The sequence below is a fragment of the Ensifer sp. 22521 genome (genome assembly GCF_052044795.1).
Classification (GTDB): Bacteria; Pseudomonadota; Alphaproteobacteria; order Rhizobiales; family Rhizobiaceae; genus Ensifer.
In genome coordinates, this window is the sequence record NZ_JBQENM010000017.1 from 1 (window position 1) to 115343 (window position 115343).

The following is a 115343-nucleotide window of genomic DNA, read 5'->3' on the forward strand; positions in this document are numbered from 1 at the left end:
AGAGCCTGACCGAAAAAGAGTTGAGTGAAATCAGTCATTTGTGATTCTGTTTGTTTGCTTAGGACGAACGGAGACCACAATGGGTTGGACTGATTTCACCCGTCGGCAATATGCCCGACGCGCGAGTCGTTATGCAAGTGATCTGACGGACCGGGAATGGGGATTGATCTCGCCTTATCTACCTGGGCCAAGGCGTTTGGGCAGGCCACGTCGTACCGATCTTCGCGAGGTCGTGAATGCGCTGCTTTATATTGCTTCGACGGGTTGTCAGTGGCGAATGCTGCCAAAGGACTTTCCGCCGTTTACGACAGTTCAGGCCTATTTCTACGAATGGCGGGCGACGGGTTTATGGAGCGGGATCAACCATCGTCTTGTGATGGAGACGCGCGAGTTGGAAGGTCGGCAAGCCTCGCCGTCTGCTGGCGTGATCGACAGCCAGAGCGTGAAAACCACGGAAAGCGGCGGGATTTCGGGCTATGACGCCGGCAAGAAGATCAAGGGGCGCAAGCGCCACATCATTGTCGACACGCTGGGGCTGATGGTCGGCCTGGTGGTGCATGGCGCGGACATTCAGGACCGTGATGGGGCATCCGGCCTCCTGAAATCAATCCGCCACCGCTGGCCCTGGCTCCGACATGTCTTCGCCGATGGCGGCTATGCGGGCGACAAGCTGAAGGGGAGATTGGCGAAGTTCGGCCAGTGGACGATGGAAATCGTCAAGCGTTCCGACAAGGGCAAGGGCTTCACCGTGCTGCCGCGTCGCTGGGTGGTGGAACGGACCTTCGCCTGGCTCGGTCGTTGCCGTAGACTGGCCAAAGATTGGGAGAAAACGATCGCCTCCGCCGAGGCATGGATCACAATCGCCCACATCCGCATCCTCACGCGGCGGCTCGCAAGATACAGATATTGCTGAGGTCTTTTTGAGTCAGCCTCTTAGGACGTCTTCTGGCAGGGTGATGTTTACGCGAACCGCTCATTTTGGCTTCCGTCTTGACGGCGACCAGAATTGCAACGCTATCTTGGTTCTCCGCGTCTGCCATCACCGCGACCAATCTGGATGGCTCGGGAATTGCTTCGCAGTCTGAGGCTAGACCTTCGATATGTAGGTCGGAGGCTTCTTCCGCCATTGCTCGCGCATCGTCGAGTTCAGTCCCTGCCGTGACCAGCCCGGGAATATCGGGTTGCGCGGTGGGAAGCTCGATGTTTCTTATGGAAGTTCGATCTCGCCGGTCACTACGTGGTCGAGGTCGGTGCCTTCCGCCGTCAGCGTCATGCGGACCTTCAGCTTTTGGCCGCCGGTCTGCCCTTCGCGCACCGTCTCCTCGATTTTGCGCTGCGAGGTAATGCCGACTTCCTTCAGGAATTTGCGGATCGACATGTTAAAGGCGTCTTGGCTCATGGCAGAACTCCACTGTGTTCAGAAGGAATTGTAAGGGAAGGCGAGTGGTCAAGGAAGCAGGACGGTGAGGCGCGGTGTGCTGCAAATAGACTGCAACCCAAGAAGAGGCGCCGGGCCCCCTTCAACTTAACCGATTCTGGGAGGAGGCGTGGAAGCGATCCACATTGCGCGCGGCGGAAGGAGGTGCCGCTTTTGACGATGGTGAGGATAAACTTACCCCAAGCGTGGGCTCGCAAGCGGTCACCGAGCGGCCGCGCGGTTCACGTCCTTTACACCGAGGATGCAACCCAGATTCAGCTCACCCGCTTTGCCGCGGCTGGCATCAGAACGAGCCTTGCTCCGCAAGGGTAGGGTGGATTAGCCGCGCAGGGCGCGAATCTCGGATCACAAAAACCACGGAATAATACCGGCGAGGTTCGTGTCTAAGTTACAAGCGGCGAAAAATGCATTTCGTTCGGAGGGCATCCGATGAATACCGGAATCCCGCAACTCTCGATCATCGTCTCAATCATAGGAACCCTCGTCACCGGCTGTGTCGCCATTTCGGATCAGAAGACGGGGGCAATTGCCTCCAACGGCGGCTATGGGCCGAACCCGACGCTGCCAAAGCCGCGACCGACGCTTATCCCCACGATCCGGATCGCCGAAGCGAAAGGTTGGCGGGACGGCACGGCGCCGACGCCCGCGAAAGGCTTAAGGGTCAATGCCTTCGCCACAGGTCTCGACCACCCCCGTTGGCTGCACGTCCTGCCCAATGGCGATGTGCTGGTTGCTGAAAGTAATGCGCCGGAAAAGAAGGGGGGTGGGTTCAGCCTCCGCAAACTGGTCATGGGCGCCGCAATGAAGCGTGCCGGCGCGGCAACCAAAAGCGCCAATCGGATTACGCTCCTGCGCGACACTGACGGAGATGGCGCCGCCGACATGCGCCGGACATTTCTGGAGGGACTGAATTCGCCCTTCGGCATAACCCTCTCGAACGGCAGGATCTACGTCGCCAACACCGATGCCCTCGTCGCCTTCCCCTATAAGAGCGGCCGCACCCGTATAACTGCCCCGGCGCAAAAGATTATCGATCTGCCGGCGGGCAATCTGAATCACCACTGGACTAAGGACGTCATTGCCAGCCCTGACGGGCGCAAACTGTACGTTACAGTCGGCTCGAATAGCAATGTCGGGGAAAACGGCATGGCAGTGGAGACGAACCGAGCCGCGGTTCTTGAGGTCGACCGCGCAAGCCGCCGCACGCGCGTCTTCGCCTCGGGCCTGCGCAATCCGAACGGCCTCTCCTGGAATCCGCAGAGCGGCGAACTCTGGGTCGCGGTCAATGAACGGGATGAGATCGGTAACGATCTCGTCCCTGACTACATGACCTCCGTCCGGGATGGAGGCTTCTACGGCTGGCCCTACAGCTATTTCGGCGGGAATGTCGACGCTCGCGTCAAGCCACAGCGTCCCGATCTCGTCGCCAAAGCCATCAAGCCGGACTATGCGCTGGGCTCGCACACCGCCTCGCTGGGTCTTACGTTCTCAAAGGGTACTTCACTCGGCCCACTCTATCGCAACGGAGCTTTCGTAGGTCAGCACGGCTCCTGGAACCGGAGCGTCTACAGCGGCTACAAGGTTGTCTTCGTGCCTTTCCGAAACGGCAAACCCAGTGGCCGGCCACAGGATATTCTCACGGGCTTTATCGGCCCCGACAACAAGGCAATGGGTCGTCCGGTCGGCGTAGCGATCGACAAAAGCGGCGCACTGCTTGTGGCAGACGACGTCGGCAACGTCATTTGGCGCGTAAGCCGCCGCAATTGAGAACCCAGCGCAGTTTCAGACCTCTGAAGTCGCATAGTGTGTATCGACGGGAACCTCAGCGTGGCCTTGATCGTGACCGAGCGATAGAAGGGTGGCTGAAAGCCAACCGTTCAAGAATTGTACCTGATGAAGTGCATCGGGCTTTGCGCGTCCGAGCGGCGCTTCACGGCCGCAGCACAGAGGCTGAAGTCCGCGAGATCTTGGAACGGGCGGTGCCCGAGCAGCGTCTTCGCATCGGTGATGCCTTGGCTGAGCTGAGCGGGCGGCTTGGCCTGACCAATGAAGATTTTGAAGTTTTCGACCAGGTGCGTGACAAAGCGCCGGCGGAGCCAATGAGGTTTGAATGATCGTCCTGGACACGAATGTCGTCTCGGAAGCAATGAAGCCGACCCCGGATTTGGCTGTGCGCACTTGGTTGAATGACCAGGTGGCCGAAATCTTGTATCTGTCCAGTGTGACGCTGGCGGAGTTACTGTTTGGCATCGCTGCGCTACCGGAGGGCCGGCGCGAAGAGGCGTTGGCCGACACGCTTGATGGCCTGCTCGAACTGTTCGACGATCGCGTGTTGTCATTCGACACTGCGGCCGCTCGGCACTATGCGGACCTTGCGCCAAGCGCGCGGGCAGGGGGGAAGGGATTCCCGACACCTGATGGATATATTGCGGCTATTGCAACCTCCAAGGGATTTACAATCGCGACACGCGATACACGCCCCTTTGAGGCGGCAGGAGTCCCCGTCGTCAATCCTTGGAACCACCTATAGGCTCCCATGGAGGCCACTTTAACCCAACCAGCGGGCCTTACCTTCCTTGGCTTGTCGCCTTGAACCCGTGGATACGCTGGCGTTTCCACCGCGACTTTCTTATACGGCGATTGCCGGAATCATCTCAGAACATCCTCGATCGAAACCATGAACTGGAAGTCGCGGGAAGTATGAAGTCGCTGCCATGCCGCGCGACTAAACCAATGGCGGACCTCTTTCGTTCCGCAAGCGTTCGCGCATATCTCAGAAGTTGTAGTTATTCTGAGCGCCGCTGGGATGTGTTCCGGCAAGATGCAACAGAAGAGCCCCACCTCCGCCCGAACGTCGATGGAGCTCTACCTTGATCCGGAGGGATTTTGGATCATTGCAAGCCTAACAACGCGCGCGTTCTCGGAATGGTTCCTTAAAAGAAATGGGGCCCGTCGGGGTGACGAGGCCAGAGGCTACCTTCGGACTTAATTCCGGGGATTTTGGTGAAGCCTGCCATGTGATCCCGAGCGGGGGTGTCGGGACCAAGGCACGCGAGAAACGCGCATACGGCGGAAAGGTTCCTGCCGGCAGGGAGCGAGCCACAGGGAATGGCCTCGAAAGGCGACGACGGGGCCAAGCAAGCGTACATCTGCCAGGCTTCGTGGACATAGGCTGCCCCCTCGGAGCTCGATCGATCATCCGGTCCCTATGCGTCCGTCTGATACTGCGCAACGTTGGAGTGCTGCTCCTGCCACATGGCGCTCTCGAACAGCGCAGCCTCATCGCTCACCCCGTTGCGGAATTGCTCGATGATGTTCCGGGCCAACATTTGAGCGCGCTTACCATAACGGGGAATGCTGCACCAGGTGCACACCCGATCGAATGTTCTTTGAAGCATATCAAGTTCGTCCGGACTGATCTGGAAGGCGGGCTCTCCTGCGATCTGCTGCAGCGAGACTTCCGGAATACCGTGAATGACCGCTGCAGCGTTCGATGGCGCCACCGATCTTTTGTCGAAACCGGTCATGTATTTCAGGGCGCCGCTCTCTCGGATGCCTCTCTGGTAACAACTGAAAATGCGTCTTGCGATCACTTCTGCCGACTCACAGTCTCGCGACAGCCCGCGTTCGCGCAGGATGTCTTGGAAGATCCGATCGATCTCGTTCACTTCGTGAGGGAGAAGCGTCATCGATCTAGGCAGGGAATGCATGCGCGACCTCCTTTCCCAGGGGCGGCGCGAGGTTCCCTCAGCCGGAGCCCCGTAGTTCGAAAATCGAGTGTGAAGAAAAAATAATATCGGCTAATCAATCCGACAAGATAGCCAAAAAGGGTGATTGAGGTCACCCATGATGGAACGGAGCGGTCGTTATCGTGACGCGCCAGTTCGTCGACGGCGAGGCTGCTCGATAAGTCTGCGCCAGTGTCGCGTTTTTGGCCAAGCGGTATCCACAAACGTGCCGATCGACCGCAAATGGATAACAAACTCCAGTTTCAGTGGATTGTGGGTGCCTTACTTCTCTCCTGCCGGTGAGCACTTGCCGGTCGCGGCGTCCTGTTCGTCACCCAGCCTCGATCACGTCCGACGAATGCAGAAATTTCGTCCTCGCTCATCAGGCGCGTCAGGGGGGCTTTGCTCGCTGGTTTCCTTCCGATGTGGGATTTGAAGTGAGGGTAGGCCGCGGCGCCGAGTGGTTATCCGGAATCCCAAGGGGTCAACTACCATGCCGCAAGCGGCGGAACGCCACCGATCCACCTACCGACTGCGATTTGGCTGGCCTTCGACGGTGTCGGCCACATCGGACGTAGCAGGAAGGAGACCGGCGGCAGGTCAGATCACGATGATGTGTTCTCGCCCCGAGGAACGTCACTCTCGCTCGATGGTTGGCCCAACATTCAACGCGTCAAAGAGGAAGTAACGATGCTGAAGACATTACTGACGGCGACTGTGTTACTCGCACTTGCTGGGCCTTCTGCCTTTGCCTTGTCCGATATCGTGTGTAATCAAGCGAACATGGCGAAGCTCGAAACTGACGTCAAGGCTATGACAGACGAGATGAAGAAGGACTACGCCAATAAGGAATTGGCGATGGCGAAGGAAGCACTTGCCTCAAACGAAAACGACAAATGCAAGACGCATATGTCGAACGCAATGAAGGGAAATGACCCTATGTGACGGGTGCAGCCCTAAGGAATGGCCCCGCAGGCAACCCTGGGACCTTTGCGCGGCCGTATGGGACGAAGTCCGATAGGTTATCTCTCGTTCCTCGACTCGATCGAGGCGCCTCTAGGCCCCACCTGCCATCAGTGTCCCCGTTAGTGGGGCCTATCGAGATTGGGCAACCGGTCCTGCGTTAGCGGGGACGTTTTTTTCCGGCCAAATCGCCGATCTCGATGAATCCTCGTAACGCGCGCTGCTCAAAAGGTAGCGATGAATTTCGCGCCGGGGGCATTTGGTCAGTCGCACACCAGGCTCGCTCCTGCCCGCGTAGTCGCCATCTGAGCTATGCCGGCGTTTCCCGGATCAAACGGATCTCAGGGCGGTTGATCGAGGCCCATTAGCAGAGCCACTGCGTCGACGCCATTCAAGGCTGAGAGGTTCAATTCGAGCGGAACTTTACTTATGTCTATTGGTTCTTCCAGTGAAAGCGCGAGCAACGAGCTTATGACTGAGAAAATTACTCCTACGCCCAAGAAGGGCGCTTCCAAACCACGGCCCGCCCGCCGTCCCGAACCTCAGGACTCGACGCCCAAGTCAGATGAGCAGATACATCCGCCGCGGGACACGAGAGAGGCGCCGGTGCCAAACCCAAATGGCGAGGAAGCCTCTCAATCGTGACGGCACGGCACGCTGTCGTGCGCCGAGACGAGCGGACCGCTGACCTTGGTCAGTTTATCGAGCGAGATCGGCGGATCCTTATCCCGGTGGCATTGTAAGGGGCAACCTGCAGGGGTGCCGCATAGGCAAGGCCTACTTTGTGGCATTTGCCACCTCACACGGAGACGTGGAAGTGACAACGTCGCGCCGATAACGGAGATACGCACGAAGCACGCATCTCAACATGATGGCAAGCGGTGGGTCGCCACCTAGGCTCCCGGTGGACGATACCGAATTGACTTTGCCTTTTCCAAGGCTTTGATCGTATCGTCGACGCTGAGGAGAACAGTGGTCTCAATAGAACTGAGCGCGCCTCCTGCGCCAATAGCAAGAGCGACTGCCGCCATCGATATATTATCAGGTGCCTCCCACAGATTCCAACCATCATGCTCGCCAAAGGCGTACCAGAACCCATGGAGCTTTCCGCCAACGGATTCAATGTAAGTGCGTGCCGCCTCTCGGCGATCCTCGGGGTTTTCAATCATTCGCGCCCACGTTTCGGGCGTGTAGCTGAAGCGCGTGAGATAAATGGCCATGAATTTGCCTCCTCCGCCAGAACAACACAGTTAACGCTCAAGGCGAGGAAAACGCGAGTCACCCAATGTGCGGACTTGTCGTAGTCAACGCAACGGTTTCAATTTCGCAGTTTCTGTGGTTGCGGCGGAAAGCCCCAAAGAAGGCAAGAAGGATCGACTGTGGGTCGACACTGGCCGCCTGTCGAAATTTATCCGATTTTCATGCACGAAGTTGTCTCGTAGACGAGCGATGATCCCGGTCTGTGCTTCTGGTATCATTTATCGAGTGGAACAAACTGCGCTCCTTTGACCATGGGCCGCGTCCTAGCGCGGAGTGTCCTTCCGCTTGAGGAGGCCAGCGCGGATCACGTCCGACTTTGACGCCGTGGAGGGGAGGGGAGGTGCCGACTTTGGATTGCGTGACCCATCGCGCGCCTTGAAACCCTCGTACTGCTGGTGTGCATCCAACCTGTCGGCGTCCGATACAGGACCTACCGGTGTACCATTGATGTCGTGGCGGACTGATCCGGGTCGCGCGACCGCCCTCTGATAGCTCCGCGAATGCACATAGGTTGCCATCGCCTTGCGAAGAGCCGTGACGCTGAATTCCGGTTTCAGGAGAGGGCGGATTTCATCCCAGAGCCCGAGTGCAAAGGGTCGAATCGGGTCGCCGATCTTGGCTGGAAGAAATGCGATCGGCCGAGTGAGAAGAGCATTGATTGCCTCGGTCCTTGCGACCTCTCGTTCACGGGCGAGAACCGGGTTGGAGTTCTCTCGCGGAGACTTCGTCTTCGGTGACTTCTGACGCATCGCAGTCCGTGCCAATCCAGGAGTGTCCATTCCAGGATATGCCATTCGGTACCACGAACCAATGACATTTGCACCCATAGCGTGAACGCCAGCACGCAAGCACTGCGAGTCCGTTTTGCCAAACGTGCGAGCGATAAGCTCTGCTGTCGACTGCAACTGTGCGGGCTGAGCCTTCCGCGGCAGTATCCTTCTGGGACCGCGTCTCAAGACCTGTTTCCGAACGATCGAGAGCAACTCATTGCGGGTCAGCTCGGCCGCTTCGCGCCGGTTTCCCATTTTTGTACGGTCGACTCGTTGGTATTGAGGTAGCGCGCGAAGACCGGCTGGCTAACGGGATTGTTTTCGCGCAGCGTCTTGATCTCGCTTGGAGTCGACTCTTGCCAGACGAAACATGCAGGCCTCATCGAAGGTCCGCATCGTCTCCTTGTCGATGGTGCCTGCAGCATACATACCTTCGACGACGGTGTGGATTGCTTCGAAGGCATCGCTCTTGAACTCGCGCTTAGTCACCATTGTAAATCTCTTATAAGGCGTTGGCCCGATTTCGGTATCGAGCTCTCCGCGACGAATTGGTCACTGGAAGAGGCTTTGCTATCGCAACGCTTGCTTGGCGTCCAACTCGTCGCAGCACCTTCGTCCGCCTGGGCGGTAAGCCCGAGCGTCTGGCGGCGCGTGTAATTCGGATCGGGTTCATGCATACATAGCCGGCTCCAGCGCCTGCGGAAGGGAACAAAGCTGCATTCCCATCGGTTGATGGTTCGACTGTACCGTGGAAACGAAGGCGTTAGATTGGACCGTTCACATGGAGGCGCCACCACTTGAAAGGAAGCTTGCAGCGATCCTTGCGGCCGATATCGAAGGTTATTCCCGCTTGATGAATGCGGACGAAGAGCAGACGCTTGCCACTTTGACGTCGCATCGCACTATTGTCGACGGCCTTATCGAAAGCGCCCATGGTCAGATTTTCGGGACCGCCGGCGACAGCGTTTTGGCGGAATTTCCATCGATCGTCCATGCCTTCAACTGCGCAGTCGGCATTCAGCAGGCGATGTGGCGTGCCAACCAGGCGCTTGCCGACGACCGGAAGATGAATTTCCGCATCGGGATCAATATCGGCGACGTTCTGGTGAAAGACGGCGATATCTTCGGCGATGGCGTCAACATCGCCGCCCGGCTCGAAGGCCTCGCTGATGCCGGCGGCATCTGCGTGACAAGAGGGGTACGGGATCATCTGCGCGATCGCGTTGATACCACCTTCGAGGATTTGGGCGAGCACCGGGTCAAGAACATTGCGCGCCCACTGCGGGCTTTCCGCGTCCTGTTCGACCCGCAGGCCGAACCAAGCCTGAATGCGGAGCTATCGTCCGTCGACAGCCCCGAGCGATCATCGTCTTTCGAAGAGCTCTTCTCAGTAGATGACAAAAGCGACGAGGTGCGTCGAGTCGAAGTGGCCTTTTGGGAGGCGGTACAGGAGAGCGACGACCCGGCCGAGTATCTCCTTTACTTGAAGCGGTTCCCGGCGGGTCAGTTCGCCGAACTGGCAGCCGCACGCATTGCCCAAGGGGGGGCTGGCGACGCCGACCCTGGTATCGAGGTTTCATTCTGGGAAACAGTTCGAGACACCGGTAACGTCGAGATGATTGAAGCGTATTTGTCAAAGTTTCCGCAGGGCCAGTTCGTCGATCTCGCGAATATATTGCTGGCAGACATTCGAGCGAAATCAAACGCCTAGCGATCGCCGCAACGACTTCGCGAACGCCAAACCGTGACAATTCAGGGGTGCTTGCGCAGTCGAGGTGCCAAAGCGACGGGAGGGCAATGTGATTGAGAACTTCTTCCCTGAGATGGTTTCTCAAGTGGCTCTGCTCCTACTCATTGGCATTGCTTTCGGCCTCCTTTTCGGCAGGTCTGCCGTAGGGCGATCAGGCGCTCAAGGAGTGCAATGCGTTGCAATAAGCAAGCAAGAATGGCGGCCGCGCGCGGTCACAGTGTATGTTCGGCTTGCTAATCCAATGTGCCGGAAAGAAAGGCCCTCTTGTAGGCGGGGCGAATAGTGCAGCCAGATGGTTCAATGGGCGCGGACAGGGATCGCAATCCAACATAAATTGCTCATTTACTCTAACCGCCAAGCTCGAGGGAGGGACGGTCTGCTTTCCCGATTCCGGTACGCTGCCGGAAAAAAAGTTGCCTGCGGAGCAGCGCGGACCGCCCCTGGCCGCATTCGCGGCCGGTACCTGGTACGTTTTCCCGCTGCTGGCGACGGCTTCATGCTAAAAGCAGGGATGACCTCGCTAGGGTAATTGTTGACTCTGCTCGCTGCTCATTGGAAAAGATCATCAGTTCGAGAGGGAAAACACTCATGGCAGACGAGAGCAATACCGAGATCACAGAGACGGCGGCACCGGCGGAAGCAGCGCCGCCCAGGAAGCGCCGAGGACCGCGGCCGAAAAATGTCGTTTCGGACGCAACTGCTGAAACACCGGAGGCAGTTGCTGCCCAGCCCGTGAGAGGACGCAGGAAGCGTGCCGACAAGTCGGCAGAGGCGCCGGCGGTTGCCAAAACCAGGGCAAAGAAGGTCGCCAAGGGGACCGGAAAAACCCGTGGGGCAAAGCAAACTATCGAAACACCGGCTCCCGTCCTCGACGACATTGCTGATCTTCTTCAGCTTGAAGAAGAGAACGCTCGGCTCCGCAAGGCGCTGGCCGAAAAACTCCGAGCTGAAAACGCCGATCTGCGCAAGCGACTGGGTCTTGCCTGATCATTCGGTGAAGGGCTGATTGGATTTAAGCGATTGGCCCTCGTCATCGCATTCTCGCTGCCGTTCGTCGAGAGCTGCGGCGGAGGATGCCGGTGCCAATGCTCGAGGTGGCGGCACATATGAAATCACCATGGAAATATCTGGTCCAACTGGCGTCTTTCGGGCGAACGGTCATGGAGCCGGAAAGCCCGCATGAAATCGCGACCGAGGAACCGATCGGCGACGTTGACGAACCGATAATGGAAGCCTCGAACGAGGTTGCAGGCAATCGCGACACCGCGACTGTCGGCGGTGAACGGGCGCCCACCACAACGGTCGACCGGTCAAGTACCGACGACCGCGTGGCGCTTCCGGAACCCGCCGGACCAACGCGACCACCGCCGGCGAAAAAGCAAAGGCGCAGCCGGAAAACGAGCGCCAGCGATGTTGCCGTGGTCGATGCCGTCGAGTATGGAGATGGCGACTCCAGTGCTCCGCAGCCGCCGATGACATTCGTCGATGAGATGACCGCATTGGACGAGGACATCAGGCAACTTAGACGCCGGCTGGCAGAGAAGTTGCTTTTGCAGAACATTCAGCTCAAGAAAATGCTTGAGCGCTTTGACGCGTCGTAAGCTGGTGGCGCGCCTTCAACGTTGGATCCCTATGAAACCGCAGCAGCGCAAGTTTATCGTCGAAGTCAAATCGGCCCGGCGGCGGACGACAACCATTCCGTCCTCCATCTGGGGCGATACGGACCTCAAAGCCCTCGTACGCCAGGCGGAGACCGAAGCGCCGCATCTGTTCGAACCGGCTCAGCACCCCGGCGAGCCTACTCCGGGGCAGAGTGCGGAGGTTTACCCGTACGAGAGCGCTGGGACCGACGCCGTTGAACTGACTTCAGATCCGGCGCCCCCGACAGAAGAGAACATTCGCACCGAGGATGTTTCCGGTCCTGCCCTCTCGCCGATGGAAGCAAACCGCACGAAGACGATTCCACCAGAAGATAAGCCGAAGCGCCAAGGGCCAACGCGCCGTGGTCGTCCCCTTGGTAGCAGGACGACTACCGCTGCTCCCGAAGCCATTTATGACGAGCTTGCCATGCTCGAGGTAGAGAACCGTCGGCTGAAATGGCTACTCGCGCAGCGGCTTCAACAAGAGAACGTCCAGTTGCGAAAGATGCTTGAACGGTTCGGAACAAACTGAGCCTGCAGATTGTCTTCGCTTCGAAGGTCATCATCTTTTCCCGCCAGAACCTTGGATTCTACCCTCGCTTACAAGTGCGATAATAAGGTCAATACGTCACGCCTCTGAAACGGCCGGTATCGAGTTCATCCCAGAAAACGGCACTGGTTGCTCGCTGTACATTCCAGACTCAGCTCTTTGATGTTCCTGACGCTTAAGCTGCGGGGTAGGTGGATGGGGACGCCAACCCGCCCAGGAGCTTTGCCGGACCGACTGCTATCGCGAAGTGGCCAGGGAGAGCTTCGGAAGGACAGTGGCGATCGGACGGCCGCCGTCGCTCAAAGCACCCCCAACCAGCAGATAAGCAGCGATTACCGCCATTGATAGAAGCATTACTCCGATTGGGAGGGCCGTCGTAAACTTCCTCTGTGGCGTTCCGTAAGTGTATCGTTTGTACATTCGCAAATCCTCAATCCTTCAATTGGGCAACGACATCAAAACCGCGCCCTGCTGACTGCAAGGGGGCGCTCCGGCGCCGTTGCCCGCCCAAGCCAGTTAAGGGCTGTGCTGCTTGGGCTAAGAAGAAAATAACGCGACGGTAGGGTGCGACAACGAAGCTAAGACCTTTGCGCTTGCCTTCTGGGACTGAGGTCCCATGGCGGAACCTTTTGCGCCGCTCTAAGTTTGGATATGTTTCGATCGTCGACCCGATCGAGGCGCCTCTAGGCCCCGCCTGCTTTTAGTGTCCCCGTTAGATGTGGGGCCCACCGAGGTCGCCAATGCGCGCAATTCTCGACCGGCTTGCGAGAGCCGGGCGCGGGTTCACCTCAGGTCCCGCTTCAGCGGGGCCCTTTTTTTACCCAGAATGGATGAGTTGTAGGCTGACCGCCGAGGTAGCACGGGATAAACGGCTGCGTTCACCTCTGGTAGCCGCACGCAGCCCCAAGATACTTCCGCCCTTCCGGAGGAGGGGCCCCATTTTAAGAGCTGTCCCCATTCGGGGATTGCGGAGAGGCAGGAGCTCGGTTCGGATGCAATCTCAACGTATCGGTCGATCGACCGCAAGCAGGTGGTGATCTCCTGTCCACAAGGGAACGCGGTCGCCGTCCAGCGCCGGTGTCTCGTTATGCCCACATTCAAGGGCTGAGGTAGGCGATGGACAAAGCCGGCATCGCCTTCCTCGTACTCATCTGCATTCTCGTCGCCCTGGTATTGAGCATTCTGGCGCTCCGACCGGAAGCGGAGCCGGCACCACCGCAGGCGCCGGCAATCGTTCCTGGCCACTAGAGCCTCTTACATTCCCGATCCCGCGATGGATCAACGAGACGTCTGTTGCTGTAGACCGCAACGATCACCGGAACAGACGCATGCGTATAGGCATGATTGTAATCGATCATGAGCAGAGCACCCTTCGGAAGATTAAACGCCCAGCAAAAAGGCCGAAGCGATCGCTTGCGGCGCGGACTTCGCCCTCGCCCGGTTGACCTGTTCATCTCCGGTTTTGGTTGCCGTGATACAATTCGCAAGTCGGATGCATCCAAGAGGAGCCAAGCATGAGCCGAAATACCGTCCTTGGAATAATTCTTGCCGTGGTGGTCATCATCCTCATCGTCCTTCTCATACCAAAGAAGGAAACGACCCCCGAGACCGCAACACCGCCGGCGACCACGACTGAGCCGACGACATCTCAACCGTCGACGACCACGCCATCGACAACTACCCCCTCGACGACAGCACCGTCGACTGCTGAGCCGTCAACCATCCAACCGTCGACGACCACACCGTCCACTACGGAGCCGTCAACCACGACACCGTCGACTACTCAGCCGTCTACGACGCAGCCTTCAACGACGACGCCTGCTCAATAGAGCTTTTCTAGGGTCGCGACCACCCTGCGCCCGGACAGCGGTCCTTGGGTGGTCGCAGCGCCAGAAGCTTCTTCGGCTCATCGGTTGCAATGTTGAGGTCGTGTCGCGCGAGTTGTTCTTGAGCTGGAGTTGCCTTCCAACGCGCAGAGACTTCGTCCATGTCGGTGACTACGGGTTATTCAAGCGGCCGCGTCGATCAAATCTTGGAACAAACACAGTCCGGTAGCGGTTGACCTCCAAAACAGGAGCCGAGAACATGCCTACCGAACCAATCCCGAGGCCCCCCGATCCCGAATTTCCGCCAGGAATGCCACCGGACGTGCCGCAGCCCCCCATCGAGGAACCAGAGCCCGACATCCTTCCGGACGAGTTTCCCAATCCCAACCCGGATGAGAATGACAAGCCACCAAAGCTGAAAGCGTTTACGCCAGCGCAGCCAGTACAACCCTGACGGAACGAGGGTTGCATGCCGCGGTCATGTCAGTAAGGAAACGGAGGCGGCGATGATCGAAACTTGGAATGAATGCGTGATCATCCAGCTCCCGGAACTCGACGGAGTTCAAATAGTGTGGACTCCCGCCCGAGCAGCTACGCTGCTTAGCGAGAGTTGGCCTGTCGACGATGGCGTCGCCTATTTGGACGCCCTTAACAAATGCACGGACGCCATGCTTGGGACCTACCCGTGGGAACAAGCGCGAGATGCGTTCATAGAGGCCATTGCCGAGGCTAGGGTGACAAAGCTGCACTGACTTCTGCAGCTTTCGCCGGAACTGAGGGATTGGACGCTGACAACGCGGTACAAGGCGAGGTCCGCAACGCCTCCCGTAGCCATGGCGGTGACGGACCGATGTAGCTGAAACGGGAAACCCAGCGACCGGACCTCTCAATAACCGAAGCAAGACTAAGACCTTTGCGGCGATTAATGGGACTGAAGTCCCATAGCGGAACCTTCCAGCGCCACATACCTCTCGTAAGAAGCTGCGCACGCCGAAGCGAATTTCTAGCCCTCGCATGCTTTCAAATGCAGACGACCGGGGCCAGAATAGGCCCTGGCTCCTCACGGAGCCTTTTTGGGCTGGTGCGAGTTGACTGTGGTCTCAGTCAGGGGCAAAGGCAGTTCGTTGCCCACCGCGCTACGTGCGTTTTGCGTACGAAAAGCCGTGGAGACACTATGATCACGCGCCGGATGATACTGACAGCATTCTGGCCGGCAGCCTGCACCCTCGCCATCTCTTTGCCCTACAGCCTCGAAATGTCTAGCGCCGGGTTTGCGGTCTTCAAGACCGTCGCCTTCGCTGGTAATGGTACTGGAGGCGGGGGCGGAAGTGGCGGGAACGGTGGCGGGAGTGGAGGCGGCAGCGGAGGTGGGAATGCTGGCGGCAACAGCGGTGGGAATTCGAGGTCCAACAGCTCCAGTCGTGGGAACGCAAAGGCAAATGGGCAGGATGTCCGCGTTCGCCACGAAGGCGGCATTAGCGAAGAGATTGTGAATGGCCGCTACATCATGAAGGATGCCCGCGGACGCATCATCATCAACCGCCGCGCGACGGCAAACGATAGAAAACGGATAGCTTCATTCTTGCGTTAGTTGAGAATAGGCAACGTTGGCGCGGCAAATGTTCTCCAGCGTCCGTGAAAACATAAGCCCTGCGATCGCGGCAGCGGCCTTTCTCTTCAACGGTCTTGATCGGCATCGTTGTCGTTGTGTTGAGGTCGACCATGGCGGAGCGGCGCTAATCAATGATCGCTCATGTGTGACGATGACCTCTCGCAAAACGGCTCTCAAGATAGCTCACGCCGAAGGAAACGAGGTCCTGCGCATCAAATAAATAGCAGCATGCGTCTCCTACTCGGCCAATGGGTGGCCGTCAGGCTCGATGCAATCTCCAAACGACTTATCCATGTCGGTGGCCGTTTGCACTGAACATATGGAGAGCTTCCGCACCGGCCCCAACTTTAACTTCGTCGCCGATCTCGTTGTGTGCTCGCCCGGAAACTCGGAAGATCAATTCGCTGCCGTTTTTGAGCCGACCATGCAGGAGGCTCTCGGCCCCGACTAGTTCGATACCATCGATCCGGACCGTGGCCGCGAATGGCAAACCGGTTGAATCGGCGGGTATCGGGGAAAGATCCTCGGGGCGGATGCCGAGCGTATAGCCGGTATTCGGGCGCACCACATCCGGGGATAGCGACCACCCCGCCGACATGTCCTTGCCTTGCAGGAGATTCATCGAGGGCGAGCCTATAAAAGTGGCGACGAACGTTGTCGCGGGTTTCTCGTAGAGCTCCAGCGGTGTACCGACTTGTTCAATCCGGCCGGCATTCACGACGACCAGCCGATCGGCGAGCGTCATCGCTTCCATCTGATCGTGCGTGACATACACGCTCGTCGTTCCGAGCGATCGTTGCAGCCGCTTGATCTCTATGCGCATCTGTCCGCGCAGCTTTGCGTCCAGATTGGAGAGCGGTTCGTCGAAGAGAAAGGCGGCCGGTTGCCTGACAATGGCCCGCCCCATCGCGACGCGCTGGCGCTGTCCGCCCGAAAGCTGGCGCGGCTTGCGGTCGAGATAGGGTTCGATCTCCAGCGTCCTGGCGGCGGTCGCGATCCGCCGGTCGATCTCGGCGGCCGGTGTATTGCGGTTCTTCAGCCCGTAGGCAAGGTTCTGGCGCACACTCATGTGGGGGTAGAGCGCATAGTTCTGGAAGACCATAGCAATGTCGCGTTTGGCCGGTTCCACATCGTTGACCCGGCGCGTGCCGATGAGGATATCGCCGCCGGTGATGCTTTCGAGCCCGGCGATCATGCGCAGGAGCGTGGACTTGCCGCACCCCGACGGACCAACCAGCACGACGAATTCGCCATCCATGATGTCGAGCGACACGCCCTTGATTGCTTCCACCGTGCCGTAGGTCTTGCGGACGTCTTTGAGGGAAATTTCAGCCATTACTTTTCTGTCTCCACAAGACCTTTGACGAACCAGCGCTGCATTAGCACCACGACGAGGATAGGGGGGATGATCGCCAGGATCGCGGTCACCATGACATAGTTCCAGGGGGTCGAGGCGTCGGTGAAGTCGATCATCCGCCTGAGCCCAATGATGATCGTATTCATCTTGGCGTCGTTGGTGACGAGCAGGGGCCAGAGGTACTGGGTCCAGCCGTAGATGAAGAGGATGACGAAGAGCGCGGCGATGTTGGTTGCAGAGAGTGGCAACAGGATGTCGCGCATAAAGCGAAACGGCCCGGCATTGTCGATGCGCGCGGCTTCCACCAGTTCTCCCGGTATCGTCAGGAAAAACTGGCGAAAGAGGAAGGTCGCCGTCGCCGAAGCCATCAGCGGCAGCGTCAGGCCCGCATAGGTGTCGATCAGGCCCAGGTCCACGATCACCTTGTAGGTCGGCAGGATGCGCACCTCGACCGGAAGCATCAGCGTGATGAAAATCATCCAGAAAAACAGCATCTTCAGCGGAAAGCGGAAGAAGACGATCGCGAAGGCGGAAAGAAAGGAAATCACGATCTTGCCGACCGCGATTGCGGTCGCCACGACCGTCGAGTTGAAAAGCAGCCGCTCGAGGCTGACGCCGACGACGCGCTCGACGCCGCCACCGACTGCTTCCTTGTAATTTTCCACCAGATGGTCGCCGATCGCGAGCGACATCGGCGGGCGCACGATCTCGATCGACGTGTGCGTCGACGCGACGAACGTGTAGTAGATCGGAAGCGCAACGATGAGGATCCCGATCACGAGCACCAGGTGGCTGATCAGGGTGGAAATGGGGCGATTTTCGATCATCGGCGTCTCACGAGTAATGGACCCGCTTCTCGACGAAGCGGAACTGGAAGGCCGTCAGCGCAACGACGATGATCATCAGGATCACCGATTGGGCCGCCGAACTGCCGAGGTCGAGATTGACGAAACCGTCGTTGTAAACTTTATAGACGAGCGTTTCGGTGGCCTTTGCCGGTCCCCCGCCGGTGACGGCATGAATGATGCCGAAGGTATCAAAGAAGGCGTAGACGGTGTTGACGACCAGCAGGAAGAACGTCGTGGGCGCAAGAAGCGGAAAGACGATAGTCCAGAACCGCTTGGTGCCGCGGGCGCCGTCGATCGCGGCGGCCTCGATTAGCGATTTCGGGATCGCTTGCAAGCCGGCGACGAAGAACAGGAAGTTGTAGCTGATCTGCTTCCAGGCCGCCGCAACGATGACCAGCCACATTGCCTGGTTGCCATTGAGGAGCGGATCCCAAACAAACCCGTTCCGGCGCAGAATGTAGGCGAACGTTCCCATCGCCGGATTGAACATGAAGAGCCAGAGCATGCCGGCAACGGCGGGGGCGACCGCATAGGGCCAGATCAAAAGCGTCCGATAGATGTTGCGTCCCCGCACCACGCGGTCTGCCGAGGTGGCCAGCAGGAGCGCGAGAGCCATAGACAACAGGGCCGTCGCGAGACTGAAGACCACCGTGACCTTCAGCGAATGCAGGTAGTCCGGATTGGACAGGATCGCCTGGAAGTTGGCGAGGCCGACGAAACCGGATTTCAGGCCGAACGGATCCTCGCGCAGGACCGACTGGTAGAGAGCCTGGCTTGCTGGCCAAAAGAAGAAGACGATCGTGAGGATGATCTGAGGCGCAAGCAGAAGATACGGCAGCACCTTGTTGGGAAACACGACGGACTGCATGAAACGTCCCCTCCATGGGATACCAGTCCGCACCGCTTAGCGGTGCGGACATTTCGTTTAGAGGTTCAGTTTCCGATCGCTGCTTTGATGGCAGCGTTTGCCTTCGTTACGCCTTCGCTGAGGGCCGTCTTTGCATCCTTCTGGCCAGCAAGCATCGCTTCGAACTCTTCGTTGAGGATGTCTCGAACCTGCGGGAGGTTGACGAGGCGAACACCCTTCGAATTTTCGGTGGGAGCCTTGCCCATCATCTGCTTGATCGGCGTTTCCCGGCCCGGATTCTTTTCGTAGAAGCCGGACTTCTTGGTTTCTTCATAGGCTGCCAGGGTCACGGGCAGGTAGCCCGAAACCTGGTGAAGCTGGGCCTGGGTTTCCGTTTTCGAGAGGAAGTTGAAGAACTCGGCCACGCCCTTGTACTCGCCGTCGCTCTTGCCGGCAAAGACCCAGAGACTTGCGCCACCGGGGATGGTGTTCTGCGGACCATGGCCTTCATAGTAGGGAAGCTGGCCGACGCCATAGTTGATCCCCGACTTCACGATATCGCCGAGACCGCCGGAGGATTCGGTCAGGATGGCGCATTCGCCCGACATGAACAGCTGCTTTGCTTCCGATGTGCGGCCGCCATAGCGAAACGTTCCATCCTTGGCGAGGTCGGCAATCGACTGGAAATGCTCGACGAAGAGCGCAGCGTCGATTTTCAGTTCGACTTCGAGGCCAGAAAGGCCGTTCTCGTTCGTGCCGTAGGGCACGTTGTTCCAGGCGGAGAAGTTCTCGGTCTGGATCCAGGTCAGCCAGGTCGATGTGAAGCCGCAATTTGCCGCCCCACTCGCCTTGATCTTCTTGGCCGCCTCGAAGACCTCGGGCCATGTGGCCGGTGGCTTTGCGGTATCGATGCCGGCCTTCGTGAAGGCGTCTTTGTTGTAATAGAGGATCGGCGAGGACGAGTTGAATGGGAAGGACAGCATGGTCCCGTCAGCCTTGGAATAGTACGCGACGATGCCTGGCAGGTACTGATCCTTGTTGAACTCGTAGCCGCCCTTCTGAAGAACGTCCGCCACCGGCACCACAGCGCCCTCGGCGCCCAGCATCACGCCGCTGCCCGCATCGAACACCTGCAGGATTGCAGGCGCCTGCTTGGAACGGAAAGCAGCGATGCCCGCGTTCAATGTTTCAGCATACGTACCCTTGAACACTGGAACGACCTTGTACTCCGACTGGCTCTCGTTGAATTCCTTCGCAAGCCTTTCAACCGTTTCGTTGTTGGCGCCCGTCATGGCATGCCACCATTGAAGTTCCGTCGCCGCGAGGACATTGGAAGCAGCAAGGATTGAAAGCGTGGATGTGGCTGCAAGAGTCCATTTGAAAGCTGACATGGTTGTTCCTCCGATTATTAAGATCGCGTCGACCCTCCTCGATCAAACGCGACTGACTTTCGTGGCGAAAGTAGGCGGATTAAAAACGAACGGGAACGAACCTGCAAGAGAAAATGGAATGGCGAATTCGCTGCTGGTTTTCGGTGGAATTTTCGTTCTGTTCATGCCCTCGAGCCGAATGGCGTCCTGCGGCATCTAGCGGTCCAGGGTCAGGTCCACGACAATCTTTATACGCCGCGCATTCTCGTTCTCGAGCTGCTTCAGCCATCTTCGGCAAGGAGCAACGCTGCGTCGATCCCGGATCGCGCGCCGGCTGGGCTAACAACTTTGTGAAATTCTAACCTGGGACCTGCGGCTCGATTACTTGGGTTGCGGCGCAGTGACACTGCCTTCGCTTCTAGATTGGTCTCCGGTGGCACGGCTTGTCAGTTCTACCGCTCCCCACGCAAGCAGGACGAGGGCTAGGCTCGCCGCAAGAACCAAAAAAACGCGCCTGCCCATTCCCGCCTGGCGCGTTTCCCTGGCAGAGAAGGTAGTCCGTTCGGCATCGTGCGTTGCTGACAGCGGCTCGCCGCGCTCGTCCAGTTTATCGGCCATTGGATCCACTCGGTATTCATTCGGACTAGTACCCCGCGCCATCAATGTGGCCCGAAGGACGAACGAAAAACGGGCAGATGCTCAAATGGTTCCGAAACTCCTCCTTTGGAGGCCGGCTATAGCGCGACGATCAGGACGCGAATTTCACCTTGTTTGTCGCCGCGCAGCCGGCTCAATTCCCAGACAGCAGTTCATTGGCAAGGCGCAGATCGGCAACAAAATGCTCCCGCGCGCGATTGGCATCCAATCGATCGCGAATTCGCAGCAGATATGATGGGTGGATTGTTACGACGATCAGAAACCGGGAACCAACTTCCAGCGGCCGCCCACGATCCTTGGTCACCCTGATCGATCTTCCGAGCAGTGCTCCTGCTGCCGTAGCGCCGAGCGCCACGACTACGGCTGGTCGCAGGCGGGCGAGTTCGGCGCCGAGCCACCGGGAGCAACGCTGAACTTCGCCGGCGTTGGGCTTCGAATGCAGTCTGCGCTTGCCACGCTGCTCATACTTGAAGTGCTTGACCGCGTTGGTCAGATAGCAGGTCTGGCGTTCGATGCCGGCTTCCTCCAAACATTCGGTCAATACGGTGCCTGCGGGGCCGACAAAGGGCTTTCCCGCTAGATCTTCCTTGTCTCCAGGCTGTTCACCGACAAGCATCAGTTTCGCGTTTTCCGGACCCGCACCAAAGACAAGCTGGGTCGCATGCTTGTAGAGGTCGCAGCGGCGGCAATCCTCGGCTTGCTGTCGGATATCACCAAGCGAAAGATCGTTCATAGGGAGGTTCTCAAGAGCCGGCCCCTGTGTGGCCGAATGCTCTCGACTGTTTCTAGTCGTTGCCATCGCTCGGCGATCAACGAATGTTGCACGGCTCGGTTCGGCGATATGAAGCTCGCCGTCGCGTTCCTTGATCCCAACAGGTCGTGCGAAATTTCGTTCCCATTACCGCTTCAACCTACCGCTGCCCGCTCCCATGGCGAGCGGAACAAATCGTGTTGGCAATGCTTGGTAATGATTGGTACGGGAGCCGGGTGAAGAGAACTGCGTCGCGTTCGGCGGCTCCGGTCTCCAAGCTCGGTCTTTCTTCGGCGACGCGCGCGTGCGCCGGCACCGGATGCGTTCGGTCTCAACCCGGCGATCCGCCAATGGCTGACGGATAACTCGGATTTCCACAGCGCCCTGCGTGCCGCTGACGATCGAGGAGACCGGAGCCGCCATGCCGACGCTGACGGCGCGCCAGTTCCGCCTCGGCCGACTAGGGGCGGGATTTCTCCTGACATCGTGATGGTGACGCTCGAGGCCTCCCGGCGCCGACCGCTACGACGGTGGAGTGGGTTGCCTGGTGCGACGGTTGCTCAATCCCGATCCGCCAGGGCCACTAAGTCGGCAAATCCGGGGCACTCAATGTCAATGTCGGGAAATAGGTTCTGTAGCGACCAACATCACGCGTGAGCAATGGCAACCCGCTGACGGCCGCATGTGCACCGATGAAGAAGTCTGGGAGAACGCCGGTTCTCGCTCCACCTGCTTTGCGATATCGTGTGAAAACCTTGCTTGCCAGAAAGAGAGCCTCTCGCGGCATTGGTGCCAGTTCTAATCCGGCTTGATCAAGGAACGCGTCGACTTCTTCGATCCGATCGTAGCGAACGGCCAGTTCGGCATAGACGATGTCGTTGATCCACAATGTCCCCCCAAGGCTTGCGTTTTCGAGTTGCGCTATGGACCAATCGGCCCATGTCGGATCATCGGTTACGACGTCGAGAAGAACATTTGTGTCTACGAATATCACGGTTCGCCACGGGTGAGGGCCATGATCGCGTCAGTATCCAGCCCTTTGCCAGCGTGCCCTCGCAGCTTTGCGAAGCGGCTGAGCTGCTGTTTTTTGGCGGCATGAACGAGCACGATGCTTCCATCCGGCGCGCGACGGAAATCAACCTGGCTCCCAGGCACTATACCCAAGAGGTCGCGCACTGGTTTGGGGATCGTAATCTGCCCCTTTGCTGTAACCGTCGTCGTCATTGTCGAACCGATGTAAGGAGTGGTTTTTTGAAGGTATTACTTCGCGGCGCGGTTTTCAAGAGCTGTCCAACCGCTGTGCGTTATCATCCCGGCGTCCGATGGCACGCGGCTTGCGCTCAATTTCAGCAGTGCCGTATCGACGCTCCCAAGGTCGAATGCGCGCGGATGCGCCCGGCGCAAGTGCGCCGCGTCGCCGGCCCGACCTTGAGGCCGAAGCCGCGCATGATGCCCCGGAAATGTCGTGAAGCTTGCCCTGAATGAGCTTGCGGGCTGCCAGCAGAGCACGCACCTCCTGGGCGGCAAGAGACTTGCAGTGGACCGCTCTGCTCAAAGCGAGAGCACAGGTGAAACCTTTCTCACGGGGCATTGCGCAAAGCGGCTAGGCTATCAGATATCGACTGACAAGATGGTCCGCCACCACGGTGCGCAGGGTGGGGCGCCTTTCCTCTGTGGCGAGAACCGGACCTATGTCGCGCGGTGTCTTCCATTTGGACAGGTTGGAGGCGCAAGAATCGGCCTCTCCAGTAATGTACACTTAACCAAGAGGCCTGTTTGGTTCGGCAATACACTTTACTCGGGCGTCCGGATGGAATGAGATGCCGCGATTTCAACTTCAACGGGCATCCATTCAAAAGGATTGGCTATGAAGATCGTCGGACTGGAGCATTTCGCCGGCTGTGTGGGGGAGGGGTTCGATATCGACCTTGGTACCATAGGACCGCGTTGCGCCCATATGGAAATGCGGATCGACAAAAGGCTGGCTGACGAGGTTGCCCGAGGCATCGACGACGCGACCGGCCGCGGCATCGATGCTGGGCTCGATCGCGGCGATCCTGTCGCCATTGATGCCGATATCGGCGACGTTTCCGTCGGGCAGCGTGCCGCCCTTTACAATCAAGTCGAAACTCATCTTTCGCCTTTCTGGTACGGGATCATCAAAGCTTTGGGATAGGTGGCGCGACGCGCGACCAGGATCAGCGCGAGGATCGACAGCGCATAGGGCATCATAAGGAAAACCTGATAGGGAACGATACCGCCTGAGATCTGCTGCAGGCGAACCTGATAGGCATCGAAGGCGGCAAACAGTATGGCGCCGATCAGCGCCTTCCCTGGCCGCCAGGAGCCGAAGACGACCAGCGCGATACAAATCCAGCCGCGCCCATTGATCATCTGAAAAAAGAAGGAATTGAAGGCCGAAGTAGTGAGAAAGGCGCCGCCCACCGCCATCAGCGCGCTGCCGATGGCGACGGCACCCATGCGGATGCCGGTGACGGAAATGCCCTGGGCCTCGACCGCCGAGGGGTTTTCCCCGACAGCGCGAACGGCAAGGCCAATGGGCGTGCGGTAAAGGATCCAGGTGACGGCTGCGACTGACACGAACGCGAGATAGGTCAGCGGCGTCTGGGAGAACAGCGCCTCGCCAATGACGGGAAGGCTGGAAAGACCCGGGATCGGCAACGGCTGGAACGGCTCAATCTTCGGCGGCGACGTCACCTCGGGCAGCGCAAGCCGATAGGTGAAGTAGGTCAAGCTCGTGGCAAGCAGCGTGATGCCGATGCCGACGACGTGTTGCGACAGGCCGAGCGGTACGGTGAGCGTGGCGTGCAGCAAGCCGAACATGGCGCCGACAATGGCCGCGACCAGCACGCCGGCCCAAAGATCGCCGCCAGAATAGACGGTGAACCAGCCGGCAAAAGCCCCGGCCGTCATGATCCCTTCGATGCCCAGGTTGAGAACGCCCGCGCGCTCGCATATCAACTCGCCCATGGTCGCGAAGATCAGCGGGGATGCGATGCGGATGGCGGCAACCCAGAAGGAGGCGGTGAAGAGGATTTCAAGCGCGTCCATGTCACCTCCACCTAATCCGGAATCGCGCCAGAAGGATCGCGACAACCATCGACAGAAGCGAAGTAGCGACCATGACGTCGGCTATGTAACTGGGCACTTTGGCGGCACGGCTCATGGCATCGGCGCCGACGAAGATGCCGGCGACAAAGATGGCCGATGCGATGACGCCAAGCGGATTGAGCATGGCGAGCATCGCGACGACGATGCCGCTGTAACCGTAGCCTGGCGACAGGTCGAGCGTCAGGTTTCCCTTGAGCCCCGAGACTTCGGAAAAGCCTGCAAGTGCGGCCAAACCGCCCGAAAGCAACGCCGTCTTCATCAGCGTGCGGTTGACCAGAATGCCGACAAAACGTGCCCCCTCGGGATTGTGGCCGACGGCGCGCATTTCGTAGCCGAGAACCGTCTTTTTCATGACGACCCAGACGAGAACGGCCGAAACAAGCGCGATGGCGAAGCCGTAGTGCAGGCGCTTGCCCTGGATGAGGCGCGGCAGTTGGGCTTCAGCGATGACCTTTTGCGATTGCGGCCAGCCGAGCCCCATCGGGTCCTTGAGTACACCTTCAAGCAGCATCGACACGAACAGCAGGACGATGAAGTTGAGCAGCAGCGTGGTGACCACCTCATCGACGCCGAAGCGGGTCTTCAGCACGGCCGGGCCGAGCAGAAGCAGCGCGCCTGCAGCCATGACGGCGACCATGATCACCGGGATCAGAACGACCGAAGGTAGCGGTAGTGCGCCGGTTCCCAGCACCACGGTGACTACGCCACCGATGTAGAGTTGGGCTTCCGCGCCGATGTTCCAGAGCTTGGCCCGAAAGGCGACGGCGATCGCCAGGCCCGTGAAGATCAGCGGCGTCGCTCGGGTCAGGGTTTCCATAAGCGCGAACTGTGAGCCGGCCGCTCCCTTGGCCACGAGATAGAAGACGGACAGCGGCGAAGCGCCAGCGACGAGAACGAGCATCGACGTCAACACCAGCGTTGTGGCGATGGCTGCCAGCGGAAACAGCAAGGTGACCGCCAAGGACGGCGCAAGCTTTGGCTCAAGCCGCATGGTCGCCGCGCTCCCCGTCGTGGCCCGCCATCAACTCTCCCAGTTGCCGAATGCTGCGCTCGCCGCGCGAAGACGGCGTCGAAAGGCGTCCCTTGAACATGACGATGATGCGGTCGGACAATGCCAGGACCTCCTCGAGGTCTTCGGATATCAGCAGTATAGCCGCGCCCCTGTCTCGTGCTTCGAGCAGCATGCGGTGTACATACGCGACTGCGCCGACATCGAGGCCACGGGTCGGCTGGCTTGCAAGGATGACCGTCGGGTCGGGATCAAGGGCCCGGCCGAGGATCAGCTTCTGCATGTTGCCGCCCGAAAGCAGGCGCATTCGGGCCTCGGGCGAGGGGCATTTGACCTCGTAGTCGGCGATGAGTTTCTCGGCGAAGCCGCGGGCAGCCCTCCAGTTCAGGAAGCCCATGCGGCTGAACCGCGGGCTGCGGTAGCGTTCGCCGATGACATTCTCCGTCACACTCATGTCGCCGATGCTGCCGATAGCGTGGCGATCTTCCGGAATCCTGGCCACGCCGTGGGCGAGGGCCACGCGCGGCGACCAGTCGGCGACTTCCCTCCCGGCGATGGAAATGCTCCCGTTGGTCGGGCGCCGGATGCCGGCGATAAGGGCCGCAAGGCCAGCCTGGCCATTGCCGGCGACGCCGGCAAGGCCGGTGATCTCGCCGGCCGTGAGCGTGAGCGACACTTGATCGAGGCCGGCTCCGTTATACGGCGTCGTGGAGACGCTTTCGAGCGTCAGCAGCGGTACACCCCGCTTTACCGGGGTGACCTCCGTCGGCTTGACCTCCTGGCCAACCATTAGGGCGGCTAGTTCTTTGCGGCCGGTTGAACCCGTTTCACGCTCGCCAACGAGTCGGCCGGAGCGCAAAACCAGCACACGATCACTGACCGACATTACTTCGTGCAATTTGTGGGAGATGAAGATGATCGACAGGCCCTTTGCGACGAGCAGCTTCAGTGTCCGGAACAGCGCATCGGTCTCTGCGGGTGTTAGAACGGCCGTCGGCTCGTCCAGGATCAGGAGACGGGCTTCGCGATAGAGTGCCTTCAAGATCTCGACGCGCTGACGTTCGCCGACCGAGAGTGTGGAGACGGTGGCGGCGGGTTCGACGGCGAGGCCGAAATCGGCCGACAGTTGCTCGATGCGCCGCCGTGCTGCGGCCCGGTCGAGCCGCATGCGCCAGAGGCTCTGCGTGCCAAGCGCGATATTTTCCTGCACCGTCATGTTGTCAGCAAGGGTGAAATGCTGGTGGACCATGCCAATGCCGGCATCGAGAGCCGCGCGCGGATCTCCCGGCGGAAGCCGCTTTCCGAATGCCTCGACGGTTCCCTCGTCAGCGACATAGTGGCCGAAGAGAATGTTCATCAGCGTCGTCTTGCCGGCACCGTTCTCCCCGAGAAGTGCTATGACTTCGCCCCGCTTCAGCTCGAAGGAAATGGCCTCGTTTGCCCTGAGTGGGCCGAAGCGCTTGCTGATGCCGGAAAGACGAAGGACAGGGTTGCTTGACACGGCGGTGACCGGAAGTGGCGATGTGGGAAGCTTCCTTTCCCGTCCAGGGAGAGAGTGGTCGCTTCCGGCGAAGAGTTATCCCCCTCCGGCAAGGTTGCCCACCTCTCCCATGAACGGGAGCACAGGCTAGCTCGACTTGGGCTCGGCGTCGTTGATCTCGACGGTGAATGCGCCGTCCTTGATCATCTTCTCTTTCTCAGCGACCTTGGCCTTGATGTCGTCCGGAACCTTGCTGTCGAAGGTGCCGAGAGGTGCTAGCGAACAGCCGCCGTTCTTCATGAAGGAATAGACGCCGTAGTCGTCGGCCTTGAAAGTGCCGGCCTTCACTTCGGCGATCGCCTTGTCGAGCGTCGGCTCGAAATGCCACAGCGCGGAGGCGACAACGGTGTCCGGATAGTCTGCCTGGGTATCGATGACATTGCCGATCGCCAGGATCTTCTTTTCCTTGGCGGCATCGGATACGCCGAAACGCTCGGCATACAGCAGATCCGCACCGCCATCGATCTGGGCGAACGCCGTCTCCTTGGCCTTGGGCGGATCGAACCACGAGCCGATGAAGGCGACCTGGAACTTGGTGTCTGGGGCAACTTCCTTCACCCCGGCCATGAAGGCGTTCATCAGCCGGTTAACCTCCGGGATCGGGTAGCCTCCCACCATGCCAATGTTCTTGGACTTGGTCATCGCGCCGGCGATGATGCCAGACAGATAGGATGCGTCCTGGATATAGTTGTCGAACACTGAGAAGTTCGGCACGGCGGCATCGGGCTTGAAGCTCGAGCCCATCAGGAAGGCGACGTCAGGGTAGTCCTTGGCGACGGCGCGGGCGGCATCCTCGACGCCGAAGACCTCGCCCAGGATCAGCTTGTGGCCAGCCTCGCAATATTCGCGCATGACGCGCTCGTAATCGTTGTTTGCGGTGTTTTCCGAATAGACATATTCGATGTCGCCGCGCTCCTTGGCGGTATTGGCCGCCTTGTGGATACGACTGACCCACTGCTGCTCGACCGGGACGGTATACACGGCTGCCACCTTTGTCGGGTCGGCAGCGAGCAGGCGGCTTGGAAGACCCGCTGCAGCCACCGCGGCGGAGGCGCCGGCAATTTTGATCAGATTTCTTCTGGAAATGGCGAAATTGAAGGAATTGCTATGCATGAACTTCCCCTCTGATTGATTGCGCGTTTTGGAACGCGTCTTTTTACCACTTGGTCAATGTAGGTGAAGTTGAGGGTGGCAGCAATTGGACGCAGCATAACATTCAATCCGAAACGACCCGACCTCCGCGACAATTCATAAGTATTTTGGCGCGAAAGGCTCTGGAAGTGTCGCGCGCGATACGCAGAGGCCCATTTACTGCAAAAGCTTCGCGAACACTGCCCTCAGCGTCCTGCGTGACATAAAGCGGGCGTTCTATGGCCAACAAATTGCCCTGCTGCCGCCGCACCGAGCCCATCGATCTGGAACAAGAATTCCGGCGCGCGCATCTCCACCTACGTCATATTCGGTCAGCGCGGAACCAGGTGCTGCGTCCTCAATGGTGCGGCCGCAAGGACCGGCCAGCCGGGCGACCAGATCATCATATGCTACTCGGCCTACTACGACCTTGAAGCCGAAAGTGCTGACCTTCGACGAGAACAACGTCCGATCCATCTCTTTGCGCGGTCGCTGCATTCCAAGCGGTTCGAAATAGGCCGGCGCTCACACCCCAGGCTCTGCGGGTCTGACGATCAGACGAGACGCGTATATGGAGGGCGCGCTCGCTGGCGTTCGTGCCATTTGAATTTGACGCGCTCGACAGGACGAATGTTCGCATCGGGGACAACGGCGACCAGCTTGTCTGCCAAGTTCAGCGCCTGGAGAGCTCAAATACGAATTAAAACCGATAAGTGGGCTTATATCTATCAATATTGCCGCTGCCGCCACTATACTCTGGCGATGTAACCGGGAGAGAGTTCATGCGTCCTCTAACCCAGTGCCAAGCGTTAATGGCGGCGGTTCTCGCAGGTGCGGCCGCCGTGGTTTCGACATCCGCTCAGGATCGACTCGGCGAGCGTGCGGCGATGATCGAGACGATCAGATTGCACGCCCGTTCGGCGCCGTCAGCGGTCGAGGGCCAGGGCGTCGATCCGGCTGTGCTGGAGACGATGGGAAGGGTGCCGCGCCACCTTTTTGTGCCCGAGGAGCAGCGTGGTGCGGCCTATCGAGATCGGCCACTGCCGATCGGATACGGACAGACCATCTCGCAACCCTTCATCGTCGCGCTGATGACGGACCTGATCAACGTTGGGCCTGGCGACGCTGTCCTCGAGATCGGCACTGGCTCGGGTTATCAGGCAGCCGTCTTGTCGCCGCTCGCAGCGAAGGTTTACTCGATTGAGATCCTACCGGAGCTGGGCGAAAGGGCGGCCGCCCGATTGGCGGAGCTCCGTTTCGACAATGTCGAGGTGAGGGTGGGAGACGGCTACTATGGTTGGCCTGCCCACGCGCCTTTCGACGGTATCGTGGTGACTGCCGCTGCCAGTCACATCCCGCCACCGCTGGTCGAGCAACTCGCCAAGGGCGGCCGGATGGTCGTCCCCGTTGGAGGCCCCTTTGCGACCCAGTTTCTCATGCTGGTCGAGAAGCGACGGGACGGAAGCATCACGACCCGTCAACTGCTGCCGGTGGCCTTTGTGCCGCTGAGGGGAGGTAGAGCCCAATGAGAGCGGGGCGCCTGCTGCCGGTTGGTCTCATATCGGCGGCAACCCTTGCTCACGAAGTGCTGCTGATGCGGCTCTTTTCGATCATTCAGTGGCATCAATTTGCCTATATGATCATAAGCATAGCACTCCTGGGCTTCGGCGCGAGCGGTACGTTCGTTGCATTGGCCCGCCGCCCTCTGGTGAAACAGTACCCGGCCGCCTTCGCAGCGTCGGCAGCGCTGTTCGGCATCACTGCGGTTGCCAGCTTCGCCGGTGCCGAACGCCTGCCGTTCAACGCGCTCGAGGTCGTCTGGAATCCGGGCCAGCTCGGTTGGCTCGCGGCTAGCTATGCTCTCCTGGTCCTGCCGTTCTTTTTTGGTGCCACCTGTATCGGCCTTGCCTTCAGCCGCCATCCCGGCCAGGTCGGACGCGTCTATGCCTTCGACCTGGTCGGCGCTGGGGTCGGTGCACTGGGCATCGTCGGGCTCATGTTCCTGGTCTTTCCGGCTGCGGCACTGCGCTTCGTCGCGACGTTGGGATTTGCGGCGGCTGCCCTTGCTGCGACGGGCATGGCTCGCCATCGGCGGCTAGCTGCGGGCAGCCTCGGGCTTGCCGCCGCGGTCATCGCGGTGTGGCTGCCACCGTCCTTTACGGCCACCGGCCCGCACATGTCGCAATACAAGGGCCTAAGCATGGCTCTCGACGTCCCCAACGCGCGGGTGGTCGAGGAGCGATCAAGCCCGCTCGGACTACTGACAGTCGTGGAGAGCCCGAGCGTCCCATTCCGGTACGCGCCGGGCCTCAGCCTCGCCAACACCCAAGAGCCGCCCACGCAACTCGCCGTCTTCAGCGATGGCGATAGTGTTACGGCGATGACCGCCTATAGCGGCGATCCGGCGACGGTCGCTTATCTCGACCGGACAACGGCGGCGCTCCCGTACCGCATTCTTGCACGGCCGCGAGTGCTGGTCCTCGGTGCTGGTGGCGGCGAGCAGGTGCTGCTGGCGCTTCGCTCCGGAGCCGAACTCGTGGACGCTGTAGAGGTCAACCCGCAGATGATCGACCTGGCTCGCAATCGCTTCGCGAACTTCGTCGGCGGCATCTTCAGCCGACCGAACGTGCATCTGCATCTAGCCGAGGCGCGCGCCTTCGCTGCGACCGCGGGCGAGCGTTACGACCTGATCCAGATGCCGCTCCTTGACTCCTTCAGCGCGGCCGCGGCCGGCGTGCAAAGCATGCACGAGAATTACACCTATACCGTGGAGGCACTGCGGGCTTACCTGGCGGTACTGAAACCAGATGGCATCGTCGCCATCACGCGATGGCTGCGGGTGCCGCCGCGCGACATCCTTAAGCTGTTCGCCACCGCTACCGCAGCGCTTGAAGCGGATGGCGTGGCCCAGCCCGGCCGGCACTTGGCGCTGATCCGGAGCTGGAATACCGCAACCCTGCTCATCGCCAAGTCGCCGCTCACGGGTGACGACATAGCAGCCATCCGCGGCTTCGCGGCCGAGAATTTCTTCGACATCTCCTGGGTGCCGAGCATCTCCGCGAGCGACGTGAACCGTTACAATCAACTCGACCGGGAATATCTCTACGAGGGAGCCCTCGCTCTCCTCGGCCCTGAACGAGCCGACTTCACGGAGCGCTACAAGTTCGATATTGCGCCGGCCACGGACAATCGGCCCTATTTCTTCGACTTTTTCCGCTGGCGTGCGCTGCCCGAACTCCTGACGCTGCGCACCCAAGGTGGGGCAGCAATGCTCGACTGGGGCTACCTGATCCTGGTGACGACGCTCGTTCAGGCCGCGCTCCTCAGTACCGTCTTGATCCTGCTACCGCTCTGGCTTCGCCGGCGCGCACTCGTGAAAGCCGTACCCCGGCTGCGCTTCGGGCTCTATTTCCTTGCCTTGGGCCTGGCCTTCCTCTTCATCGAGATCGCCTTCATCCAGCGCTTCGTGCTGTTCCTCGGCCATCCGCTCTACGCCGTCTCCGTCGTGCTTGCGGGTTTCCTCGCCTTCGCAGGTCTCGGTAGCGCCTTGGCTGTACGTTGGGTGGCGGCGGTCGGATGCGGATCCGCGGTGCGCGGCATCACCCTCGCTGTCGTGGTAATCGCATTCCTGGCTGGGTCATACCTGCTCGCGCTGCCTTCGATATTCGAACGGCTGCTGGCACTCCCGGATGCCGCGAAGATTGCAATCGCGCTCCTCCTCATAGCACCGCTCGCTGTCTTCATGGGTATGCCCTTCCCCCTCGGCCTCGGCCACGTCGGCGCACGCTCGGAGGAATTTCTTCCCTGGGCGTGGGGGATCAATGGCTGTGCGTCGGTGCTAAGCGCGATCCTCGCCGCACTGCTTGCAATGCATATCGGGTTCACTGGCGTCGTGACGATGGCCGTGATCCTCTATCTTGCCGCGCCGGCCTTACTCGCCGGGTCGCGGGATCACGTCGCAACACGTTAATCCAGATCGGAACTGTTCGCGAGATAGGCGAAACGGGCAATACTGCAATAGATGTCGGCACCCCGTTTGATGTCGATCGCGGCATGCGACAGAACCCGGTGCAAACACGGGGAGGGCGTCCCAAGCAGCCGTGCGGCGTCCAATACATGCGGCGAGGGCGCCGTGCCCCTTTCTTCTCGTCCACCCGCAGCTATTTATCCAAGAACCATCCTGCTCCGACTGGCAGGAGGCGCGGTCCGCCGCCTTTCGGCCGAGAAGAACAGCGAGCGCGTCATGCAAGTTCAGGTCGAAACCTTCGTGGACGACGGTGGTGTCGAAAAGATCCGACGATTTTACCTCAACGGCCGGCAGGTCGAAGTGGTCGAAAACCTCGATCAGTGGCATGGCGCCGACTACCGATACTTCAAGGTCAGGGGCGGCGAGGGTGACGTTTACATTTTGTATCTGGACGTACACCGAACGCAGTGGGCGCTGTATCAACGCTCGCAATCACCGGGCTCCCGCGCCGCCTTGTGACGTTCGACGTCAGTATTCGCATCTCCTCACTGCAGGCCTTTCCAAGCGACTGTGGAGAGTTAAATATGTACCATCGTCCTAATCTTGGCCGCTACGGTGATCGCTCTCCGCAATCTTAGGAAATCCTATGAGACTGCCGAAGGGCGGCTTGAAGTCTTGAGAGGGATCGATCTCGATCTCTGCGCGGGAGACAGAGTTGCCCTGACGGGGGAGTCAGGTAGCGGAAAGAGCACGCTCCTGCATCTCGTAGCCGGCCTCGACCGAGCGGACTCAGGCGAGATCACGATCGGGGGGCGAGACATTTCCAAGCTGAATGACCGGGAACGCGCTGCCTACAGGCGGACAGAAGTCGGCCTCGTATTTCAGCAGTTCAACCTTGTCCCGTCACTAGACGTGGCCGCGAACATTGCTTTCCACGCCAAGCTCGCGGGACGCCACGATCCTCCGTGGGAAAATGAACTCGTGGAGCGCCTCGGAATCGGGTCGTTGCTCACCAGATATCCCGAGCAGCTTTCCATCGGACAACAGCAGCGGGTGGCGATCGGACGAACCCTTGCCGCGCGTCCCGGCTTAGTTCTGGCGGATGAGCCCACAGGAAACCTGGACGAGGCCAACGGAGACGCTGTCCTGGAACTGATGCTCGCGCTATCGAAGGGAAGCGGATCGACACTTCTCCTGGTGACACACTCGCAAAGACTGGCGGATAGGCTCGACCGGCAGGTTTATTTGCGGTGCGGGAAGATCGAATGAAGATGTGGACCGCAGCCACGGCACTTCTGTCCCACTGGCGACGACGACCGCTGCAGCTCGGCGCCCTCTTGTCCGGCCTGGCGCTGGCGACCGCCCTGTGGTCGGGAGTGCAGGCGATCAACGCAGAAGCTCGCGCGAGCTACACCCGCGCCGCGGTTGTGCTCGACCAGAACGGATTGGCGAACCTGGTTTCTCCAAACGGCAGCGCGATTCCTCAGTCCGCGTTCGTGCGGCTCAGACGGGCGGGCTGGAACGTGTCACCAGTTTTGGAGGGAGACTATCGGTTCGGTGTGACCCGGTTAAGGGTGATCGGCATCGAGCCACTGACGATGCCCGCCGAGACTAACACCGTCGACCTGGGAAATGCCGGGGACTTGCTTTCCTTCATCACGCCTCCTGGCATGCTGTTCGTCTCTCCCAGAACAGCGGAAAAAATGCGAGGACAGACGGACCTCGCGCTGCGTGTTTCGGATCGGATGCTGGACGGCGCCGCCTTCATCGACATCGGCTTGGCCCAGAAGCTGTTAAGAAGAGAGGGCGAACTCAGTCGGATTGTGATTGCCGAAAACCAACGTTCCGGTCTGGAGCCGCTTGAAAAGCTTGTTCCAACGCTCTCAGTTCGCGAGCCGAATGCAGAAACCGACGTCGAGCATCTTACCGAGAGCTTCCATCTCAATTTGACAGCCTTCGGTTTTCTCGCCTTCGCGGTGGGGCTGTTCATCGTCTACTCGACGATCGGTCTCGCCTTCGAGCAACGGCGGCCGACCTTCAGAACGCTTCGCTGCCTTGGAGTTTCGTTGAGTGAGCTTGCGGTTCTGCTACTCGCCGAACTTGTCCTTTTCGCCCTCGCCGCCGGGGCGGTCGGCGTCGCGATCGGATATCTGGTCGCGTCGCTGCTGCTGCCCGGAGTGGCCGCAACCCTCGAAGGACTCTACGGAGCCAGCGTGCCCGGCACGCTTTCCCTGCGTCCGGAGTGGTGGGTTTTTGGTTTTGCCATCGCGGTGGCCGGAACATTGGTTTCGTCGGCACAGAGCCTGTTGCGCTTGACGAGGGTGCCTTTGCTCGCGGCGGGCCAACCCCAGACCTGGGGACGATCGTGGCAAGCGGGGCGGCGGTTTCAGGTGCTGGCCGCAGCGGCTTTGCTAGCCGTCTCGGGAGCTCTTCTTCTGTGGGCCGAAGGACTCGAGGCGGGCTTTGGCGTTCTTGGCTGTCTTCTGCTCGGGGCGTCGCTACTTCTCCCTACCGTGCTCTCCGGATTCCTCACCGTCATGCAGCGGACGTCTTCGCGCGCGCTCGTCACGTGGTTCTGGGCCGACGCGCGGCAGCAACTCCCCGGACTTTCCCTAGCGCTCATGGCATTGCTTCTTGCGCTGGCGGCAAATGTCGGCGTCGGAACCATGGTCTCTAGCTTCCGTCTCACGTTCGTCGGCTGGCTCGACCAACGCCTCCCCGCTGAGCTTTACGTCGCTGCCCGGAACGAGGGCGAGGCAGACAGGCTCAGGGCATGGCTCGCAACGAAGGTGGAATCGGTGTTGCCGATCTTGAGCGTGGATGCCGAGATCCGGGGGCAGTCGATGCAGATCTTCGGTGTCGTTGACGATCCCACCTATAGGAAGCACTGGCCCCTGATCGCTGGCATGCCGGACGTCTGGGATCAGGTGGCGTCCGGTCAAGGGGTGCTGGTCAACGAACAGTTTTGGAGGCGGGACCGGCTCCGCATCGGCGATCAGTTGGATCTGCCGGGTGACTGGAAGGCGGCGGTTGTCGGGGTCTATTCGGATTACGGGAACCCAAAGGGCCAGGTCATCGCCGGAATAAATGCTCTGACCTCTCGTTACCCGCAGGTCTCGCGCCTGCGCTACGGTCTCCGGATCCAGCCTGATCAGGTTGCGGATCTACGATCGAGGCTCACGGACGAATTCGGACTACCAGCCGACAACGTCGTCGATCAAGCGACACTGAAGGAACAGTCACGGCGGATCTTCGATCGCACGTTCTTGGTTACTGGCGCGTTGAACATATTCACGCTCGGGGTTGCTGCATTGGCTATGTTCTCAAGCCTCCTCACGTTGTCGGAAATGCGCCTCCCGCAGCTTGCGCCTGTGTGGGCCACGGGGGTCACGAGACGTGATCTCGCTCTTCTTGAGGTTCTAAGGGCGCTCGTGCTCTGGCTGGCGACATTTATCGCCGCTTTGCCCCTCGGCCTGGCGTTGGCGTGGGTGCTTCTCGCGGTGGTGAACGTCGAAGCCTTCGGCTGGCGTCTGCCCATGTATATCTTTCCCTACGAGTGGCTTCGCCTCGGTCTAGTCGCGCTCGGCGCTGCTGTCGTTTCCGTATTCATCCCGCTTCGCCGGCTGGCGGGAGTCACGCCATCGGAACTTCTGAAGGTATTCGCCAATGAGCGTTAGATCGATTGCGATCGCTTTTGCGGTGACGACCATGGCCAGCTTTTCCGGGAGCCAAGCGGCCTCCGAGGGTTTTGGTGGCCTTGGCTCGACGGTCGAAGGGTTTTCGGTGCCGCAGCCTGGCCTGCTGTTCCGTTTCCCCGCCGACCACGGCCCACATCCGGACTTCCGGATAGAGTGGTGGTATCTAACGGCCAATCTTGAAGCCCCCGACGGAACTCAATACGGAGCGCAGTGGACCCTTTTCCGGTCAGCGCTTGCTCCGGGTGAGGCCAACGCGTGGTCGAGCCCACAGCTCTGGATGGGGCACGCAGCCGTCACCACTTCAAAAGACCACTTCGTTGCAGAACGTATTTCACGCGGGGGAGTGGGGCAGGCTGGTGTTGTCGCAGAGCCGTTCTCAGCCTGGATCGATGACTGGCAGATAAAGGGACATGCCGCCCCGGGAACGGATCAGCTGTCTGATCTCAGCCTGACTGCGTCCACAGAGGAATTCGGCTACGAACTCCGCTTAATGGCCACAGGCCCGCTGGTGCCACAGGGCGATAACGGTTATTCGCTGAAATCAGCGAAGGGACAGGCCAGCTACTACTATTCGCAGCCGTTCTATGCGGTGACCGGCTCGCTTTCGCTACCGAGCGGGCATGTAGAGGTGACGGGGAAAGCTTGGCTCGACCGCGAGTGGTCGTCACAGCCGCTCGCGAAGGACCAGACCGGTTGGGATTGGTTCTCGCTGCATCTCGATACAGGGGAGAAGCTCATGGGCTTCCGCCTCAGAGATGAAGGGGAGGGATATACCTCCGCCACCTGGATCACTGCCGACGGGCGACCCGACCCTTTACACGCGACAGCTCTCAAGATCGTTCCCGTGCGAACCGCCAAAGTCGCAGGGCGTCAAATTCCTGTTTCCTGGAACGTCCAGATTCCCAGTCGCGGCTTTGACGTCACGACCCAACCTCTGAACGACCACGCGTGGATGCCAACATCCATCCCCTACTGGGAAGGCCCGATCGTCTTCGAGGGCAGTGTCAGTGGCAGGGGTTATCTGGAGATGACCGGGTACTAGCCCAAACCAAGGGTAGCGGGAAGGTGATGGGGGCAGCTTCTATCGCAACCTGCCTTGCGCCGTCCCGATCGGGTGGTTTCGGGTTGCATTGGGGTCGCAGCCTTCAAAATAGTCCCAAGCGGTTCTTTTTCTGGCTCAATGCCTTGACACTCCGCGAGAAGGGCATAGGTCGAAATCGCTGAATGAACTCGACCATCTGGCCGATACCATGCTCTCCCATGTCGAAGACGAGCTAGCCCGTGCGCGGCTCACCCCGGGCGCTGACCAGCGGGGCGGCGATGCCGACGTCCCAAGGATTGTCGGCGATACGATCCGGCCGCTTCAGCACACCGAGGCAGGCGAGCGCCTTTCATGGGAGGCCGACCTGCAGGAGGGCCTGACGGCGCCGATTGATCCGCATGACTTTCGCGAATTGGTCGGTAACCTTCTCGAAAACGCATCGAAATGTGCCAAGAGCTGTGTGGCTGTCACGGCCGTCCGGTGCGATGGTTTTATCCAGGTAGTGGTCGAGGACAATGGCCCGGGGGTGTCGCCCGAGAGACTGCCGGACCTACTGCGCCGGGGTGTGCGCCTCGATCGCCTGAAGCCTGGCTCGGGCCTGAGTCTGGCGATCGTATCCGAGATCGCCAATGTCTACAATCTGGCCCTAACCTTAGAGAATCGCGTCGAAGGCGGCTTGCGTGCGGCAGTCACCTGCTCCGACCCGCTTCCTTCTCCGGAGACCGGATACCATGGCACATCCGAGCGAAGCTAAACTGAAATATGGCCTTCTGCTTGTAGCGTTAGGCGGGTTGCTGCTTGGGCTCGGCTTACACTTCGCGGGCCGAACGGATGCCGCACGACTTACCTGGACAGTCGCCACCGCTCCGGTTCTGATGGCCCTCCTCGTCGAGATAGCCCGAAGCCTATGGCGTGGGGAAATGGGCCTGGACATAGTCGCTGCGCTGTCGATGTCGGCTGCGCTCATCTTTGGAGAAGCCTTGGCGGCAACGATTGTCGCGCTGATGTATACCGGCGGCACATTCCTCGAAAGCTTCGCGGAGGGGCGCGCGCGCCGCGAGATGCATGACCTGCTCTCCCGCGTGCCGCGGGCCGCGACGCGCTATCTTGACGGCGGCCTGAGCGAGGTTCCTATCGACGACATCCGGCCTGGCGATCGGCTGTTGGTCCGACAGGGCGATATCGTCCCTGTCGACGGGACTGTTGCGAGCGTCCGGGCCTTCCTCAACATGTCCGCATTAACAGGTGAATCGCTTCCCGTTCCATTTGCTGAACATGGAGACGTTTTGAGCGGCTCGACAAATGCAGGCGACGCGTTCGATCTCATTGCTACGCACGAGGCCAAGGACAGCACATATGCTGGCATCGTGCGCCTCGTCGAGGCTGCCCAACGCTCGAAAGCCCCAATGTCGAGGCTTGCAGACAAATGGTCGGTCGGGTTCCTCGCGATGACCGTGCTCATCGCCTTCGCCGCATGGGGGTTCACGGCAGATCCCATTCGCGCCGTCGCGGTACTGGTGGTAGCTACGCCATGTCCATTAATCCTCGCTGTGCCTGTGGCACTCGTTGCAGGCCTGTCGCGCGCGGCGCATTTCGGTGTACTGATCAAGGGCGCACGTCACCTTGAGAATATGGCCCGCATCCACACCCTGGTCCTGGACAAGACAGGGACGTTGACGGTCGGGCGCCCGCAGATCGTATCCATTCAAAGCCCGCTTGGCTACGCCGACGACGAAATTCTAACGCTTGCAGCATCAGTCGATCAGGTGTCGAAACACCCGATCGCGCAGGCTATCGTAGCGGCGGCCCAGCAACGGAATCTCGGCCTTGTCCTGCCCACCGACGTGACGGAAGCAGCGGGCGAGGGCGTCGCGGGATATGTAAATAGGAGGCGGGTTGTTGTCGGCGGCCATGGCTACGTCGAGGCCATCATTGACGGCCCTCCACACGCAATTCCTGAGACGGCCGCCGGGTCGGTCGTCGTTGCCGTCGCCATCGACAACAATCTGGTAGGGCATATCGTGATGGCTGATCCGGTGCGCGCGGAAGCGGCCGAGATGCTCGACGGACTTCGTCGAGAAGGGGTCCGGCGCATCCTTCTAGCGACCGGCGACCGCGCCGCCGTGGCCGAACGCATTGCCGACGGATTGGAGCTCGACGCAGTTCGCTCGGGCCTTTCGCCAGATCAAAAGGTGCTGGTCGTCCTTACGGAGCGGAAGAACGGCCCCGTCATGATGGTCGGCGACGGTGTCAATGACGCCCCGGCGCTCGCGGCGGCCGATGTCGGTGTCGCAATGGGAGCAAGAGGCGCGGCCGCGTCGGCCGAGGCTGCTGATGTCGTCTTGCTGGTCGACCGGATCGACCGCCTGCGCACGGGGATAGAGATCGCCCGAAGGTCACGGAGGATCGCCGTAGAGAGTGTCTTGGTCGGCATCGGTCTTTCGATCTTCGCCATGGTGGCGGCGGCCTTCGGCTACCTGGCCCCCGTCCAGGGCGCGATCCTGCAGGAGGCGATCGATGTGGCGGTCATCTCAAACGCTCTTCGAGCGATCAGGATTTCACCGAAAGTAGCTTGACTGGGGCTCCGCTGACAAGCGTGTTATGTGGGCTAGATGAGTAGGGCGTTTGCGGAATCCCGCCCCTACGCCTCAATACGCGCGGGTAAACCGCCATCGTGCAGGATGTTCAATCCCGTCATATGGTCCGAAAACTGCGAAAGCAATCCCTCGACGACTAAGCGCGATGGCGTTTGCGGAAGCCACCCGCGGATCCGGGCGGCTGGCATAGCGCCGGACGGCCGCAAAAACATCACGCAGAACCGGGGTCATCTCCTTTCGATCGGACGGAGCAAAGTGACTGACATCCCATTCCATGCCGTGTGCATGGCCGAACAGTCTCGCCGTTGCCAGGAACAACTATCGCCATCACCGCATCCAGAGCCCCGCGTAGCGGCCGTAAGTCGCCTCAAAGATTATGCGGACCGCATCGCGGTTAGCATCCATGTTCTGCGACCAATCGAGTGCGGTACGGGCATAATGCTTGCCGACCAAGGCACCGTGCGCTTTAGCCGCTGCGCGGTGCAAACTGCCGAGCTAGCGGGCTCCCGAACTTCTGCCAAGACCCTGGCGTCCGCTTGTGTGCATTAGCCTTGACGCAGATCCTTACGGACGAGGATGAGGGTCGGATCATCCGCATAGGGAACTGCAATGAAACCCTGTTCCCTCTCCAGTTCGATTGCCTCATGGTTTGCGCGGCTTTCGAGCGATTCGAGGGACTTGGCGCCCGAGGCTTCCGCAAAGCGGGCGACATGGCGCAGCATTTCCCAGGCCACACCCATATGTTTGTATTCGGCACGTACGGAGACCGCGACTTCCGCTCTCTTCGTCGACGCGTCGCACGCTACAATGGCGGTGGCGATGATCGTCTCGCTATCCTCGCCAAAAGCGAGGAAGTTCTCGGTGGAGCGGTGATCGACCTTCGTCATAGAGAGAAGACGCTCGCGGCTGACTTCCCGAATGCCGCCCAGAAAGCGGAAACGCATGTCTTGCGGAGTTACATGGGTGAAGAAATCTGCCAGGAGTATATCGTCTTCGGGACGCACGGGACGAACATGAAGGACAAGACCGCTGCGCGTCAGAAGATTGCAGCTCCAGACGTCGGTTGGGGATGAGGCCTTGGTGCCCGGCTCTGTAGCGCCTTGCGCCTGAAGAGGTTGAGCAGCGTCCGTCTCGATTATCACTTTCAGAGCTTTCGTGCTCGCAGCATTGGCAAAAGTTTCATAGGCATCGGCAATCTGCCTGAGGTTGAAACGATGCGTGATCAGGTTTCTTGGGTCTATTTTTCCAGATTGCACGGTCTTTAGCAGCAACGGTGTCGTTACCGCATCCACCAGCCGCGTGGTGATGGCAATGTTGCGCGACCATAGCTTTTCCAGATGCAGGTCGGCCTTGACGCCGTGGACGCCGATGTTGGCGATTACGCCGCCAGGCGCGACGATCTCCTGACACAGCTCGAAGGTGGCGGGGATCCCAACCGCCTCAATCGCGGTGTCGACGCCCTTGCCTCTAGTCTGTGCCAGCACCTGTCGAGAGGCGTCTCCGCCGCCCGCCTGGATCGTCTGCGTCGCACCGAAACGTTTCGCGACGTTGAGCCGGTTCTCGTCGAGATCAATCATGATGAGGTCGGCTGGAGAGTAGAGCTGCGCCGTCAGCAACGCGGCCAGTCCGATTGGGCCGGAACCGACGATGGCGACTGTTCCGCCAGGCTGCACCTTGCCGTTCAGCACGCCGCATTCAAAGCCCGTCGGAAGGATATCGCTCAGCATGACGAGCGCCTCTTCATCTGCGCCTTGTGGGATCGGGTAGAGACTAGTGTCGGCATGGGGGATGCGGACATACTCGGCCTGTGTGCCGTCGATCGTGTTGCCGAGAATCCAGCCACCCGTGGCGCAGTGAGAGTACATTCCGCGCCGGCAATTGCTGCACTTGCCGCAGGACGAGATGCAGGAAATCAGGACATGGTCGCCTTTTGCGAACTGGGTCACCCCAGTTCCCGTTTCCACCACGATGCCCACGCCCTCATGGCCGAGGATACGACCGGCTGTGCAGGTTGGAACGTCACCCTTGAGGATATGCAGATCGGTCCCGCAGATCGTGGTCCTCGTGATCTTAACGATGGCGTCGGTCGTCGCAGCGATCGCGGGTATCGGGCGCTCCGTCAGCGACTTGAGCCCCGGTCCTTCATAGACGAGCGCCTTCATCGATTCTCTCCTCCGCAAGGTTCGTTATCTGCCGCGAACATTGGCAATTGTGCACGCGCCTCCGCGAACCTGCTTTGACGCGGGTCAAAGATCCGGTGAAGCGCGCGCATTGCGCGGGGGGCAACTCTGGCGCTCATGGCCAATCGGGCCCATTGATCCTCGTCAATGTCTGAGCGAACGAAGCTCGGTAACAATAAAAAGCAAAATTGGTTTTGAATTATCCGGTCGATTGAAGGGCGCGGGATGTGGCAAGAGTCACGGGATTGGAATCGTGATGCGACACAATGACTTCAAGATCAAAACCACGCCCACTCGCTGCGTCGGAATAACGCCGGGGCGCATCTTAAGAACGCGCCGGGGCTTGATGCCAATGTCACTCACCTTGATGCTCGGGATGGTAATGGTGGCTCTTGTTTCCAGGGACTCTGCACAGGCCTCGCACTGCAAGAGCTGGCCGATGCCCGGTTTGAACTGGAGCGGCTGCAATAAGAGTCACCTCATGCTCGAAGGAGCCGATCTGGAGGGCGCAAACCTATCAGGCACTGACTTTAGCCTGACCGATCTTCGTGGTGCCAACTTAAGCAGAGCCAATCTTGAGAAGGCGAAGCTCGCGCGAGCTTCACTCGCCGGGGCCACCGCGAAGACAGCAAACTTTACGCGCGTGGAAGGCCACCGCGCGAGCTTCGTTCGCTTTTCAGCTGAACGTACCTCATTTGCCAGCTCCGAATTGCAGCGCACTGATTTCAGCCTCGCGCGGCTGATCGATGTCAACTTCGAGAAAGCAGAGCTTGGTCGCGCCAGATTCACCGGCGCGAAACTCGAAAACGTTCGATTTTCGCTCGCAAACCTGTCTAGAGTCGACTTTACCGGTACATCGTTCGCGGGATCGACAGCATTCGACCGTGCTGTTCTCTTCCTGACGCGAATTGAGGGGAGCGACTTGTCACGAGCAACCGGTTTGCGGCAATCTCAAATCGACATAGCTTGCGGCGACGCCTCCACGAAGCTGCCGCACGGCCTTTCCGCGCCGGCGAGTTGGCCTTGCATGTTCCGTTGACGTTTGGGCTTTCGAATGTCCCGGGGTGAGCGCGGGCAGCGGTTCCATAGCTATCGGTCGCAGCTTCTATGCGTCCTAATCGTGGTGGCAGCTACGCCGACCACCCCGGCTCGTCTCCGCGCCTGATCATGTTCTGCTGACTGAAAGCGCGGCCGCGGCCAAGCCTGCCCATATCCCGTCTCGCAAACAGGCAATCGTGTGTGAGCCAAATGCTCCCGACGCAAATCGGGGGCGGCGCCGTCGGGAACGCCGCGTCTCGCAACATGGGTTTGAGCAAGGAAGATATTGCCGCCTTAACTCTGCAAGCGAGTTACCTTAAGCTTCATTCGTGTGGCTTGGTCCCCGAGAACGTATAAAGTGCCACATGCTCGCCACGTCCGCCCAATGGCTCTCGGCTTACCGCGACCCAGGCATGTTGTTGTCCTGCCTGCATCACGACCGTCTCGGAGGCAAGCAGCGTGGCATCGAAACGTTTGGTAGCCTGTTCTATCTTCGCAGCGACGTTGACTGTGTCGCCAAGCACCGTGAACTCAAGGCGATGTTCGTCACCGACAAGTCCGTAATACATCTCGCCGCTGTGGATGCCGATCCCGACCCGGATCGGCGGATCGAATCCGCGCTTGGTATTCCATTGGTCGACCAGCGAAAGAATGCTTTGAGCGCAGGTTATAGCGCGAGCGCAATCATCCTTCCGTGGTTCTGGGATGCCGAAGACTATAAGAGCGCCGTCACCTATAAATTTGTCGATCACACCTCCTGACGCCTCGGTTGCCCGCATCACTCGTCGCCGAAACGAGGAGATGAAGACGGATAGTCTCGCGGGATCCAGTTTTTCTGCGTAAGCGGTGAACCCGCGTATATCGACAAACAGGATCGTGCCCTGCTGGCGGCGGCCTTGCCGCCACGTAGCAACATCGTTGTCCCCCACCAATGGCACGATTTCTGCTGGCAGGAAGCGAGCAAGGTTTGCGCGCTTGGCTGTCTCGCGCGCTATCCGGATCAGAAGACGGCGAGAACGCGCCATTGCCAACGCCGTTACTAGACCCATCAGCATCAGCATAACCGCCCGCATGATATAGGGAGGAAGCGAGAGAAGACGACTTACGCCCTGTTCCTCAGCGGGGTTCGCATTGCCTGTCAGGCTAAAGCCAAGCCCAGCCGCAACGCTAATCACGGCAATCATTGTTGCCGACGTTGCCCATAATTGAACGAGTGGCCTGTATCGAAGCGCGCCGACCGCGAGAAGTAAGGGCACGGCCCAGAGAGTTGGTAGGATCACCACCCAATTGCCCGCCAGGCCGATGTCGTTCAGGGCAAAATAGAGACTGGCTCCTATAATCAATGCGTCGCCGGTAACGAGCGCAAAGGCCATCCAAGGCCTGAACTGACGGCTGATCACGAGCAGGAATGACGTGATACCAAGGGCCAGAAAGGCTGCAACGGTAGTCAGCGCCGTTACGCGAAGTTGGGTCAAGTTGTACTCTTGGGCGAAGCCGGCGGTTTCAGAGGAGACGAGGAAACCACTCACAAACAAGGCAAGACCCACTGTGATCCGAACCCATCCGATCGTGTATTCGGCTTCGTGCTCCGATTCCCAGAACGCGCTTTCGACGGACGTGCTCGTGAGGTCAGGCCGGTGTGGATCAGAGCGAAATGCATGTTGAAACTTCCACATGAATTATATCCTTCGCAGGGCTTACCTCGCCGCAACGTGGCTGGAGCGGTCGCCCATATTAGCTCGGCAGAACCGATTGCGTGAGGGGCGCAATTTTCGGCGAGATTTGCCCGACGAACTCAACCGCGACAGTTGCGGGGTTGGGTTTGCATCGCCGCAATTACCAGCACCTTCTCCACACAGCCCGGTGGGCCCACGACGCGGGCCGCAGCGTCGATTGATCTAATGTCGACAAAACAAAACGACAACGAGCCGGCTGTCACACTGGGCCCTGACGGAGTAATTTTGTTCGGCGTCAAGGAGGAGGTTGCTCGACTATGTGATTGTTGAGAGCGGGTAGTCGGTCTTTCGCGAAGCGGGCGTGCCGTACGGAGGGGAAAGCGTTGAGAAACAAGTCTGCCAAATTGATCCTTGCAAGCATTCTGAGCTTTGGTCCGGCGCTCCCGGCAGCCGCACAGGAACATAGCGACACCGGCACGCTGAACACAGCCAAGGCCGAAAAGGCCTTTGCCGCCAAGCCGCTCTATTCGCCCTATGCCGGTCGCAATTTCCGACCCGTCCGCTGTCCGAAGTGCAAATATTTAATGCCCGCTCAAGAGCCATGTTCCTCAAATGGTCAACGCAGTCATGGAATGAAGAAGGATGGCGCGAAACGCGCTTGTCGCGGTGAGCGCGGCCTCGCTGCGGGCGCGCTTGCTTGGCTCGCGGACCGTCCGGACCTCAGCTCGTGGATAAGGGGAGTGGGAACGGCAATCCTTGAAGCCTGGTCACGGAGATCGGAACCAGCCCGGGAAGAGGCGAATCCGGGCTGATCATTTCGCACCAGGTCTTGGCCTGCGGATCGGAGATGACCTCCGGCTTGCCGGCAAAGAGGTCCGGGAACATGCCCACGTTGTCGGAATGGTCGGCGACCACCAGGAAGTTTCGTGGGCGCGACAGCTTTGCGGCTGGCCGCTCGACGCCATGATCTCTTCGCCGCGGGCGAAGCGATAGGCATCACGCGGGGTCAGCCGCGTCCCAAACGCGCCGGCGTCGAATGAGGACTCCGGTGTGAAAATGCGTGTCGGTAGGCTCGCAGAGTGTCCTTTGCGGTTCAGCCCAACCGTTCTTCTTCGCAGGCCTCAGCGTACGATAAGGACCGAACAGTGCGCGTTCTGGACCACCTTCTTTGACACGCTCCCGAGAAGCATCCCCTTTAGGCGCCCAAGGCCTCGGCTTCCAACGACGATCAAGCTTGCGCTGATCTCCGTTGCAGTCTCAAGAACGGTTTCGGCGCAATCGCCCATTTCCAGTCTAGCAGAGACATTCTCGACGCCGAGCCCGCGTGCCTCGTTGCGAGCTTGCTCCACAACTCTCTTGCCGACCGCCAGGGCACTCTCGTCGATGCCATCACCTGGCACATGTGAGAGTTCTGTCGGCCTCGACATTCCCGGGATCATGTTGCCGATGGGAAAGACGCGCCCGGAACCGGGAAGGCGGTTCGTTGCGCCTGCAAAACCAGGTGGAACGACATGTAGAACGGTCAGGGGAGTGTCAGTCGCCTTGGCAAGCTTTGCGGCCATCATCACAGCGTCGCGCCCTTTGTCGGATCCATCGGTTGCGACAAGGATATGGTCCATGGAAAAAATCCTCCCCAAACAGCCTCATCCATTATCAATCCGCAAGCATTGATCGTCGTCAAAGACAGGATCGAAGTTCGCTGTCCAAAAATGAGACGGTTCAATCTCAGAGGGGATAGGACCCTTGGAGCAGTGCAAAATGGAAACGCTTATCCTTCGTCTGGGGCTCGCACTCGCAATTGGACTCCTCGTCGGGTTGGAGCGGGGATGGCGCGAGAGGGATGCGCCGGAAGGCAGCCGAACTGCCGGCATTCGAACCTTCGGGATTTCCGGCCTGCTTGGCGGTATCATCGCGGCCATGTCGGAAACCCAGCAGAACCCGTTCGTTTTTGCTGCGGGTCTGCTGGGTTTCACGATGAGCTTGACCTGGTTCAAGTTACGTGAGGCTCGGCGCGATGAAGATTTCAGCGTGACCAGTGTCGTCGCCGGATTGTGCGTTTTTTCCCTGGGCGGGCTGGCGGTTGCGGGCGACTACAAGGCAGCAGCTGCCGGGGGAGCCGCACTTGCAGCGGTACTTGCAAGCAGAGAGCTTCTTCACAATCTCCTCAAGCGCCTAACCTGGCCGGAACTGCGTTCCGCTCTCGTTCTTGCGGTGATGACTGCCATCGTATTGCCGCTTCTGCCGAACCAGACGATCGACCCCTGGGGCGGCTTCAATCCCCGCGAGGTGTGGTTTCTCACGGTTCTGAGCGCCACTATCTCCTTCGCTGGATATGTTGCAACTCGCTTACTGGGATCGACGCGCGGGCTTCTTGTCAGCGGTCTTACGGGCGCGATTGTCTCCTCTACTGCTGTCACGGCAAGCTTTGGACAGAAAGTGCGCGCCGGGGAGCCGGCTCGCCCGCTGGCAGGCGCGGCAAGTGTCGCTGCGGCTATTTCATTGTTGCGCGTACTCGTTATCGTCCTTGCACTATCACCGCGGCTTCTTCCGCTCGTAGTGCCACCGTTGCTGACGGCAGGTGTCGTATTCGTCGTGTGCGGGAGCCTTTTGATGATAAAAAGGGCGCCCGATGCAGGTAAAGACGTCGATGCCCGAAATCCCTTTGAACTTATGCCGCTCCTTATCTTTGCCAGTCTTTTTGCCGCCACGGCGACACTTGGCGCCGCAGTGGTGGCGAGGATTGGCAACAACAGCCTGATTGGCATTTCGGCGGCATCTGGCATCTTCGACGTCGACGTTGCCGTACTGACCGCATTACGCTCCGTTGGCGGAGCAATGCCCTTGCCAACTGTCGGCGCCGCCGTGCTGGCAGCCGCGCTCGTCAATGCCGGGGGCCGAATATTCGTGGCGATCCTATCCGGTACAGCAGGATACTGGGTGCCACTCGGCCTCGTCTCGCTTGTTGCCGCAGCAGCCGGCGTAAGCGCCTATTTCTTGACTATGCAGTAGATTTGCCACGGAGCCGCCATTTGTCGAATTCCATGGTGAAAAGGACAGAAGAGGCGGCAGTGAGAAGTATCGCCCACTCAGCCGGTTCCATCGGCGAAACCTGAAGGGTAATACTGACAAGCGGAACATGCATGGCGATGATGTGGAGACCCAAGGCTGCGGCAATGCAGAAGAGCAGGAGCGGGTTGCCAAATACGCCGAGCGCGAGCACGGATTTTCGTTCCGATCGGCTTGCAAAGGTCTGGAAATTCTCGAAGAGAACAAGCAGTAGCAAGAGCATGTTGCGGGCATCGCTTTCACTGTGGCCTTGTTGGAGAGCGAGGTAGAACATCGCGAGACCTCCGCCTCCCATGACAAGCGTTGTCTGGCAGAGACGGCGGATCATCACCCAATCGAATATTGGCTCATTCGGCCTGCGCGGGGCGCGTGAGAGTTCGTCGCCCTCAGGTCCTTCGCTTGCAAGAGCGACGTCCTGGATGCCGTTCGTGACAAGATTGAGCCAGAGGAGTTGCACCGGGAGGAGCGGCATCGGCAGTGCCAGGGCGGCGGCCAAAAGAAACAGCACGAGTTCCGCCGATCCCGTGGAAGCGAGCATGAAGATGACTTTGCGGATATTGGCGTAGGCGACGCGACCTTCCTTGATGGCACTGACAATTGACGCGAAATTGTCGTCCGTGATGATAATATCGGCGCTCTCCTTGGCGACGTCCGTGCCCTTGCGCCCCATTGCCACACCGATATGCGCGTGCTTCAGTGCAGGCGCATCGTTGACCCCGTCACCCGTGACGGCGACGAAGTGTCCGTTGCGCGAAAGCGCGCGAACGATCGCCAGTTTCTGCGAGGGAGCGATGCGTGCATAGATGCGGCCCCGGCGGGCGAGCGCGTCGAGGCTTGCGTACCCTCGCTCCTCGGCCAGGCTTACCTCTTCGCCAGTGACGACCTGATCTATCGTGAAGGTGAGGCCCGCATCAGCGGCGATCGCCGAGGCGGTCTTAGGATCGTCCCCGGTGAGCATGACCACCTGAACGCCTGCGCCTTGGCAGTTGCGGATGGCTTCGGGCACTTCCGGTCTGATTGGATCCCGCATGCCGACGAGCCCCAGAAAGACCAGATCGACAAGGAGATGGCGGCCGAATCCGCCACTATCTTCCATGGCGGTTTCGCCTTCTGCAAAAGCCAGTACACGCAGACCCCGGGCCGCCATTTCTTCCTTCTGATGCAAGAGCCTGTCGCGGTCGATCGTTACCGCACGGCCGTTCATCTCCATTCGGTCCGACATTGCGATGAGGGTTTCGGCCGCTCCCTTCACGAAGATGCGCAGCACGTCGCCATGTCGATGAAATGATGCGGCATATTTGATCTCCGGCTCATAGGGGATTCGGGCAACCAGAGGATAGTTATCCTCAATTGACTCTCGCGGCAGGCCCGCCTTGTGTGCGGCGGCCAGCAGCGCGACATCGACCGTGTCGCCAACAGTGGTCCACCCATCTTCACCTCTTACGAGCGATCCTTCATTCGGCAGCGAGGCAGCTCGAAGAAGGGCGGTCGCCCGATCACGCGCCTGGTCCGGGGACGTGTCTTTCCCGCGGATGTGACAGGACTCGATATCGGCATGCGTGTCACAGAAAAGGTCGGTTCCATCGGGTAGGCGAATGTCGGTGACCGTCAACTCATTAAGCGTCAGTGTTCCGGTCTTGTCGGTTGCGATTATCGTGCATGACCCAAGTGCTTCCACGGCGGGCATGCGGCGAATGATGACGTGTTTCTTGGCCATCCGACGCATGCTGATCGCCAAGGCGACCGAGATCGCGATCGGGAGGCCCTCGGGGATTGCGCTCACGGCCAGCCCGACGGCCATCATGAACAGATCGCTCAGCGGCATGTCGCGGGCGGCCCCGACAAGTATCAGCAAGACCACGACGATTGCGACGACCAAGGCAATGAGTTTCGAAAAGCCCTCAAGCCGGATCAGCAACGGCGATTTCGCAAGGGGCGCCTTCCCGATGTCGCTTGCGATCTTGCCGATCTCGCTGTTCTTGCCCGTCGCGTCGACCACGCCACGTGCGCGGCCGCGTGTGACGAGGGTACCAGCGTATACCATGTGGCGTCGTTGCTCGTCGCCTGTGATGGAAACCGGAGCTGGCGACTTTCTAACTGGCGACGACTCGCCTGTTAACAAGGACTCATCACAAAATAGACCGTCAACCACGGTTAGTCGCATGTCTGCTGGCACGCGTCCGCCGGATTCCAGAGCGACTAGGTCGCCCGGCACGATCAGTCGTGTGTCGAGCTCGACCAAATGCCCGTCTCGCACAACGCTGGCTTTCCGTTGCTCGAGTTTGCGCAACGCCAATGCTGCCTGGCTGGCAGAGTGTTCCTGAATGGTCCCGACGATGGCGTTTGCAACAAGTACGATCCCAATAAAGAAAGCGTCCCTCAAATCGCCTAGAAGAAGCGACACCAACACCGCGGCCAACAGAATGTAGATCAGTGGACTACGGAACTGGCGCACGAAAGTTACGGCCAGCGACCCTGCCCTCGGTTCGGGCAGGGCGTTTGAGCCGTATTTTGACAGTCGGGTGTGGGCTTCCCCGCTCGTCAGCCCGGTATTGACGCTGGCATCCTCCTCATGCCGAGCGAGGCTCGGGGGCATCGTATCGGACATCATGGACCCCTTTTGGCAAAAATCGAAGGGTCCTATTTATCGGAAACTGTCAGGTAGTCCGTTACGCCGCTCACTCCTTTTGCGGACCAGGCAGCCTGCTCGGCCGTGATGCGCTCACGCGGGCTTTGGACTTTCCCCCGCAAGGTCACGTGGCTACCGGAGACTTCGACCTCTATGTCTTCGGCCTCGATTTCGGCATTGCGCCTCAAGGCCTCCTTGATGCCATGCCGGATGTCGACGACATCCATCATCGGTCGAATTCTCAACTGATTATCGATGCCCGTTATCCCGGAGAGTTGGTGTATAGAGTGTTCGGCCGCAGAGCGTTGGAAATGCCAGTCAACGGTGCCGACAAGAGTGACGAACCCTTGCTCCACCTTGACCTTTATATCGTTTGGTTCGGAAATAGCCGCGCCCCAGTCGAGAATTTTCAAGACACGGCTTGCGATTTCGTCATCGGCGGCCTTCTTGTGCGCGGGCAGCCGCACGGCGATTTCCTCCGCAATCGCGCGTACGCCCTTAACTCGTTGAGCAACGTGCTCAGCGGCGTGCTTTTCGGCAAAGCTGTGGACATGACCGGTCAGGGTCACGATCCCTTTCTCAACCGTTACGCCGATGTTTGCGGCGTCAATGCTGGGCTCATACTCGAGTTCGTCGAGAATATCCTGTCGTAAACTGATGTCGCTCATGGGGGTCACCTCCAAAGGTCTCCTCGTCCGGTTTGCGCCAAGAGTGTGCTCCATCATCAACCATCGGTCTTTGAGGGGCGTCAAAGCGCGGCGACACTCGAAGACTTAATTTCGAGAGATGGGTTCAAGGAGGTGGATCATGATCGTCAAGGAAATGTCCCGCCACGACTGCAGCAGTGTCGTTCAGGAAGGCCATGTGGCGCGCCTTGCCTGTTGCCTGGACGACAAGCCCTACGTTGTCCCAATCACATATGCCTACTCCGGGAACTGCCTCTACGCATTTTCTATGCCCGGACGAAAGATCGACTGGATGCGCAAGAATCCCAATGTCTGCTTGCAGATAGATGCAAGTTCGGGAGGCGAATGGAAGAGCGTCGTGATCTACGGGCGTTATCAGGAACTTGCCCCGACCGGTCAGTGGCACCGGGAGTACCTGCACGCCTGGTCGCTTCTCGAAAAGAGAGTAAACTGGTGGGAGCCAGGCGGCCTGAAGCCGGCTCCGCAAGAAGTGTCCGGCCACTACCCGCACCTCTTCTTCAGTATCGATATACTCGAAATGACTGGGAGGGCGTGTTGTGCAAGTGAGACTTGCAACTGAAAAGGTGCGCCGCTCGAGACGGCGCACCTGTTGTTTTTTTGTTCTGGTGGCTCAATGAACCATCAACACCGGCACTGCCGGGGACTCGATCATCGCCTTGGTAACGCCCCCGAACATGCGTTCGCGAACACGTGAATGGCCATAGGCGCCCATGACGATAAGGTCCGCCGCGGTGTCCAGCGCATGCTGCAAGAGCACCACGTTGACCTGGCGCCCCGCGCTCGGAAGCCTGTCCACGGTGACCTTGATGCCGTGCCTAGCGAGGTAGGTCGCAACATCCGCCCCCGGTTCTTCCCCGTTCCTCGCCGGCACAGCCTTGGGATCGACCAGCACAACGTTGACGCAGTCGGCGGTCTTCATCATTTCGAGCGCTTCGCGTGCGGCTCTTGTGGCCTCGATAGTGGAGTTCCATGCAAGGAGGATCCTTTTCGGTGCAAGCGTCACCGATTGGCGGTTGCCAGATAGAAGGACCGGGTGGCCCGAGCGAAATAGCGCACCCTCAATCGCGTGCGAGCGAAGCCGCGAACTCGCCTTGAGGCTTGTCCCGATCAACGTCACGTCAGCGTACCGTGCCCGCTCTCCGATCTCATCCTCCGCCCACGCTTCCTCAGGGTAGCTCCCGTGGACATCAAACGAGATGCCAAGTGCTTCCAGAGTTGCGCGGGAACTCATAACGGCGTCGCCGAGTTTCTCGGTATCGCCGGCGCGCACGTCCAGCCACGCGACCGACATCGCCGCGAAGTCACCGAGGGGCACAGGGGCGGCAAGCTTCACAAGAAAAACGGACAGGTGCGCGTTCCCTGCCACGCAAAGATCTGCCGCGGTTCTCAGATCGATATCATAGTTTTCGGCATCAGCAACCAGTAGGACAGTCTTGTATGTCATTGCTCGATCTCCCGAATTGATGTTTGGGCTATCAGCCAATCTACGCACGGTCTTACAAACGGCATTGACGGCAATCAAAGACCCATTCTCGGGAACTCAGCATTTCGCGACCATCGTCTGCCGCTGGCGCGGCTAGTTCGGATGGGCTGGATCGAGGTCGAAACAGTGCAATACCGCAGGATAGCTGTTCGGCCAAAGCCTCGCGCATTTCGAAAAGTGGAAAATTTCCATGAAGGGGACGATGCAGGAACAGGTCGTGGATCATTTCCACGTAGTGAGGATTGCGAACCGTCATCGCGGCGATCTCCTGTCTCCTCCCTCCATCCACAATACCGTGACTTGTGCCGCATGCAGACAGATCAGCCTGGTTTGCTGAACGTACGAGATCCAGGCGACGGCATCAGTCGAGCAGTTCGCGAAGTCGCTTTGCGAGTTTTCTCGCCGTATAGGGTTTAAGCAGCCACGAAGCACCTTCGGGCAGCCTTTCTTCTGCGAGGCTCGGGGCCGCGTAACCCGACGTTACGAGTATCTTCATCTCCGGGCGGAATCTGCGAACGTGCTGGGCGAGCTCGTTACCGGTCATCCCGCCAGGCATGACCATGTCCGTAAACACAAGGGAAATCTCCGGGTGGTCTGCGAGGAGCTGAAGGGCTTCGGCGCCTGTCTCGGCCTCGACGACCCCATAACCGGCGTTTAAAAGACGCGCTACCACAACGCGGCGGACGCGGGCGTCGTCCTCGACTACGAGAATGGTCTCGTGTCCGTGTGGTATGGGCTCGGCTTGAGGATCCTTCGGCCAGTTTTCCTCGTCGGCCGGCGATATTCCTTTCGCCGCCGGTAAGAAAAGCCGTACGCTGGTGCCGTGGCCAGGTTCGCTGTAAAGTTGGACATGGCCGCCTGACTGCTTGACGAAGCCATAAACCATGCTGAGACCGAGCCCGCTTCCCGCTCCGGTCGCTTTGGTCGTAAAAAAGGGCTCAAATGCGCGGCGTCTGACATCTTCCGACATGCCGACCCCCGTATCACTGACGGTAACGAGGATATAGTGTCCCATCCGGGCATCTGGAAACATAAGCACGTAGTCCTGATCGAGGCTCGTCTTCGACACCTCGATCGTGAGCCGTCCGCCCCCTCGCATTGCATCGCGCGCATTCAGCGCAAGGTTCAGAAGAGTGTTTTGAAGTTGCGGGACATCGACGAGTACAATGTTGTCAGAGCCACGAACCAATGTCGACAGTTCCACCGTTTCGCCCAGCGTTCGCCCCAGAAGATTCGCGAAATTGCCGATGAGACCGCCCACGTCGACGAGTTTTGGAGCAAGGGGTTGACGCCGGCCAAAGGCGAGCAGTTGCGCTGTAAGCTTTGCGCCGTCGTCGGTTGCGGCCTGTGCTTCTTGCAAAAGCTGCCTAAGGTCTTGATCCTCGAGGCGCGCCTCGATCATCTCGAGGTTGCCGGTTATGACCGTCAGCAGATTGTTAAAGTCGTGCGCGAGTCCGCCGGTAAGTTGCCCGACCGCCTCCATTTTCTGTGCCTGACGCAACTCCTCATCGATACGTTGGCGGCTGGTCAGGTCCCGAATGAAGCCGGTAAAGATCCGGCCCCCGGCTGACCGGGCTTCTCCGACGGACAATTCCATAGGGAAGGTTGTACCGTCCTTGCGCCTGCCCGTCACAACTCGCCCTATTCCGATGATCCGACGCTCGCCGGTGCGCAGATAGTTATTCAAGTAGCGATCGTGCGCGTCGCGGTGCGGAGACGGCATCAGCATCTTCACGTTCGCGCCGCGCACCTCGCTCTCGGTGAAGCCGAACAATCGTTCCGCCGCCGCGCTGAAAGAAGTGATCAGCCCCATCTCGTCAATCACCACCATTGCTTCGGGCACCGTCTCAAGGATCGACCGAAGATGGGCCTCTCGCGAAACAAGATCGGCCTGGGCGTGTTTCAAGTTGGTGATATCGCTGTCTATCTGCACGATAAGATCGCTTTCACCGTTTGGAAGACCGACCCAGCGGCTCGCAACGAAGACCTTGCTTCCATCCTTGCGCTTTTGTGCCAGTTCGCCGGACCATGACCCGTGTCGTTCAACCTTCTTGCGGATGTTTTTGACGGGCTCTGGAAATGTCGTGGCGAGCAGGTGGTGGATCAGTTCACCTTGCGCTTCAGCCCGTGGCCAACCGTATAGTCGCTCGCAGCCTTTGCTCCAGTGACTGATCTTTCCGCTAGTCTCATGCACGATCAGGTTCGCGTCCTCAAGGAGACTAACGATTTTGCCGACCGTCGTTTGCGTCATCATCAACCGCCACGTGCTCAAGCGAAGCAGCTTCGCCCCATCCTGTTAGACATCGCAGCCGGACGAAGATCGCAATCCTCACCATCCGCGATCGATTGAAGCATATGCTTTTTCAAGACTATGATCGAGCGCCGGTCGGGCGCAGCGATGACACCGTTGCTCGCGAATTTCGTTATGGTGCGAGATACCGTCTCGATGGTCATGTTCAAGTAATCGGCAATGTCGAGCCGGGTCATCGGTAGATCGACGTGATCGGTCCGTTCGGCGTCTCGGTCTCTCGCCATCATGAGCAGGAAGTTGGCGACCTTCTCGTCGGCGCTGCGTCGCGACAGCAACACCGCCTGGTCCTGGGCCGCAGTCATTTCGTCGCATAGCTTGGAAAAGAGTTGCGCTCGAAGGTGCGGTTGGCGTGCCACTTCGTCTTCAAAGCGACGACGGGGATACCGCCGCAATCTCACTTCGGTAATCGCTTCGACCGTGTAGACGTAGCGGTCTTTAAGAGAGACACCCAGGAGATCGCCGGGACGCAGAAAGCCTACGATAACCCTACGGCCATCGGCAAGCAGGCGCAATGCGCGCAGCATACCGTGTTCAACCTGAAAAACGAATTTGGCATCATCCCCTTCCCAGAACAGTGCTTGGCCCGGCACAGCCGCGATGATCGGTTGGAAACTGAAGACCGACGATAGCTCCGGCGGAGGAAGAGAGCACTCCAATGCTCCAGGACCGCCCTGCATAGCAACTGATTGAAGGGTCATCGCGCATCCTCCATCCGACGCTGAGTGGGGGATTTCAACATAAGTGCGTGACCCGGCATCGACGCGCCTGCAACAATTGGTGCTATAGTGTGACGGAATGTAACAGCACTTCGGGGAAGGTTATGGCAAACGCTCGAAACGAGCCGGAGCTTGTTCTTATCGTGGATGACGATCCACGTATAAGGCAGATGTTGTCACGCTATTTCGAAGGGGAAGGCTATCGCGTCACCCTTGCCGGGGATGGTCGGGAAATGCGCAACAAGCTTGAGAAGGCTCATGTGGATATCGTTTTGCTCGATCTGGGGCTTCCCGGAGAAGATGGGCTGTCACTGGCCCGCGAGCTTCGTGCCCATTCCGACATCCCCATCATCATGTTGACCGGCCGGGACGACGTGGTCGATCGTGTGGTTGGCCTTGAAATCGGAGCTGATGACTATGTCACGAAGCCCTTCCACCTTCGCGAAGTTCTTGCGCGCGTGAGGAGCGCGCTTCGCCGTCGGCGGCCGCCTCCCGCATCGGTTCCTGAAGTCCAAACGAGCGAGACCTTTTGTTTCGAAGGTTTGCGTCTCGACGTCGCCTGTCGTCGGTTGACATCTAAGGACGGCGGGGAGATCGCCTTGACGACGGCGGAGTTCGACATGCTCTGCACCTTGGTGAGACATGCCGGCCGCGTCCTTAAACGCGACGTGTTGATGGACTTGACACGTGGCAGGTCACTGGAGGCTTATGACCGTGTGATCGACGCCCAGATAGCGAGATTGCGCCGGAAGATCGAAAGGGATCCGCGCCGCCCCGAACTGATCAAGTCCGTCCGCGGAGTGGGCTATGTGTTCAGTGCGCGCACCATGAAACAGGACGCTTAGGCTACCCGTCTCCATCGATCGCTCGCGCAGATTTCAGCGCAGCGGGATAACTATCCCGTCGGGCTCCTCATCACAGCTTCCGTTGGCAACCGGCCATCGATCCGGCGCAAGAGTTGCGACACGAATGGCGCCGCAATGTCTATCGAACGCCATTGCGCTCAAGTATCGGAGCAGGGAACCGCAGACGCCACGCGTGTCGCCGGCGCTAGCTATGACAAAAACCGGAACGGAGAGGTATCGTCCCAGTCGCTCATGATGACTCACCTGTAGAATGGCGATACCTTTGACGTAACCGAGCGAATTTTCGGCAACTGCAATCTCCTCGACAAAGGGGGAGGAGTACTTTCGCGCGAGAGCCGCCGCGCAGATTTGCCGCCATGCATCAAGGCCGATGTCGTAGCCCGCGGCGTCGATGAGACAGTAGGCCCGTTCGACCTGTGCTGCTTTGATTGGGGCGACGACATAGGCGGAAGCCATGATATCCTTCCCGATGAGTGGATCGGATTGAACCAACCCGCGGCCCCAGACCTTTTTGCCGTGCGATTGCAGGCTCTTCTCCAGGATGGTGGCGCGGTTCACAATGAGGGCAGTTTTCCTGTGAACCGGGAAGCCGTCATTGACGAGCATCAATGCCGGCAACTGATATCTGTCTTTTATTTGGCTGAAATAGCGCCTCAATAGGGAGTATGAGCCATGTCGGTCGATCTGCGCGGTCGCAGCTTGCTCACCCTTGGTGACCTAACCCCCGAGGAAATCCATTTCCTGCTTCGGCTCGCCACTGATCTGAAGGAAAAGAAGCGGATTGGCACCGAGGTCAGGCAATTGAGCACCAAGAACGTCGCGCTCGTCTGCGAGCGAGATTCGATCCACGCGCGCGCCGCCTTTGAAGTTGCAGCCCACGACCAAGGTGCGAATGTTACGTTGATTGGACCGTCAACCGGTTATACGCGACATCGGGAGTCGACCAAGGACAACGCTCGTTTTCTCGGTCGGCTGTATGATGCAATCGGATATATCGGGCATTCCCAAGCTGCCGTAGAAGAGGTCGCCAAATGGGCGCGAGTGCCTGTCTTCAATGGAATGACGGACGAGTCACACCCCATGCAAACTTTGGCCGACCTTGTGACAATGAAGCAATGCAGCGACAAGCCTCTCAATGACATGATCGTGGCCTTCCTTGGGGATGGACGCAGCAACGTCGCACGATCTCTGGCAGTGGCGTCCTCAAAGCTCGGCATCGACCTTCGCATCGTTTCGCCACCGAGTTTCTGGCCGGAAGCACCCTTCGTCGAACGTGTGACTTCGGTGGCAAGGGATAGTGGCGGCCAGATAACCGTGCTGGAGCACGTCGGTACCGGCATTCTCGGGGCCGACTTTATTTGCACCGCTCCCTGGTTTGCCGAGGGAGACGTTCGTTGGGCCGAGCGGGTGAGGCAGCTTGCGCCCTTTGCCGTTAGAGAGAATGTAATGGAAGCAACCGACAACCCGCACACAAAGCTGATGCACAGTCTACCCGCCTGGCACTGGCGGGAAGATGGGGCCGGCGCCCGTATCGCCAAACGTTTCGGCGTCGAGTGCATGGAGGTGTGTGATGGTGTCTTCGAATCCAAATCCTCGATCGTGTTCGATCAGGCAGAGAACCGCATGCCCGCAATCAAGGCACTTCTCGTGGCTACGCTTGCCGATTGATCGCGCCACGGTGCGAGCAGAGAGCTTGCGGTTGAAGCAACGAGTTCCCGGGGGCCTCGGGCTCGACGACCAAAATGAGGCTTGTGCAGATGATCACTCAACCGCTCATTCGCTTTCATGGAGCCGCAGGCACCGTGACCGGTTCCTGCCAACTGATTGAGTTCGGCTCGACAAGAGTTCTTATTGATTGCGGGCTGTTCCAAGGATCCAAAACGGAAAAAGAGCTCAACTATCGTCCGTTTCCCTTCGATGTCGACAGCATCGACGCCGTGATCCTGACGCATGCCCATATCGACCACTCCGGTCTCTTGCCGAAGCTCGCCAAACTTGGGTACGGGGGTCCGATTTTCGCAACCCCGGGAACGACCGATCTGTGCTCTGTCATGCTGCCCGACTCTGCCCATATCCAGGAAAGCGAAGTCGATCAACTCAACCGCCGGAACCTCCGGCGTGGGCGGCAACCGGTGACGCCGATTTACAGCGCTCGTGATGCAGCTGTCGCGGTCACGCTATTCAGGCAGGTGCGCCTCGGTACATGGGAGAGGGCGGCTGACGGAGTACGCTTTCGGTTCTGGAACGCTGGGCACCTCCTCGGTTCAGCGTCAGTCGAAGTCGAGTTGGACACCTCCCCGGGCCCCCTCAGATTGCTTTTTTCAGGCGACATCGGTCCCCGACACAAGCTTCTTCAATATGACGCGGCCGCACCGACCGGCTGGGACTATGTCGTTTGCGAAAGCACCTACGGCGACGTCGAACGGGAGGACGCCACCGACGAAATCAGGCGGAGCATTTTGCGCTCGAAAGTGCTGGAAGCCGCCGATCCAAATGGCGCGTTGATCGTGCCATCCTTCGCGGTAGAACGAACCCAGGAGCTTCTCACCGATCTCGTCTACCTGATGGACACGGGCAAGATCGAAAAATGTCCAATCATCATCGACTCGCCTTTAGCGACCCGCGCGAGCGAAGTCTTTCGACGGCACGCGCGGGAACTCGAGAACGGCGATCTGCTTGCCAAGGCTTTGCAAGCAAAGAACGTGCGCTTCACGGAGACCCCCGAGCAATCGAAAGCAATCGATTTCATGAAGGGCTTTCACATTGTCATTGCTGCAAGTGGAATGTGCGAGGCCGGTCGCATAAGGCATCGCCTGAGGAACTGGCTTTGGCGGGACGAGGGAACGGTACTCCTCGTCGGCTACCAGGCCGCCGGCACGTTGGGGCGTATTCTTGCGGACGGTGCCTCCGTAGTGCGCATCCAAGGCGAGGACATTCGCGTGCGCGCACGCATCAGGAAGCTGGACATCTATAGCGGGCATGCCGATGGCAGGGAGCTTGCAGAATGGGTCCGGTCGCGCGAGCCGATCGGCGCCGGCGTATTCCTGGTGCACGGTGAAGATGCGGCTCTGGAGGGGCTGAGGCAACGGCTCCAGACATTCCTGCCGGGGGACAAGGTGGTACGTCCGCGTTTGGATGCTGCATTCCGTTTAGAGGCGAAGGGAGCGGTCGAAGTATCCGAAGGCATCGCCCCACCACGCATCGATCCACTTCGCACGGGGCGGATGGACTGGAACAACGATTTTCAATCGCTGGTACTCGACTTGCAAGCGGAATTGGCCAAGGCAGCCGACGACAAAGCGCGAGGCGTGGTCATTCGCCGCGTGCGGCGGGCACTGAACGAGGACGCTTGAGCCGCCGCGCTGCCAGCGACCAAGTGAATCGACCTGGAGCAGGCACGTTGGACGCGATATCATCAACCGGCGAGCGCCATACGATCCTGATCCGCATCGATCAGTTGGCTCGGCTCTTCAATTCGCTTGATCCTACACCCTTCCATGAGCGGGACCTGGACGAGGATGCCGAGCGCTTCATTGTCGAATGGGCTGAGGAGGCTCCAAAAGATCGAGCAATTGCAATCGTCGTGCAGTTGCCCCCGGGGGAAGTCGACACGGCGGTCACACGTGTCGTCCAGGACGCGATGCGCTACAATTTTGAAAGCTGCGCCAAGCAAGCCAGTCGCGAGTTGCGTCAACTTCTGAGGGAGGGCCGGCGAGCCTTGTTCATCGGCGTCCCGATCCTCGCATTCAGCTTGATCGCAGGTCAGCTCGTGACCAATATCTCGGGCGAAGGCGCATTCTCGCGTGTCGCCAGCGAAAGCCTCGTCATTTTCGGTTGGGTGGCAAACTGGCGGGCGGTTGAGATATTTCTCTACGACTGGTGGCCGATCATGCGAAGGCGTCGGCTCTATCGTCGTCTGGCTGAAGCGGAAGTCCGGGTGTCGTCGTTCTGACATCCTGTTTTCCTTGATGCGCGTCAATGCGCAGGCTTGGATAGGTGAGATCCTGACATCGTTACCAGGAGTGCAGGATATGCAGAATTTCCTGAGGTTCTTGCTTGCCGCCGCGATCTGCGTCGCCGCTTCGTCGGCCCCAGCAAGTGGATTTGACGCCGGCTTCTCTGACAGCCTGGCGCGAGTAAGGTCTGCGGTTGTCGGTATCAGCAGCACTGCCAGCCGCATATTGACGAACGACTTTCTGGACGATGCGAACGTGCGAAAGATTCTGGGCCTTCCGGATGGTGTTCTCATTGTGCAAAGCGGCGCCATCGTCACAGGCTCCGGTGTAATCATCGACAGCGAGCACGGTTACATCGTTACAAACAGTCATGTGATCGCCGATGCCGACGAGATCGAGGTGACCCTAAACGATGGCCGCGTTCTGCAGGCCGAAGTTGTGGGCAGTGATGGGCAAACTGATCTTGCCGTGATCAAGATAAGTGCACCGGGTCTAGTCGCTCTTGACTGGGGGCGTTCGTCCGATCTGAAGGTTGGCCATTTCGTGGCAGCCGTAGGCAGTCCGCTCGGCTTGGAGCAGACCGCAACTTTCGGGATCGTCAGTGGTCTGGGGCGATCCGGTTTAGGTATCGACGAGTACGAGGACTATATCCAGACTGACGCAGCACTCAGCCCCGGAAACTCTGGCGGCGCGCTTGTCAACGCAGCAGGCGAGCTTCTGGGCGTGGTACGCGGGGTGCCCCCGCCGAATGAAGGCGCCCAGGGTATTGGTTTTGTCATTCCATCCGAGTTCGCGTCCAAAATCGTTCGCGCTCTCATCAAGGACGGGGAAATCCGACGCGGATGGCTTGGTGTTTCAGTCACCCTTTCGCAGGTAGGTATCGACGCGACGCAAGATCTGGTGGTTGACCGGCTCTCCTGCAATTCGACGGCCGAGAGGCAAGGGGTGAAGCTCGGCGATGCCGTGACGGCACTCAACGGCCACGCGGTCCCGACAGAGGCCGCTTTTAAGAATGCAGTCAGCCTGCTGGCGCCCGATGCGCAGGTCGTTCTTGATATCCTGCGTGAAGGAAGGACGCTAAGATTGAAACTGACGCTTGCCGATGCCGCCAGTGTTCGAAGTGCTCCGGTCCATCGCGCCCTGGACACCGTGACCCTTGCTTTTCCGGTTTCATCGGCTTCGCGCGCGTGTACGCCAAACGGGCCGGTTCTCTTGGAGGTGCCGTCCGACAGCATAGCATATGCAGCTGGGCTCAGAGCGGGTGACTATCTGACATCGATCAACGGAGAGCCGGCCGTCTCGTCGCCTCGTATTCAAGACCTGTTGGACGCCGCAGATGGCAAAGTTTCTTTCGATATCTTGCGCGCCGGCAACGCTTATCGAATTGAGGTTCCGTAAGCGCATTCATTCGACGTATCGTAAAATCAGAGCGAGAGAACGTCATGAAATGGTCCTTAAAACTGGGCTCCGTCGCGGGGACCGAAATCCGCGTGCACGTAACATTCGCCCTGCTGCTCATTTGGATCTGGGTCATGCACTACCGGATCGGTGGCCCGCCGGCTGCCTGGGAGGGCATTGCCTTCGTCATCAGCGTTTTTCTCTGTGTGGTGCTTCATGAATTCGGGCACATTGCAGCTGCTCGCCACTTTGGCATTAAGACACCAGACATCACTCTTCTGCCGATCGGAGGGCTGGCGCGGTTGGAGCGCAACCCCAACAAGCCGCTTGAGGAGTTTGTGATTGCCATCGCAGGGCCGCTCGTCAATGTCTTGATCGCCGGTCTCGTCGTCATGGCCATCGGAGGCACCCTCGGCTGGGACCAACTGGTCGCACCTCAGGATCCCCGTGTTGACTTCCTGGCCCGGCTCGCGGGCGTGAATATCTTCCTGGTCGTATTCAACATGATCCCCGCGTTCCCGATGGATGGCGGGCGCGTCCTCAGGGCAGTGCTCGCCTGGCACTTGCCGTGGGCGCGGGCCACCACACTTGCGGCCCGGACCGGACAAGTCATCGCCATAGCAATGGGAGTCTTGGGCATCTTCTTCAACCCATTGCTCATTCTGATTGCCATCTTCGTCTATTTCGCCGCGGAGACTGAAGCGCAAGGCAGCGAACTTCAGGCAATCTCCGCCGGCACGAGCGTCTCTGACGTGATGATTACCGACTTTGCGACGCTCGGTCCCCAGGCGTGTGTCGGCGAGGCCGTCGAGCTATTGCTGGCAACTAGCCAGAGCGAGTTTCCTGTTTTGAACGAGGTCGGCCGGTTCGAAGGACTGATCACGCGCGAAAGCATCGTCCAGGCGATGAAAGATGGGGGTGCTAACGCGCCCGTGATCACGGTGATGCGTCGCGACATCCCTACGGTCGATGAACAAAGCCCAATCGACGTGACTCTGAGGCTCATGCAGGAGGCAAGCGCGCCTGCTGTGCCCATAGTCGATCGCAGCCAGCGCGTTGTCGGCCTCATGAATTACGAGACCATCGGGGAATTGCTGATGCTTCGCAACGCCGATGGGCGCTTTCAACCGGGCATCCGTGTTCGCCGTTCGAGCTAGGCATATAGCCAATAGCTGTCTATCGCTCAACGACCGCGGCCCCCTCGGCGATACGGTCACTTGGGTAGAGAATGACCCGCTCTCCGGGGAGCAACCCATCCCGGATCTCCACCTCCAGGTTGTTACGGTGACCGACGACGACGGACCGCAATCGCGCGTGGCCTTTCACGATGGTGAAAACGCTCCATTGGTCCTTCTGCCGAAACAACGCGCCCAGGGGCAACTTGAGGACCTGCCCCTCGAAAAGGATGATCTGAACATCGGCGCGATAGCCGTGGCCGAGCGCGCGCCAACGAACTGGTGGATCCGCGAAATCGAGGACAACATCGACACGCTGTTCCTCGATGCCGAGCGCCGACACCTCCGTCTGGCCAAATGGCTCGATCCGACGCACGATTGCATTGAGATCTTCCCCACCCCAATTGGTCACGAACGCCTTTTGACCTGGTTTGAGCTTGACGGCGTCCTCCGAGAGAAGATTGACGAGGATCTCCATGTCATCTGGATCGCCGATCTCCAGCAAGGGGGTGCCCGCGTCGACAACGCCTTCGCTCCGGCGCATGACCCTTAGGACGACACCATTCACGGGCGCAATCAACGAAACACACTCGCAAGGTCCGCTCCGGCTCCTGATTTCCTGGCGCGACAGTAGCCGTGAGCGTGCTTGGCTAAGCTCATGGCGTCTGACGTTGAGCGCTGCCTCCGCCGTGGCTAAGTTGGCCTGGGCTACGTTGTAGATGCGCTCCGCATCGTCAAGAGTCCGCTTCGAGATCGTGTTGCGCGCCATGAGCTGGCGCGCGCGGCCCCGTTCTGCCTCCGCAAAGGCGAGGTCCGCCTTCGCCTTGTTGAGCTCGGCGGCCGCGAGATTATAGGCGGCGCCTGCGGCTTCCACCGCTGCTCGTTGCTCCGCTTCCGTTCTCACGTCCAAAAATGCTGGCGCTGCAGGCTCGATCTGACCGAGCAAGGTTTCTCCTGCCTTGACATGATCGCCAGCTTCGGCGGTTATGCGCTGCAGTTGGCCGCGAAGGGGCGCATGAAGTGTGTAAACTTCGCGCACGCGAGTTTCCCCTTCCTCGTCGACCGTCACACGCATCGGGCCGGTCTTCACTGTCGCAAGGTCCACCGGAACCGGTTGGGGTCGCAGCGCATAGACGAGGCCGACTACCAGCAGTACCGCCAGACTTCCCCAGATTGCCAGTCGCTTTCGTGCCGTGCGCACCTTCTACTCCCTCGATTTCAACGCGCCGATCAAATCCAATTGATCGAGCCTCCGGCGTGCGACTGCGGCGCAGACCAATGCCGAGACAAGCATGATGATGGCGGCTTTGCCGTAAGTTGCATCGTGAAGAACGAGCGGCACACGGTAAAGTTCTGTCTCGAAGGCGCTCGTCATCCACCACGCCAGGCCAAAGCCGATCGCGGCGCCAAGCGGAACGGCGAGCCATGTGAGTAAACCGACTTCTCCAAGAAGGATGTAGGAGATCTCCCAGCGCGTGAAACCGAGTATGCGCAGTGTTGCAAGCTCCTGCGCTCGCTCGGAGAGGGCGATGCGGATTGAATTGTAGGTTACTCCGACGGAGAGCGTCATCGAAAACACAATGAAGAAGCCAATGAAGATGAAGATCGTTTCGCCCATCGTTTTGTAGAAAGTATCGATGGCAGCGCGGCGAAACTGAATGGAGGCTATGTCAGGCATGTCCTTGAGTGCTGCCATGAGGCCGGATCGGTCAGCCGTGTCGATGCGGATGTGCAGACCGCTTGCAACACGGCCGTCTCCGGCAAGGCGATTGAGCGCGCTTATGTCCATGTAGGCGGGCTTGCCGATGTAGGTCTCGAACACTTGAACCACGCGCATGCTGACTTGAGCTTGGCGCCCCTCCAGGAGCTTGATGATGACGCTATCGCCGATCTCAAGTTGGAGCAGTTCGGCGAGCTTGCGAGAGACGACCAGTCCGCCAGGCGGGACTTCGAGGCGCCCGCGCAAAACGTCGAAGACGGGACTAAGGAGAGCGTCACCCGGTACGCCGATTATGCCCTGGCGCTCGGCACGATGCCCGTGGCTGATGCGAGCGGACACGTAACGATAGGGCTCGGCCGAAAGCACGCCATGGAGGTTCTCGAAGTCCCCGACGGTCTTGAGAGGGTGGGGTTCGTTGAAGGCGATCGTCGCATCCTGGTGTTGCCCGCGTTCGAATACGGTTTCGGCAAGAGAGTCGATTGCGTCCACCCATTGGAGAGCCATGATCATGACCGCCGTCGACATCGCAAGTCCAATGCTTGTGAGCAATGCACGCCCCGGCCATCTAATGATCCGACGCAGGATCATGCGGGTCGGCTCGTCGATTGTTCCGGCGAGCGCGGTACGCGATGCGAACATGCGCCGATAAACCGCCGGCGAGGGGGGCTTCATGGCCTCAGCCGGCGGAAGCCGAACGGCACGATAGGTCGCCGTGAGGCTGCCTGCGAACGCTGCGGCCACACTGATTGTACCGGACACGACGAATCCAGCCGGGCCAGGACGATAGAGCAGGAAGGGAAAGCGGTAGAATTTGGTGTAGAGTTCGGTGTTCCAGTGGCCAAGCCATGCGCCGATGAGCGAACCGATCAGGATACCTGCAGTTCCTATTGCGAGCACGAGTTTGAAGTAATGCCATCCGATCGTCCAGTTCGTGTAGCCGAGGGCCTTCAGCAGGCCGATTTCCCGGCGCTCGGTATCGACGAGGCGTGCCATCACCAGATTCGTTAGGAAGGCGGCCACGGCAAGGAATACGGTCGGCATGACCCGGGACAGGTTCCTCTGTTGCGCGATTTCACTTTCGAGGAACCAGTTTGAAGTCTGGTCGGCCCGACTGTAGGCCCCGACGCCACCGTTTGGCCCAAGAATGTCATCGAGCCGTCGAATGATATCGTTGACATCAGCACCTGGCAGCAGGCTGAGCGCAACGCTATTGAAGGAGGCCTTGAGGTCGAAAGCGGCGGCCAAGGCGTCCCGGCCCATCCAAAGAATGCCGAAGCGCTCGTCATCCGGCATCAGCCCCCCCGGAGCGATCGCGTACACGAATTCAGGGCTGAGCGCGGTTCCCACGATCTGCAGTGTGCGCTTGCGACCTCGCAAGATGGCATCGAAACTGTCGCCGGGCTTCAACCGATGGGCTTCTGCAAAGGGCTCGCTGACGACAACCTCGTCAGGTCGGGTGGGGTCGACCAAACGTCCCGAACGGAGCACGAGCGCATTTAAGAGCTGGGGCCCTCGGTCGGGCAGGGAGATCACTTGCGCAACGACTGGCTCGAGATACCCGGCAACGTTGAGGATGGCGCGCTCGTCGATCCGTGTTTCCACAAGCCTGACACCGGGGATCTCCGTGATGTCCCGGCTGCGGTATTCGGGCACCCGTTTGGCATGAGCGAAAATATCGGCAAAGCGGGTCCGCTCATAGTAGGCGGTTGTCGTTTCCTCAAGTGCTTCGATGGTTGTCAGCGACATGATCAGCAGTGCCGTGCCTGAGGCGATCACCAACGCGATTGCCAGAAGTTGAACCTTCATTCTCCAGAGCTGTCGTAGTAGCTTTCGATCGAGGCTCGTCATGGCCGCCACTCACCAGGTGAGTTCGCCGGGCGCGCGTTGCGTTGTGTTGCATCGCGTTTCAACGATGCGCCCATCCGCAAAATAAAGGACGCGATTGGCGATTTCGGCGATCACGGCATTGTGGGTGATGAGCGCGGTGGTAGTGCCCAGCTCCCGATTGATCGTTAGGATGGCCTCGAGCACGAGAATTCCGGTCTTGCTGTCGAGAGCACCGGTTGGTTCGTCGCAAAGCAGCAAGTCGGGTCGCTTCGCGATCGCTCGGGCGATCGCGACCCGTTGCTGTTCGCCACCGGAAAGCTGCGCCGGAAAATGGTCAAGGCGATCGCGCAGCCCGACAAGTGTCAATGCGTCGGCGGGGGGCATGGGATCCCTTGCAATCTCCGTCACGAGAGCGACATTTTCGCGCGCAGTCAAACTCGGTATCAGATTATAGAATTGAAAGACGAATCCAACGTGGTCTCGTCTGTATTGATTGAGCGCACGTTCGCTGTCCATCGCGAGCGGCTCATCGCCAAAGCAGACTTGACCACGGGTGGGTTTGTCGAGACCGCCAAGGATATTGAGCAGGGTGGACTTGCCGCTTCCGGACGGTCCGAGCAGCACAACCAGTTCTGCCTTATAAAGGTCGACATCAACGCCGCGAAGGGCAGGAACCTCAACGGCGCCCATCCGATAGACCTTTGTGAGGCGGCGCGCCGAAAGGGCGACGGCCATCTTTTCGTCTTCCACCGATCACCCCTTTTGCTGCGCAGCGATTGGACGCGATCCTGACGCCAGCCGTTCAAGCTTCAACCGGAAAGGTATTTCTCGATATCCGAGACTTCGAATTTGACGAGGTCCTTTGCCAATTCCGCGCTGACTACGGACCATGCACGAGGGCCGAGCTGCTTGCGCAACTGGCCAAGCACGCGCCGGGGGCGCAACAAGCACGAGATTTTTGATGTCTTCGTCGCGTGCGAGAGCCGACAGTTTGCCTGCAACGTTGGCGACAAATCGCTCTTCGGCCTATTCGTGCCAGTCAGCCTGCTCAACCTTGCTTCGCGCAGCGCCGACCGACCGGTAGACCCTGCCCTCACGATCGCTTCCGAGCATTCGCGTCGGTGGTCAAGGTTTACGATGGAATCCATCGCAATAAAGTTGAGGAGTTCAGCATCCCCCGCATTGCGCATGTCAAGGGCGCAGCCCCCGTCGCATGCCAAAAACCAGCAATCGTGCGGAACTCTTGGTTTCATGGCTATGCCCCTTCTACCTGCGAACGTCTGGGACATCCATCCGTTCAATGCGCCATCAGGATTGGCAAATTTGCCTCCTTGAGCATGGATTTCGTGACGCCTCCGAGGATGAGTTCCAGCAGTTTGGAATGTCCATAAGCGCCCATGACAATCAGATCGGCGTTGATGTCCAATGCATGCCTTAACAGAGTGTCGGTCACGAAGTGGCCGGAGCTCGGCAAGGTCTCGACCGAGACGTTGATGCCGTGGCGCGCGAGATAGGTCGCGATGTCGGCTCCCGGCTCATCACCGCTCACTCTCGACGCAGCAACTGGGTCGACCATTGTGACGTGAACGGACTGAGCCATTTTCATCATTTCGAGCGCTTCCCTTGCGGCATGAGCCGCACTTGGGCGCGAATCCCACGCCAGCAATATCGTCTTCGGTCCCAATGTCGCGTTCGCGTCGCGCGGGACGAATATGACGGGTCGCCCCGCTTGGAAAAGCCCGCCGCTGACAACCTGCGACTTCAAGTCGTCGTTCGCAAAGACGCCGGGCCCGGCCACGACCAAGTCTGCGTAAATGGCTCGTTCACCGATGTCGTAGGCGGGGCCAGCGACTTCCGCGTATACACTGTCGACATCAAACGATAAATCGGTCGTTGCGAGGCGCTGCCGGAACTTGGTAACGCGTTCGGAAAGCTTCTCCAGGTTGCGCTCGCGAACTTCCAGCCAGCTGGGTGACAAGGTCTGATAGCGGCCAGTCGGCACGGGCGCCATGGTTACGAAAAGGGTGCTGAGATGAGCTCCCACCTCTCCGGCGAGCTTCGTCGCGACCTGGAGATCCTCGTCAGCTCGATCCTCGCCGAGCACATTCAGAATGGTTTTGTACGGCATGATTTCCTCCCGTTAGGCCGGCGCTCCGCTCTCGCAAGCGCCGCTTGCGAGAGCGGAGCGCTTGATTGTTAAGCGGATTTCACCTGGATTTTGCGATCGTTCTGTCTGGCCTCGTTGCTCTTGGGCAAAGTGACGGTCAAAACGCCTTTCGAAAAGGTGGCCGAAATGTCATCAGCTTTGACGCCTTCAGGCATTTTGAAAGTGCGCTGGAACGAGCCGTAGCGTCGCTCCGACAGTACGTATTCCTTGTCCTTTTCTTCTTTTGATTCCTGCTTTTCGCCGCGGATCGTCAGGTTCCCGTTGGAAACCTTCACCTCGATGTCCTTTTCTTCGATGCCTGGCAACTCGGCAGTGATCTCGTAGCTTGCCTCTTTTTCCACGAGATCGACGGCCGGCGCGATAGCCCAGGTCGGCATAAGAGATGCTCGCTGAATGTTCGTCGGGGAAAAGGAACGACGCCACAAGCTCGGGGTGAAGTCATCGAACAAACGGTCGATTTCGGTCCGAAGGCCTTCAAAAGGCAACCACGATTCCGGACGGGCCCGGGTTGCTTTTTCTTCTTCCTTGACGGGAAGTTTGGTTTCTGTCTCAGCCATGACTGCTTTCTCCTTTGGATGGACGTGGCGCGCGTGGTCGGCGACATGTGCGACAGAGGGGGCGGATCGACTTGGTTGCCGTCCCTTTGCTGACTGCTGCCGCCTGGCCAGCAGACGTCGCAATTAGACTGCGTTCGCGAAGGGAGCGCATTGACGGCCGTCAAAGCAGGAGTGTTGCTGCTTTTGATGAAGCGCAACGCCAGGCGCCGCCTCTCATGCCATGATTTCAATCGTGGTGGGCACTACGGGAATGGCAAGCCGGGATACACTGCATAAGATACAGGCGGCCCTGTTGAATTGGCTGCTGCTGATGCTGATCCTTTTCATGATCGCGTCACTCTTCAGCGTTCTCCTGATAAAGGGAGTTCTTCCGAAGGACAGGCAAGTGAACGTCGAGCCGTCTAGGGCTATGGCAGCAGCCTGCTGCGATTTGCCATTCTCAGGCCCGAAATCCTGACCCTTTGAGTTCGACCGTCTTGGAGCTTGGCCGATATTCGGCAAAGAGCAGGCGGCTCAGCCCAAATGACGTGCGAGCGCGACCGCCGCGCCTTTCAAGACCGCCTCGTCGCTGCGGATGAGGAGTATCGGTATTTGGGCAAGCCAGGACGAGCGTCGCCCCTTTGCTTCGAAAGCTGCCCGGAACAACTCCGCCTTTAGCCTTCTCTCCATTCTTCGTGGAATGGGGCCCCAGAGATAGATGCCACCCCGGGCATCATAGAGGAGAGCGATGTCACCTACAAACCTCGCCAGCCATGTGGCGAAACTGTCCGCGGCCTTCGCGGCCGCCGCGTCGCTCCCGTTTAGGGCCGCATCGATGATGTCGGAAGCCGACAAGCCGCGGATAGCCTGTCCAGCGCTTTCGAGCAGCAGTTCGTAGAGATGGGAAAGACCGGCATCCGACAGGAGGTTCTCGACCGAGACATAGTCCGTATCGCAGCGGATGCGCTCGAGAATTTCGAACTCCCAGCGCGTCTGGGGGGCAAAGGAGATGCTTCCCGCGTGAGTGCGATGCGTGCTCCACGTGCCATCGGCTGGGGTCAGAGATGTCACGCCCAGCGCCTGTCCGATGCTGATGATCGCCTTCGGCCATTTCGCTTCGACCTTTTGTCCGCTGATGACCTTGGTGTCGTGTGAAGTCAGATGCGGGAGAGCCAATGCCAGCGCGTCGAGGGCTTCGACCTTCAAAACAGGTACCGGTGAAGGCCCCCAATCGAGTTGTTTTGCCAAGTCGTGCTGAAGATGATCTTGGTCGGAAACCGGAGCGCCGTTAATTACCGCGATGCCGATTGCAGAGGAAGCCACGGGTATCGATCGGACGTAGGCCGCCACCGCGTCTGTCACGCAGGAGAAGGCGTTGTTCTCGAACTGTACGTAGTGATCGATCGATAGTCGGTCATAATCCGTGACCGCGAGGCGTGTGTGTGTCTCGCCTATGTCCGCGACGATTGCCTGACGTACCAACTTGCCCACCGCTGATCCCTCCTGTGTCGTTCTCAACATTTTGCCTAAAGTCCGCCGGATGCGCTTTGATGGCCGTCAAGGTCAGAGCCCTTTACTATTCACCCCGTTATCGGGATGGGTTCGTGCTGGAATGTCGTGCCATAAGACGGATTCGAGAGAAGATGGGCTTTGAAAATGTCGCGCAAATGATCCTTCTGTCGCTCCCCGCAAGAGGCAGAATAGGTGCTGGACGCAATGGCTGAGAACGGGTTGAAGCGCGGTAATGGGCTTGAAATCTACGTTATGTGCGTAATCCCTTCCAATCTGGCTGCGGAGTTTGCACGACTTCGATGGGTTTTCGATCGGGTTGAACGATCTGACCCAATTGACGCTTGGCATCGACAGGGACTGCGAGGGTCTTGCAGCCGTCTTTGATGAACAGGATCCCGCGGTAAGGTGGATGATCCGCAAGGTCATCGGCGACGCCAAGGCGGTAGGTGCCAAGATTGGCCTTTGCGCACAGGCACCCAGCGATCATCCCGGTTTCGCCGCCTTTCTCGTCGAGTGCGGCATCGACTCGATCTCGCTTACGCCCGACAGTTTCATTACTGTAAAACGCACGGTTGCGGCCGCGGAAGCGAAACGAGAAAAAAGGTAGAGGGTCGAGGTGAATGGAGCGTCTAGCTTCATCCCTCAGCTTCCAGCTGTTCGGCTGCCACAAACAGAAGCGCGCGCATTTTCTCCTGCAGCATCATCTTGTCGGCCACCACGTTGGCTGCACGCAGGTCGCCGAGTACCTTCAGCAACACGTCATCATCTCCCGGTTCGGTTTGACCGGCCGTGATTACCTCTTCGACATAGGCCGATGCGTCTGCGCGTCCGATAACCTGGGCCGCCCATTTTGCCAGAATGCGATTGCGTCGATCTCGAACCCTGATCGCCCTTTCGAAATCAAGGAAATACTTCTCTTCAAGAGCCTTTTGGCGTTCGTTCAATGCGGTCATCATGATGCTCCGACATGTTCTGGGGCTATGCTTGCATGCCGGCTTCGACAAGGCCGTCCTTTGCCGGCTCCGGTATTTCCGTTATGGTGGCTTCGGTCAACAATAGAACGCTTGCGACTGACACCGCATTTTCAAGCGCTACGCGGACGACCTTGGTGGGGTCGATTATGCCGGCAGACATCAGGTCGACATATTCCTTCCGTCCGGCGTCGAAGCCGTAGTTACCTTCCCCCTCCATCATCTTCGCCACTACAACGCCGCCATCGGTGGAGGAGTTTTCCGCGATCTGGCGCGCTGGAACTTCGAGGGCGCGCTTCAGGATCTGCACCCCCGTGCGCTCGTCGCCTTCACATGCCCCTTCCTCATCGGCAACGGCGTTCATGCATCGCAAGAGCGCAAGGCCGCCTCCTGGTAGAATACCTTCGGCTACCGCCGCCTTGGTTGCGCTGATGGCGTCGTCAAGCGCCTCCTTCTTCGACTTGAGTTCGGCTTCCGTGGCCGCGCCCACCTTTATGACGGCCACCCCGCCCGAGAGCTTTGCCAGCCGCTCCTCCAGTTTCTCGCGGTCGTAGTCGCTGGTCGTCGTGGAGATTTCCCGCCTGATCTGTTCGGAGCGGGCGTGGATTGCCTTCGTGTCTCCCGCCCCGCCGATGATCGTCGTTGTATCCTTCGTGATGACCACCCGTTCCGCACGACCAAGTTGTTCAGTTGTCACCGTTTCAAGCTTGATGCCCAATTCTTCGGAGATCAGCTGACCACCAGTGAGTATCGCTATGTCTTGAAGCAGCGCCTTTCTCCGGTCGCCGAAACCGGGTGTCTTTACGGCGCAGTTTCGAAGCGTTCCTCGCATCTGGTTGACGATGAGGGTGGCAAGCGCTTCCGTCTCGACGTCCTCGGCGATTATCAGTAAGGGGGTACCGGATTTGGCGATGCCCTCGAGTAGGCCGACACAATCCTTCAGCGACGTGATCTTGCGATCGAAAAGCAGAACAACAGGATTGTCGAGAGCCACTTCCATTCGCTCCATGTCAGTGACGAAGTAGGGCGAAAGATAGCCTCGATCGAACTGCATGCCTTCGAGTACATCAAGGACCGTCTCAGTTGATTTCGACTCCTCGACGCTGATGACCCCTTCGTCGCCGACCCGCTCCATTGCTTCCCCAATAAGGGTGCCGATGTGAGTGTCGTTGTGGGCCGAGATGGTTGCGACCTGCTCCTTTTCGCGCTTCGAAGACACAGGGCGCGAATTGCGCTTCAGTTCGGCAACCGCGCGCTTGAGCGCTCGGTCAAGACCTCGCTTGATATCGATCGCGCTTGCGCCGGCCACAACGTTGCGTAGGCCGTCGGCAAAGATCGCATGGGCAAGAATGGTCGATGTAGTCGTTCCGTCGCCGACGATTTCGCCGGTCTTTTCTGCCGCCTGCCGCAGCATCCGCGCGCCGAGATTTTCCTCGGGGTCTTTGAGATCGAATTCCTTGGCGATCGTCACGCCGTCATTGCAAACGATCGGTGAACCCCACTTTCTCTCAATCAACACGGCCTTGGATCGAGGTCCGAGTGTAACCCGAACCGCATCGGCAAGCTGAGCCGTTCCCTTCAGGATCTTCTCGCGCGCGGCCGAGTGGAAAAGGACTTGCTTGTGCGCCATGGCTCCGATCCTCCGTTCACGAATATCTAGCATGGACGGGGACGTGCGACCTTGATGGGCGTCAAAGACATCTTCATTCGCGCCGCCGCACCTTTGACGGTGGTCAAGGCGAGACCGATCGATTGGTGCTTTGATGAAGCGATCGAAGTCCCAAAGTGGGGTCGTAGCGATGATTTACAATACGATAATGGTAAGCTTGAGCATGCACGAAAGTGTTGCACGGCAGCTAAGATTTTCGCGTGACGTGGCGTCGCGCTTCGAAGCAACACTCATCGGTTTCGCAGCCGGCGACATTCGCATCATAACGGCAGCTCCCCCCGGCGTGGTCATGGACGATGAATTCATGCGTCTCGAAGCGATCGACATCGAACGCCGTCTCGAGGTTCTTCGGAGAGAATGCGAAGCGGAAGGTGGAGGCATGGATTTGCTACGAACGAGCGTTGGCAATCCAACGAAAGAGCTCGCTGCTGCCGCGCGCTTGGCGGACCTGGTTATAGCAGGCCTGTGGCAAGTCAGGAGCGAGCACGTTGATATCGGTGAACTGATCCATTCGGCCGGTCGCCCTGTCCTAATCCCCAGAGCCGATCTTGACCCGCTCGGCGCGCACAAGGTCGTCGTTGCCTGGAAGGATACGCGCGAGGCTCGGCGCGCAGTGGTCGATGCGATGCCGTTCCTCGTTCATGCTCGTGAGGTCCTTGTCGCATCAGTGGAGGAACAAGGGAAGCAACAGGTGTCGGAAACACTGAATGATGTCGTCGGCCATCTGATCCAGCACGGTGCGAAAGCCCGCGGAGAGATCTTCAGCTGCGATGCTCCTTCAGATGGCGAGGCCCTCATCAATATTACCAAGCAGTTTGGTGCAGATCTGATCGTTTCCGGAGCCTACGGCCACAGTCGCCTGCGCGAGTGGCTGGTGGGAGGCGTCACCCGATCCCTGCTGCGCGAAACCTCTCTCCATCGCTTGATGTCGTCCTGAGCCAAGCGCCAAGCGGTTCGCGCGAACGTTATCAGAAAGGGGGAAAACAGTGAGTTCGGTGCCCGCCCTGGATGCGAAAGCTCGCTTTCCCAGCAACCGGGCATCATATCCTGATTGGCCATCGAGGATCGAAGCCAGGGAGACGCATATGTCGTGGCGTCGAATTCGCGCGCCTTGATGATGAGATAGCAAACTGTATCGGGCGAGATCGACAGGTTCCTCGCTCATCTGAATTCTCCAAGCTTTCAGATTTGCCCCGCTCTCGTTTTGCCACAATAAAGGGCGCTCAATTCCGCGGGCCGTACACGCCCACCCTCTTGTTCATCGTCGCAGAATTGATCAGCGTCAACGCGACAACGGCGGATGGCGAGCATGATAGCGATGCTCTGATGGCGCGGATCCCCGGCCGCCGCCATTCGCCACTCAAGCGAGGCAACATGCTCGTTCAGGACCAGACCAATGCCATAGCATTCTTGGGCGACCGGCATACGCACGGAAGCGATGAGATCGAACACATCGAGACTCATATCTCGCATATTTTTCTCGCTCACGATCGAGCTTTCAAGATGAAACGCGCCGTCAAGCTTCCGTACGTTGATTTTTCTACGCCGGAGTTGCGGCTGGAAGCCTGCAAACGGGAGGTTCGCCTGAATGGGGTCACGGCTCCCAGCCTATATCTTGGCGTCCGAACGATCTCGCGCGACCAGGCGGGCAAGCTTCACTTTGGGGACGGCGAGCTTGTCGAGCCGGTTGTCGAGATGGTTCGCTTTAATCAAGACGCGCTGTTCGATCGTATGGCCATGGAGGGACGACTGAACGCGAAAATAATGACCCAAGCGGCGCGCATGATCGCCCGTTACCACCAGGGCGCGCCTGTCGTTCATGGGAGTTCGGGATCTGCAAACATTGGCGCAGTGCTCGCCATCAACAGAGCTGGCTTTGCCACCAGCCGTGTCTTCGACGAAACCGAAGTCGCAACGATCACTCAGCGCTTCGAAGAAATACTGAAAGAGAATGCGTCGCTTCTTGATGGCCGAGAGGCATCCGGCAAAGTCAGGCTTTGCCATGGGGATCTACACCTGCGCAACATATGTCTCATTGGGGGTGAACCTTGCTTATTCGATTGCATCGAGTTCAATGATCAGATTGCTACAGTCGACACGCTCTATGATCTGGCGTTCCTTTTGATGGACTTGTGGCACAGAGGGTTCCCGCAATTTGCCAACCTGGTCATGAATCGCTACCTCGATGAAACGGACGACGATGACGGGTTTGTGCTTTTGCCCTTCTTCATGGCCATAAGGGCGGCCGTCAGGGCCCACGTGATCGCCACCCATGTTGCCGAGGGCGGAAACGCAGCCGATCTCGAGTCCGACGCACGTTCATATTTTGAGTTGGCCCGCTCGCTCCTCACAAAGGTTCAACCGCGCCTCATCGTGATCGGTGGCTTCAGCGGCTCGGGTAAGACGACCGTAGCGGATGCGCTGGCCGCGCTGCTTGGCGCCCCTCCTGGCGCTCGTATTATCGAGAGTGACCGCATTCGCAAGGCGTTGCACGGTGTTTCAGCCGAGGTGCATCTCGATGCGGATGCCTATCGGCCAGATGTCTCCGACAAGGTATATTCAGAGATAGTTCGCCGCAGTCTCGCGATAACAAAGGCCGGCGGGTCTGTTGTCGCTGATGCCGTGTTCGACCGTCTGGAAAACCGCCAGCTTATCGAGGTTGCGTCTACGGCCGCAGGCAACCGGTGCGAGCCTGTCTGGCTGCAAGCCGACGTGCGGGTCTTGCAGCAGCGCGTTTCCAGCAGGCACGAGGGGCCTTCCGACGCGGATCTGCGCGTTCTGGCTCGGCAGTTGTCCGGTGGGCAAACGCCACCTGCTTGGCGCGTGATCGATGCGCAACAGCAGGTTGGCGAGATTGTTCGGGAGATCCTCGAACCTGGAAAGGTCGGGCGGGCTTGGGGATGACCGACATGCTTGCCGCGTCAGTTGAAGACAAATTCCCGCCTGTGGTTGGGCCATGAAGATCGCATTTCTTGCCTCCCCGAGACCAGTTGCACAGGAGGCGCTTGAGCAATTCGTCAGCATACGGTCAGAACACGATTTCAGATGCCGACTATGTCGTAACGATAGGGGGCGACGGTACCAATGCGGACGAAAGGCTCGATTGGATTTCTTTGCAATCCGTTGCAGCTGTCCGATCTGGTGAACCGGATGAGCAACGCCATCCCCCTTGATCTGCCGGTGCGAGCCGATGTCACCCGATTGGGAGGCCAGCGAACGACTGTCTTTGCAATCAACGAGATTGTGCTTACTTACAGCGCCTGCAACAGGGGCATGTCAAACTGACTGTGGACGGAGAGAGTTCCACAGCGACGATTGCCGGCGATGGTTTGGCGCTGGTAACGCCACTCGGAAGCACGGGCTATAACCAATCGCTTGGCGGTCCACGCCTGCCTCTCGGCTCACATCTTTGGCGTTGACGGGCATCGCGCTTACACCCGGATCCCGTGGCATCGCTCGATCTTGCACGAGCACATCATCCTCGACATAGAGGTCGTCGAACCCGAGCATCATCCCGTTCAAGTCGAGACCGTTATTGAAACCGTACCCGACATCTGTCGGGCGCGCCTCGGTTGCAGCGGCCACTGCAAGACCACTCTTCTGCTGGATAGGGACGTGTTGAGTTCGCTAACGGCACTTCACGGCCACCATCGCTGAGCTGAAACCCTTTCTTCAGTCCTGTTCGACTGAACGCGTCGAAATTGGTCCGTTGACAGCAACATTTTCATTCGGGGCGCGTCTTTAGCCGGTACCGCTAAGCGGCTTGCGTTTGACGCGCCCACTTCGACGTCAAGAAGCGCAATGTGGAGATCGAGGCACGACGCATCAAGGTGGATGTCCTTGATGGAGGCAGGGTCATGTTGGCGGGGCAAGACTATTCCTGGTGCGAGCGAAGAGCCGCGGAACGCGCCATGGGCCGCCGCAGGCGTAAACGGGGTCGATGACCGACCTAACTGTCGGTTCGCACTGTCTTCGGCCACCGGTCTACGCCAGAGTGGTGAACGAAGAACATAGGCCGCTCTCCGCGTTCTGGTCGCTTGCTCTCGGCCCTCACAGTCGCTATCGCTGCGACTTGATGTAGGCGGCCAGATCAGCAATTTCGGCGCGTGTTAATGAGAGATCGGGCATCCGCGAGTGCTGAGGCGCCGACAGGAATGCCGACAAACGTGCAATATCGAATTTCTCCGATTTCTTGATTTCGGAGAATGTCGGAACGTTATCTGATCCGCGTTGCTGTCCGGGAGCTATCACGTGACATTCACTGCACCATCGACTGGCGATGGCGCGACCGCGCGCAAGATCGGCCGCGCCGCTTTGATTGCTGTGCAGCAACAAGAAGACGGCGGCAACCTGTAAGGTCCTGGTTCGCGCCCATGGTGAGGCCGCCGGCACTTACATTACCCCCTGGGCGGCCATGTTTTCGACGAGACGTTTCTCGTCGCCGTGAAGACGTGTGACCGTCTTCCGTAGGGAGGTCGAGCCCATCTCCGCGAAGCGCGCTCCTCCTTTCACGTAGTCGAATAGCGCGTCTTGCCAGAAGGTGCACCATACGTCGAACAGGTCGCTTTGGTGATCGGGCGATTGACAATCTTCTATCAAGCGCAAGTCGCTGTTGAGACGGTTTTGCAGGAACTTCAACGCCTCAATCTGGCAGCGAAGGGTGGCCTCAATGGCCGCTGTCTGCATATGCCCGAGCGACCACAAGGAACCGGCCGCTTCGATCGAGGGGATTGCGGGTGAGGGAACGAACCAAAAAGGCGCGCTTGATTGATGCTGATTTGTTCGTTGCAAGTTCATCGCTCCAGTTGCTTTAACCTTTGCAAACCTTGGTCAAAAAGCCCAATTCCGGTGGCGGAGCAGGACGCCAAAACGGTCGGGACCTTCATCAGTAAGCTATCGAAGCCCACCACCCTCGTCCTTGATACCGATCAAAGCTTATTCATGTGGTGATGGTCGAATCTTCGGAAGGGTCGCTCTCTCTTGATCGGCGTCAATCTTTGATGCCAGCCGTTGAGTTATACTGCGTGGGTCCTGATATTCTTACGGGGTCGCAAATGCATGCTGCGGACATCATGACTCGAAGGGTCTTAACCATAAGCCCCGAGCATAGTGTGCGGTATGCCACGCGACTGATGCTCGACAATCGGCTTAGCGGCTTGCCAGTCTGCGATAACGAGGGAAACCTCGTCGGTATCTTGTCCGAGGGGGATTTGCTGCGCCGCTGCGAGTTGGTATCGGCAACGATTAGAGAAACAGGCAACGGTCCTCAACAGGATCCCGAAACTTACTTCAAGGCACACAGCTGGCGCGTCGGAGACGTGATGACCAAAGACCCGGTAACGGTAGAGGCGGACGCATCGGTGGGCGAAATTGCAGCGCTGATGGCGGCCCGCTCCATTAAGCGTGTGCCGATTGTTCAACTGGGCCGCCTGATTGGGATTATTAGCCGTCGCGACATTCTCGAGGTTGCACTTTCGGCCAAGCCCGAGAGATTTGCCGCCGGTGACGAAGCCATCAAGCGCGCGGTGCTGGCGCGTCTCTCATCCGATCTCAATCTTGATGCAGGCGCTATCGACGTAAAAGTGAAGAGCGGCGTCGTTGTCTTGTGCGGCAGTGTCGAAAGCGGCGTCAAACGTCTGGCTGCTCGTGTTGCTGCAGAAGCGGTGTGCGGAATGGGGTGCGTGAGAAATGAACTGCGCGTCACCAACGATGCCGACTGTAAAGTTTCCGGGCCTGGAGGGTGAAACGATGCCCCGTTCGTGCGATAGCACTCAACCCAATGTGAACCGACATTTTCGGCCGTAAATGACAGGTAGAGTGGCGGCCAATGCCCTATGCTTCCAACCTCGACCTGCCGGCATCACTGTGGCGCGTCTTGCCAGGCCATGCACCCGAGGCATTCAATCACGCCTTTGTCTCTCACCAAGACGATCCGCGCCAGGAAGAGACCTCGCATCGAACAGCTTGGGGCGCCGTGAAACGGCGATATGTGAAGGTCGGGGATGGCTCGCTTGCGCGCACCCCGGCCGCTGACCAAAAGGAGTGATGAACATGACCAGTCGCATCTTGGATCGGTCCGAGTGGCATATCTTTTTTGATCGCATGGCAAAGGCCCTTCGAGGGAAGCGTGCGCAGGTCGAGATTACCGGCCTTCGACTGGGTGACCAAATCCAGACGAAATCTGTTCCGTTGTTGGGCATCACGTTCGATCCCAAGGGTGATCTGCTCGAGATTGCTATGGAGGGATTGGATCATCTCATTCACAAGCCCACCAGCATCGCTATCCTCGAAGAGGTCGATGGGCTTAGTGGTCTGGAGATCGTGGATTCAGAAGAGCACCGCCAAATTGTCACCCTGACGAGCCCGCTTAGGCTTTCCGCGCCACGGGATTGAGCAGGAGGATACGAGGATACGATCTTGCCCCGAATGCGGCCAGGAGGTCTTGGCCCGTCTTGAGGAGGAGTTGAGGTGGGCGATGAAGGCGATGGTACTTGAAAAGCCTGGGACACCCCTGGTCATGAAGACCCTTGCCGACCCGCGCCCAGGTCCTGGCGAAATCCGCATACGTGTGGAGGCTTGCGCCGTTTGTCGCACTGACCTCCACGTGGTCGACGGAGAACTCGATCATCCGAAACTTCCCCTGATACCCGGACATGAAATCGTCGGAGTTGTCGAAACTATCGGCGCCAATGCCGATCGGACTCTTCTTGGAAGGCGAATTGGCGTGCCGTGGCTGGGCTTTACCTGCGGACATTGCTGCTATTGCCGTGCCGGCCTGGAGAACCTGTGCGACAAGCCGCTCTTCACGGGGTTTACCCGCGATGGCGGGTTTGCCACCCACGTTGTTGCCGACCAACGGTTTTCCTTCAAGCTTGAGCTTGCGGAAGACCCGGTGGCTGCTGCGCCGCTTCTCTGTGCCGGCCTTATTGGCTGGAGGTCGCTTAAAAAGACTGGAAGCGCAAAGCGCATCGGTCTTTTTGGCTTTGGTGCTGCTGCCCACATCATTACCCAGATCTCAATATGGCAGGGGCGCGAAATATATGCCTTCACCCGGCCCGGTGATGTTTCGACCCAACGCTTCGCGATCGGTCTCGGCGCAATCTGGGCCGGTGGTTCGGACGAGGCGCGTGACGGGTCGCTTGACGCCGCCATCATCTTCGCGCCAGTGGGCGATCTCGTGCCGACGGCGCTGCGTGCAGTGCGCAAGGGAGGGCGCGTAGTGTTTGGTGGCATACATATGAGCGATATCCCTCAAATGTCCTATTCGCTTCTTTGGGGTGAACGTGAAGTCGTTTCGATCGCAAACTTGACGCGGGCAGATGCGCTCGAGTTCTTTCCTGTCGCTGAAAGAGCTCGGGTGAAGACCCACACGGTTGTCTATCCCCTCGAAAAAGCGAACAAAGCCCTCGAGGATCTTCGCCGCGGCAGACTGAACGGGGCAGCCGTCCTAGTTCCGTAAACTGGAATGAAGAGCGGGGAGGGCCGTCCGCCTGCGCCATCGCTGACATCCCTTGCTTGCAAGGCCGATATCGGATATATATCCTGATATAACACGGAGGCTGGCCATGAGCAATGCCGCACAGAAGAGAGCGATCCAGAATTACCGCGCGCGCTTGACGCAGCGCGGCTACAAGCGCTTCGAGGTCATGGCGCTCGAATCCGACCGCGAGCTGATCCGATCCCTTGCACGGCAACTGGCCGAGGAGGGACCTAAAGCGGATCAGGCGAGGCAGGCAGTGAAGGCTCTCGTTGCAGGTGAGCCGCCGAAAGTCGGTGGTGTCCTGTCGGCGCTCCGACGCTCGCCACTTGTCGGCGCTGATCTCGATCTGTCTCGTCCGCGCGAGGAAGGGCGCAAGGTCGATTTGTGACACGTTATCTCCTCGACACGAACATCTTCAGCAATATCGTCAAGCCGCGACCTTCGGAACTGCTGCTCGCTTGGTGGGCTGAGCAGCGCGACGAAGATCTGTTCGTCGCCTCGCTGACAATTGCCGAAATTCGACGCGGCATTCTGGAAAAGCCCCGCGGCAAGAAGCGGGACGTGCTTGATGCCTGGTTCTCTGGGCCGGAAGGCCCGCAGGAATTGTTCGCCAATCGTACCCTTCCGTTCGACGACAAAGCAGCCCTGATCTGGGCGCGATTGATGGCCGAAGGCAAAGCCACAGGTCGTCCGCGCAGCGCGCTTGACATGATCATCGCTGCCGTCGCGGGGGCCAACGATTGTGTGGTGGTCACGGACAACGAAAAGGACTTCAAGGGGCTCCAGATCGTCAACCCTTTGCGACTTGGAGCCGGAGGGGACGAGAAATGACGGCGACTGCGCCTGCTCCGACAGTATACGAACTCATGGGTCTCACCGAAAGCGGCGGCGTTGGCGATCTGCTGGCTGACCTTGATCAAAAGTAGGGGCGCATCCGGCTTCAAGCGTTGATCTCCGAATGGCGTCGTGTTGACCGGATCGGGAACCTCGGTTTCCGCCGGCGGAAAAACCATGGCCAATCTCGAGGTTGCGGTCTTCGAGACCATTGAAGCATTTTCCGATCGGCCCACCTCGATCACTCCTATCATCAAAGCGCGACGATGAAGCTGGGGTGGGGGCACGCGGCGGATCGCGTTGGAGCTGGGTCGCCGGAGACAGATTGCGGACCGTCATGTCCTCGATCATCCGGCGGCGAAGAGGGCTAAGCTCAGCCATCTGGACCTCCTGTCTGAAGGGTGGGTTGCAACACCACCATCCAATCAGTCAGGAGGCTCCGCTCAAAGTCGGCCCCATTCGCCGCGATAGCGGCTTAGTTCAATCCCAAAAATCGCCCGCTCGCTAAAATCTGCCAAAGTAGTGCTAGACTAGTGCTACACCTCAAAGTTCCATAATAACTCTTACGCGATAATGGCCTGTAGCGGCAGTTTAGAGATGCGACATATAGGCCAGTTAGAGATGCGACAGTCGTCGCCTCTTGGGATGCTGGTCAAACGTCAGCGTTTGGAAGGAAGACTGGCGACGTGAAGTGTGGCTGAGCCCAACAGCGTTCGGAGTCGTCATGTCTTGTTTGATCGTCATGTCGCAGAAAGAATTGCATCGCCTTGAACTCATTCAGCGGATTCGCGGTGGCAGCCTGAGTGTCGTCGAGGCGGCCGAGTTGCTTCGTCGTAACCGCCGACCCTGTTTTCCCCTATGAAGACCTGCGGTGTGGTCGCCACGCCATGCTGCGCCTTGAAAGTGTCCGTCTCTTCGCGCGTCGTCAAATGACGGTCGTCCACTTCGTAGCCCGACCGCTGCAACGGGTCCTTCGCCTTCAATCCGTACGGGCAGGTATGCTCCGCCATCACCATGCGATAGAGCACGGCCTTCTTGGAGAGATTTCCGGGGTTTGTCCTGTCCAACATTTCACGTCTCCTTGTCTCTTGTGAAACTGTTGGCACGACAATACGTTCCGTACTATGGTACGGAGCCAAGAGCCCATGGAAATGACAATCGGAAAACTTGCGGCAGCCGGAGGCGTAGGCGTGGAGACGATCCGCTACTATCAGCGGCGGGGCTTGTTGGACACGCCACGAGGGTCGCAGGGAGTCCGCCGCTACAGGGACCAGGATCGACGGCGGCTGCTGTTTATCAGACAGGCACAGACGGCTGGTTTCACGCTTGAGGAGATCAAGGAGCTTCTCGATCTGGATTCCGGCGAAGACAGGGATCGAGCGCGGAACCTCGCGAGGAACCGCATCGATGCTCTGGACACCAGGATCGCCGAACTTCAGCGCGCGCGGGAAGCATTGCAGCGACTCGTCGGGGAGTGCGCGGCGGACAAGTCTGGTCCCTGCCCGATCCTTGGATCCTTTGATTTGTAGTGCCGAGCTCTTTCCATCCTCAGTTCACCGAGGTGACCAGCTCGGACCCGAGCGCTCTGGAGCGGTGCGGACCCGGTGTCGTCAGCGGGGCTCCCGATCCGCGACCGCCGTGCCGTCGACTACGCGGTCGCTCGGATGCAACACGACCCGATCACCCGGCGAAAGCCCGGATAGCACCTCCACCAGTTTGCTGTTTCGCTGCCCAGTGCGCACGACCGTGGCACGGGCACGACCGTCCTTGACCGCAAAGACGGCCCAGTCGTCCCCTCGCCGGAACAGGGCACTCACAGGTAATGTAAGTGAATCTTTGGATTCCCAGATGGCCACGTGAACGATGACGCGGAAGTCGTGACCCAGCCGTGCCCAGGATTCGGGTGGATCGACGAGATCGATCACAGTGCCGACGCGCTGTTCCTCGATCCCGAGAGCGGAGACTTTGGCGAAGCCGGCTGGGTCGACGCGTATCACGCGGCCGCGCAGGACCGGTCCACCCCAGCCATCAATGGTGACCGCAGCGCCGGCCCTGATCTGGACGGCCTCGGTGGAGAGGAAATCCGCGACGATCTCGAGATCCCTCGGATCGCCGATCTGAACGAGTGGCGCTCCAGCCTGAACAACCGCTTCGTCCTCCTGGACGATCCTGAGCACACGGCCGCTTTCGGGCGCGCTGATCTTAACGCAGCAGTCCTGACTGGTGCCGGTATCCGTTCCTGACTCGAGAAGGCGCGCCGACGCCACCGCCTGCTCCCGACGTCGCACCTCGAGCTGTGCCTTCGCCGTCGCGAGCTGGGCCTCGATCGTCTCAAGATCGAACCTCGCCTTTTCCAGATCCCGTTCGGGAATCGTGTTGCTGCGTGCGAGCCCCTCCGCGCGCGCAAACTCAGTACGAGCGAAGCTGACCGCTGCGTCGATGCGACGTATCTCCGCCTCAGCCAAGGTTACGACGGCGTTTGCGGCGATGAGCGCAGCATCCAGTTCCGCGCGAGAGCGGACATCGAGCAGACCGGGAGCCATCGGCTGCATGACCGCGACGATCGTCCTGCCCCGGACCACTTCGTCGCCGACGTGGAGAGAAGTCCCATCATGGCCATCAGGCCGGGATATCCGCAGAACCCTTCCGGCCACCGGCGCGGAGACGGTGTAGACATGCCGGACGCTTGTTCTTGCCTCCTCGTCAGCCGTCACCGCCATCGGGCCCCTCGCCGCCCGTGCGGTGTCGACGGGAATCGGGCGCGGCCAGGCGAGCCACGCGACAGCGACCGCCGCCACGCCCATCGCTCCAAGCCACCCGACCCGTTTCAACCAGTTCCGCTGCATGGTCCTATTCCCGAGATTTGAGGACAGACACAAGGTCGAGCGCGTAGACCCGACGACCGACGACAAGCGCCGAGATCAGCGCCGCCACAAAAATGATCACGGTCGCCAGCACGTAGGTAAGACTCTCGACGACAAGGGGTACGCGCATAAGTTCCCCGGCAAGCTGATTGTCCATGAGCCATGAAAGGCCGTAGCCGATCGCCCAGCCCGGCGGCTGAGCAAGGGCGACAATGACAGATAGTTCGAGAAGCAGGATGCGCATCGTCTCACCCTGACTGAAGCCAAGGACTCGCAGCGTCGCGAGTTCCCGTGCGTGCTCTGAAAGCGAGATGCGTGCGCTGTTGTAGACAACGCCGAAGGCGATCACGATGGACAGTCCTGTGTAGATGCCAGCCATTGTCGTCACGATAATCGCGAGGCTCCGACGGAAGTTCACGAGGGACACACGCTGCAGCGCCACGCCGGCAACGGTCGGCATCTGCTTTATGGCCTCGTAGAGCAGGTCAAGTTTACCGTCGTCCACGCTGAGATGGACACCGTTCGCGACCGGAGCCTCGCGCACCAGCCGGGACAGGGTCCGACCGTCCATCATTGCGGCAATACCGAAGTAGTCCTCCACCAGGGCGGCTACCGTCAGCTCGACGGTCCGCCGCCGCCCGTCGAGCAGGTCCACTTCGACGGTGTCACCCACGCGCGCATCGAGAAGACGTCCGAGGTAGGCGGAAATCGCCACCCCGGTCTCCGGCAGGCTGACAGTGCGCAGGTCGACATCGATAATACGGCTGAGATCGGCTCCGGGTGGCCTGCCTGAGAGCAGCGTCCTGCGTTCCCGGCTTCCCTTTCGAATGCGGATGGGGACCTGCCGATAGGGCTCGGCGGCAAGCACACCGGGCAGCCTGCTCACGTCGAACAGAACCGTCTCCGGCCGCTTCTCCACAAAGCTGATCGTCGCATCCTGGCGGTCGGCCATGAAATACGTGACGTCGACCAACTCCTCCATCGCATTGCCGATAAACAGCGAGACCACGAGAATGGCAGTCGCAAACGCCATGCCGAGGGCCGCCAGTGCCGCCCGGATCGGCTTCCGCGCCATGCCCCTGACCATCATCATCGTGCGTTGAGACAGCAGAGAGCCAAGCTCCATCCGGCCGAACAGCGTGCGCTGGACCGACGGAGGAGCCGGAGGCTGCATCGCGACCGCCGCGGCCAGCGAGACGATCTCTCGAAGGGACCGGAAAGCACCTCCGAGAGCAGCGAATACGCTGAGGAATGCAGCGAGGAGATAGACGTCGGGATTGTCGGCGAAGACGAGGAATGGGAAACGGTAATAGTCGCCGAAGAGCCTTGTCACGTAAACGCCGAGCCAGGTTCCCGCCACGCTGCCGATGACTATTCCAATCAGGGCGACGACGGCGACGAGTTTCACATAGTGGGCGACAATGCTGGCGTCGAAGTACCCGAGTGCCTTGAGCAAACCAATCTGCTCGCGTTCAAGCGCGACCAGTCGGCTAAGTGTCAGGTTGACGAGGAAGGCGCTGACGACGAGGAAGATCGGCGGAAGCGTCCGGCTCATGTTTCGGAGCATGTCGAGCCCGTGCTCAAGATAGGCATGCGAGGTCTGGTCCTTGCGTCCGTAGGCAGCGCCACCGCCGTAAGCCTCGAGCATTTCGTCGAGCGCATCGATGACTTCCGTCTCCACGGCATCCGGCATCAGCTTGAGGCTCACCGAGGAGAACGCGCCCTCCAAACCGAAGACCTCGGCCAGAGCGCGCTCCGACATCCAGATTACCGCAAAGCGGCGATCATCGGGCATCCGGTCGCCGGGGCCGATCGCATAGACATACTCCGGCGACAATGCGATGCCGACGATCGTCAGCTCATGCTTGCGGCCGTTGAGCGTGGCGGAGAAACGGTCACCTGGCTCGAAGCCGTGCGCCTTCGCAAAGCTCTCGTTGACCACGACCTCCTCCAGGTCGTTCGCGCCAGGCAGACGTCCGTCTCGCATGTAGAGCCGATTGAGCAGAGGGGAGCCGCTTTCGGGAAGCGAGATGAAGCGCCCGGTCGCAGGTTCGGGGAACTCCGGGATGTCGAGAAGCGCAAGTTTGGCGATCCGGGCTTCGACCACGGCGACGCCCGAAATCTCGGCGATGCGCGTGACGAGCGTCTTCGGAGCTCGTGTCACCTCCGCGAAGATGTCAGCGAACTGGTAGCGCTCGTAGTAGGCGGTGCGCGTCTCATCCAGCGACATGAACGATCCGGTCGACAGCACAAGGGATGCGACGCCGCCGGCGATCACCAGGGCGATGGCAAAGACCTGTCCCCAGAGCCGCTGCAGGTCCCGCCTCAGTTTGGTGTCCAGCGTAGTCATTGTCTCACCAGGTCAGTGCGGCGGCTGAGAGCCGCCGTTCATTCACCTGAATCTTTGAAATCGATCCGTCGGCAAAGAAGAGCACGCGGTCGGCGACGGCGTGGATGCTGGTGTTGTGGGTGATGATCAGCGTCGTGGTCCCGAGCTGGGTGTTGACGTTGACCAGCGCGTCAATCACGCGGATGCCCGTCTTGGAGTCCAGCGCTCCCGTTGGTTCGTCGCAGAGCAACACCTCCGGGCGTTTTGCAATCGCCCGAGCGATGGCCACCCGCTGTTGTTCTCCTCCCGAGAGCTGCGCAGGGAAATGGTTCCGCCGCGGTTCGAGCCCGACAAGCGCCAGCGCCTCGTCGGGCCGCATGGGATTGGCCGATATCTCGGTGACCAACGCGACGTTCTCGTAGGCGGTCAGGCTCGGTATGAGATTATAGAACTGGAAGACGACGCCGACGTGCTCACGTCGGTAGAAGGTGAGACCGCGTTCCGGGAGGGTCATCAGCTCGGTGTTTCGGAAGAAGAGTTGCCCGCTCGTCGGGCGATCGAGACCGCCCATTATGTTCAGCAACGTCGACTTGCCGCTTCCTGACGGCCCCAGCATGACGACCAGTTCACCCGCTTGTATGTCGAGACTGACATCGCGCAGGGCATGTACGGCGACTTCGCCGGTCAGGTAGGTTCTGGTGAGGTACCGGGCACGAAATATCGTCTCCGTCATCGGCTCCTCCAAGGCGAATGGGGTCTAGCCTTGCTTACGCTAAACCGCCGGTGGGCAGTTCAGCGTTTCTCGGGTGCATGCGCGATCCCTACATCATACCCATCATCGGAGGCAGGAGCAGCTTGTCGGCCATCTGCTTCTGCTCTGCCCCGAACAATTGATAGAGAGGCTCAAGGGCGGCTTTCAATTTCCGCACGCCTCCGAGGCGGCTGTTCAACAGGCTCTCCCGACGTTCGAGACGCTGCAACGGAGTCCCTACGGCCCCGCCCGGCGTGCCCATGGCGTCTGGCATTTGCATCATGCCATCCTTCATGCCGCCGGCATTGGCACGCAGAATATCGGCGAAGGCGTTCCATGACGCCTCCTGCTCCGACGTTATCTTGAGTTCCGTCTTCAGGAACGCGATCCGTCCCTCGACATGTTCGGGAGCCATCATCTCGGCCATCGGCCCCATACCCGGCGGTCTCATTCGTCCCGGTCCGCCAGCCATCATCCGCATCATGTTGCCCATCATATCACCGGACATCATGCCGCAGGACATCATGGAACTCGGTTCCGCCGCGGAATCCAACGGTTGGGCCATTTGTTCGCTCGTTTGCTCTGCAGAGGTCTCGGGGTGATGCGCGTCTTCCGCAAAGGCTGGCGTTGAGAGCATGAGTACCGTACCCGCCAGCAGGATTGTCCGCAGTGTCGTCATTTCGCTTCTCCTAAGCTCCGATAAACGACTGGTATCGAGGGTACGCCGGCTGAGACAGTTCACATTGACGCAGATCAAGCTCAAATCAGAAGACGCAACGGCGGGCGAGACCAAGAAGAACAATCAAAGCAGCGCAGGAGAGATATTCTGTCGATGGCTATTGACCTTGCCATCGTTGGAAGCACCACATTCGACCATATCAATCCTTCACGAGGAGTTCTCGAATGTACCATCTCAACATCCCCGACATGACCTGCGGACACTGTGCTGGCGCAGTGGAAAAAGCGGTGAAGTCGGTCGACCCCAACGCCAAAGTCGCCGTCGATCTCGATGCCAAGACCGCATCGATCGACTCTCCGGTGGCCTTCGACGCATTTGTTTCTGCGATCGAGGAAGCGGGATACCAGGCCGCCTTCAAGAAGTCCTGCTGCAGCCACGTGGCTTGAAGCATAGGGGTACGCCGCCGACATGCCGGAACACGCCGCTCAGGCGCCGTGAAGAACGACAGTTCGGCCGCAGATATTGGCGGCGTATCGCATTGCGGCAGCTCAAAGATCGGATGACCGGGTAGGTCTTGACTGTTTTTAGAACAAGCATTGCTCAGGAGCTTCCCCATGAGACGTTCACCCGGGCCTTCAAATGCAATATGGGTACTTGCAATCCTGGCTGCGACCGTGACGTCCGCTATTGCTGCAGGGTCCCACGATCATCCGACAGAGAACGGCAGCGCCGAGGCTCCGCTCGATGTCGTCCGTCCTGCCCGTGACTTGGCGCCCCCGATTGCAAGAACCGAGCCTGCGACGGTCGCGGTAAAACTGGACACGGTCGAGGTGACGGGCGGTCTGCCGCCGGTCGACCACGAGTTCTACGTGACGCAAGGCGAGGTCTATACATCGCAGCCATACGGCTCCAAGGGGAAGCTGACGGAGAGCGTCGAACGGCTGCTCGATGAAGAGCCGGAATACTACGTCTTCAACGGGGCCGCCAACGCGCTTGCGGGCGACAATGCCCTGACGGCGAAGGTCGGCGAGACAGTCCGCATCTACTTCGGTGTCGACGGCCCGAACAAGACATCCAGCTTCCATGTGATCGGAGAAATCTTTGACAAGGTCTACCAGTTGGCCTCGTTGACGACGGAGCCTCTATCCGATGTCCAGACGATCACCGTGCCTCCCGGAGGCGCGGCCGCGGTCGACATGAAGCTGGATGTTCCCGGCGAATACGTCCTCGTGGATCACGCCTTGTCGCGGGCGGCACGCGGGCTGGTGGGCAAGTTGGTCGTGAGCGGTGAGAACCGCGCCGAGCTGTTCCAGAGCGCCACGCCTGCTACGGCCGAAGTGGAGCACAGCGAGCACAGCGCTCACCGATTGGATTGAGCCTCGGCCCCGTGCACCAGTTCGGCCACGACGACCGCTACTCCCCCTTTGCTCTAAACTTGGCGTGGCAGGAGGTGCAGATCTGCAGTATCATGTGGAAGGCGTGCTCGGCAGGCATTTTCACCGGGTCCGGAGCTGCCGCCTTCCTCTTGGCGAGCGGCCCGCCCATTGTCACGTCGCCGCCCTTCATTCGCATCTCGGGAGCGAGAACAGCCGGATTGCGGTCGGCTGCGACAACAAGCGCCGACGCATAGACGCCAAGTTCGGCCGCCAGCTTGTCGAACGTTGGCCGATCGGCCTCGATATTGGTGCTGGCCTTGGACGCTTCGGCGAGGACCGGAGCTTCGAACAGCGCCGAGAGCTTATGCCCGGAATGGATCCGGATGGTCTCGGCGGCCGCTTTGAAAGCCCTTGAATCGTATGGCGAGGTGTCTTTGAACATGGCGTCGATGATCTTGGCCGCACCTGCCATCGCCTTCATGTCCTGCTGTCGCTCGGCCACCTTCGGCGACTTCGACTGTCCCGTCGCTGCGGAGATCGCCATGGTGAAGACGGCAGCTGACAGTACCAGTGCTCTCACCTTCAATCTCATGCTCTCCCAGTTTAGTCCAACGCCGCGTAGCCGAGTCTTCGCGGACAGCGTCGATTGATCAAGGTCAGGGCGATGCCTACACGAACGCGCATTATGCTCGAAGACAGTACAGGGTGTCGAACCAAACCATGATCGCCGCCAGTCACATCGTCCGGAAACGTGCAAGGGAATTGCTGCCATCATCCCGCCAATCGTTGTGAAATAACCGTGCCTATCGGGTCGGTTGGAGGGGGCCGAGGGACTTTGCCCCTTCTCTCCCCCAAACAGCCTTCCGCCCGCCTTCCTTCGCTTCCGCTTTCGTGCAGGCGGTTCAAGACCCTCACCCTCAACGTCAAGGCCACCATCAAGCCCTGCGACCGCGACAACGACCGCGCCCCAGACTTCCGCGTCACCGCAGGGGGTGTCGAGTTCGGAGCAGGCTGGACCCGCACAGCCCGCGAAACGGGTGCCGAAATCTCGCTCAAGCTCGACGATCCGTCCTTCACGGCGCCGGTCTACGCCTCTCTCGTCCAGGGCGACAAGGGCGAGCACAAGCTCATCTGGTCCCGCTAAACAGGCCAACTGCGCTCCGCTCAAAGCGGGGCGCCATCATTCGATGACATAGCCCAGCGCGCGATAGCCCATACGGCGCTTTGCGGCCATCCGGGCCAGGACCGGAACCGTGCCATCGACATAATCGACGACGAGGACGTCCTTCTTGCCATCATGCAGGCGATGCAGGCGGCCGACATACTGCGCCAAAGTTCCCTTCCACGCGATCGGCATGGTCAGGAACAACGTGTCGAGCCGGACGTCATCGAAGCCTTCCCCGATGTAGCGGCCGATCGCAAGTATGAGGCGCTCAGCATCGTCGGCGACATTCAATGCCGTATTAGCTTGCTTGCGATCCTTCGCCGACATGCCACCGCGCAGCACCACCAGATTTTTTACAAACGGGGAGAACTTCTGCTGGAGATAATCGAGGTGGTCCTTCCGCTCGGTCAGAACGATCGGTGAGCGCTTGGCTTCAAGCGATTTCAACACGTCATCGAAGATAAGTTCATTTCGCCCGTGGTCCTGCGCAAGGGCTGCATAGATCGCGGGCATTGACGGGCGCTCGGTCGACGCCAGAGCCTCTGGCAACTCAAACTTCGTCGAACGGTCACGGGCACGGTGGCGAATACCACGCTCGGCAGCTTGTACTCTTGCATCGACCCGATGGCGAACGGGGCCGCATTGCATGAAGATGATTGGATGATGTCCGTCTTTTCGGGCGACCGTCGCTGAAAGGCCAACGACGTATCGCGCCTTGGATCTGCGAGCGACAAGTTCAAAACTAGCAGCGGACAGATGGTGGCACTCATCGACAATCAGATGACCGTAATTGCCGACAATGTCGTCGACCTCGCCATTCCGTACCAGGCTTTGGATTAGCGCCACATCGATGATCCCAGTTGGCTTTCTTTTCCCGCCCCCAATGACGCCGATCTGCTTTGGGTCAATGGACAGAAAGGAACTCAGGCGCTCCACCCATTGGGTGAGAAGCTCCCTGCGATGGACAAGAACTAACGCGTTGCGCGCCCGATGTGCGATAAGCGCGGCTGCGACAACCGTCTTACCAAAGGCCGTCGTCGCGGCAAGCACACCGGCGTCATGGGCAACAAGAGCATCAAAGGCCCTCGGCTGGGGCCGCCGCAATTCGCCCTGGAACGCAATGCTGGCAAGTAGCGCAGCCCCATCTTCGCGATGATCGTCTAAAACGGCGGTCGAACCATGCCTCTCGATGAGCTCGATTGCTTCGTCGAAACACCCTCGCGGTAGAGCGACATGGCGTGGATGAAGTTCGGCGCATGAGATGATCCGCGGCTTGCCGAATGTCGGCAGTCGCATTGCTTGCGCGCGATAGAATTCCGGATTTTGGAACGCTGCCAGACGCACGAACTGTGCGATCAGCGCAGGCGGAAGCTCTGTCCTATCGATGTAGACCTGATCGGCGATCACGACCCTAATGCTTTGCGGGATCACAGCTTCTATTGGCCGTGGCGCGCTACGAAGTGATGGCAACATTTTCCACGGCTCGTCGGCATGTTCGTCATCAACCGGCATCCGGACGCCCAAGACCCGCCCCGTCAATTCAGCTTCGTCGGCGATTCTGAAGACTTCGTCGGCCGATAGCCTGTTCAACGACGACAGGTACGCCCACTGGTCATCGTAAGGTCTCAAGTCACCATCGACAAAAACGCTGTTGCCATTTTCACGGGCTTTCCTTTGAAGGGGAAGCGCGATCAGATTGCCGAAGCCGCCAAGTGGCATCGTATCCTGGTTGGGAAAGAAACGGTCGTAAGACGTGAAGCCGATCTCGGGACGGTTCTCCATCGTCTCTGTTATCAGCGCGGCACCAAGTTGTCGGGCGATCTTCGCGGGAACGGGTTCGGAGAAGAATATCCAGACATGGCCTCCGTTTCCCGACCTCGACCGTTCGAGGGCTGCGGCAATTCCTTTTGCACGACAGGTTGCCAGCAAAGCTCTGGTATCATCCGCCCAGCTTTCCTTGTCGAAGTCAGCAGCAAGGAACCAGCATGTTTCGTCTTGCAGCAATGGATATACGCCGGCAACAAAGTCGCTTGAGCGGGCATCGCCGCCGCGAAGGTGCTTTTCGATGATGTCCTCGGAATATGGGATAAAGGCCTGATGCGGGCAGTCCCCGCATTTCACCTTCGGCTTGCCGCAGATTCCTTTCGCCCATTCGTTGGAACAGGCTGGCGAATAGCCGTAGCGTCCATCCTTTCTGTTTTCCCATCGAGCCGGAAAAACATCTGGACGCCCCGCAAAAAGCTGCCGGAACAACTCCACCTTCTCCATCGACGGTGAGCTGTTCGTGACAGGTGCATCCGCGAAGGATGGCGTCTCTGTCATAGCGCGGCTATCGAAAATGACCTGTTGCTCAAACGCTTCAAGTTCACGCTCAAGCTCCATCCGCTCATCATTCAGATCGGCTAACCGCCGTCGAATGCGCGCGATGTTTTCCCAAGAATCATTCTTTTCCGCCAACTTTCCAGCTTTCGCCTAAATGACCATACGGATCAGCATAGGCCAAAGACGCTCGTGTTTTAAGACGGACTACGCATCAGCACGTGGGGAAGCATCAGGGATTATGCGGACCGAAATCCGCCGAAATCACCGGCAAATCCGGCCTTCAGCGACCGACACACTGCATAATCACGTTCTCAGCATAATCAACGTTTTGCGGTGCACCGCAAAACGTCGAATTCGGTGTGGCCTGGCAGAAGAGCTCCGAGCAGACTGGCCGCGACTACCTCTCGGTCAAGCTAGACGACCCGAGCCTCCCCGCTCCGATCTACGCGACGCTTGCGGAAATCGAAGGCGAAGACGGCTACCAGCTGATCTGGTCCCGCTCCAACAGGGACTGAGGCAACTGGGCCCGGGGGCCACCTCTCGTGGTTCGCCCAAGCGATTACGACCACCGTTCGCGGCCGCATCGGTTCTCGCTGCGTGCGGCGGACACGTCACTTCGAGGGGCGTTTTACCGCCGGCTGATATCCCCGGGTGCGCTTCTTCCTGAGAACATCGAGAAACAAGGCGACCGCCTCTTGCTCGCTGTCGAAGTGATGGACCATCGATTGGCCCCTTTGACCGATCCTTCCCCAGCGCCGCGTCAGGCAGGCCTGTCCAAACAGCGTCCGCTCGATCGACAGGGCATAGAACCGGGCCATGTTCCTGCTTGCGTCGGTTCGTTCGACATAGAGATGGTAGGGCTGACTGAGCATGGGAGCAGCATCGCCGATGCCCCGAATCCCGTCCAACGAGTGTTTTGAATCGATCCGGCCTGATCGATTCATGATTGTGATGGATCAGGTGGGCTCTGGGCGGGGCATGAGAACTGTTCTGCTTGACGCAGCCTCGCATGTCGTCCCGTCTGAACCATATGGCGCGACCGCATCTGAGGCGCAGTCCCGCTGTAAACGCGATCTGTTCGTCAGCGGGCATGCGCAGCACTTCGTCCGGTTGGATGAGCGGTCGCGCCGCAATCTGCTTCGAGCGTGTACGTGACGACCCCCTCGATTGGAGACTGCGGCTCAGCTGATCGACTTCGACGGTCGTCGCGCCGCAGCGCCTTGAAACGCACTCGGCCGTCTCAGGATCGTTGATGCCGGCAAAGGAAATCCAGCTAGCGCTCTCGAACCATTTGCTCGTGGCGTCGCGGCCGCCGACGCGCGGTGCCCAAGTCCAAAAGCGATGAGCCCTCGTTGGCGTCAGGCGAAAGTGCCCTACCGGCATCAACTCAGCCGATATGCGGATCCATCTATCGTGGATCAGGTTATATGCACCCGGCGCGCCGGTTCGGTAGATCGATGGCCGGGGTGGGCGGGCTAGGCTTGCCACGGATCAACCACGACAACACCTGTCCCCCAAAAATCCTTTGTGTTGCGTGTCACGACGATCATGTCGTGGACCAGAGCGGTTGCCGCAATCAGCGCATCGGCCTCATTGCGCCGGCCGGGAACATGGAGATGCGCGCACCGTGTCGCGATCGAATCGTCAATCGGAAGGATGCGGCTTGCAAATTCTGGAAGCACGCGAGTGTCGAGCCAGGTCCGGAGCCGAGCGCCCTGCGCGGCGTCGCGGCGCTGTACGCCCAGAACACCTCGCTCAAGTTCAAGGATTGTAATCGCTGAAATGAAAAGCTCACGCGCGTCCTCTGCGCCAATCCAGGCCACCACGTTTGCGTCAGCCTTGCCGTCCCCGACCTTGCGCAACTCTGAAATGACATTCGTATCCAGCAGGTACTTCAAGACAGATCTACCTCGCGGGGCGCGATTTGAGCCCGCTGCGGCTCGAAGTCGATTGCAGAAAGCCCGGGCATGGCGAGTGCTTCGACAAGGTTTCGGTGCTTGCCGCTCAGGCGTTCGAACTCATCGTAGGTCATCAGGACGTGGGACGGCTTGCCGCGGTCCGTGATGATGACTGGGCCGCTTTTTGCAGCCTTCTTGGCGCTGCTCACGTCATGATTGAGCTCTCGGCTGGAAAGGGTAGTAACGCCCATCTCGCACCTCCTTGTAGGTAATTACCTACATATAGCATGCGCGGGCGGCATAACAAGGCCGATAGGGCACGGCGCGAGGCAATGCCTACGCCAGCTGAATTGACGGCCCTAGGACAATCCTAGCGCCGTGGCGCTCTCAGCTATTATTTTCTCACCCACGGAACGTCCTTCTTCCTTGATGGTTGGGCGACTTCATCCCTCAAGAAATCGGAAGCCCGAAATGCCCACTGAGAAGACATTGAACGACCTCTTCCTTGACACGCTGAAGGACATCTTCTTTGCCGAAAAGCAGATTCTGAAGGCCCTTCCCAAAATGGCCCGCGCTGCCCGGTCGGACGAAGCCAAGGCTGGCTTTCTGAAGCATCGCGATGAGACGCAAGAACAGATCGTGCGTCTCGAGCAGGTGTTTGAAATTGTTGGCAAACCCGCCCGCGGCAAGACGTGCGAGGCTATTCAGGGAATCATCGCCGAAGGCGAAGAAATCATGGAAGAATACAAGGGCACCGCCGCCCTTGATGCCGGCCTCATCTCGTCGGCCCAGACCGTCGAACACTATGAAATTGCCCGCTACAGCACGCTCAAATCATGGGCCGCGCAGCTTGGTCTCGATGGAGCCGTCCGCCTCCTCGACGCCAATCTCCAGGAGGAGATCGCCACGGATCAGAGGTTGGCGGCCCTTGGCGAAGCTGCGGCAAATCCAAAGGCGTCCAAGCAGGCCGCCGAGTAGTCCCACTTCAATATCGAGAAGCCGCCATGACAGGCGGCTTTTTCATTCCGGCACGGTCAAGAGCGCTCGCGCGCCGACCTCGACCAAGAAATCAGGACATCGGAGTGCGCCCCATGGCTAAGAAATCGCTCGAAAAAAAGTCGACCTCGAAAGAACGAGACACCGTGACAATTCATGATCAAAAGGTGCGCAGGGGAGAAGGTGGCGAGCTTCATCAGATAGCAAAAGACAATACGCCTGTGCTGACCACTGCGCAGGGTGGGCCAGTTGCAGACGACCAAAATTCGCTGCGTGTTGGGCCACGCGGCCCCCTTGTCATCGACGACTTTCATTTCCGCGAGAAGATTTTCCACTTTGACCATGAGCGGATCCCCGAGCGGGTAGTCCACGCCCGAGGTTATGGAGCCCACGGCTATTTCGAAACCTATGACTCCCTTGCCGCTTATACCCGGGCCGATGTTTTTCAAAGAGCAGGTGAGAGGACACCAGCTTTTGTCCGCTTCTCCACAGTTGCCGGCAGCAAGGGATCTTTCGATCTTGCCCGGGATGTCCGCGGTTTCGCGGTAAAGATTTACACAAATGAGGGTAACTGGGACCTGGTTGGCAACAACATTCCCGTCTTCTTCATCCAGGACGCGATCAAGTTCCCCGACATTATTCACGCGGTGAAGCCCGAGCCGGACCGGGCCTTTCCCCAGGCACAATCCGCCCACGATACATTCTGGGACTTTATCAGCCTGACGCCGGAAAGCATGCACATGATCATGTGGGTGATGTCGGATCGCGCCATCCCTCGCTCGTTCCGCTTCATGGAAGGTTTTGGCGTTCACACCTTCCGTTTCGTCAATGCCAAGGACGAGTCGACCTTCGTGAAGTTTCACTGGAAGCCGAAGCTGGGCCTCCAGTCCGTCGCCTGGAACGAGGCGGTGAAAATCAATGGCGCCGACCCGGACTTCCACCGCCGTGATCTCTGGCAAGCAATCCAGTCGGGCAATTTCCCGGAATGGGAATTGCGGGTTCAGCTTTTCGATCAGGAGTTTGCCGACAGCTTCGATTTCGACGTGCTTGATCCGACGAAGATCATTCCCGAGGAGATCCTGGTGCCCCAACCGGTTGGACGACTCGTTCTTGATCGCATGCCCGACAACTTCTTTGCCGAGACCGAGCAGGTGGCGTTCATGACGCAGAATGTTCCGCCTGGCATCGATTTCAGCAACGATCCTCTTTTACAGGGTCGTAACTTCTCCTATCTCGATACGCAGCTGAAACGTCTCGGCAGCTCCAACTTCACCCATCTTCCGATCAATGCGCCGAAGTGTCCCTTCGCGCATTTTCAGCAGGATGGCCACATGGCGATGCGCAATCCGGTGGGCAGAGTGAACTACCAGCCGAATTCCTTCGACGAAGGGCCACGGGAATCGCCGATGAGCGGCTACCGCCACTTCCCCGCCGAAGAGACTGGCACCAAGGCGCGGCTGCGGCCGGAGAGCTTTGCCGACCATTACAGCCAGGCTCGACAGTTCTACATCAGCCAGACCGCGCCCGAGCAACGCCATATCGCTGCAGCTCTGACATTTGAGCTGAGCAAGGTGGACACGCCAGCTATCCGCGAGCGGATGGTCTCCCATCTCCTGAACATTGACGAGACGCTGGCAGCCACGGTCGCCCAGAAGCTTGGTTTCCATTCGATGCCGAGCCCGGCTGATGCGGCCATGCCAACCCGCCAGGATCTTGAACCCTCCCCGGCACTCAGCATCGTTGAACGCGGACCGAAACGTTTCGAGGGCCGCAAGCTCGGCATCCTGGTCACCGATGGTCTGGATGTAGCCTTGTTAAACGGTTTGACGGCGGCGATTGCCAAGGAAAAGGCTGTCTGCGAACTCGTCGCGCCGAAGGTCAGTGGCGTTGCCGCGTCGGACGGAACCTGGATCGAAGCGCATCACATGATTGATGGAGGACCTTCCGTCCTCTTCGACGCTGTCGTCTTGCTGACCTCGGCTGAGGCGATTGATGATCTGGTGAAGGAAGCCACCGCCCGCGATTTCGTTGCCGATGCCTTCCAGCACTGCAAGTTCATCGGATACGCCCCCTCGGCGATGCCGCTGATCGAAAAAGCCGGTATCGCCGATGGCCTCGATGAGGGCACGATCGAGCTTCCAGGCGAAGAGGGGATATCCGACTTTGTCTCCAAGCTCGGCAAACTGCGCGTCTGGGCCCGAGAACCGTCGGTGAAGCTCGGCAAAGCGTCGGCGCCGCTAGATTAAGTGGCGTCGATACGCCTGACCGGACAAAGAAGCGACCTGGACTTCGCGAGGACGCGCTGCAGTGCCACCACCGAGGAAAACAGCCTGATTGTTCGTCGGGGGTAAGGTTCATCCAGCAACTCTCCCAAGGCAAGCAACGCATGGAGATGTGCACGGCTCGGGAAACCGGATCTACTCGCATAAGGGATAGTGGTGATTCTCTCTGCGAAGCCCGATGGCAGGTGGATCGAAGCCGACTGCGGAGGCCAGTTCACTATCAAAAGTGTTAGTAACGTGCTCGGCCGCGTGGACTGACGCCAAAGGAAAAGACAGCGAATCCAGTGGTGTAGCGCCCATCACCGCCTCATTTCACTTTTCATCATTTACCTTCTGTTAACCCTATTGTTCTGGACGCTCTGAGAGAATCGTGTTCTAGCTCTTGGCGGGCAATGGTCGGTAAACCGGCTTTAAGCCGCCAAGAGGGAAAAATGGCGATAGCTAGACGCGCAGAAACTGACGTTCAACTCAAGGAAGACGCTGCCGCCAAGATCTTGCGGCACGCCGGTCTTTTGTCGAGCCAGCTGCAGCAGCTGCGGACCCGCATGTACCCGCCGAAATCCGAGAAGACCTTGAGGTCATTTCTCACCAACGAAGTTTCGAAGCTGACATCCATACCGGATTCGACCCTGAAGCTGATGTCATCCGAGGGGCGCGGGCCGACGCCAAGCCGCCTTGAGAACAATCACCGGGTCTATACGCTCGCCCAGATCAACGAGCTTCGGGAGCTGTTTGCCAAGCAGAAGCCTGCCGAGGCTCTGCGCTTTTTGCCCCGCCGACGCCCCGGCGAGCACTTGCAGGTCCTCGCGATCGCGAACTTCAAGGGCGGAAGCGCCAAGACGACGACCTGTGTTCATCTCGCGCACTATCTCGCTTTGCAAGGCTATCGCGTTCTCGCACTCGACCTCGATCCCCAGGCATCGCTCTCCGCGATGTTCGGCGCACAGCCGGAAATCGATGTCGGTGCCAACGAAACAATCTATGCGGCGCTCCGCTACGACGTCGCTGAGCGGCGACCGATCCGGGACATCATCCGCAAGACCTACTTTGATGGCGTCGATCTCGTTCCGGGCAACCTCGAAGTCATGGAGTACGAGCACGAGACCCCCCGCGTCCTGGCGAATAGGTCGAGCTCCGGTGCGATCTTTTTCGAGCGTCTGAAGCTTGCCCTAGCGGAAGTCGAACAAGACTACGACATCGTCCTTCTCGATACGCCGCCATCCCTTGGCTTTCTGACGCTCAGCGCGATCTATGCTGCCACAAGCATGGTCATCACGGTTCACCCCGCCATGCTGGATGTGGCGTCCATGAGCCAGTTCCTCCTGATGATGGGCGATCTGATCAGCGTATTGAATGAAAGCGGCGCTCAACTCGATCAGGACTTCATCCGATATCTCGTGACGCGGCATGACCCGAACGATGCCCCCCAATCGCAAGTCGTTGCGATGCTGCGGCATATGTTCGGGACAGACGTCCTCCTGCCCACTGCCATCGAAAGCACAGCCGTAGAGGCGGCCGGCCTGGCGAAGCGTTCGATCTACGAGCTCGAAATGGGCCAGATTGGCCGTGATACCCATAAGCGCGCGCGTGAAGCCGTCGATGCGGTCAATGAAGCGATCATCCGCCTTGTCAACGATAGCTGGGGGCGGCCATGAGCAAGTCTTCTCGCAAGTCGATTGTCGCGAGCTTCGGTTTGCTGTCTCAAGAACTGGAGAACAAGCTCGCAGATGACCCGCAACCTGCGGCCCCTGCCCCGTCACCGCGTGTCGGCGCGGGCGTTGTCGGTGCTGCCCATCGCGCTATCGATGACATCAGGGCCGAGAGGGACCGTTTGAAGGCGATCGTCGAGGCGGGCGCGGGGACGATCCTAGATCTGGATCCCGCGTTCATTGACCCTTCCCCCTATCCCGACCGGCTACCGGACGACGACGCGGGCGATTTTGAGACGTTCAAGCGTTCGATCGAGTCCGAAGGGCAAAAGGTTCCGATTCAGGTTCGGCGCCACCCGTCGTCCTCCGGGCGCTATCAGATTGTTTATGGCCACAGGCGCTGGCGCGCTGCCAGGGAACTCGGGCGCGCGGTTCGCGCGCTTGAAGTTGAGATATCGGACCTGGATCTCGTCGTCGCCCAAGGCATCGAGAACGCCAGCCGGCAGGACCTAACGTGGATCGAGCGGACGCTTTTTGCATCGCGTATGGATAATGCCGGCATTAAAGCGCGGAACATCTATGCGGCACTATCGATTGCGGACGCAGAACTTGCCCGAATGCGCAGCGTCTATCGGGCGATCCCTGCCGATGTGATCGAAGCGATCGGGCGGGCTCCCAAGGTGGGTCGGCCGCGCTGGTTAGAGTTCGCAAAAACGATAGCAAGTGATTCAGGATCTCTAGCTGTGGTTCGGCAGGTGCTCACGGATGCGGGTGACGGCGTCTCGGTGTCGGATCAACGCTTCCAGCGGGCTTTCGAGGCAATAAAGCCGTCGGCCCCGTCGCGAGAGAACCGCACTGAACTATCGAACAGTGCTGGCAAGAAACTTGGGGCCTGGAAGGTTTCACCCAAGGAGCTTCGAATCTCCGTGGATGGTCCTGTCGGCCAGGAGTTTGTGAAGTTCGTCGGGCAGGAGTTACCGGCCCTCGTTGAACGCTTCTTTCGTGAGCGTGACAATTAGAAGCCCTGACCACTGTCAGAGGGTCTCATTCGACAAGGGAATACGGAAGGAACACCGCAAAAGAAAAAGGCCCCCAAACGTTGCCGTAGTGGAAGCCTCTCTCATATCTGGACAATCTGAGAATCGCATTTCCACGAATCCCCGTCAAGAGTGATTGGCACCGAATTTGGTGAGCGGACTTCTTTTGCCTTTTGAGAGGTGAAGGAAATGCAGAGTGGAAGTGTAACGACGCCCTTCGGGCGGCGGCCGATGACGCTTGCGCTGGTAAAGCGGCAGGTGGCATCCACCGAGATCAGTTCGAACAAAACGGCTGACAAATGGAAAGTGTTTCGTGACGCCTGCGAAGCCAGGACGCTTCTCGGCCTACAGGATCGTGCACTTGCCGTCCTTGACGCGCTCTTGAGCTTCTATCCTGAGACCGATCTGCGCCAGGGAGCGTCTCTAATCGTCTTTCCGTCGAATGCTCAGTTGTCGGTCCGTGCGCACGGTATCGCCGGCGCCACGTTGCGGCGACACTTGGCGACGCTTGTTGAGGCCGGCCTAATTGTTCGCAAAGATAGTGCAAATGGGAAGCGCTATGTCCGTAAGGACAGGGCTGGCGACATCGAGGATGCGTTCGGATTCGATCTTTCCCCGCTCCTTGCCCGATCGGAGGAGCTCGCGCAGATGGCCCAGCAGATGGCGGCAGAGCGCGCGCTGTTTCGCCGGACCAAGGAGGCGCTTACCATTCGCCGGCGCGATGCCCGCAAGCTCATCTCGGCAGCGATCGAAGAAGGCGCGAGTGGCGATTGGGGCAAGATTGAAGATGTGTATTTGGCGCTTGTTGCCCGGATACCTCGATCCCCAACCATCCACGACCTAGCATCGATCCTCGAAGAGATGGACCTCCTCTGTGCAGAGATAGTCAATCAGTTGGATGATTTGGATATTTCTGAAAATATGAGCAGCAATGATGCTCATAGTGAGCGTCACATACAGAATTCAAAAACCGAATCCACCGATGAACTTGAACCTAGCTCTCGAAACGAGCCGGGGGCGAAGGCTGAGCCAGAAAAGCAGCCGCTGAGGGAGCCGCTGAAGGCGTTCCCGTTGAGTATGGTGATGCGGGCCTGCCCTGAGATCACGATGTACGGACAAGGCGGGACCATATCGAACTGGCGCGACTTGATGGCGGCCGCTGTGGTGGTGCGTTCGATGCTGGGGGTGAGCCCGACCGCTTACCAGGATGCTTGCGACGTGATGGGGCCTGAAAATGCGGCGGTTGCCATGGCTTGTATGCTCGAGCGGGCAGGACACATTAACTCGGCCGGAGGTTACCTGCGCGATCTGACGGCAAAGGCGCGGCGCGGCGAATTTTCACTTGGCCCAATGCTAATGGCCCTGTTGAGAGCGAATGGAAGCCCCGACCGGCAGGTTGGGTAGACGATTTCCACCCCGGTACTCGATTTTCGTTCCTGGCGGAACCGGGCGCGACAGTGGCGACCCGTGCAGTGCGACCGATCCTGAGAGGAGAGCACATTGGCTTCTCCTGACGTGCGGCCGACAAAGTCGGACCGTTCGCGTGGCCTCCCTCTTGAGGCATGCGCTTCTCGATGGTGGACAGTTTCTGTGGCGGAGCTCAAGCAAGCTTCCGAGAAGATCCGGCGCCGCCGTCTATGCACCATCGGTGTAGAAGAAGACCTATGAGATAATTTCAGCCGAGTTGACTCTACGCCCCTCGAACTCGAAAACTCATTGTCGGCGACCAGGAACGGTCGCGACTCACCGGTCAACCGTTTTCGAAGGTCGTGGAGACCAAGACGAGCGCGTTGGGATCAGTCTCTGCGGCGATGACTTGGAGCTCTTTGGCGTGTTGGGAATTGTGAACCATTCGTTCCACGATCAGGTTGTTCCTTCCCCCTCCCCTTCCCTGTCTGTCTGATTTCGCCGTTGCCATCCTTGTTTCCATCTTGCGCGCTGCCAGAGAGTGCGAGTTCTAAGCACATCACCGACCGGGTGAAGTTTTCGCAGACGGGTAGACCCGCCCTTCCCTATCGGCAACCCCCGGCTGGCTCGTTGCCGACCGTCCGTGTGGAGCGCGCCGGAGGTTGATCCCTCCCCTCGGCAATCTGCGCAAAGAAATGGGAGCCCTCGTCCAGCCGCAGTCACGGCCAGAGGTGGTGGCAGTTCCGTAATCTATGGGATCGACGTTGATGGCCGCGTTCACGATGGTTAACGAAGAGTTGCTGCAGAGCGATCCGTCATTAGCCCCTCCGCTTTCTACCAATTGGCTAGAGCGCGAGAAATCGGCGACGCGCTGGGGCGGCGAGCCTGTATTGCTGATCGGGCGGCGGACAAGGCAGGTGTTTGATGCAGTAGTGGGCCTGTTCGATTCCGCACGCTTTGCGTCGGTGGTCCAGGCGTCGCTTCCGTTCTCACCCATGATCGCGTACCTTAGCGTTGCTGTTCGGCATGTCGATTGACATCCCTCTACGCCAGGACACATCCGCTTGCCATTCGGGTTTTCCTTCTTATGGCCGTGGTATTGCTCTTGAGTAGGCGGCCGACATAGTTGCCGTTGATCAGGACTCGTCATCTAGCCCCAAACGACGCTTTGTCGCCGGCGGAATCTCGACTGTCTCGGCCGGGTCGGAGGGCGGCGTCTGCGTGATCGGAAGTACGCCACCGGCGCCCATCTTCCAAGGTGGCAACGATGGCAAGAACGAGCGCCGGGCGATCCTTTTTACCCTCTTCTCGTCCCTCCAAATGTTGCCAAGGAATAGCGGGAGACCCAGCCGACCTTCGGCTCAGTCGGCAGCGTTCTTGTCCTTCGTCAATTCGGCATTGAGATGGTCAAGTCCAGGATCGATCGTGGATTTTTCGACTGCAGCGAGCTCGTCCGCGTCCAACGCGCTCGTCAACTCGACTCGGCGCTCGCGCCGCATCAAGCGAAGTTAGTCCTCATAGGCGATCAGAACGGTGCGCGGTCGGCCGTTCTTGGTGATAGTCAACGGCTCGCGCACGGCTGCGTCCTGATAGGCTCCAAAATTCTTGGAGACCGCAGCGGCGGTGACGGTGGATGTCATCATGCACCTCCATTTCTCCGTAAAATACGTACTTTACGAAAATTCGTCGCCCATCATCTCTGTGGGACCCCGTCAAACGCACGGAAGATCCAAACCATGGCATGCCGGTGGAGGGCGGGCCGCCTGCTTCGGGCAAAAGGTCCGCATGCCCCCGAGACCGTCCGGCGCCGCAACTGGTTGATCCTGACCCGTTGGCGAGGCCTGACAGGCGCCTTCGATGGGCCGTCGCTCAAATCGGCGCTGCGGCTTGCGGTCCGCGCCAGCGCCCGACCGCGGCAACGAAAGAGCAAAAAGGCGATGACGGGCGATGTGCTGGCAAAGCTTCTGCAGGCCTGCGCGGGAGAATAGCCCGTCGATCTGTGCGATCGGGCACTGCTTCTGACGGCGTTCGCCGCTGGCGGTCGGAAGTGGCGGCGCTGCGTGGCGAGGATCTGACCGACGACGACCCCGTGCAGACCGATCCGGCAGATCCGGCCTCCCCTCCCCTCCCGTGCCTGACGATCCGCGTGGGCCGCACGAAAACGACGACGAGTGACGACGACGAACGGGTGGTCCTCATCGGCCGGCCGGTGGTGGCGTTGCGATGCTGGCTCGAGGTAGCCGATATCAAGGACGGCCCCGGGTTTCGGCGCATCGATCAGGGGAAACGTCGATCGGCGCGCGCTCACGCCGCAGTCGGTCAATCTCATCCTGAAAAGCCGTTGCAAGCAAGCCGGGCTCGACCCGACCTTGCTTTCGGCGCATGGATTGCGATCAGGCTACCTGACCGAGGCGGCCAATCGCGGCATGCCGCTGCCTGAAGCCATGCAGCAGTCTTTGCACAAATGGGTGTCGCAGGCGGCGCGCTACTACAACGATGCGGAGCGAAAACAAGGGCGGGCTGCGCGATTGGTTACCTAGCGCCCTCGCCTTCGCCGGCAGACCAGTCGTTTAAATCCTTCCTCACACGACGATTGGCTGTCAGGTCATCGGAGGCGTGGGTGCTATTCGTCCGTGTCCATCGAGGAGAACAACTCTTCGATGTCGCGATGCCCTTCGATGATATTGACCACCTCGAAACGATCGTCGACGTAGCAGGACCCTTGAACGCAGTGCTGCGCACATCGGGGCGCAACTCCGGCCTTGCCCGGCAGAGGGTCCCCGGGAGATCGGCCAGGGTCCGGCACTTCTGCCGAAGTTTCCCGACGAACCGACGGCCCACCACCAAGCTGCCGCTCTGTCGGGTGATGTATTCGAAAATATTTCTGAAATTGCCCTCACGACCACGACATGAGCGTATTGGATATCGCCCAGGTCCAAAGTGGCGGACATCGAACAGGCGTCCGCCCTCCCCCCGAAACTTGAAAGCACGAAAGCGATGCCAGAAGCAAGCCAAGGAAACTCACATCTGGACTCCATTGCTGCGATCGACATTCGTCAACCTGGAAATCTAATCGCGGCGAAAGGATGACCTTGGCATCTGCCCACCGCTGACACGCGGGTCGCCTTTCTGCTTCAGCCCGAGCGCGACTTCGCAGTCCTAATCCGGTAGCCGTTGGACAATCTGGACAATGTCTCGCGTGCGTCTCGCCCGATCGCCCCATACGGCATCGAATTTGTTTCCAGGGGATGAATGGCAGCGTCCACCGCCGCTAAGCTGGAGAATTCATAGAAGGCGGTGTGCTTCGAAGGATCGGTTCGGCTCCAGGTGCGCTAGGCGCGGATTGCCCCAAACTCGCGCTATGCGTGTGGCATTTGGCCATCGTATCACCGTTCGAAGGGACTCAGTCCGCTTCCGGCACGCACCATAGGCGGCGCTTGCGTGTACATTTTACGCCTCGCCTCGGATCAAATGGGATGAGGGGCCCGATAAGCATGCAGGGGTTCGGCAAGGTTCACGACAGGGCAGCGCAGATTAGCTGCCGGACTTGGAGCAGGGGAATCCCGATCGTGCAGATACGTACCTCACTGGAATTCGTCATGTGACATCATTGAAAGCCGCCTGATTGGGTACGATGGCTGTGCGATGCACTGATGTGCGCAGTTGATGAAGCGGAGCTCACTTGAGCGCGTACCCGCTGAAATGACAAAACCCTGACAGCTGTCAGGGTTTTGTAGTGAGCCCCCGCTGCAGAAGCGCGCCGGCACTGCGCTTCTTCTTCATCTCACGCGGGCAGCCGGATAGTCGTCGCGTTGGAAGCGTTGAGCTGCCATGCGCTCCGACCGCAGCTCCCTGTCTGGTCTTCGGGGCGCATTCTCGCACGGCGACTACGATTGGCGGAGATGGGGGAAAAAACCCTGACAGCTGTCAGGGTTTTGGGTGAGATTGGGAGATCCTAACTGAAGTGCAACACGCCGGTTTTCAGGGTAGGGGTTCAGCCTCCCTCTCGCAAATGTGCCCGGAACACTTCGGTCGGCGTTGAGATGGCGAGCAAGCTGGATGAGCTTGCGTTGCGGCACGCCTGCAAGGTCGGTATCGCCTGGCATGAACCGGCGGATGCGCTTGTTGGTGTTTTCCACCGCACCTTTCTGCCACGGCGCGCTGGGGTCACAAAACCAACTGCGCGCGCCGATGCCATCTTCCAAAGTCCTGAATCCGGCAAACTCCGTGCCGCGATCAAAGGTGAAGCTCTGCCGGGCAAAGGCCGGCAAGGGAGAGAACGTTTCGATGATCTTGTCCATGATCGGTCGCGAGTGCCGGCTTTGGTTCTTGATCATGACGGTGTAGCGGCTCTTGCGCTCAACCAAGGACGTGACGTTGGCGTTGCCCAAGTCACGTTGGAAGATCAACAAGTCGCCTTCCCAATGCCCGAACTGCGAACGATCATCAATGAAATCAGGACGTTGTGATATCCTGCAGGCAGCAGGAAAAGTGCCGTCGCGCGGTTTCCTCGAGCCGCGGGGGCGGCGTTTGCGGCGGCCTTCCGCCAGATGCTGATAGAGCTCCAGCGCCTGATTTCCTTGCCGTAGATGAAGCGATAGATCGTCTCGGTGCAGACCCGCACGGCGCTCACGCCATCGGCGAGCAGACGACCGGCGATCTGTTGCGGGGACCGCCTTCAGCTGCTCGATCACCAGTTCGCGCAATTGCGGGTGCCGCACCAGCTTCCTCAAACGCTGCCGCCGCTCTTTGCGGATCTCGTCAGCAACCGTTGGGAAGTAGCCGCTATAGTCGGGCAGCTCGCGATCGTGGAAGGTCTTGCGCCGGATCTCACGATAGATCGTCGATCGATGACGACCGACTTCGCGCGCCATTTCTTTGATCGGCAGCTTGCGTTCGACAAAGTGGAAGAGGCGGCGTCGATCGGCCAGATTCAGTTGCGAATTGCGTCGGGCCATGCCAAAATCTCCAAGGGAAACCATTGAAATCATTGGCATGTTGCACTTCAGATTAGAATGTACCATTGCGCTCGGTTACGATGCATTAATGGGCGGCTCTATTAGGTCTGGGAACCTTCAAGCAACGCACCAGTCAGTGTGGAGTTCCGCGAGCCGGCGGAGTGAGTTGAGACGATCCAGGCGAAATGCACGCCCATGCCGGAGGCGCATTTGTGAGCCTGAAGGATGTTTCGTATGGCAACGACAGCGTTCGGATTGTTCAAAACCCTGACAGCTGTCAGGGTTTTAGGTGAGATTTCCGCTCAGGCGTGGATGTATAAAAGAGCGGCTCAATTGCATATCTGAGGCCTCCGGTAATCCGCTAGGCACGTGTGGATATCTGCAAGAGAGAAGTGCGGGTCGAGAACATCAACGCGAACTACGACGCGTATGCTGGCGGCGGATCTGTGAGCCGGAAGGATACTCCCTATGGCAACGGCGGGCCCATTCGATCAAAACCCTGACAGCTGTCAGGGTTTTTTAGAGAGCGCCTGGCTTGGAAGCGCGCCGCCCACCTTGCTCCATCTCCGTCTCATTACTCGCACAGACGGATGGCCGCTGCGTCGGCAGTTTTGAAATGCCTCGGACTGTGACGGCGGCTGGTTGTCTGAGATTCGAGCATCCTTACATGGCAGTTACGATTTAGCGGCGTTTAGGGGACCCGATTAATGATGCGCAAGCATCATTCAGTACCGTCTAACGGTTTTGGCCGGGATTCGAGGGCCGAACTGGGGGATGCCGCGCTCCGGATATTTCGTATGAAGTCCTGCCTCCATTGAGAGCTGGCGCGTTCATTGACGGCGAGAAAGCTGTCTGGGAAGCCTCCTCGGACCCAGAGAGAGTTGATGTCCTTTTCCGCTACCTCGAAGCTATCAATCGGTCTCAAGATTAGCGATGCGGGTGGCAAGAGTTTCGCCGGACTGCTTCAGCAGGTCGATAGACGCTGAGCTCAGCATGAGAAACTGCGCCGATCGTTTGCCTGTTCGGCGACCGCGATCGATCGGGTCACGCAAGTTTGGAAAGGGGTTGGTCAGTCGATGATCTTCGTCAAGGATGGCGAGCTTGTCTGTGTGTTGTTCGATGTAAAGCTCTGGCTCACTCAGTTTGGCTCAATCGGCATCGGATTGGAGATCAAGATAGATCGATTGGCGCTGCTACGCGATTGCAAGCGTTGCTTGCCCAACCTGGCGCGGTCCAATGAGCGGGACGGCGGGGTTGCTATCAATGAATTCCTTTAACATGGTCGCTATTATTTGGCGCTCAGTCATCCTTGCATTTATGGAGTTCAGTTCCAGAAATGCAAGGTAAAGTAGGTGCCGAACGCGTTCTGTAGCTTCCTGTCAGTAAAAAGATGAACGTCCGCGAATCCTCAGACCTGCCAATTGCGCGCTCGTCGCAGTTTCGTTCGGTCTCGTTATAGTAGCGCGCTGCTTGGGTGACGGACTTGTGTAGCGACTGCTGCATTGCCTCCGGCAAGGAATGCCACGGTTGGCGGCCTATTTGAGATAGCCAAACAGCAATCCGCGCGCAAAACAAGGTCGAGCCCCGCCAATTTGCAGCGTGTATTCAGTATTCGGTTGACCAATCGCGGTCTGAGGGCTCGCCGGTCGATGCTTCCCCACTGGTCTGTGCGGCGGAAGACCGGGCCATCCTTGATACCGGCTACCTCGAGCCAGCGTTTCAACGTGACCACTGGCCGGCCGATGATGACCACCCGCGCGGCCCACGCGGATCGAAAGGCAGGGGAGGGGAGGGGAAGCCGGATGCGCCGGCTCTGCCCGCACAGGGTGCTTGTCGGATAGGTCCTCGACAAGCAGCGCTGCCACTTCCGACGGCCACCGTCGGCAGATGCGAATCCATCAGAACCAGTGCGCGATCGCGGTCAGAGAATGGCGGCGGGAGGCTGTTCTGCAAGCCAATCTACAATCGTGGGCTCGGGAACAGGCGGTAGCAGTTCGATATGATATTCGTGTCGAGAACGATCATGTGGGGAGAAATCCGGACGGATTGGAATTAATTGAGCAAGAGCAGCCTGGCCACATTTCTGTCCGGCTCTTGGCGGACTTTGCCAGATACAGCGGATTTTTCGTCACCGGAAAAGCAACCGTGCCATCGGTCGCTTGATGAACCGTGCTGTCAGCGGCGGATGAGGCCAAATCGGTGGGCTTCGTCCAGCAGGTCGCGGACGGAGGAGGGCTGCCATTTCTTGCCGCCGCGTGCAGGCCGTTCTCCCATTTGGTCCAGTTGCGCGCCAATGTCGCGAAGCGATAGGTCGGGATCGGCAATGGCGATCGCCGCCACCAGCTTCATCAGATGGTCCTCGGGGGCGCGGCGAGGCGACCGGACCAGGAGGTCTTTTTCCGCGAGCTTTTCGCGGACCAGGCGATGAACGGCGCGACGGAGGCGCTCGACGGTCCAGTCGTGACCGCGGCGATTGAGCACCTGCACGACATTGTCCCAACTGTGCTGGGGCCGGAGTTGCCGCACCATCGGCAACCACGTCTGCGCCGACGCAATGAGATCATCGAGATAGAGTTTCTTGCGTGCTTGCGAGACGGCTTTGATCGCCTCCGGTCGCCGTTCGCGCAGGCCGGGGTTTCCAGGAAGCTTGCCGCGGGCCTTGGCCGCCTTGATGCCGGCTTTGGTGCGTTCGGCAATCAGCGCCCGCTCGAGCTGGGCGACCGCGCCAAGGACCTGGAGGGAAAACATGCCCTGTGGCGTCGAGGTGTCGATCGGATCGCGGATCGACCGGAAATGCACGCCGCGCTCTTCTAGATCCTCAATCACCTGCAGCAGGTGGCTCACCGATCTGGCCAGCCGATCGAGGCGGACGACGACGAGGACGTCGCCCGCGGTGAGTTCGCCAAGCAATTTGGTCAAGACTGGGCGAGCGCGCGATGCCCCGGAGCCATGCTCCTGATAGATCCGATCGCAGCCGGCGGCGCGCAGCTCGTCGATTTGGGCATCGTGGACCTGGTCGTCGGTCGAGACGCGGGCGTAGCCGATCAGCCGCTTGAGAGGCTGTTGGACGTTAACGGATTGTCGCTTCGCCATCGCTTTTAACGGCCTCGTTTCAAAAGGCTTTGTACAGATAAGGAATGCGTCAGAAATTGGTCGGTTGCAAGCTTGTTTTATGCATCAAATTGAAGCCCGCCAGACTCAAATCGTTACCCGGGATGAGCAACGGGGCGTCCACAGTGGCAAACGCGCGTCAGCGGGCTTCTGTGGCGGAAACGCCGGAAAAATAGCGGTTTCGGAGATGGCCCACGAGAGAAGGGGCTGCTGAAACGGCATCGGAGCTCAAATCCGGTAAAGGGGACGGGCCATGTGCGCCGCCGCCGCGCGGCGAGTTCCGTTTTGGGGAGTCCGGTCATCCCGGGCTAACGACCCTGGAAGCCCGGAAAACCAGGCGTTTCCGGTTATCCCGGACGACCGACATCAGGCGATTTGCGACTCGAAAACCATCACTATCGATACTGGATACCTATCGATAGCAATGAGTCAGGAGAATGGCGTCTGGATGACGGAAGCGTTTAGCCTTTTCACTTCTGTTTGTTGATTTTGATACGTTAATTCATATGGTTAACTATAACCTAACATGGCCAAGGTGCTCTATGGAGAGGGACCGGGCCGAATTTGGTGTCGCTTTTGCTTTGTGATTTCACTTGAAGCGCTAAGCTGAAACCCAGCCCGCAACTTTGAACTAACGATCTGACGCCGGGAGCAGCGTGAGTGTCCCTAAAGAGTGCCTTCGGGATATTACGCCGGAAGCGGCGGTCGACGCTGTGGCTTGGGCTGCGCCGGCACACCCGGATTTGAGACGAATGCTCGTCGACAGCCGTTGGTCGAAATCTGCTGTAGCTGCCGTTGATGTTCGATCTGGCAATGGGCTGGCAAGAGCGGCCTACTGAAATCGTTAGCGGAAAATCGTACGGTGACTATCGTCTAAACCCAACAGCCACGGCGGATCTTACTTCCGTCGAAGGAGGAGAGGGGGACAGTGCATAGGGGCAAAGGCACATTCCCGTTCAACACAGGGCTTGCAGCCATCAATGCGGTGCTGGGGCGATCAGCAATCGTCTGGGGAGCTCTGGATACCTATGCAATGGAGCTCTGGATGGCGATCGACGAAAACAGGGATGTGCGGACGGATTTGAACGTTTCGCTCAGAGGCGCATGAATTGAATCGTGGTCGACGACCTAGTCGGGCCTGAGCTTGTCGGGGCCGGCCCTCCATTCGTCAAATGATTTATAGTTAGCTATTTCAGACTTTCGCGACTGGTTAACGAAAAGGCTCGGTCTTGAGGCAACTCCGATTATGTCGACCTTCGGATACAGGTGCAAATACTCCTCTTTATCAAAATCCAGCGAACCTTGGTCGGGAATGATCGGAAGGATGGCGACATTTCCCTTCAAACCATCGAAGTACCCCAACTCCCACGGCATCCAGCGAGATTGCTGCGAACTCTGTGAATACGCATAAATGAGTGTCGAACACTGGTTCATCCGCGTGCGTAACTTTTCCGCCGTTTTGCCGCTGACACGTTCGCGATCAAGATCTGAATCATCGACCCAATCTATGTAAACGGATTTTCCCGCTTCTTCCAAGATACGCTTTAGGCCCAGGATAATACCGGCATCATCTATCGAATGAGATAGGAAGATATCAAAAGAGTCGCGAAGTGCCGATATTGCGGCGTGTACGGCGAGGAAAACTCCGGCGGATCGTGTGTCGATGCCCGGAATCTTGGCTCGCACTTGCCCTTCGGTAATGAATATGGCCACTCGACTGCTTCCTCTGCCACCTAGCTCGACAACACTTCCGATAGCGGGCTAGCCTGGTGTTGCATCTTCCGCGTGCTCTGCATGGGGTTTGGCAGCAACGATAATCTCGGTTTTTGCTACGAGACGGTCTTGGGTAACCATGCCCGGCTAAGGATTCTAAGAGCCTCATCGCCTAACTGAAGTGCATCTGAGATGGCTGTTGCGGTTAGACTCTGTCCATGGAGAACGGGGTTTGCGATGGCCCAAAACTCCTGAAGCGTGACATATGCAGTTGATATGTCCGGGTTCGAAAGAACCACGTACTCAGCCAGTTTACGGGATGAGAGCTTCTTGTCGCGTATTTTGGGATCTAGGTTACTCTCTCGCGCTCGATCTGCTAGCTTTCTGATTGTGCGGTCAATCTCGTTGCGAAGTACAACAAGCTTCTCTAGCCGCGACGCAACCTTTTCGTATTCTACGAGGCTGGTTCGGCCTTCGATAAAGCGGACAATGGCGCGAAACACGTGGCCGTGAGCATCTTCAAGAATAAAAGGTTCGTCGACAGAAAACGTGACTGGTTGGCGCTTTCCGCCATCGATCGCAATATTGCTTGCGTAGAGGTACGTTCGATCATTTGTATCGAGAATCGGGTTCAGTTGCCCGCTTAGTCCGTCGATGTAACCGGTCGAGTGGATAATGATCGAGCCAACTTCGCCTCGTCTTTCCAGGCGAATATTCATCTCTTCAGAGACCTTGAAATTTTCGATAATTTTGGGTCGGTGATGTGGGTGAGCGATAAGAATCCGATAGGGCCGCGTGGTCACGATGCGGAGGTGTGCCCGTCCCTCGTTGTCGGTTACTGCATCCAGAGTAGTTCCGTTGTCCGCAATCGCGGAAACAGCGCCACCAGCCAAGGGCCGATTTCCATCACCGGAAACCCGGACATGGACGCTAATCGCTTCAACCGGTGCGATTGCCTCGATGGGGCGAATTAGTTCTAGGATTTGGACTGTCGCGTCAGTGACGTCATCCGCAAGATCGTAAAAGCGCAGATGCTGAATGAACGATGGTAAGCGCTCCACGGAGCCGACCCTAAACGGGATTAGCAACCGGGGTCTTTCGTCGGATGCAGATTGCCTAAGAAAGGCCCGGACTTCAGACTCCATGGCACGGTTGCGATGGTCGCCTTGGCCGAATAGCAGAACAAAATGATCCACCCTTTCCAGCGCCTCGGAAACCGATTGTGTCCATTCTTCCCCCACTTTGAGATGCTCAAACGATCGAACATCAATTCCGTGACGGACCAGGTCTGATTTAAGCTTGAGGGCTATGGGCCGATGCTCCATCGAGTAACTTATGAACACGGAGCTTTTGTCGGGATCTCGGCCAATTCTTCTCGCGGCGCCGACAAATTCGTCGCGAGATCCCACGAGCAGCTGAGTTCTACTTAACTTGTGCGCCAGAAGTGCGGCCAAGTTCTCCATCGCAAAGTTGATGCTCGATTGGTCGAAGATCGGATCTTCAATGACGGATAGTTTCTCGCCGAAACTCCAGAAGGGGATGTACGGGATCGTTGTCGCCGGAATCAATTTGTCGAGCGCCACATCTTGACTGACCCACCCGGAGTAAAATTCACCCAACTGCGCGACAAAGTGCTCCCGCCACTTCTGTGATATCCGATGCTCGACCTGCGATTCAAACCGGGCGGGGATCGGCAACGTCAACAGAGGAGAACGGTCGAGTGCAATGTCGTTTCTTATGGTTGACGCTCGCTTCGCGACCCTTGTTGCCCCGCCGACGCTCTGTTCGTTGGCCGTGAATAAGAATGCTAATATGTCCGGTAGCTGCGCCGTCACGATTCCCGAGAAGTCGGTGACGCCCGTTCGAGAGTCGATAAGAACGAAGTCGTAATTTTCGCGGACTTCGTCGAACATCGTTTCGAGCGCGTCGCCTAGTCCTTTCTTATATAGCCGATCCCAGTTCAGTTGCTGCAGTCGGCGCGTGTACTGGTCGTCGGCCCGGCCAGATTTGATCAGATCGACTCCGGGAAGGTAGTTAGAATCTAGGCCTAAAACGAAGTCGCGCCAAAGCAATGGAACCTGGGCACGCTTATGGAAATCCAGCAGGAGTTCGACCAGCCCATCGCTTTGCCAGTAACGATCGTCGCGTCGATAGGGCCTGAAGAAATCCTCGAGCCCAGGGGCCTCCAAATCCCAGTCAACACAGAGGACGCGAAATCCCCATCGACCGAGTAATGCCGCGATATTCGCCAAAGCGAACGAGCGCCCAACGCCGCCTTTGTACGAATAGAAGGTGACGACGATTCCTCTCATTTCAGATCCTCGGCAGCCGAACTCTAGGTCCGGTTTGAATAATCGGATCCACGTTTACGAGAGGAAAATCGGGCTCCCAATCAGGAGCGGTCGCTAGGCGCGCTTCGACATCTTCAGCAACGTCCCGCACGGCTTCGTAGAATTCCATGTACGCGACGGCCTCTCGAAAATTCGGAAGATGATAGCCGAAGCTGCTAAGGTCTTTTACTTGGATCCGTTGCGCGCGTTCATCGAAGTTCCTTCCATCCGAGTATTTTACTGGATAGACGAGGCGCATTCGATTCACCGTCCCAAGGGAGGCAAAGCGTTGCTCTCTCGCGAGCATGCTTTCCCATTCTGCTATGCACCAGTGCGAACGGAAGTATGGCGGTGTCCAGACAGCGACCATCATCCTGCTGTGTTTAAGAGCATGTTTGATATTGTCTGGCCATTCGACACCAACGGGCTGTGCGCGATCTACAAAAATTCGCGGTTCATTGGGCAAAAGTGCATCGAGGTGATCACGTAATAGCGGAAAGAAATGGTTGTCCACCCACGGCTGCACATAAGGCGTACTTGGATAGCTCAGAAAGATGTCCCACTCGTAAGCCACGCGAAGCCTCACTACTTCTTTATCGAAACAGCTATTGCATTCATAATTTCAGAGACCATCACGTCCGGCTCGGCATCGAGCGTGCCCAGTTGCAATACAGTATATTTGGCCTGATCCGACAGCTCCGAAAAGTATGCTTCTGGATTGGCAGCAATCTGATCGAATATCTCTTTAGCTGCGTGTCCTGAAGTCCCCATGGCGATGATCAGGAGCTTTTCCGCGGCTGCGATTTGGAATTCCTCCTTCATTCCATCGGCGATAACATTGCCGCTGCCGTTGGACTTGTTGCCAAGCAGAAAAATCGCAATGCCTGCCTGACCAATGAGTTCCTCGCGATATCTCTTCCATACTGCTTGCCGATTCGCAGCATCAATCTGCTGAGGGAACGGTCGAACTAGCAGGGCATCGTCAAGTTGGTTTTTGGAAGACCGATAAACCTGGTCAACGACGCCACTGAGGACAGCATCGCCCACTCCTTTACCGAGACCGGTAACAACTCGGT

The 115343-nt window shown here is 59.0% G+C and carries 99 protein-coding genes and 18 pseudogenes (1 of these 117 running past the window's edge); 54 read left to right on the forward strand and 63 right to left on the reverse strand.

Annotated features, from left to right (window positions below; translation table 11 throughout):
* The first annotated feature begins 79 nt into the window (after nt 1-79).
* On the forward strand, nt 80-913 hold the full coding sequence (locus ACTJKE_RS23590; protein ID WP_058326576.1) for an IS5 family transposase: 834 nt from the start codon (nt 80-82) through the stop codon (nt 911-913).
* An 18-nt stretch (nt 914-931) separates the two neighbouring features.
* Here the strand turns inward: ACTJKE_RS23590 and ACTJKE_RS23595 are convergent.
* Nucleotides 932-1211, reverse strand: a pseudogene (locus ACTJKE_RS23595) (type II toxin-antitoxin system HicB family antitoxin); the annotation flags it as partial.
* Nucleotides 1208-1399, reverse strand: a complete 192-nt coding sequence (locus ACTJKE_RS23600) for a DUF6494 family protein (protein ID WP_058328913.1) — start codon at nt 1397-1399, stop codon at nt 1208-1210. The gene ACTJKE_RS23600 and the pseudogene ACTJKE_RS23595, both read right to left, overlap by 4 nt.
* Nucleotides 1400-1867: 468 nt before the next feature.
* Between ACTJKE_RS23600 and ACTJKE_RS23605 the strand changes: the two genes are divergently transcribed.
* The 3 genes from ACTJKE_RS23605 (at nt 1868) to ACTJKE_RS23615 (ending at nt 3968) form a co-directional block, all read left to right on the forward strand.
* On the forward strand, nt 1868-3205 hold the full coding sequence (locus ACTJKE_RS23605; protein WP_058328912.1) for a PQQ-dependent sugar dehydrogenase: 1338 nt from the start codon (nt 1868-1870) through the stop codon (nt 3203-3205).
* A gap of 95 nt (nt 3206-3300) precedes the next feature.
* Nucleotides 3301-3552, forward strand: a complete 252-nt coding sequence (locus ACTJKE_RS23610) for a FitA-like ribbon-helix-helix domain-containing protein (protein ID WP_058328939.1) — start codon at nt 3301-3303, stop codon at nt 3550-3552.
* On the forward strand, nt 3549-3968 hold the full coding sequence (locus ACTJKE_RS23615; RefSeq protein ID WP_058328911.1) for a type II toxin-antitoxin system VapC family toxin: 420 nt from the start codon (nt 3549-3551) through the stop codon (nt 3966-3968). Before ACTJKE_RS23610 ends, ACTJKE_RS23615 begins: the two co-directional genes overlap by 4 nt.
* 676 nt (nt 3969-4644) lie before the next feature.
* Here the strand turns inward: ACTJKE_RS23615 and ACTJKE_RS23620 are convergent.
* A complete protein-coding gene (locus ACTJKE_RS23620; RefSeq protein ID WP_197423512.1) occupies nt 4645-5148 on the reverse strand; it encodes a hypothetical protein in 504 nt (167 codons plus the stop codon).
* A gap of 708 nt (nt 5149-5856) precedes the next feature.
* On the opposite strand from ACTJKE_RS23620, the gene ACTJKE_RS23625 reads away from it, so the two are divergent.
* Complete coding sequence (locus ACTJKE_RS23625) at nt 5857-6111, forward strand: hypothetical protein (RefSeq protein ID WP_058328910.1); 255 nt, start codon at nt 5857-5859, stop codon at nt 6109-6111.
* Between the two features lie 911 nt (nt 6112-7022).
* On the opposite strand, the gene ACTJKE_RS23630 is transcribed toward ACTJKE_RS23625, so the two are convergent.
* The 3 genes and pseudogenes from ACTJKE_RS23630 to ACTJKE_RS23640 all read right to left on the reverse strand — a co-directional run.
* Nucleotides 7023-7349 (reverse strand): GYD domain-containing protein, encoded by a 327-nt coding sequence (locus ACTJKE_RS23630; RefSeq protein WP_058328909.1) that lies wholly within the window; start codon nt 7347-7349, stop codon nt 7023-7025.
* Between the two features lie 303 nt (nt 7350-7652).
* Nucleotides 7653-8216 (reverse strand): ProQ/FINO family protein, encoded by a 564-nt coding sequence (locus tag ACTJKE_RS23635; RefSeq protein ID WP_440692677.1) that lies wholly within the window; start codon nt 8214-8216, stop codon nt 7653-7655.
* A 126-nt stretch (nt 8217-8342) separates the two neighbouring features.
* A pseudogene (locus ACTJKE_RS23640) lies at nt 8343-8651 on the reverse strand (helix-turn-helix domain-containing protein); the annotation flags it as partial.
* A 289-nt stretch (nt 8652-8940) separates the two neighbouring features.
* On the opposite strand from ACTJKE_RS23640, the gene ACTJKE_RS23645 reads away from it, so the two are divergent.
* The 7 genes and pseudogenes from ACTJKE_RS23645 to ACTJKE_RS23675 form a co-directional block, all read left to right on the forward strand.
* Nucleotides 8941-9870 carry an adenylate/guanylate cyclase domain-containing protein gene (locus ACTJKE_RS23645; protein ID WP_058328908.1) on the forward strand — a complete coding sequence of 310 codons (930 nt, stop codon included), beginning with the start codon at nt 8941-8943 and terminating at the stop codon, nt 9868-9870.
* A gap of 591 nt (nt 9871-10461) precedes the next feature.
* Complete coding sequence (locus ACTJKE_RS23650; protein WP_348627364.1) at nt 10462-10896, forward strand: SyrB-like regulator; 435 nt, start codon at nt 10462-10464, stop codon at nt 10894-10896.
* A 98-nt stretch (nt 10897-10994) separates the two neighbouring features.
* Nucleotides 10995-11510: a hypothetical protein gene (locus ACTJKE_RS23655; RefSeq protein ID WP_058328906.1), complete on the forward strand. Its 516-nt coding sequence runs from the start codon at nt 10995-10997 to the stop codon at nt 11508-11510.
* Nucleotides 11488-12081 (forward strand): hypothetical protein, encoded by a 594-nt coding sequence (locus ACTJKE_RS23660; protein WP_245296228.1) that lies wholly within the window; start codon nt 11488-11490, stop codon nt 12079-12081. The genes ACTJKE_RS23655 and ACTJKE_RS23660 overlap by 23 nt, the downstream gene beginning before the upstream one ends.
* A gap of 1134 nt (nt 12082-13215) precedes the next feature.
* Nucleotides 13216-13347, forward strand: coding sequence for a hypothetical protein (locus ACTJKE_RS23665; protein ID WP_280938123.1), 132 nt, complete (start codon nt 13216-13218; stop codon nt 13345-13347).
* Nucleotides 13348-14431: 1084 nt separating this feature from the next.
* The gene (locus tag ACTJKE_RS23670; RefSeq protein WP_058327725.1) at nt 14432-14677 is read left to right on the forward strand and encodes a DUF982 domain-containing protein; all 246 of its coding nucleotides are present in this window, start codon (nt 14432-14434) and stop codon (nt 14675-14677) included.
* Between the two features lie 852 nt (nt 14678-15529).
* Nucleotides 15530-15604: pseudogene (locus ACTJKE_RS23675) on the forward strand (ABC transporter permease); the annotation flags it as partial.
* Between the two features lie 72 nt (nt 15605-15676).
* Here the strand turns inward: ACTJKE_RS23675 and ACTJKE_RS23680 are convergent.
* The 14 genes and pseudogenes from ACTJKE_RS23680 to ACTJKE_RS23745 form a co-directional block, all read right to left on the reverse strand.
* A pseudogene (locus ACTJKE_RS23680) lies at nt 15677-15784 on the reverse strand (aminoglycoside 3-N-acetyltransferase); the annotation flags it as partial.
* Between the two features lie 39 nt (nt 15785-15823).
* Nucleotides 15824-16873: a sn-glycerol-3-phosphate import ATP-binding protein UgpC gene (locus tag ACTJKE_RS23685; protein ID WP_058327722.1), complete on the reverse strand. Its 1050-nt coding sequence runs from the start codon at nt 16871-16873 to the stop codon at nt 15824-15826.
* Nucleotides 16873-17721, reverse strand: coding sequence for a sn-glycerol-3-phosphate ABC transporter permease UgpE (gene ugpE, locus ACTJKE_RS23690; protein WP_058327721.1), 849 nt, complete (start codon nt 17719-17721; stop codon nt 16873-16875). The genes ACTJKE_RS23685 and ugpE overlap by 1 nt, the downstream gene beginning before the upstream one ends.
* A 7-nt stretch (nt 17722-17728) precedes the next feature.
* On the reverse strand, nt 17729-18610 hold the full coding sequence (gene ugpA / locus ACTJKE_RS23695; RefSeq protein WP_058327720.1) for a sn-glycerol-3-phosphate ABC transporter permease UgpA: 882 nt from the start codon (nt 18608-18610) through the stop codon (nt 17729-17731).
* Nucleotides 18611-18675: 65 nt separating this feature from the next.
* Complete coding sequence (gene ugpB / locus ACTJKE_RS23700) at nt 18676-19980, reverse strand: sn-glycerol-3-phosphate ABC transporter substrate-binding protein UgpB (protein ID WP_058327719.1); 1305 nt, start codon at nt 19978-19980, stop codon at nt 18676-18678.
* Between the two features lie 769 nt (nt 19981-20749).
* Nucleotides 20750-21415, reverse strand: coding sequence for a UdgX family uracil-DNA binding protein (locus ACTJKE_RS23705; protein ID WP_082663555.1), 666 nt, complete (start codon nt 21413-21415; stop codon nt 20750-20752).
* Nucleotides 21416-21950: 535 nt separating this feature from the next.
* On the reverse strand, nt 21951-22361 hold the full coding sequence (locus ACTJKE_RS23710; protein ID WP_058327716.1) for a type II toxin-antitoxin system VapC family toxin: 411 nt from the start codon (nt 22359-22361) through the stop codon (nt 21951-21953).
* A complete protein-coding gene (locus ACTJKE_RS23715) occupies nt 22358-22591 on the reverse strand; it encodes an AbrB/MazE/SpoVT family DNA-binding domain-containing protein (protein WP_058327715.1) in 234 nt (77 codons plus the stop codon). Before ACTJKE_RS23715 ends, ACTJKE_RS23710 begins: the two co-directional genes overlap by 4 nt.
* Nucleotides 22592-22658: 67 nt before the next feature.
* Nucleotides 22659-22916, reverse strand: a pseudogene (locus ACTJKE_RS23720) (IS110 family transposase); the annotation flags it as partial.
* A 384-nt stretch (nt 22917-23300) separates the two neighbouring features.
* Nucleotides 23301-23501 (reverse strand): annotated as a pseudogene (locus ACTJKE_RS23725) (cytosine deaminase); the annotation flags it as partial.
* On the reverse strand, nt 23498-24439 hold the full coding sequence (locus ACTJKE_RS23730) for an ABC transporter permease (protein ID WP_058327713.1): 942 nt from the start codon (nt 24437-24439) through the stop codon (nt 23498-23500). The pseudogene ACTJKE_RS23725 and the gene ACTJKE_RS23730, both read right to left, overlap by 4 nt.
* A 1-nt stretch (nt 24440) precedes the next feature.
* Nucleotides 24441-25490, reverse strand: coding sequence for an ABC transporter permease (locus ACTJKE_RS23735; RefSeq protein ID WP_058327712.1), 1050 nt, complete (start codon nt 25488-25490; stop codon nt 24441-24443).
* The gene (locus tag ACTJKE_RS23740; RefSeq protein ID WP_058327711.1) at nt 25480-27009 is read right to left on the reverse strand and encodes an ABC transporter ATP-binding protein; all 1530 of its coding nucleotides are present in this window, start codon (nt 27007-27009) and stop codon (nt 25480-25482) included. Before ACTJKE_RS23740 ends, ACTJKE_RS23735 begins: the two co-directional genes overlap by 11 nt.
* Before the next feature lie 126 nt (nt 27010-27135).
* Nucleotides 27136-28161 (reverse strand): BMP family protein, encoded by a 1026-nt coding sequence (locus ACTJKE_RS23745; protein WP_058327710.1) that lies wholly within the window; start codon nt 28159-28161, stop codon nt 27136-27138.
* Nucleotides 28162-28401: 240 nt separating this feature from the next.
* Between ACTJKE_RS23745 and ACTJKE_RS23750 the strand changes: the two are divergent.
* The 9 genes and pseudogenes from ACTJKE_RS23750 to ACTJKE_RS23790 form a co-directional block, all read left to right on the forward strand.
* Nucleotides 28402-28645 (forward strand): annotated as a pseudogene (locus ACTJKE_RS23750) (aspartate 1-decarboxylase); the annotation flags it as partial.
* 316 nt (nt 28646-28961) lie between these two features.
* On the forward strand, nt 28962-29708 hold the full coding sequence (locus tag ACTJKE_RS23755; protein WP_058327709.1) for a protein-L-isoaspartate(D-aspartate) O-methyltransferase: 747 nt from the start codon (nt 28962-28964) through the stop codon (nt 29706-29708).
* The gene (locus tag ACTJKE_RS23760) at nt 29705-32149 is read left to right on the forward strand and encodes a class I SAM-dependent methyltransferase (RefSeq protein ID WP_058327708.1); all 2445 of its coding nucleotides are present in this window, start codon (nt 29705-29707) and stop codon (nt 32147-32149) included. The genes ACTJKE_RS23755 and ACTJKE_RS23760 overlap by 4 nt, the downstream gene beginning before the upstream one ends.
* A 162-nt stretch (nt 32150-32311) precedes the next feature.
* Nucleotides 32312-32665 carry a hypothetical protein gene (locus ACTJKE_RS23765; protein WP_156436883.1) on the forward strand — a complete coding sequence of 118 codons (354 nt, stop codon included), beginning with the start codon at nt 32312-32314 and terminating at the stop codon, nt 32663-32665.
* 96 nt (nt 32666-32761) lie between these two features.
* Nucleotides 32762-33415 (forward strand): ABC transporter ATP-binding protein, encoded by a 654-nt coding sequence (locus ACTJKE_RS23770; RefSeq protein ID WP_058327737.1) that lies wholly within the window; start codon nt 32762-32764, stop codon nt 33413-33415.
* Nucleotides 33412-35823, forward strand: a complete 2412-nt coding sequence (locus ACTJKE_RS23775) for an ABC transporter permease (RefSeq protein WP_058327706.1) — start codon at nt 33412-33414, stop codon at nt 35821-35823. The genes ACTJKE_RS23770 and ACTJKE_RS23775 overlap by 4 nt, the downstream gene beginning before the upstream one ends.
* The gene (locus tag ACTJKE_RS23780) at nt 35813-36886 is read left to right on the forward strand and encodes a lipocalin-like domain-containing protein (protein WP_058327705.1); all 1074 of its coding nucleotides are present in this window, start codon (nt 35813-35815) and stop codon (nt 36884-36886) included. The genes ACTJKE_RS23775 and ACTJKE_RS23780 overlap by 11 nt, the downstream gene beginning before the upstream one ends.
* Nucleotides 36887-37094: 208 nt before the next feature.
* The gene (locus ACTJKE_RS23785; protein WP_440637386.1) at nt 37095-37640 is read left to right on the forward strand and encodes an ATP-binding protein; all 546 of its coding nucleotides are present in this window, start codon (nt 37095-37097) and stop codon (nt 37638-37640) included.
* Complete coding sequence (locus tag ACTJKE_RS23790) at nt 37618-39462, forward strand: heavy metal translocating P-type ATPase (protein ID WP_058327703.1); 1845 nt, start codon at nt 37618-37620, stop codon at nt 39460-39462. Before ACTJKE_RS23785 ends, ACTJKE_RS23790 begins: the two co-directional genes overlap by 23 nt.
* 566 nt (nt 39463-40028) lie before the next feature.
* Here ACTJKE_RS23790 and ACTJKE_RS23795 read toward each other — a convergent pair.
* Both ACTJKE_RS23795 and ACTJKE_RS23800 read right to left on the reverse strand, forming a co-directional pair.
* On the reverse strand, nt 40029-40427 hold the full coding sequence (locus ACTJKE_RS23795; protein WP_440637499.1) for a GNAT family N-acetyltransferase: 399 nt from the start codon (nt 40425-40427) through the stop codon (nt 40029-40031).
* A 186-nt stretch (nt 40428-40613) separates the two neighbouring features.
* Nucleotides 40614-41645, reverse strand: a pseudogene (locus ACTJKE_RS23800) (zinc-dependent alcohol dehydrogenase family protein); the annotation flags it as partial.
* A 370-nt stretch (nt 41646-42015) separates the two neighbouring features.
* Here ACTJKE_RS23800 and ACTJKE_RS23805 point away from each other — a divergent pair.
* Nucleotides 42016-42702 (forward strand): pentapeptide repeat-containing protein, encoded by a 687-nt coding sequence (locus tag ACTJKE_RS23805; RefSeq protein WP_156436882.1) that lies wholly within the window; start codon nt 42016-42018, stop codon nt 42700-42702.
* Nucleotides 42703-43024: 322 nt separating this feature from the next.
* On the opposite strand, the gene ACTJKE_RS23810 is transcribed toward ACTJKE_RS23805, so the two are convergent.
* The 3 genes and pseudogenes from ACTJKE_RS23810 to ACTJKE_RS23820 form a co-directional block, all read right to left on the reverse strand.
* Nucleotides 43025-44377 (reverse strand): adenylate/guanylate cyclase domain-containing protein, encoded by a 1353-nt coding sequence (locus ACTJKE_RS23810; RefSeq protein ID WP_058327702.1) that lies wholly within the window; start codon nt 44375-44377, stop codon nt 43025-43027.
* 810 nt (nt 44378-45187) lie between these two features.
* Nucleotides 45188-45442 (reverse strand): annotated as a pseudogene (locus ACTJKE_RS23815) (DUF3604 domain-containing protein); the annotation flags it as partial.
* A gap of 56 nt (nt 45443-45498) precedes the next feature.
* Nucleotides 45499-45996: a universal stress protein gene (locus ACTJKE_RS23820; protein ID WP_058327700.1), complete on the reverse strand. Its 498-nt coding sequence runs from the start codon at nt 45994-45996 to the stop codon at nt 45499-45501.
* Between the two features lie 139 nt (nt 45997-46135).
* On the opposite strand from ACTJKE_RS23820, the gene ACTJKE_RS23825 reads away from it, so the two are divergent.
* Nucleotides 46136-47386, forward strand: a complete 1251-nt coding sequence (locus ACTJKE_RS23825; protein ID WP_058327699.1) for an MgtC/SapB family protein — start codon at nt 46136-46138, stop codon at nt 47384-47386.
* On the opposite strand, the gene ACTJKE_RS23830 is transcribed toward ACTJKE_RS23825, so the two are convergent.
* Together ACTJKE_RS23830 and ACTJKE_RS23835 are read right to left on the reverse strand one after the other, a co-directional pair.
* Nucleotides 47376-50051, reverse strand: a complete 2676-nt coding sequence (locus ACTJKE_RS23830) for a cation-translocating P-type ATPase (protein WP_440692588.1) — start codon at nt 50049-50051, stop codon at nt 47376-47378. The two genes, ACTJKE_RS23825 and ACTJKE_RS23830, sit on opposite strands and share 11 nt — an antisense overlap.
* A 32-nt stretch (nt 50052-50083) precedes the next feature.
* Nucleotides 50084-50740, reverse strand: a complete 657-nt coding sequence (locus ACTJKE_RS23835; RefSeq protein WP_058327734.1) for a BON domain-containing protein — start codon at nt 50738-50740, stop codon at nt 50084-50086.
* Between the two features lie 139 nt (nt 50741-50879).
* Between ACTJKE_RS23835 and ACTJKE_RS23840 the strand changes: the two genes are divergently transcribed.
* On the forward strand, nt 50880-51338 hold the full coding sequence (locus tag ACTJKE_RS23840; RefSeq protein ID WP_058327698.1) for a pyridoxamine 5'-phosphate oxidase family protein: 459 nt from the start codon (nt 50880-50882) through the stop codon (nt 51336-51338).
* Nucleotides 51339-51389: 51 nt separating this feature from the next.
* Here ACTJKE_RS23840 and ACTJKE_RS23845 read toward each other — a convergent pair whose 3' ends face one another.
* The 3 genes from ACTJKE_RS23845 to ACTJKE_RS23855 form a co-directional block, all read right to left on the reverse strand.
* Nucleotides 51390-52223, reverse strand: a complete 834-nt coding sequence (locus ACTJKE_RS23845) for a universal stress protein (RefSeq protein ID WP_058327697.1) — start codon at nt 52221-52223, stop codon at nt 51390-51392.
* Between the two features lie 400 nt (nt 52224-52623).
* Nucleotides 52624-54513, reverse strand: a complete 1890-nt coding sequence (locus ACTJKE_RS23850; RefSeq protein ID WP_058327733.1) for a PAS domain S-box protein — start codon at nt 54511-54513, stop codon at nt 52624-52626.
* 17 nt (nt 54514-54530) lie between these two features.
* Entirely contained in the window at nt 54531-55271 is a 741-nt protein-coding gene (locus ACTJKE_RS23855; RefSeq protein WP_058327696.1) for a Crp/Fnr family transcriptional regulator, read from the reverse strand.
* A 122-nt stretch (nt 55272-55393) separates the two neighbouring features.
* Between ACTJKE_RS23855 and ACTJKE_RS23860 the strand changes: the two genes are divergently transcribed.
* Nucleotides 55394-56134 carry a response regulator gene (locus ACTJKE_RS23860; RefSeq protein WP_058327695.1) on the forward strand — a complete coding sequence of 247 codons (741 nt, stop codon included), beginning with the start codon at nt 55394-55396 and terminating at the stop codon, nt 56132-56134.
* 33 nt (nt 56135-56167) lie between these two features.
* Here the strand turns inward: ACTJKE_RS23860 and ACTJKE_RS23865 are convergent, their stop codons facing one another.
* The gene (locus ACTJKE_RS23865; RefSeq protein ID WP_245296130.1) at nt 56168-56773 is read right to left on the reverse strand and encodes a hypothetical protein; all 606 of its coding nucleotides are present in this window, start codon (nt 56771-56773) and stop codon (nt 56168-56170) included.
* Between the two features lie 54 nt (nt 56774-56827).
* Between ACTJKE_RS23865 and argF the strand changes: the two genes are divergently transcribed.
* The 5 genes from argF to ACTJKE_RS23890 all read left to right on the forward strand — a co-directional run bounded on the left by argF (nt 56828) and on the right by ACTJKE_RS23890 (nt 62666).
* A complete protein-coding gene (argF, locus tag ACTJKE_RS23870; RefSeq protein WP_058327693.1) occupies nt 56828-57823 on the forward strand; it encodes an ornithine carbamoyltransferase in 996 nt (331 codons plus the stop codon).
* 89 nt (nt 57824-57912) lie between these two features.
* Nucleotides 57913-59508: an MBL fold metallo-hydrolase gene (locus tag ACTJKE_RS23875; protein ID WP_058327692.1), complete on the forward strand. Its 1596-nt coding sequence runs from the start codon at nt 57913-57915 to the stop codon at nt 59506-59508.
* Nucleotides 59505-60107: a hypothetical protein gene (locus tag ACTJKE_RS23880; protein ID WP_440692592.1), complete on the forward strand. Its 603-nt coding sequence runs from the start codon at nt 59505-59507 to the stop codon at nt 60105-60107. The genes ACTJKE_RS23875 and ACTJKE_RS23880 overlap by 4 nt, the downstream gene beginning before the upstream one ends.
* Nucleotides 60108-60186: 79 nt before the next feature.
* Nucleotides 60187-61509: a trypsin-like peptidase domain-containing protein gene (locus ACTJKE_RS23885; protein ID WP_058327731.1), complete on the forward strand. Its 1323-nt coding sequence runs from the start codon at nt 60187-60189 to the stop codon at nt 61507-61509.
* A gap of 44 nt (nt 61510-61553) precedes the next feature.
* Nucleotides 61554-62666: a site-2 protease family protein gene (locus tag ACTJKE_RS23890; protein ID WP_058327691.1), complete on the forward strand. Its 1113-nt coding sequence runs from the start codon at nt 61554-61556 to the stop codon at nt 62664-62666.
* Between the two features lie 19 nt (nt 62667-62685).
* Here ACTJKE_RS23890 and ACTJKE_RS23895 read toward each other — a convergent pair whose 3' ends face one another.
* The 7 genes from ACTJKE_RS23895 to ACTJKE_RS23925 form a co-directional block, all read right to left on the reverse strand.
* A complete protein-coding gene (locus tag ACTJKE_RS23895; protein ID WP_058327690.1) occupies nt 62686-63885 on the reverse strand; it encodes an efflux RND transporter periplasmic adaptor subunit in 1200 nt (399 codons plus the stop codon).
* A 3-nt stretch (nt 63886-63888) separates the two neighbouring features.
* The gene (locus ACTJKE_RS23900) at nt 63889-66210 is read right to left on the reverse strand and encodes an ABC transporter permease (protein WP_245296128.1); all 2322 of its coding nucleotides are present in this window, start codon (nt 66208-66210) and stop codon (nt 63889-63891) included.
* Between the two features lie 51 nt (nt 66211-66261).
* The gene (locus ACTJKE_RS23905) at nt 66262-66981 is read right to left on the reverse strand and encodes an ABC transporter ATP-binding protein (RefSeq protein ID WP_197423463.1); all 720 of its coding nucleotides are present in this window, start codon (nt 66979-66981) and stop codon (nt 66262-66264) included.
* Nucleotides 66982-67040: 59 nt separating this feature from the next.
* Nucleotides 67041-67484 carry a baeRF12 domain-containing protein gene (locus tag ACTJKE_RS23910; RefSeq protein ID WP_440637416.1) on the reverse strand — a complete coding sequence of 148 codons (444 nt, stop codon included), beginning with the start codon at nt 67482-67484 and terminating at the stop codon, nt 67041-67043.
* Nucleotides 67485-67528: 44 nt separating this feature from the next.
* Nucleotides 67529-68359, reverse strand: a complete 831-nt coding sequence (locus ACTJKE_RS23915; RefSeq protein WP_058327688.1) for a universal stress protein — start codon at nt 68357-68359, stop codon at nt 67529-67531.
* Between the two features lie 68 nt (nt 68360-68427).
* Complete coding sequence (locus ACTJKE_RS23920) at nt 68428-68955, reverse strand: Hsp20/alpha crystallin family protein (protein ID WP_058327687.1); 528 nt, start codon at nt 68953-68955, stop codon at nt 68428-68430.
* Nucleotides 68956-69468: 513 nt separating this feature from the next.
* On the reverse strand, nt 69469-70425 hold the full coding sequence (locus tag ACTJKE_RS23925; RefSeq protein WP_440692595.1) for a glucokinase: 957 nt from the start codon (nt 70423-70425) through the stop codon (nt 69469-69471).
* 307 nt (nt 70426-70732) lie between these two features.
* Here ACTJKE_RS23925 and ACTJKE_RS23930 point away from each other — a divergent pair, with 307 nt between their 5' ends.
* Entirely contained in the window at nt 70733-71053 is a 321-nt protein-coding gene (locus ACTJKE_RS23930; protein WP_058327684.1) for a putative PEP-binding protein, read from the forward strand.
* A 28-nt stretch (nt 71054-71081) separates the two neighbouring features.
* On the opposite strand, the gene ACTJKE_RS23935 is transcribed toward ACTJKE_RS23930, so the two are convergent.
* Nucleotides 71082-71399: an ATPase inhibitor subunit zeta gene (locus tag ACTJKE_RS23935; protein WP_058327683.1), complete on the reverse strand. Its 318-nt coding sequence runs from the start codon at nt 71397-71399 to the stop codon at nt 71082-71084.
* A 25-nt stretch (nt 71400-71424) separates the two neighbouring features.
* The gene (groL, locus tag ACTJKE_RS23940; RefSeq protein WP_113514628.1) at nt 71425-73047 is read right to left on the reverse strand and encodes a chaperonin GroEL; all 1623 of its coding nucleotides are present in this window, start codon (nt 73045-73047) and stop codon (nt 71425-71427) included.
* 202 nt (nt 73048-73249) lie between these two features.
* Here groL and ACTJKE_RS23945 point away from each other — a divergent pair, with 202 nt between their 5' ends.
* Entirely contained in the window at nt 73250-74023 is a 774-nt protein-coding gene (locus ACTJKE_RS23945; RefSeq protein ID WP_245296127.1) for a universal stress protein, read from the forward strand.
* 437 nt (nt 74024-74460) lie between these two features.
* Nucleotides 74461-75990 (forward strand): AAA family ATPase, encoded by a 1530-nt coding sequence (locus tag ACTJKE_RS23950; RefSeq protein ID WP_058327729.1) that lies wholly within the window; start codon nt 74461-74463, stop codon nt 75988-75990.
* A gap of 1155 nt (nt 75991-77145) precedes the next feature.
* On the opposite strand, the gene ACTJKE_RS23955 is transcribed toward ACTJKE_RS23950, so the two are convergent.
* Both ACTJKE_RS23955 and ACTJKE_RS23960 read right to left on the reverse strand, forming a co-directional pair.
* Entirely contained in the window at nt 77146-77337 is a 192-nt protein-coding gene (locus tag ACTJKE_RS23955; RefSeq protein ID WP_440637502.1) for a hypothetical protein, read from the reverse strand.
* A gap of 141 nt (nt 77338-77478) precedes the next feature.
* A complete protein-coding gene (locus tag ACTJKE_RS23960) occupies nt 77479-77877 on the reverse strand; it encodes a hypothetical protein (protein WP_156436881.1) in 399 nt (132 codons plus the stop codon).
* A 281-nt stretch (nt 77878-78158) separates the two neighbouring features.
* Here ACTJKE_RS23960 and ACTJKE_RS23965 point away from each other — a divergent pair.
* The 7 genes and pseudogenes from ACTJKE_RS23965 to ACTJKE_RS23995 form a co-directional block, all read left to right on the forward strand.
* Nucleotides 78159-78296: pseudogene (locus ACTJKE_RS23965) on the forward strand (CBS domain-containing protein); the annotation flags it as partial.
* A gap of 111 nt (nt 78297-78407) precedes the next feature.
* Nucleotides 78408-78830 (forward strand): BON domain-containing protein, encoded by a 423-nt coding sequence (locus ACTJKE_RS23970; protein WP_245296131.1) that lies wholly within the window; start codon nt 78408-78410, stop codon nt 78828-78830.
* An 83-nt stretch (nt 78831-78913) separates the two neighbouring features.
* Nucleotides 78914-79132 carry a ChaB family protein gene (locus tag ACTJKE_RS23975; RefSeq protein ID WP_058327679.1) on the forward strand — a complete coding sequence of 73 codons (219 nt, stop codon included), beginning with the start codon at nt 78914-78916 and terminating at the stop codon, nt 79130-79132.
* Nucleotides 79133-79137: 5 nt separating this feature from the next.
* Nucleotides 79138-79479 carry a DUF5335 family protein gene (locus ACTJKE_RS23980; RefSeq protein WP_058327727.1) on the forward strand — a complete coding sequence of 114 codons (342 nt, stop codon included), beginning with the start codon at nt 79138-79140 and terminating at the stop codon, nt 79477-79479.
* Between the two features lie 82 nt (nt 79480-79561).
* Nucleotides 79562-80545 (forward strand): zinc-dependent alcohol dehydrogenase family protein, encoded by a 984-nt coding sequence (locus ACTJKE_RS23985; protein ID WP_440692680.1) that lies wholly within the window; start codon nt 79562-79564, stop codon nt 80543-80545.
* A gap of 106 nt (nt 80546-80651) precedes the next feature.
* Complete coding sequence (locus tag ACTJKE_RS23990) at nt 80652-80954, forward strand: hypothetical protein (RefSeq protein ID WP_058327677.1); 303 nt, start codon at nt 80652-80654, stop codon at nt 80952-80954.
* Nucleotides 80951-81397 (forward strand): type II toxin-antitoxin system VapC family toxin, encoded by a 447-nt coding sequence (locus tag ACTJKE_RS23995; RefSeq protein WP_440692597.1) that lies wholly within the window; start codon nt 80951-80953, stop codon nt 81395-81397. The genes ACTJKE_RS23990 and ACTJKE_RS23995 overlap by 4 nt, the downstream gene beginning before the upstream one ends.
* 309 nt (nt 81398-81706) lie before the next feature.
* Here the strand turns inward: ACTJKE_RS23995 and ACTJKE_RS24000 are convergent.
* Together ACTJKE_RS24000 and ACTJKE_RS24005 are read right to left on the reverse strand one after the other, a co-directional pair.
* Nucleotides 81707-81781: pseudogene (locus tag ACTJKE_RS24000) on the reverse strand (site-specific integrase); the annotation flags it as partial.
* A 437-nt stretch (nt 81782-82218) separates the two neighbouring features.
* Nucleotides 82219-82470 (reverse strand): annotated as a pseudogene (locus ACTJKE_RS24005) (glutaredoxin domain-containing protein); the annotation flags it as partial.
* 54 nt (nt 82471-82524) lie between these two features.
* Here ACTJKE_RS24005 and ACTJKE_RS24010 point away from each other — a divergent pair.
* Nucleotides 82525-82929: a MerR family transcriptional regulator gene (locus tag ACTJKE_RS24010; RefSeq protein ID WP_058327675.1), complete on the forward strand. Its 405-nt coding sequence runs from the start codon at nt 82525-82527 to the stop codon at nt 82927-82929.
* A gap of 81 nt (nt 82930-83010) precedes the next feature.
* Here ACTJKE_RS24010 and ACTJKE_RS24015 read toward each other — a convergent pair whose 3' ends face one another.
* From ACTJKE_RS24015 to ACTJKE_RS24030, 4 genes are all read right to left on the reverse strand, one after another.
* The gene (locus tag ACTJKE_RS24015; protein WP_058327674.1) at nt 83011-84246 is read right to left on the reverse strand and encodes an efflux RND transporter periplasmic adaptor subunit; all 1236 of its coding nucleotides are present in this window, start codon (nt 84244-84246) and stop codon (nt 83011-83013) included.
* 4 nt (nt 84247-84250) lie between these two features.
* The gene (locus tag ACTJKE_RS24020; protein WP_440692599.1) at nt 84251-86614 is read right to left on the reverse strand and encodes an ABC transporter permease; all 2364 of its coding nucleotides are present in this window, start codon (nt 86612-86614) and stop codon (nt 84251-84253) included.
* Nucleotides 86615-86618: 4 nt separating this feature from the next.
* Nucleotides 86619-87326: an ABC transporter ATP-binding protein gene (locus tag ACTJKE_RS24025; RefSeq protein WP_058327672.1), complete on the reverse strand. Its 708-nt coding sequence runs from the start codon at nt 87324-87326 to the stop codon at nt 86619-86621.
* Nucleotides 87327-87414: 88 nt separating this feature from the next.
* Complete coding sequence (locus ACTJKE_RS24030; RefSeq protein ID WP_058327671.1) at nt 87415-88023, reverse strand: Spy/CpxP family protein refolding chaperone; 609 nt, start codon at nt 88021-88023, stop codon at nt 87415-87417.
* Nucleotides 88024-88247: 224 nt separating this feature from the next.
* On the opposite strand from ACTJKE_RS24030, the gene ACTJKE_RS24035 reads away from it, so the two are divergent.
* Both ACTJKE_RS24035 and ACTJKE_RS24040 read left to right on the forward strand, forming a co-directional pair.
* A complete protein-coding gene (locus tag ACTJKE_RS24035; RefSeq protein ID WP_058327670.1) occupies nt 88248-88469 on the forward strand; it encodes a heavy-metal-associated domain-containing protein in 222 nt (73 codons plus the stop codon).
* Between the two features lie 168 nt (nt 88470-88637).
* Nucleotides 88638-89399: a multicopper oxidase domain-containing protein gene (locus ACTJKE_RS24040; protein WP_058327669.1), complete on the forward strand. Its 762-nt coding sequence runs from the start codon at nt 88638-88640 to the stop codon at nt 89397-89399.
* A gap of 37 nt (nt 89400-89436) precedes the next feature.
* On the opposite strand, the gene ACTJKE_RS24045 is transcribed toward ACTJKE_RS24040, so the two are convergent.
* Nucleotides 89437-89991 (reverse strand): c-type cytochrome, encoded by a 555-nt coding sequence (locus ACTJKE_RS24045; RefSeq protein ID WP_058327668.1) that lies wholly within the window; start codon nt 89989-89991, stop codon nt 89437-89439.
* Between the two features lie 243 nt (nt 89992-90234).
* On the opposite strand from ACTJKE_RS24045, the gene ACTJKE_RS24050 reads away from it, so the two are divergent.
* The gene (locus tag ACTJKE_RS24050) at nt 90235-90543 is read left to right on the forward strand and encodes a DUF736 domain-containing protein (protein ID WP_245296126.1); all 309 of its coding nucleotides are present in this window, start codon (nt 90235-90237) and stop codon (nt 90541-90543) included.
* A 36-nt stretch (nt 90544-90579) separates the two neighbouring features.
* Here ACTJKE_RS24050 and ACTJKE_RS24055 read toward each other — a convergent pair whose 3' ends face one another.
* Complete coding sequence (locus ACTJKE_RS24055) at nt 90580-93021, reverse strand: TOTE conflict system archaeo-eukaryotic primase domain-containing protein (protein ID WP_440692603.1); 2442 nt, start codon at nt 93019-93021, stop codon at nt 90580-90582.
* Between the two features lie 209 nt (nt 93022-93230).
* On the opposite strand from ACTJKE_RS24055, the pseudogene ACTJKE_RS24060 reads away from it, so the two are divergent.
* Nucleotides 93231-93401, forward strand: a pseudogene (locus ACTJKE_RS24060) (DUF736 domain-containing protein); the annotation flags it as partial.
* A 96-nt stretch (nt 93402-93497) separates the two neighbouring features.
* On the opposite strand, the gene ACTJKE_RS24065 reads toward ACTJKE_RS24060, so the two are convergent.
* The 4 genes and pseudogenes from ACTJKE_RS24065 to ACTJKE_RS24080 form a co-directional block, all read right to left on the reverse strand.
* A complete protein-coding gene (locus ACTJKE_RS24065; RefSeq protein ID WP_113513721.1) occupies nt 93498-93830 on the reverse strand; it encodes a WGR domain-containing protein in 333 nt (110 codons plus the stop codon).
* Between the two features lie 28 nt (nt 93831-93858).
* A pseudogene (locus tag ACTJKE_RS24070) lies at nt 93859-94200 on the reverse strand (type IV secretory system conjugative DNA transfer family protein); the annotation flags it as partial.
* Nucleotides 94201-94361: 161 nt separating this feature from the next.
* A complete protein-coding gene (locus tag ACTJKE_RS24075) occupies nt 94362-94784 on the reverse strand; it encodes a type II toxin-antitoxin system VapC family toxin (RefSeq protein WP_058327666.1) in 423 nt (140 codons plus the stop codon).
* On the reverse strand, nt 94781-95035 hold the full coding sequence (locus ACTJKE_RS24080; RefSeq protein WP_058327665.1) for a type II toxin-antitoxin system Phd/YefM family antitoxin: 255 nt from the start codon (nt 95033-95035) through the stop codon (nt 94781-94783). Before ACTJKE_RS24080 ends, ACTJKE_RS24075 begins: the two co-directional genes overlap by 4 nt.
* Before the next feature lie 220 nt (nt 95036-95255).
* On the opposite strand from ACTJKE_RS24080, the gene ACTJKE_RS24085 reads away from it, so the two are divergent.
* From ACTJKE_RS24085 to ACTJKE_RS24110, 6 genes are all read left to right on the forward strand, one after another.
* Entirely contained in the window at nt 95256-95762 is a 507-nt protein-coding gene (locus ACTJKE_RS24085) for a YciE/YciF ferroxidase family protein (RefSeq protein ID WP_058327664.1), read from the forward strand.
* A gap of 113 nt (nt 95763-95875) precedes the next feature.
* Complete coding sequence (catE, locus tag ACTJKE_RS24090; protein WP_058327663.1) at nt 95876-98026, forward strand: catalase C; 2151 nt, start codon at nt 95876-95878, stop codon at nt 98024-98026.
* Nucleotides 98027-98493: 467 nt separating this feature from the next.
* Nucleotides 98494-99717 (forward strand): plasmid partitioning protein RepA, encoded by a 1224-nt coding sequence (gene repA, locus ACTJKE_RS24095; RefSeq protein WP_058327662.1) that lies wholly within the window; start codon nt 98494-98496, stop codon nt 99715-99717.
* A complete protein-coding gene (gene repB, locus ACTJKE_RS24100) occupies nt 99714-100730 on the forward strand; it encodes a plasmid partitioning protein RepB (protein ID WP_058327661.1) in 1017 nt (338 codons plus the stop codon). The genes repA and repB overlap by 4 nt, the downstream gene beginning before the upstream one ends.
* 207 nt (nt 100731-100937) lie before the next feature.
* Nucleotides 100938-102152 (forward strand): plasmid replication protein RepC, encoded by a 1215-nt coding sequence (gene repC / locus ACTJKE_RS24105; RefSeq protein ID WP_058327660.1) that lies wholly within the window; start codon nt 100938-100940, stop codon nt 102150-102152.
* Nucleotides 102153-102922: 770 nt separating this feature from the next.
* On the forward strand, nt 102923-103192 hold the full coding sequence (locus ACTJKE_RS24110; RefSeq protein ID WP_156436878.1) for a hypothetical protein: 270 nt from the start codon (nt 102923-102925) through the stop codon (nt 103190-103192).
* Between the two features lie 105 nt (nt 103193-103297).
* Here ACTJKE_RS24110 and ACTJKE_RS24115 read toward each other — a convergent pair.
* Nucleotides 103298-103527, reverse strand: a pseudogene (locus tag ACTJKE_RS24115) (plasmid maintenance toxin (PemK-like)); the annotation flags it as partial.
* A pseudogene (locus tag ACTJKE_RS24120) lies at nt 103517-103795 on the reverse strand (type II toxin-antitoxin system prevent-host-death family antitoxin). The pseudogenes ACTJKE_RS24115 and ACTJKE_RS24120, both read right to left, overlap by 11 nt.
* A gap of 33 nt (nt 103796-103828) precedes the next feature.
* Here ACTJKE_RS24120 and ACTJKE_RS24125 point away from each other — a divergent pair.
* Nucleotides 103829-104695: pseudogene (locus ACTJKE_RS24125) on the forward strand (tyrosine-type recombinase/integrase); the annotation flags it as partial.
* Nucleotides 104696-106042: 1347 nt separating this feature from the next.
* On the opposite strand, the gene ACTJKE_RS24130 reads toward ACTJKE_RS24125, so the two are convergent.
* Nucleotides 106043-107113: an IS30 family transposase gene (locus tag ACTJKE_RS24130; RefSeq protein ID WP_440692605.1), complete on the reverse strand. Its 1071-nt coding sequence runs from the start codon at nt 107111-107113 to the stop codon at nt 106043-106045.
* Between the two features lie 1076 nt (nt 107114-108189).
* Here ACTJKE_RS24130 and ACTJKE_RS24135 point away from each other — a divergent pair.
* Complete coding sequence (locus ACTJKE_RS24135) at nt 108190-108390, forward strand: hypothetical protein (protein WP_058327658.1); 201 nt, start codon at nt 108190-108192, stop codon at nt 108388-108390.
* Nucleotides 108391-108553: 163 nt separating this feature from the next.
* Here ACTJKE_RS24135 and ACTJKE_RS24140 read toward each other — a convergent pair.
* Nucleotides 108554-108984, reverse strand: a pseudogene (locus ACTJKE_RS24140) (integrase); the annotation flags it as partial.
* 304 nt (nt 108985-109288) lie between these two features.
* Nucleotides 109289-110206, reverse strand: a complete 918-nt coding sequence (locus ACTJKE_RS24145) for a recombinase family protein (RefSeq protein WP_440692608.1) — start codon at nt 110204-110206, stop codon at nt 109289-109291.
* A 946-nt stretch (nt 110207-111152) separates the two neighbouring features.
* Between ACTJKE_RS24145 and ACTJKE_RS24150 the strand changes: the two genes are divergently transcribed.
* The gene (locus ACTJKE_RS24150; protein ID WP_440692610.1) at nt 111153-111332 is read left to right on the forward strand and encodes a hypothetical protein; all 180 of its coding nucleotides are present in this window, start codon (nt 111153-111155) and stop codon (nt 111330-111332) included.
* 20 nt (nt 111333-111352) lie between these two features.
* Here ACTJKE_RS24150 and ACTJKE_RS24155 read toward each other — a convergent pair whose 3' ends face one another.
* The 4 genes from ACTJKE_RS24155 to ACTJKE_RS24170 form a co-directional block, all read right to left on the reverse strand.
* Nucleotides 111353-111937, reverse strand: a complete 585-nt coding sequence (locus tag ACTJKE_RS24155; protein WP_440692612.1) for a toll/interleukin-1 receptor domain-containing protein — start codon at nt 111935-111937, stop codon at nt 111353-111355.
* 116 nt (nt 111938-112053) lie between these two features.
* Entirely contained in the window at nt 112054-114249 is a 2196-nt protein-coding gene (locus tag ACTJKE_RS24160) for a KGGVGR-motif variant AAA ATPase (RefSeq protein ID WP_440692614.1), read from the reverse strand.
* Nucleotide 114250: 1 nt separating this feature from the next.
* Nucleotides 114251-114841 (reverse strand): TIR domain-containing protein, encoded by a 591-nt coding sequence (locus tag ACTJKE_RS24165; RefSeq protein ID WP_440692616.1) that lies wholly within the window; start codon nt 114839-114841, stop codon nt 114251-114253.
* An 11-nt stretch (nt 114842-114852) separates the two neighbouring features.
* Nucleotides 114853-115343, reverse strand: partial view of an SIR2 family protein gene (locus ACTJKE_RS24170; protein ID WP_440692618.1) — the 3' portion only. 946 nt of this gene lie beyond the right edge of the window; the window shows 491 of its 1437 coding nt (coding positions 947-1437); the start codon falls outside the window, past its right edge; its stop codon occupies nt 114853-114855.

Coding starts and splice junctions, on each gene's coding strand:
- ACTJKE_RS23590 (WP_058326576.1), top strand. CDS start 80: ATGGGTTGGACTGATTTCACCCGTCGGCAATATGCCCGACGCGCGAGT.
- ACTJKE_RS23600 (WP_058328913.1), bottom strand. CDS start 1,399: ATGAGCCAAGACGCCTTTAACATGTCGATCCGCAAATTCCTGAAGGAA.
- ACTJKE_RS23605 (WP_058328912.1), top strand. CDS start 1,868: ATGAATACCGGAATCCCGCAACTCTCGATCATCGTCTCAATCATAGGA.
- ACTJKE_RS23615 (WP_058328911.1), top strand. CDS start 3,549: ATGATCGTCCTGGACACGAATGTCGTCTCGGAAGCAATGAAGCCGACC.
- ACTJKE_RS23620 (WP_197423512.1), bottom strand. CDS start 5,148: ATGCATTCCCTGCCTAGATCGATGACGCTTCTCCCTCACGAAGTGAAC.
- ACTJKE_RS23625 (WP_058328910.1), top strand. CDS start 5,857: ATGCTGAAGACATTACTGACGGCGACTGTGTTACTCGCACTTGCTGGG.
- ACTJKE_RS23630 (WP_058328909.1), bottom strand. CDS start 7,349: ATGGCCATTTATCTCACGCGCTTCAGCTACACGCCCGAAACGTGGGCG.
- ACTJKE_RS23635 (WP_440692677.1), bottom strand. CDS start 8,216: ATGGGTGCAAATGTCATTGGTTCGTGGTACCGAATGGCATATCCTGGA.
- ACTJKE_RS23645 (WP_058328908.1), top strand. CDS start 8,941: ATGGAGGCGCCACCACTTGAAAGGAAGCTTGCAGCGATCCTTGCGGCC.
- ACTJKE_RS23655 (WP_058328906.1), top strand. CDS start 10,995: ATGCTCGAGGTGGCGGCACATATGAAATCACCATGGAAATATCTGGTC.
- ACTJKE_RS23665 (WP_280938123.1), top strand. CDS start 13,216: ATGGACAAAGCCGGCATCGCCTTCCTCGTACTCATCTGCATTCTCGTC.
- ACTJKE_RS23670 (WP_058327725.1), top strand. CDS start 14,432: ATGATCGAAACTTGGAATGAATGCGTGATCATCCAGCTCCCGGAACTC.
- ACTJKE_RS23685 (WP_058327722.1), bottom strand. CDS start 16,873: ATGGCTGAAATTTCCCTCAAAGACGTCCGCAAGACCTACGGCACGGTG.
- ugpE (WP_058327721.1), bottom strand. CDS start 17,721: ATGATCGAAAATCGCCCCATTTCCACCCTGATCAGCCACCTGGTGCTC.
- ugpA (WP_058327720.1), bottom strand. CDS start 18,610: ATGCAGTCCGTCGTGTTTCCCAACAAGGTGCTGCCGTATCTTCTGCTT.
- ugpB (WP_058327719.1), bottom strand. CDS start 19,980: ATGTCAGCTTTCAAATGGACTCTTGCAGCCACATCCACGCTTTCAATC.
- ACTJKE_RS23705 (WP_082663555.1), bottom strand. CDS start 21,415: ATGGCAACGACTAGAAACAGTCGAGAGCATTCGGCCACACAGGGGCCG.
- ACTJKE_RS23715 (WP_058327715.1), bottom strand. CDS start 22,591: ATGACGACGACGGTTACAGCAAAGGGGCAGATTACGATCCCCAAACCA.
- ACTJKE_RS23730 (WP_058327713.1), bottom strand. CDS start 24,439: ATGGACGCGCTTGAAATCCTCTTCACCGCCTCCTTCTGGGTTGCCGCC.
- ACTJKE_RS23735 (WP_058327712.1), bottom strand. CDS start 25,490: ATGCGGCTTGAGCCAAAGCTTGCGCCGTCCTTGGCGGTCACCTTGCTG.
- ACTJKE_RS23745 (WP_058327710.1), bottom strand. CDS start 28,161: ATGCATAGCAATTCCTTCAATTTCGCCATTTCCAGAAGAAATCTGATC.
- ACTJKE_RS23755 (WP_058327709.1), top strand. CDS start 28,962: ATGCGTCCTCTAACCCAGTGCCAAGCGTTAATGGCGGCGGTTCTCGCA.
- ACTJKE_RS23760 (WP_058327708.1), top strand. CDS start 29,705: ATGAGAGCGGGGCGCCTGCTGCCGGTTGGTCTCATATCGGCGGCAACC.
- ACTJKE_RS23775 (WP_058327706.1), top strand. CDS start 33,412: ATGAAGATGTGGACCGCAGCCACGGCACTTCTGTCCCACTGGCGACGA.
- ACTJKE_RS23780 (WP_058327705.1), top strand. CDS start 35,813: ATGAGCGTTAGATCGATTGCGATCGCTTTTGCGGTGACGACCATGGCC.
- ACTJKE_RS23785 (WP_440637386.1), top strand. CDS start 37,095: ATGCTCTCCCATGTCGAAGACGAGCTAGCCCGTGCGCGGCTCACCCCG.
- ACTJKE_RS23790 (WP_058327703.1), top strand. CDS start 37,618: ATGGCACATCCGAGCGAAGCTAAACTGAAATATGGCCTTCTGCTTGTA.
- ACTJKE_RS23795 (WP_440637499.1), bottom strand. CDS start 40,427: ATGCGTTTCCGCTTTCTGGGCGGCATTCGGGAAGTCAGCCGCGAGCGT.
- ACTJKE_RS23805 (WP_156436882.1), top strand. CDS start 42,016: ATGTCACTCACCTTGATGCTCGGGATGGTAATGGTGGCTCTTGTTTCC.
- ACTJKE_RS23810 (WP_058327702.1), bottom strand. CDS start 44,377: ATGTGGAAGTTTCAACATGCATTTCGCTCTGATCCACACCGGCCTGAC.
- ACTJKE_RS23820 (WP_058327700.1), bottom strand. CDS start 45,996: ATGGACCATATCCTTGTCGCAACCGATGGATCCGACAAAGGGCGCGAC.
- ACTJKE_RS23825 (WP_058327699.1), top strand. CDS start 46,136: ATGGAAACGCTTATCCTTCGTCTGGGGCTCGCACTCGCAATTGGACTC.
- ACTJKE_RS23830 (WP_440692588.1), bottom strand. CDS start 50,051: ATGTCCGATACGATGCCCCCGAGCCTCGCTCGGCATGAGGAGGATGCC.
- ACTJKE_RS23835 (WP_058327734.1), bottom strand. CDS start 50,740: ATGAGCGACATCAGTTTACGACAGGATATTCTCGACGAACTCGAGTAT.
- ACTJKE_RS23840 (WP_058327698.1), top strand. CDS start 50,880: ATGATCGTCAAGGAAATGTCCCGCCACGACTGCAGCAGTGTCGTTCAG.
- ACTJKE_RS23845 (WP_058327697.1), bottom strand. CDS start 52,223: ATGACATACAAGACTGTCCTACTGGTTGCTGATGCCGAAAACTATGAT.
- ACTJKE_RS23850 (WP_058327733.1), bottom strand. CDS start 54,513: ATGACGCAAACGACGGTCGGCAAAATCGTTAGTCTCCTTGAGGACGCG.
- ACTJKE_RS23855 (WP_058327696.1), bottom strand. CDS start 55,271: ATGACCCTTCAATCAGTTGCTATGCAGGGCGGTCCTGGAGCATTGGAG.
- ACTJKE_RS23860 (WP_058327695.1), top strand. CDS start 55,394: ATGGCAAACGCTCGAAACGAGCCGGAGCTTGTTCTTATCGTGGATGAC.
- argF (WP_058327693.1), top strand. CDS start 56,828: ATGTCGGTCGATCTGCGCGGTCGCAGCTTGCTCACCCTTGGTGACCTA.
- ACTJKE_RS23875 (WP_058327692.1), top strand. CDS start 57,913: ATGATCACTCAACCGCTCATTCGCTTTCATGGAGCCGCAGGCACCGTG.
- ACTJKE_RS23885 (WP_058327731.1), top strand. CDS start 60,187: ATGCAGAATTTCCTGAGGTTCTTGCTTGCCGCCGCGATCTGCGTCGCC.
- ACTJKE_RS23890 (WP_058327691.1), top strand. CDS start 61,554: ATGAAATGGTCCTTAAAACTGGGCTCCGTCGCGGGGACCGAAATCCGC.
- ACTJKE_RS23900 (WP_245296128.1), bottom strand. CDS start 66,210: ATGAAGGTTCAACTTCTGGCAATCGCGTTGGTGATCGCCTCAGGCACG.
- ACTJKE_RS23910 (WP_440637416.1), bottom strand. CDS start 67,484: ATGAAACCAAGAGTTCCGCACGATTGCTGGTTTTTGGCATGCGACGGG.
- ACTJKE_RS23915 (WP_058327688.1), bottom strand. CDS start 68,359: ATGCCGTACAAAACCATTCTGAATGTGCTCGGCGAGGATCGAGCTGAC.
- ACTJKE_RS23920 (WP_058327687.1), bottom strand. CDS start 68,955: ATGGCTGAGACAGAAACCAAACTTCCCGTCAAGGAAGAAGAAAAAGCA.
- ACTJKE_RS23935 (WP_058327683.1), bottom strand. CDS start 71,399: ATGACCGCATTGAACGAACGCCAAAAGGCTCTTGAAGAGAAGTATTTC.
- groL (WP_113514628.1), bottom strand. CDS start 73,047: ATGGCGCACAAGCAAGTCCTTTTCCACTCGGCCGCGCGCGAGAAGATC.
- ACTJKE_RS23945 (WP_245296127.1), top strand. CDS start 73,250: ATGCACGAAAGTGTTGCACGGCAGCTAAGATTTTCGCGTGACGTGGCG.
- ACTJKE_RS23950 (WP_058327729.1), top strand. CDS start 74,461: ATGCTCGTTCAGGACCAGACCAATGCCATAGCATTCTTGGGCGACCGG.
- ACTJKE_RS23970 (WP_245296131.1), top strand. CDS start 78,408: ATGACCAAAGACCCGGTAACGGTAGAGGCGGACGCATCGGTGGGCGAA.
- ACTJKE_RS23975 (WP_058327679.1), top strand. CDS start 78,914: ATGCCCTATGCTTCCAACCTCGACCTGCCGGCATCACTGTGGCGCGTC.
- ACTJKE_RS23980 (WP_058327727.1), top strand. CDS start 79,138: ATGACCAGTCGCATCTTGGATCGGTCCGAGTGGCATATCTTTTTTGAT.
- ACTJKE_RS23985 (WP_440692680.1), top strand. CDS start 79,562: ATGAAGGCGATGGTACTTGAAAAGCCTGGGACACCCCTGGTCATGAAG.
- ACTJKE_RS23990 (WP_058327677.1), top strand. CDS start 80,652: ATGAGCAATGCCGCACAGAAGAGAGCGATCCAGAATTACCGCGCGCGC.
- ACTJKE_RS24010 (WP_058327675.1), top strand. CDS start 82,525: ATGGTACGGAGCCAAGAGCCCATGGAAATGACAATCGGAAAACTTGCG.
- ACTJKE_RS24015 (WP_058327674.1), bottom strand. CDS start 84,246: ATGCAGCGGAACTGGTTGAAACGGGTCGGGTGGCTTGGAGCGATGGGC.
- ACTJKE_RS24020 (WP_440692599.1), bottom strand. CDS start 86,614: ATGACTACGCTGGACACCAAACTGAGGCGGGACCTGCAGCGGCTCTGG.
- ACTJKE_RS24025 (WP_058327672.1), bottom strand. CDS start 87,326: ATGACGGAGACGATATTTCGTGCCCGGTACCTCACCAGAACCTACCTG.
- ACTJKE_RS24030 (WP_058327671.1), bottom strand. CDS start 88,023: ATGACGACACTGCGGACAATCCTGCTGGCGGGTACGGTACTCATGCTC.
- ACTJKE_RS24035 (WP_058327670.1), top strand. CDS start 88,248: ATGTACCATCTCAACATCCCCGACATGACCTGCGGACACTGTGCTGGC.
- ACTJKE_RS24040 (WP_058327669.1), top strand. CDS start 88,638: ATGAGACGTTCACCCGGGCCTTCAAATGCAATATGGGTACTTGCAATC.
- ACTJKE_RS24045 (WP_058327668.1), bottom strand. CDS start 89,991: ATGAGATTGAAGGTGAGAGCACTGGTACTGTCAGCTGCCGTCTTCACC.
- ACTJKE_RS24065 (WP_113513721.1), bottom strand. CDS start 93,830: ATGAATCGATCAGGCCGGATCGATTCAAAACACTCGTTGGACGGGATT.
- ACTJKE_RS24080 (WP_058327665.1), bottom strand. CDS start 95,035: ATGGGCGTTACTACCCTTTCCAGCCGAGAGCTCAATCATGACGTGAGC.
- ACTJKE_RS24085 (WP_058327664.1), top strand. CDS start 95,256: ATGCCCACTGAGAAGACATTGAACGACCTCTTCCTTGACACGCTGAAG.
- catE (WP_058327663.1), top strand. CDS start 95,876: ATGGCTAAGAAATCGCTCGAAAAAAAGTCGACCTCGAAAGAACGAGAC.
- repA (WP_058327662.1), top strand. CDS start 98,494: ATGGCGATAGCTAGACGCGCAGAAACTGACGTTCAACTCAAGGAAGAC.
- repB (WP_058327661.1), top strand. CDS start 99,714: ATGAGCAAGTCTTCTCGCAAGTCGATTGTCGCGAGCTTCGGTTTGCTG.
- repC (WP_058327660.1), top strand. CDS start 100,938: ATGCAGAGTGGAAGTGTAACGACGCCCTTCGGGCGGCGGCCGATGACG.
- ACTJKE_RS24110 (WP_156436878.1), top strand. CDS start 102,923: ATGGCCGCGTTCACGATGGTTAACGAAGAGTTGCTGCAGAGCGATCCG.
- ACTJKE_RS24130 (WP_440692605.1), bottom strand. CDS start 107,113: ATGGCCCGACGCAATTCGCAACTGAATCTGGCCGATCGACGCCGCCTC.
- ACTJKE_RS24135 (WP_058327658.1), top strand. CDS start 108,190: ATGATCTTCGTCAAGGATGGCGAGCTTGTCTGTGTGTTGTTCGATGTA.
- ACTJKE_RS24145 (WP_440692608.1), bottom strand. CDS start 110,206: ATGGCGAAGCGACAATCCGTTAACGTCCAACAGCCTCTCAAGCGGCTG.
- ACTJKE_RS24160 (WP_440692614.1), bottom strand. CDS start 114,249: ATGAGAGGAATCGTCGTCACCTTCTATTCGTACAAAGGCGGCGTTGGG.